Below are 111,810 nucleotides of genomic sequence, written 5' to 3'. Positions count from 1 at the left end.
GCCGGCCACGGCTGCGCTGGCGTCGTTGCACACGGCTTCGATTGTCTCCCGGTAGGCCGGAAGCCGCTGCGGCTGCACGGCCTCGGCCTCCTTCAGCGCCTGCGCGATGCAGGCGACAAGAAACGCGGCATGGATGCGGTCCCACGCTGCGGCATCCAGCACATGCCAATCGCGCGCTTTCGCAACAAGTGCAGTCCGGAAATCGGGGCGTCTTTCGGCGCTGATCAGTTGGTCAAGCAGCCCAGCCAATTCCTTGAGCCAGGGCGGCATGTACTCGGCCAGCCCATCGATGGACCGGCCGGCCCGCGCCGCGGCTTCCATTTCCTTGATGATCGCAACTGGCACAGCATAGACCATAAATAAATGCCGCCCCGCATCCATCTCGACCGGCACCCGCCTTTGCCGGGATATTACATGGTCTGTGCCCAGCCCGAATGGGTCAGGAGATCATCCAGCCGCCATATCATGGGCGGAAGCTGTTCGTCACATCTGCGATCCGGACAACACCGCGACGCCAGATATCGCCGCAATGAGAGACGCATGCGACTGAGCGAAGCCGCGGCCGTCCGCGGCTCCAGCACTCACGAGGGTGCCGGAGCCAAACGGTCTTGCGGCTAGCCGTTGAAGCCGCGTGCGATCCTTCTGCCTCTCCACGCAGAACGGTACGAAGCCCGAGGGGGATTGGTGAAGCTGTAGACGCCGGTCGCCCCGCTGGGGTCCACGATCGTGTAGCCGGCGATGGAGCGTGGGTGCTCTCGCGTGACGTGGCCGCCGGAATTACCGTCGTGCACAACCCAGACGTTACCGGCGACCTGCTGCTGCAGGATCATGATGTGGCCTGAGCGAACCGCCGCCATACCCGGCGCGGGAGCGGCGCGAGGGAAACGGCGCCAGTTTGATGCGAGATTGAGTCCGGGGATAATGCGACCGAACTTGTAGAGCGACGCCTCGCATCCGCAGAACGCGTGCGGGCATCCTGCAGGACGGCCGCCGACGATACGTTCGTCGCTGGGCAGCATGGTCATCGCTTCCCGAAAATGTCGGACGCGATGAAAATATACGACGCGATGATATTGGACGCGGTGACGAGCATGATGAGGGCGGGCTTCGGCTTGAACGGAGAGAGCCAATAACGCGGATACGATACAAACAGCTCTGTACATTGGGAGGACTCCTTGGTGTGAATCCCCCTGCCGCGCGCGACGGCAACGAGCAAACGTGTCGCCATCTTGTTCGAAAGGTGATCGAGCAATGCGTTTGTGGGCGGGCTGCGTCCCGCGCGATGGCGCAAAAAATTAGCCCAGGTTAGTGACGGCCTTGATTTGGCCTGATCTTGCGCGCGGCGCCTCAGAGGGACACCGGCGATGCGCAACTCGGGCAAATCATGCCGCGACAGTGATTTGACGCATCTTCGCCTCTCTACACGGTTGTCCCGGCTTGCGCTTCGCTTGGCCGGGACGACGACAGAGTGGCTGTTTGACATTTGAATAAAAGATGCTGACGCCTGGCAGCACGCGGCAGTCCGCTTTAGCTCTCGCCGTCCCTCGAATGGCCCGCGTTTTACGATGCGACCTTGCCGTCTGCGAGCCGGATGCGAAATGCCTTCCAGCCGCCGGGCGGATCCCACTCGCCCTGCCCCTCAACGACGCCGGACGCAACACGTTCGATGATGACGCCATCGATCGCGAGCCGCGCGCTTCGCCACATGACCTGGCCCGCCTGATCCATGCGGGTGACGTTCGTGCCAGACGCAATCAGAAGCCAGCCATCGCCGGGATGAAGGCCGCAGAAATAATCGGACAGCCGAAACCAGCACGCCACCGTGGCGCCACGCAGGAGATAGACGCGCGCGGCAAAGCCGACGACGATCAGATCGTCCCAGGCGACGGCCTCGACCTTGAACCAGGTCTCGCTGCCATCCCGGCACAGATCAAGGCGGCGCAACGGCACGCCATCTTCTGCGACAAGCAGATGCTCGCGCGCCTCGCCCTCGCCAAGCGACAGGGACGGCACCTCGGTCCAGGGCGGGCTGATCGTTTCACGGTGGTGGAAGGAGAGTGTTGGCACGCGCGATGCCCGGCTGCGCCCCGCGTAGCCCGAAGGGCGAAGCATGGTAGCCAGGGAGGGAATCATACGCAACGACCGACACGACGAACCGCTGTTTGTCCTCAGCATGGTGGCGTGAGCGCTTGGAACAGTGGCGGAGGTCATCGCGAAACCAACAATCGCGGGGAGCTTTGTTTTGTTATTGGCGAGCAGCCTAGACTAGCTCGCTGGGAAGCATCTTTATGTCTCGCCGGAAGCTGCCGCTTGTTGGAACCCCTGGCTAGGTTCAGATCCTGGAGGCGCAACCACCGATACCGATATCCGCTTCAAGTATTGATTTGACGAAGGTATCCCGTTTCCCTGCGCAACCGTAAGACGGACCGGAGTGACCGCTCAGGGCTTCCCGTTGACGCGCTTTTCAAGCTGCAACGTTCGCTCGACCAGGTCATCCAATTCAAAAGACTGCGAGTCGAGGAATGCGACGGACCCATTGTTAGGGTCAGTAGCCAGACGGTGGGTCTCGCTCAAATGATGTTTGAGCCAGGTCCTCTGCTCTTGCTGCAATTGCGCTGGCTTCTTGTCCGCGGCCCCATGCAGAAGCGTCTGATAGGCGGCATTCAGCCTCACGTCCCACTTACCGATTTCGGCTTTGCCGCAATCCAACATTTTCGAGGAAACGCCGTCGGCTTGGCCCATGCACGCGTCGAACTCCGCGCTCTGCTGCGCGCTTGCAGGAAATGCGGCGATGTAGAGGGCGGCTCCCAAAACGAGAGATGATTTCCAGAACATCGTAGCCGTCCCATGCGTCTTTCTGACCGGGTAAAACCTAGCCCGCCTGTTGTGGCTATTTCGCGATGACTCTGAAAGGCAACGACACTGCGGGAATCGTTCTCCCCTTGCCATTCGAATCGCGTGACGACACGGCAACCGGACCGAAGCGGCGGGGGCTCTCCGAGAAGCCCGATTTGGGGCAAATGGTCTTGCGGCCGGGCCCCCATCGACGAAATGGATGCGACGCGTCACGGCGAACTGGGCGTAGCCGTGGGTTCGAGGCAACGAGAAAACGAGAAGAAGGCAGGAACAAAACCCCAGCAATCTCCGAGATTGCTGGTTTTGGTGCCGGGGGCGGCGTCGAATTTCATTCCTAATATCTTGTTTCTATTCTATATTTCAAAATGCAGAATACGGGTCTACCAACACGAATACCACCGAGAGGGCTTGTTTCCGGATTAGTTGATGTGCCTCAAAGTGAAATTCGATCACAAGCATTAAGGGAAGATAATAGCTCAAATCCCGACTGGGGGCCTTGTGATGAAAACAGCCCTCTTCGACGCGAGCATGGCGGTGAAGGTGCTACATGCCTCGTACGGCGACCTTTTTTCCAACGCTGTTCTGCGGCGAGTCCTGCGACGGACGCGAACTGGCGGAGCTGCAACGCCTCGCGACGCCCCTCGCATTCCACGCAGGACAGACGATCTTCTCTGAGGACGAGCGCGCCGAAAGCGCGTTCGGACTGTCCCGCGGGGTCGTGCGCCTCTACAAGATGCTCCCGGACGGGCGGCGTCAGGTGGTGGCTTTCGCGCAGCCCAGTGATTTTCTGGCGATGCCGCTTGTCGATCGGTTCAGCTTCTCGGCCGAGGCCGTTGGTGAGGCTAGCGTGTGCCAATTTCCGCGCGAGGAGCTCAAGCGCTTCATTCAATCAAGCCCTAACGTGATGTGCCTGTTGATCGAGTTCGCGACCCGAGAGCTTGAGACCGCTCAGGAGCAGTTGATGCTGCTTGGCAACGCCTCGGCGGAAGAAAAGGTTGCAGCCTTCCTCGTCGGCTGGCGAAATCGCATCGCGGACCTAGGGCCATCGCAACCTGTGCCCTTGCCGATGCGGCGCCAGGACATCGCCGACTTTCTCGGGCTCCAGCTCGAAACGGTCAGTCGCACCCTTGCCAAGCTCGAGGAGCGGAACGTCATCCGCATCGTGCCGAACGGGGTCTTGCTGACCGGGTTGGAGCAAACCGCGTTGGTAACCGCAAGACACTAACCTATGTGAAGGCGTCATGGTGTTCTCTAGGGCATGAGATCGTGCTGTTGCGCCCGACGCTTGTGGGGAAATCGATAATGTCGAGAACCGCACCGAGCCTTGCTCTGACCCCGGATCAACTCAGGAAGCTTGCCGATGCCCGTATCGCGCAGGCTGCGCGGATCGAATGTAGCGACGAAAGGTTGCGCGTCCTGACGCTCGCCGATACGCTGATAAATCTCGCGGATATCAAGAAGCTTCTGATCGACTACGAGCGGCGTCTATTGAACTGACGCGAGGCTGCCGCTCAGTTCAATTGGCTCACATAGGCCGCGACCGCCTTGATTTGCGCTTGGTTCAACTCATGCGCGATCGGCTGCATGATGGCCGAGCTTTCGGAATGTCGTTCCTTGTCCCAGCCGGTCAGCTTGCGGAAGATGTAGTCCGGAAGCTGACCCGCCAAGCGCGGAAATTCACCGTTACCCTTCGCGTCCTCCCCGTGGCATGAGGCGCAAGGCGGGACGCTGGCGCTCGGTATGCCTTCTTCGAAAATCTTCTTTCCTTCCGCCACGGGCTCCGTGGATGCTTCGTCTCCCCCCAGCGGTTTCGGATTGAGGTCCTTGAAATAGTCGGATAAGGCCGTCACCATCTCCGGCGACAGCACATGCGCCACGTTGTTCATCACCGGGTTTACCCGGCTGTGTTCGATAAAGGCCTGCAATTGATTCTTGATGTACTCCGGTTGCTGCCCCGCCAGCCGAGGCATTGGAGCGGCTCCGCGAAAACCCTGCCCCTGGATGCCATGGCAGGTCTTGCAATAGTCGGTCTTGGCTTTGAGCGCCTGCGGAGAAACGGCCGCTTCCTTGTTCTCCGCGGCGGCCGGCACCGCGGCAATTGCAAGGGCGAATGACAGACCAGCGATCCGCGATATCGATCGTGAGCTCATAGACCTCCCCTTGCCCCGAACAGGCGCAAGCTACGCCTCGACGCCCGATCTGGTCCAGCCGGATTTTTTCGAACGCATTTGATCGAGATCAAGGCCGGATCGACCAAGCCGCCTTCTACTGATTCACGACGAGGGGACTCTCGTCGATTCTATTGCGGTGCACTCGACGGGACGCCTCGTTTCGTCGCGCGGTGGGGTTCTGCTTACTCAATCTATAGTTGCAAATTTGTCGCGCTGTTACCGAAATCAAATCGGTAGCAACGAATGCAGCTTGGCGAAAGGACGCAAGTGTTGGCCTACTTGTGACGCGGGCGGCGCGGTTCGCGTTTGCGTTCAAGCGCCGCAAGGACGGATTGGCGCACGATGCGGGGGACACGTCTTTATCGAACTTGGCCGCGGGGCAGATTCGTCGCTGCGATTGCGTTCGCTGCCGTGACGGCGACTATCCTGATCGTCGGAAGCGTCACGCCGGCAAACGCGCTGCCGAGTTTTGCGCGGCAGACCGGTCAGCCCTGCGGCACCTGTCACACCGATTTTCCCGCGCTCACGCCCTATGGGCGACGCTTCAAGCTGCTTGGCTATACGCCGGGCGGCGGTCCGTTTCGTACCACGCCGTTCTCTTCGAATGCCGGCATCGCGGCGCGTGCGGAGTACCAGAAGCTGCGTGCCTATGCGAGTGCGGTCGCGGGGCCGCCGGCTCCGGGCGCCAGTGACCTGAACGCAAATGCGAGCATCAACGGCGACGATAAGGAGTGGGTGCCGCCGGTCTCGATGATGGCGATCGTCGGCTATACGCACACGCAGGCGCCGTTGCCGCCGCCGACCGCTCCCTATAATCCGAATGACAACGTCGTGCTGTCCCCGTTCAGCGCCTTCTGGGGCGGCGCGATCACCAATGACATCGGCGCCTTTGCGCAAGTCACCTACAACGCGCCGCCGCCCGGTGGATTCGGCGATCCATTCGGTCACACCTGGACCTGGGACAACACCGATGTCCGTTTTGCCGGCACCGGCAGTCTCGGACCGCTTGATTTCATCTACGGCATCACCGCCAACAACAATCCGTCCGTGCAGGACGTCTGGAACACCACGCCGGCTTGGTCCTTCCCATATGCCGTGTCGACGATCCTGGGACCGCAACAGCCCACGACAATCGTCGAGGGCGCCTTTGCTGCGCATGTCGGCGGCGTCGGTGTCTACACGTTCATCAACGATCTGCTCTATCTCGAAGTCACTGGCTACAAGACGCTGAGCTTCAGCCAGCAGAACGCCGTCGGCACCGATCCGTTTGCCGCGCCGGGCCTGTTGGGCGGCGTTGCGCCGTATTGGCGCGCCGCGATCGAGCCGCACTGGGGCCGGCATTCCTTCATGCTCGGCACCTTCGGCCTGTATACGCAAGTGCATCCGTGGATCGATACGAGTTTCGCGAGCTGGACGAGCGACGTGTTTCCGATGGCGGACAAGTTCACCGACATCGGTTTTGACTCGCAATACCAGTATCAGGGCGACAATTTCTGGTTCACGTTGCGCGGCAGCTTTATCCGCGAATTCCAGCGGCTCGACCAGACGTTTGCAAACGCCGGCTCGTCCAATCTGACCAATCAACTCAACACCATGAAGCTGCAGGCCTCGCTGGCCCTGGGCAGCGACAACCGCGTGGTCCTGACGGGGCAGTATTTCAACGTCTGGGGCACGAGCGACGCCATCCTGTTTGGGACTGACCCGCTCACCGGAGTGGCGCTGACGCCAAACAGCAACGGCTGGACCGCCGAGATCGCCTACATCCCGTTCGGCGTCAGCAAATCGCCGCTATGGCCCTGGTTCAACGCGCGGATCGGTCTGCAATACACCTATTACAACAAGCTCAACGGCACCACGGTCGGTGCCCAGAACAACAACACGCTGTTCCTCCACGCTTGGTTCGCCATGTAGGAGCCGCCCCGCCGAGGGAGAACGTTCGATGAAAAGATTGCTTCTTGCCAACCTCGCGGCGCTCGCGACGACAGTAGCGGGACCCGCACTCGCAGCCGACATGCCGATCAAGGCGCCGGCTCCCTTCGTCGAGCGCTTCACCTGGAGCAGTTGCTATCTCGGAGGACATATCGGCGGTGCCTTCGCGCAGAAGGACATCACCGATCCTGTGCAGCTTGTGCAGGACTCGTTCCTGGGGGCGGGAACGACGACAGGGGTCACGACCGTCAATCCGGCGCCGACCGGTGCGGTGATCGGTGGGCAGATCGGCTGTGACTATGAATTTCCATCCTCATTCGTGATCGGTATCGAAGGGTCGGCCTCCGGTTCAACCATGCGAGGCTCGAAAGCCACGGGGCTGCCGCTCGGCTTTCCTGGCGACGCCGCACTGGTCCAGGCCAACACTGACTTCCTCGCCAGCGTGACCGGGCGCGTGGGTTACGCATTCGACAATGTGCTGCTCTATGCGCGGGGCGGCGCAGCGCTGGCCGGCGACAAGTTCGAGGTCAGCGGCGCGTTCACGGGGCTGCCCTACGACTTCAGGGGGCTGGACAATCGCTTTGGCTGGGTCGTGGGCGGCGGTGTGGACTGGGCTTTTACTCAACATTGGTCCGCCAACGTCGAGTACGATTTTTATCAATTCGGCCACGGCAACGTCCTGATGACCGATGGGATCAACGGATTTTCGGGCCTCGTGGACGTCAAGCAAAACGTCCAGGTCGTGAAGGTCGGCTTCAACTTCCACATCTGGGGAGCTGGTTGGTAATGGCCGTTCTGCTCCCAGCAAGGCTGACGATAGCCTGGCGGGCGTTGGTCTTCGGCGCGGCGCTGCTGCCCGGGATCGCGGCTTTTGCGTTCACCGCAACCGGTCGCGCGGACGGAGGCATCATTGCAGTCGCGGCAAGAGGCGGCATCGAGGGCAAGCTTGTATACTGCAAGACTTGCCACGGCCTCTCCGGCGAGGGCTATCGCGGCTGGTTTCCGATGCCCCGACTGGCTGGGCAGCAGCCGCAATATATCGAGGCTCAGTTGCGCGCTTTCATCGAACGGCGGCGCACCAACCCGGTGATGCAGAACGTCGCACATGTGCTGAGCCCTTCGATGGTTTCGGCGCTGGCTGCGGATTTCAAGCATCTCGATCCGCCACCGATCGGAGGCGCGCCGCGGCGGTCGTTGGCGCTGGGCAAGGAAATCTTCGACAACGGTCTGCCTGAATCCAACGTGCCGGCCTGCTCGGCCTGTCATGGCGCCGAGGCGAAAGGCGAGAACGAGATACCAAGGCTGGCGGGCCAGCTCTATGAGTACACCGTTGGCCAGCTCACGAATTGGAGCAGGGTGCGAGGTCAGGGAACGGCGGTCGACACATCCGCGATCATGGCGCCGACGGCGCACAATCTGACGAGAGCACAGATCGAGGCCGTCGCCGCCTATGTCGGTACCCTGCGATGAAGTTCGCGATTGGATCATGCCGTATCGGTCGGCCAACGTAGGAAAGAGCCAGAGGTCATGAGGCGCGTCGGACTGAAAATGGCCTTGTTGGCGGTGGTGGCCTTCATCGCTCCGGCTGCGGCGTGGGATGGTCTCAACGTCAAGAATTGCACCTGGTGTCACGGCACGTCAGGCCAGGGCTACATGGTCGCCCCGCGTCTGGCCGGTCAGCGGCCGGCCTACATCTTCAAACAGATCAGAGACTTTCGCGAGCACACGCGAGACAACCCGTTTTCAAGGCAATACATGTGGGGAGCCGTAGCCGCGCTCGATCCTGGAGCCGCGCGTGATCTCGCGGCCTATTTTGCAACCATCCAACCCAAACCCGCGAATGATGGTGATCCGACCCTCGCGGCTGCGGGCCGGACGATCTATATGGAAGGCATTCCTGAAGCCAACATTGCAGCTTGTTACGCCTGTCACGGCCCCAATGGCGTTGGCGTACGGGACATTCCGCGGCTCGGAGGATTAGCCTACTTCTATCTGAAGGCGCGGCTCGAACAGTGGGGCCAAGGATATCATTCGGGTGTTGGCACTCCGATGCCCATTGTCGCTCGCCAACTGGGGCCGGCCGAGATCGAGGCGCTCGCCTCCTATCTCAGCTTCGTCAGGTGAGTGCCGAGCGGCCGCCACTGGTCGTCCTCGGACACGCTATCGGTCTTGAGATTCGGAAACTTCTCATCGCCTTCGCTTCGCAGGAACGAGGTCTTCCGGCTGTCGCCCACGAACACGAAGCGTCATAACGGACCCTCAACTTGGTCATTTTCCGGAGGCTTAAAACTCTCATCGGACCGTATGAGCTTCTTGCGAAAGAAGATCGCCTGCGTTGCGTGATTGGAACGCAAGCATGCCCTCTTGCGAAATTTCGGAGGCGGGCGGCGGCCGCATCGTTCGCGCCGAAGAGACGTTGATAGTCCTGCATGGAAATCTGAAGCAACGCCCGATCTGCCAGCCGATCGAGCTTCTCCTCGAGTTCAGGCAATCTGAAATTCCATCGCATCCCGGTCAATATGTCACCTCGGCGATGCTCTGACTCTCGCTGAGACTTGGCTCCAGTGCCACAATCAATTGGAGACGGCTGAGTAGATCGCCCTCCGTAACAATTTCAACGAGACAGCCCTCATCATGAAGAACGAGCAGGCCTCGATGATTGGCCTAAAGCGGCGGGCTTGCAACATCAAGGAGCGGCGTGCTCGGCTTGACAGTTGCAAATGACGTTCGCCTGACGTCGCAGGCGCGCATAATTCCGGTGTTACGACGCGGAGGCGTGTATCTGGGCACCGGCCTGTGCCAGGAATCTGTCCATGGCCTGGCGGACCTTCCGCTCGCTGATGCCTGTGGCGCGCAGATCCGTCGCGATCCACTCAAGCGCGGCTTCGCGCATCGGGCTGGCGACGTCGATTGCGACCATGTTGCGCGCGTATATCTCGCTGGCCTCGGCAGTCTTGCCCAGACGTTCCGCGGCCCAAAGCGCCAGCAATCTGAGGGCGTACTCCCGCAGCTTGAACCTGAGCTCCTCCTGGTGCGCGAATTTCGCCTCGAAGGCATTTTCGCGCTCGTCGAACGACGTCATGGTCTTGTCCTTCACAGCTGAAACCCTGCTTCTCGAAACGTAAGAGGCGACCGCGGCCGGCTCTTGATTCAAGTCAATACGAGCACTTCTTGCGGGTGAAATGATGTTTTCATCCTAGGGAGGCCGACATGATCAAGGACATCCTCGTACACATCCCAACGGAGCGCCCGTCGCGCCCCGTCATCGATGCGTCCATCGCTCTGGCGACGGGCTTCGGCGCCCATCTCGACGCTTTGGCGCTTGGCTATGTATCGACCGGCGCTGCCGCTTTTGCTTTTGACGGAGCCGCAGCTCCCGCCGTTGCCGCTGTTTTCGAAATGGAGCAGGAGAAAGCTGCCGAGCGCGCCGCGACGGCACTCGCGGTCTTTGAAACCGAAGCGCGTCTGGCCCGCATTTCCTACGGCAGCCGTGCCATCGCGGATATCCCGGCCGACGCATCAGGGTCGATTATAGCGGCCGCCCGGCTTTATGATCTCGCCGTTGTTCTGCAGCCGGAGACAGACCAGAAAACCTATGACAACACTGTGCCGACCGAGCTTCTGCTGCAGGCCGGCGGCCCCGTCCTGTTCGTGCCCTACATTTCCCGCGGCGCATTTAGCGCCAAGCGGATCGGCATCTGCTGGGATGGAAGTCGACTGGCTGCTCGCGCGCTCAAGGATGCCAGGCCCTTCCTTGAGCAAGCGGACGCGCTGTTCGCGATTTCAATCAATGGCGCAGAAAACGTGCCGGCGGACGCTTCGCCGCAAAAGCTCGCCAAACATCTGGCCCGTAGCGGGCTGCCAATCGAGCTTATCGATTTGCCGGCGTCGCGCTCCGAGGTTCAACCTTTCATCCTGTCTCTGGCCGCTGACCAAAACCTCGACATGCTCGTGATGGGAGCCTACGGCCACTCGCGGCTGCAGGAGGGGATCCTGGGCGGCGTCACGCGCGCGATGCTGCGCACCATGACGATCCCGACTCTGATGTCACACTGAATGGAGACCAACATGCGCGCTCATCAGATAATGACCAAACCGGTCATTACAGTCCGGCCTGATGTGACGATTGCTGACGCGGCAAACTTGATGCTCAGACGGCACATCAGCGGCCTTCCAGTGGTCGATGCATCCGGCAAGCTGGTTGGTATCGTCTCGGAAGGAGATTTCATTCGTCGGAGTGAAATCGGGACAGAGCGCAGGCGCGGCGCTTTGCTGAGATTCATTCTCGGCGCTGGCAAGTCGGCGAGCGACTTCGTTCACGAGCACGGCTGCAAGGTTTCTGAGATCATGACCCCCTCGCCCGTCACCGTCACGGAAGACGCGCATCTGGCTGACATTGTCGACATCATGGAAAAGCGGAATGTCAAGCGGCTACCGGTGCTTCGAAACGACAAGATTGTCGGCATTGTCACGCGCGCGAACCTGCTGCAGGCGGTCGCGAGTATGGCGCGGCATATCCCGGATCCCACAGCCGACGATGATCACATCCGAAATCGCATTATCAACGCGCTGGAAAAGGTCGAGTGGGGGCCTATCGGTCTGAATGTCATCGTCCGCGACGGCATCGTTCACTTGAGCGGGGTTATCACCGACGAACGTTCCCGCGAGGCCGCCATTGTCGCTGCAGAAAACGTCGATGGCGTGCGAAAAGTGCACGATCATCTTTGCTGGGTTGAAACCATGTCAGGCATGTACCTGAACTCACCCGAAGACGAAGGAATGGCAAGGGCGGGCTGAGTTTGACTTGCACGCCGCAGCGCGAGACGCGCCAGTGACTTGGATCATCCGCATTCTGTTTGCGATTGCCGCGTTCGTAACCGCCGTCTTTGTTGAGCGCGGCGCGTTGAACTTCAGCGTGATGCGGATGCTGGTCGCAGTGATGTTGCTTACCATTCTCGTCGGCGCAGCCGCGCTCTTGCAAATTCGCCGCGATTGATCGATCACAGGTAGGCACCCTAGTGCGCGACTTTGTGATGGGTCTGTTTGCTCGTGCCCGAAATTAGTCCGTTGACCGCCGCTCCGTGGTCTCAAATTCCGGCTGTAACGCCAGCCAGGCACGGGCGGGGGGCCTGAGCCCTGTCATCCGCTCCCCGCCTTGTAGGCGAAGCGAACATCCCCTTGTGCGCCGGCCCAAGCCAGATGCGCAAGTGCGGCGATGCAGTGCCGCGGATGTTGATGACCGGGGGCACCATTGTGCACTAGGCGGCGGCATACCCTCTCGGATCATCGGCATCTCGCTGCGGCTTCATCCTGCTTCAGCGACCAGTTCAGCATGTGGCTCAGGGTATCGATGCCGGGGTCATCGGAGCGCTCGATCGTGTTCATCAAGGCGAGCCAGTCCTCGCTCGAGGCCAGATTGGCAAACCGCCGCACCGCGCCGGCCGCATATTCCGCGATCGTCTCGTCAAAACGGCCCGCCATTTCACCGATGCGCGCGAGCAGAACCAGATCGCTGCAGGCGAGCAGCGCCTCGTCCGCCCTCGCCTCCTCGCTGAAGTTCCGGATGATTTCTCCGAGCTGCATGGGCCTTCCCTACTGCACGAGCGGCGAGCTTGCACCTACGAGCGCAATTCCGGTGATTTCGGCACGGCCGGCCAACACAGCGAGATATTGCGCCAAACCCCGGCGCTGAACGCTGGTTGCGAGGTAATGGGCGATGCGATCGCGGACCAGCTCAAACGGCAGCATCTGCCCCGGCGCGCATCGGTCAAGCCGGACGACATGGAAGCCATAGCGGGTTTCCACGATCGCAAGCTCCCCCTCACGCATTCGCGCAAGCGCTGTTTCGAACTCGTCGACGGTTTGGCCGCGGGTTACCTGCCCGAGGCAGCCGCCATCCGCTGCAGACGTCTTGCAATCGGAGCGAGTGCGTGCGAGCTCGGCAAACAAGTCGGGATCCTCGCGCACCGACGCCAGGATATTTTCGGCAGTCGCGCGCGCCGCTATGCGCGCGGTCGCATCGCCGCGCGGCGCAGCGATCAGGATATGCGCCGCCTCATACAGATCCCCCGTGCCGAAGCGCCGCCGATTCTGCTCGTAAAAGCGCCGGCAGGCCGCCTCATCCGGCTCCGGCGTGACGACCTCCAGTTCGATCAGGGCGCGCATCGCCGCCTCTTCCGCCGTCTCACTGCGCCCCTCCGTATCCCGCAGCGGCTCGGCCGCAATATTGAGACGTCGCGATTCCTGCAGCAGCAATTCGCGCACCACCAGCGCGCGCGCCGCAGCCTGCCAGGCCAAGATCGGCTTTTCCGCAGGATGGTTTTGCACCTCGCGGGCGATCATCTCGTGCGGGATGATGGTGCCGTTGACGCTGACGGTCTTCGGCTTGGGCAGCGCTTCAACCAGAGAGCAGTCCATGGCCTTACTCCGCAGGTTGCATTGGCGGCCTGGCGCGGACGCCACCATCACGACTGCGCACGACTTGGTAGCCACGGCGGCCGAGATACCAGACCGGCGCGCTCCAGATGTGAACCAGGCGCGTGAACGGGAAGACGAGGAAGATCGTCATGCCCAGCACGAGATGCGCTTTGAAAATGGGATGCACATCCAGGATATTGGCGGCGATCCCCGGCTGCAACGCCAGGATTCCCTGCGCCCATCCCATGAACTTCACCATCTCATGCCCGTCGAGGTGGCCGAGCGACACCGGAATGGTAGCAAGGCCCAACAGCAACTGCGCAAACAGGATGAGCAGGATCGCGGTGTCGCCGAAGGACGAATTGGCACGGATGCGCGGATCGAATAGCCGGCGGTGCGTCAGCAGCGAGATTCCCGCAAGGCACATCAGCCCCGCCATCCCGCCGACGATGATCGCCAGCATCTGCTTGAATCCGTGCGACACGCCGAGCATGTCGAAGACCCAGATCGGCGTCAGCAGGCCGCCCAAATGGCCGAAGAAGATAACGAGGATGCCGACATGGAACAGGTTGGAACCCCAGACGAGCTGTCGCCGCCGCAACAACTGGCTCGACCCGCTTCGCCACGTATATTGCTCGCGGTCAAAGCGGACCAGACTGCCAAACAGGAAGACGGTGAGGCAAAGGTAGGGATACCAGCCGAAAACGATTGCGTTGAGCGTTTGCATGGTCTGGGCTCTCTCATTGCGATTGCGACTGCGCCGGGCCGACGGCACGCGTGGCGTGGCGAAGTTTTGCGATCAGTCCATCATGGCTGCAGGCACCCTGCCCTTGCTCACCGGGACCGAACCGCACTTCCTCTTCTTCCCAGGCCGCATCGAGCGCCACGAGATCCATCGGATCCACGTCCGGGCTCTGCAGGAGCGCGTCGACGACGTCGCGCCGGGGCGCCTTTTGCGGGATCGCCAGCAGAGCGTCGAACACTGCCTTGTAGGCTGATTGCCGCCGGTCGAGACGTTCGCCAAGGGCAGCGAGGATATGGGCGGTGTCCGCAAGCAGTGCCTGCGCCTCCGCCACCGGACGCGTCGACAGGAATTCGAGAAACAGCGGCAGATAGTCGGGCAGCTCATTCGCAGCGATGACAAGGCCTGCATTTTCGTACATGGCGCGCAAATCGACCATGGCCTGGCCGCGGTCGCGGCTTTCGCCATGGACGTGCTCGAACAGATAGAGCGCCAGCGTTTTGCTGCGGTCGAACAACAGGCCGTAACGTTCCTGCAGACCGCAAACGTCGTGTGTCGCGATTTCTTCGATCAAGACATCGAGCGCGCGCCGTTGCGCCGCAGGAATGAGGGTTTCGGCAGCCAAAATTGCGCCGAAATCAGGCGCCGCATCGGCGAGTTCCTCGCTGGGATAGCTGAGCAGTGCAGAGAGTACCTTGAAGGTCTTCATCACGCCATCTCCATCGGATTTTTCGCCTTGCGCGGCGAGCCGAACAGATTGACCTCACTTTCTCCACCGGAGCAGCCGTTGCCGAAAGTGAAACCGCAGGAGCCGCGGATGTCGAAGGCGTCGGTCCCCAGCTCGCGATGCGCTGTCGGGATGACGAATCGGTCTTCGTAGTTGGCGATTGCCATGATGCGATACATGTCGTCGATCTGTTCCGGCCTGAGTCCGACCCGGTTGGCAACGGCTTCGTCCACGACGCCGTCGAGCGTCTTAGCCCTCATGAAGGCGCGCATCGCGAGCATACGCTCGAGCGCGAGCGTGACCGGCTTCTCGTCGCCGGCGGTCAACAGGTTGGCCAGGTATCGCACGGGAATGCGCAGCGACTTGACGTCGGGCATCTCGCCGTCGAGCCCGATCTTGCCGGCGGATGCTGCCGAAGTGATCGGCGACAGCGGCGGTACGTACCAGACCATCGGCAGCGTGCGATATTCGGGGTGCAGCGGGAACGCGACTTTCCATTCCATCGCCATCTTCCAGATCGGCGAGGTTTTTGCCGCCTCCAACCAGGTATGTGGAATGCCCTGCTGCTCAGCCTCCGCGATGATCGCGGGATCATTGGGGTCGAGGAAGACGTCGAGTTGAGCCTGATAGAGATCGCGCTCATCCGGCTTGCTCGCGGCTTCTGCGATGCGGTCGGCGTCGTAGAGCACCACGCCGAGATAGCGGATGCGTCCGACGCAAGTCTCCGAGCAGACAGTAGGCTGGCCGGCCTCGATGCGCGGATAGCAAAAGATGCACTTCTCCGATTTGCCCGACGACCAATTGTAATAGATCTTCTTGTAGGGGCAGCCGGAGACGCACATCCGCCAGCCCCGGCATTTGTCCTGGTCGATCAGGACGATGCCGTCCTCCTCGCGCTTGTAGATGGCGCCGGAGGGGCACGCCGCGACACAGGCCGGGTTGAGACAGTGCTCGCACAGCCGCGGCAGATACATCATGAAGGTGTTCTCGAACTGGCCGTAGATTTCCTTCTGCACGCCCTCGAAATTGTAGTCCTGCGAGCGCTTTTCGAATTCGCCGCCGAGGATTTCCTCCCAGTTCGGGCCCCACTCGATCTTCTCGAGCCGCTCGCCCGAGACCAGCGAGCGCGGGCGCGCCGTCGGCATCGCCGGCAGCTCTGGCGCCGCTTGCAAGTGCGGATAATCGAAGGTGAAAGGCTCGTAATAGTCGTCGATCTCCGGCAGGTCCGGATTGGCGAAGATGTTCGCCAGCACGCGCCACTTGCCGCCGATGCGCGGCTGGATCGAGCCATTGCGATTGCGCTTCCATCCGCCATTCCAGCGCGATTGATTTTCCCAATCCTTGGGATAGCCGATACCTGGTTTGGTTTCGACATTGTTGAACCAAGCGTATTCCATGCCTTCGCGGCTGGTCCAGACGTTCTTGCAGGTCACGCTGCAGGTGTGACACCCGATGCATTTATCGAGGTTCAGCACCATGGCGATTTGAGCGCGGATTTTCATTCTGCTGCCTCCAGACGGGCGTTTCCGGGCCGCTCGTCGGCTGGCTGATCCAGCCAGTCGACCTTCGACATCTTGCGGACGATCACGAACTCGTCGCGGTTGGAGCCGACGGTTCCGTAGTAGTTGAAGCCATAGGCCTGCTGCACATAGCCGCCGATCATGTGCGTCGGCTTGAGTACGGTGCGGGTGACCGAATTGTGGATGCCGCCACGCTGGCCAGTCTGCTCCGAGCCCGGCACGTTCACGATCTTCTCCTGCGCGTGATACATCAGGCACATGCCCTGCTTGACGCGCTGCGAGACCACGGCACGCGCCACCAGCGCGCCGTTGGTGTTGTAGGCCTCGATCCAGTCGTTATCGACGATGCCGGCTGCCTTGGCGTCGGTCTCGCTGATCCACACGATCGGTCCGCCGCGCGACAAGGTCAGCATCAACAGATTGTCGGTGTAGGTGGAGTGGATGCCCCACTTCTGATGCGGGGTGATGAAGTTCAGCACCACCTGCGCATTGCCGTTCGGCTTGCGGTCGATCACCGGCTTGATCGTCTTGGTGTCGATCGGAGGCCGATAGACGCAGAACCCCTCGCCGAAGGCGCGCATCCAGAGGTGATCCTGGTAGAGTTGCTGCCGGCCGGTCAGCGTGCGCCACGGGATCAGCTCATGCACGTTGGTGTAGCCGGCGTTGTAGCAGACCTTATCCGATTCCAGGCCGGACCAGATCGGCGAAGAGATGATCTTGCGCGGCTGCGCGACGATATCGCGGAAACGGATCTTCTCGTCCTCCTTCGAGATCGCAAGATGGGTGTGGTCGCGCCCGGTGAACCCACCGAGGGAAGCCCAGGCTTTGACTGCGACCTCGCCGTTGGTTTCCGGCGCCAGACTCAGGATCACCTCGCAGGCGTCGATAGCGCTGTCGATACGGGCCAGACCCTTGGTTGCGCCCTCTTCGGCCACGACGCCATTGAGCTTCCTGAGCAGATCTACCTCGTGGTCGGTGTTCCAGGCCATACCTTTACCGCCATTGCCGAGCTTGTTCATCAACGGCCCGAGCGAGGTGAAGCGCTTGTAGAGGTTCGGATAGTCGCGCTCGACCACGGTCACCGCTGGCATGGTTTTGCCGGGGATCGGATCGATCTCGCCCTTCTTCCAGTCCTTCACGTCGAAGGGCTGCGCGATCTCGCCGGCGCTGTCGTGCATGATGGGCGTGAGCACGACGTCCTTCTCGACGCCGAGCACTTCAGGGGCGACCCTCGAGAAGGCCTCCGCGATGCCCTTGTAGATGTCCCAGTCGCTGCGCGATTCCCAGACCGGATCGATCGCCGCCGACAGAGGGTGAATAAAGGGATGCATGTCGGAGGTGTTGAGGTCGTTCTTCTCATACCAGGTCGCGGTCGGCAACACGATGTCGGAATACATGCAGGTCGTCGACATCCGGAAGTCGAGTGTCACGAGGAGATCAAGCTTTCCTTCCGGCGCCTCGTCATGCCAGGTCACCTCAGCTGGCTTCTTCCTACCGTGCTCGCCGAGATCTTTCCCCAGCACGCCGTGCTTGGTGCCAAGCAGGTGCTTGAGGAAATATTCGTGGCCCTTGCCTGAGGCGCCCAACAGATTGGAGCGCCAGACGAACAGGTTGCGCGGCCAGTTCTTGGGATCGTCCGGATCCTCGCAGGAAAGTCGCAACTCACCCGACTTCAGCGCCTTGGCGACATATTCCTTGGCATCGAAGCCCAGCGCGGCCACACGCTTGGAAACCTCGAGCGGATTGGTTTTGAGCTGCGGCGCGGACGGCAGCCAGCCCATCCGCTCGGCGCGCGCGTTGTAGTCGATCAGCGCCCCGTCCCACGGTCCCTTCGGCGCTGTCGGCGACAAGATCTCGCCGACATTAAGCGTCTCGTAGCGCCACTGATCGGTGTGGGCATAGAACGCCGAGGTCGAATTCATCTGTCGGGGCGGTCGTCCCCAGTCGAGCGCAAAGGCCAGCGGTGTCCAGCCCGACTGCGGGCGCAGCTTTTCCTGACCCACATAGTGCGACCAGCCGCCGCCGGATTGGCCGATGCAGCCGCACATCACCAGCATATTGATGATGCCGCGGTAGTTCATGTCCATGTGGTACCAGTGGTTCAGCCCGGCGCCGACGATGACCATGGAGCGGCCGCCGGTCCTTTCTGCGTTCTTCGCGAACTCCCGCGCCACCGTGATGATTTGCTCGCGCGGCACACTGGAAATCTTCTCGGCCCATGCCGGCGTGTAAGGTTCGACATCGTCATAGCTCTTGCCGAGATGATCGCCGCCAAAACCGCGATCGACGCCGTAATTCGCAACGAACAGATCGAACACCGACGCCACGAGGACTTCGCTGTCCGTCAGGGCGATGCGCTTGGCGGGAACCTTGCGGATCAGGACGTCCGGATGATCGGTGCCGCGGAAGTGATCATGCTCGCGATTGCCGAAATAGGGAAACGCGACATCGGCCAGTTCATCCTTGATGTCGGCGAGCGACAGACGAAGTTTTGTCGCGCGGCTCTTGGAGTCCTTCTCTTCCAGATTCCATTTGCCCTTCTCGCCCCAGCGGAAGCCGACGGAGCCGTTCGGCACGACGATCTCACCTGTTGTCTCGTCATAGGCGACCGTCTTCCACTCGGGATTGTTTGACTGATCGAGCGAAGTGGCGAAATCCGAGGCGCGCACGAACCGCTCAGGAACGAGCCGGCCGTCGGATTTCACCAGACGCACCAGAAATGGCATATCCGTATACTGGCGCGCGTAATCGTTGAAATATTTGGTCTGCCGATCGATGTGGAATTCCTTGAGGATCACGTGGCCCATGGCCATGGCCAGCGCGGCATCGGTCCCCTGCTTCGGCGACACCCAGAGATCCGCGAATTTCGAGGCCTCGGAATAGTCCGGGCAGATCACGACGCTTTTCGCGCCCTTGTAACGAACCTCGGTATAAAAATGCGCGTCAGGCGTGCGCGTCTGCGGGACGTTGGAACCCCACAGGATAAGAAAGCTGGAATTGTACCAATCCGCGCTCTCCGGTACGTCGGTCTGCTCGCCCCAGGTCTGGGGCGACGCCGGGGGCAGGTCGCAATACCAGTCGTAGAAGGACATGCAGACGCCGCCGAGCAGCGACAAATATCGCGCGCCGGCCGCATAGCTCACCATCGACATCGCCGGGATCGGGGAGAATCCGAACACGCGATCCGGACCATAGGTCCTCGCGGTATAGGCGTTTGCCGCGGCGACGATCTCGTTGACCTCGGCCCAATTCGCGCGAACAAAGCCGCCGAGACCGCGCTTCTGCACGTAGGAGGCGCGCTTTTCCGGGTTCTCGACGATCGACTTCCATGCTGCGACCGGTGTCATCGTAGCGCGCGCCGAGCGCCACAGCTTGATCAGCCGCGATCGCACCAACGGATATTTCACGCGGTTGCCGGAATAGAGATACCAGCTATAGCTCGCGCCGCGCGCGCAGCCGCGCGGTTCGTGATTGGGGAGATCGGGACGCGTGCGCGGATAGTCCGTCTGCTGGGTTTCCCAAGTGACGATACCGCCCTTGACGTAGACCTTCCACGAGCAGGAGCCGGTGCAATTGACGCCATGGGTCGAACGCACGATCTTGTCGTGCTGCCAACGCTTCCGATAACCCTCTTCCCACGAGCGATCCTCGGTCGTGGTGACACCGTGTCCGCCGGCGAACTCTTCCTTCTTCCGCGTGAAGAACGAAAGCCGGTCCAGGAAATGACTCATCCCTCGTCTCCTTATTCAGCAGGCTGCGTCGCGGCCGGAAGGCGGCCATTGCGTTCGATGTCGTGAAGCAGGCCGCCCTTGCGGGTGTAGACAGCCCAGGTGATGACCACGCAGGTCACGTAGAAGATGAAGAACGCCCACAGCGCCGCCTGCACGCCGCCGGTGAGATCAATCGACGTTCCATATGATTTCGGAATAAAGAATGCGCCGAAAGCGGCGACTGCCGAGGTGAAGCCGGTGATGGCGGCTGATTCCTTTTCGGCCTGGCGTAACCGCGTCGCCGGATCGGCGGTCGGCATCAGCCGGTCCATCTCCGTCCGCATGATGTTTGGAATCATCTGGAAGGTCGACGCGTTGCCGATACCGGTCGCGAAGAACAGCAACAGGAACATCGCGAAGAATCCCCAGAATGCACCGGGCTGATCCTTGATGCCGAGGAAGTAGAGCACCCCGAGCACGCCGACCATCATCAGCGCGAATACGCCGAGCGTGACGCGGCCGCCGCCCCATTTGTCGGCCATCCACCCCGTCGCCGAGCGCGAGAGCGCGCCGACGAGCGGGCCGAGGAAGGCGAATTGCAACGCATCCACTGCGGGGAACTGGGTTTTCGCCAGGAGCGGGAAGCCCGCCGAGTAGCCGATGAACGAGCCGAAGGTGCCTGTATAAAGCCAGCACATGAGCCAATTGTGCTTGCGCTGGAAGATCACCGCCTGGTCGGCAAACGACGCCTTGGCGGAGGCAATGTCGTTCATGCCGAACCACGCCGCAAAGGCACTCGCGACGATGAACGGCACCCAGATGAAGCCGGCGTTCTGGAGCCAGAGCGGAGCCTGAGCACTGCCACTCTTCACCATCGTCGGATCGCCGCCGAACCAGCCGAATACGCCGGCCGTGATCACGATCGGGACAACGAACTGCACAACGCTGACGCCGAGATTACCGAGGCCGGCATTCAGCGCGAGCGCATTGCCCTTCTCCGCACGCGGGAAGAAGAAGGAGATGTTGGCCATCGAAGAGGCAAAGTTGCCGCCACCGAGGCCGCACAGCAATGCCAGTGCCAGGAAGATCGGATACGGCGTCGCTGGATTCTGCACCGCGTAACCAATGCCGACGGCAGGGATCAAAAGCGACCATGTCGCAAGTGTCGTCCACAACCTTCCCCCGAAGATCGGTACCATGAAGGAATAGAATATCCGCAGGACCGCGCCCGAAATGCCAGGCAGCGCCGCCAGCCAGAACAGCTCGTCGGTCGTGAACCTGAAGCCGACGGATGGGAGCTTTGCCACCACCACCGACCAGACCTGCCAGACCGCGAACGACAGCAAGAGCGCAGGGATCGAGATCCAGAGATTACGTCTCGCAATCGCTCGCCCGCCGCTTTCCCAGAACGTCCGGTCTTCGGGACGCCAGTCGGTCAGCACCACGCCGGATAAGGCGCCGACATGCTCGGGCTTGTGAATCTCCTCCATCTCGGGAAGTTCGGGAAGCTTCTTCAGCGCCTCGCCGACGACGCCCCGCTCCATCTGGCGGATCGAGACATGCATCCAGATCAGTGCGCCCGTCACCAGCAGGAACAGCAGCATGAAGCAGCTGGTCCATAGCCCGGTCAGATCGACCAGCGCGCCGAAAGCGATCGGAAGCACAAAGCCGCCGAGACCGCCGATCATGCCAACCAGGCCGCCGACGGCGCCAACGCTATTCGGATAGTAGACAGGGATGTGCTTGTAGACGGCCGCCTTGCCCAGCGCCATGAAGAACCCGAGCACGAATATAGTAATCACGAACGGCACCAATCCCATTTCCAGATGGAAGCCGACGGTGCCGTTGACGGTCTTCACCAGATAGTCGGTCGGCGGATAGGAGAGCAGGAAGGTGGCCGCGACGGCGACCTGGAACGTCCAATACATGACGCGCCGCGCGCCATAGCGATCGGAGAGATGGCCGCCATAGGCGCGGAATACGCTGGCGGGGAAGGAGAACATCGCCGCCATCATACCGGCGGTCTCGATGTCGACGCGGTAGACCTTGATCAGGTATTGCGGCAGCCAAAGCGAGAGGGCTACAAAGGCGCCGAATACGAAGAAGTAATAGAGCGCAAAGCGCCAGACCTGGATGTTCTTCAGCGGCTCGAGTTCGAGCCAAGTGCTCTTTGGCTTTTCGTGACGCTCGCGCCGCGCGCGCACGACCGGGTCCTCGTCGGCAAAGATCCAGAAGATGATTCCCATCGCGGCGATCGCGATCGCCCAGATCTGGGCCACGGCCTGCCAGCCATAGGCAACCAGGACAAACGGAGCCAGAAACTTGGTGACGGCAGCGCCAACATTGCCGGCGCCGAAAATGCCAAGCGCGGTCCCCTGCTTGGCCGTGGGATAGAACCGCGAGACATAGGCGACGCCCACGGCGAAGGAACCACCGGCCATGCCGACGAACAAGGCGGCGATCAGGAACTGAGGATAGCTGTGCGCCCAGGTCAATAGGTAGGTCGCAACCGCCGCCGACAGCATCACGATCGTGTAGATGCGCCGACCGCCGTACTGATCGGTCCAGATGCCGAGCACCAGACGTATCAACGAGCCACTCAGGATCGGCGTGCCGACCAGCAACCCGAACTCGGTATCGTTCAGCCCGAGCTCTTGCCTGATGCGGATGCCGATGATCGAGAAGATCGTCCAGACCGCAAAGCAAATCGTGAAAGCGATCGTCGAAAGCCAGAGCGCGCGACCTTCGCGGGCTCTACTCATACTTGCGGCGTCCATAATAGATTCTCCGAGATGCTTGGAAGACAAGATCGCCACGTTTGGGCCGAAGTGATTTTGCGCTAGATCAATTGAGCGGCGGGAACGGCCGGCTTTTGTTGGAACAACCCGAGCGACTAAAGCTGCGATCGGAAGGATCGAGAACCAACGAAGGTCTTCTCATGGACACCAAATTTAGAAGACCAAGACCTTGTCCGCCTGGACCATAGCCGCGGCGAGCTCGTCCATCGTGCTACGGTGAGCCGCCTCCGTGACCTCGCCATCGGCAATCCCACGTGCGTCCATGCACGTGCCGCACAGAAGTACCGCGCCTTTGCCGGCGAGGACGCGCTTTAGCATCCGCTCGATATTGTAATAGCCGTCTGGCGTTTTCTGCCGCGCCTTGGCCGCCAGCACGGCATCCGCCGTCAGAAAGACGGTGACTTGCGTATCCAGATCCTTCTTGAGCAGAGTCAGCGCGAGCCTCAGCGCGTTGTAGACGCGCTCGGTGCCGTAAGGCGGATCATTGATGATGAACAGGACTTTCATCGCTGCCGCACGTGTAATGATTTTGCCGGCGCAAGCGCCGGCCTCCACTTTTCTTATTTCCTTGCCGCCTCACTGCTATTGATCTGGATCAAACCGTAAGCGCCGAACAGCGCGTCGCTACGCGGATGACACGGCCGGGAGCTATCGCCGGAGTGCAAAGAGCTGAGCGAACCAGGAACACCCTAAATCAAGCCACTCCTGAAAATTGATACAGGTCAACGATTTTTCTGGCAGCCGCAGCACCATGCTCCAAAAGCGGAGGAGTTTGCACAATGTCAGACGGGCAATCCATTTCAGCGAACACGGCCAAGTCCATTCAAAGCCTCGCGGCCAAGGCGATCACGACGCAATCTGAGTTTTCGGAGAAGCTGGTCGAGTTCAATCGGCATTGGCTCGAGCGGATTCAAACTGAAGCGAATGAGCTCTGGGATCTGCTCTGGAGGTCCAACGGCACTCCGTCCCTTGCCGAAAAGATCAAAATTTCCCAGGCATGGCTGAAAGGTGCAACGGAACGAGGCGCGCAGGATGCCATGTATGCGCTGGAAGCGGCACGTACCCTTGGGGCCATCGAACTCAAGGCTCAGACGGCCGGTAAGGACACCGTGCCTGATTCAAAGGCCGCATGATCCTGGTTTGAGAGCTGGAGGCCGGCAGGAATTGAAAACGACCACTGTCGGAATGTATTCAAATTCGTCGGGTTCTCGCCCGTTCGAACCACGATGTTCGGAATGATCGAGAATGCGTCGGAGAGGACGCGATCCCGCTGGCTCAAGGCCATGCGAAAAAACGGCGCAAGGCGCGCTAGCCATTCCGTGTCGGCGCCACGCGAGCGCCTTGACGTGACGCCCTACAGCGCCTTGATGGTCCAGGCGACCATGTCCTTGGCAATCCGGCCGAAAGCCATGTTAAACGCAGCCGCAGCCGGCTCGAGCCTGTCCAATGGTTGCGTCTGCTCGATCAAGCGCGAAGCGATGATCTTTCCGCTCTTGTCGACAATCCTCGCCGATAAGGCGATCTCGGCTGTCGGCGTCGAGTCCATCGCGATCCGAAAGCGCCTGATGTCAATCAGAAGCTGATAGTCGGCTTGTCCGATATCGGTTGTCCGCAATGGCGCGTGGGTGATGTCGTAGTTCTCGAAGCTCTCGATCAAGCGCGTCTGGACCAGTTTTGGAATAGTGTCGGCCCACATTGCCTCTGCAAAGCTTGGAACATCCGTGGTTGGACTGAACAGAAAACGCTGCGTATCGAGCGTCACGACCGCCGACGGCTCGGGAATAGCCAACTGTCCATTCAGGGTTTTCTCGGCGAGATCGAAATTCTTGACGGCGTCCAGATCATAAATGATCTTTTGCACCGGCACGCCGCCACCCGTCATCTTCTCTAGACCTGCGACGATGCCGTCGAGCTTCCCGGTGTTGCGCGCCAGGCCTTCCGAGAAAACCTTGAAGTTGGCGATGGTGTCCTTCAGCGGCTCGGAATTCTCCGCCAGCACCGAATCCACGCGCCGCAATGCGTCGCGCGCCGCCTGGGTCATGCTCTGGCCTGCTCCGGGCTCTGCGATCAATGTCGGCACACCCCCAGCGCCCGCAGGCGCCGTGCCGCCTTCCAGTGCGATCACGGGGACCCCGGTCAGACCCTGGAATTCCAACCCCACCTTGGTGTCTGGCCGAACCGGTGTCGTGGCGTCAACTGAAATGGTCGCGCTGACGCTGCGCGGGTTATCCGGCGAGAGACCGAGTTCGGTCACCTCGCCGACTCGAATGCCGTTGAACAACACCCCCGCGCCCACCAAGAGACCGGGCACCGAGCCTTCGAACTGAACATGATAGGTCGCGCGGGCACCGAGGCCGCCGGTGTTATGCAGCCAATACACAAAGCCGAACGCAGCGGCGATTGCGGCCAGGACGAATGCGCCGATAAGGACAAAGGGTGCGCGGGTTTCCATCTCTCAACTCGCTTTTGGTTGCAGCATCAGGGAGCGCTTGCCGTGAAAATAGGCCCGCACCCAGGGATGCTCGGATTGAAGCAGGTCGCGCATCGGCCCGATGGCAACGATCTTGCCGTCGGCCAGTGCTGCGACGCGATCGCACACGGTATTGAGGCTTGCGAGATCATGGGTGACCATGAACACCGTTAGCCCCAATGTTTCCTGCAATGTCTTGATCAGCGCGTCGAAATCGCCCGCGGCAATCGGATCCAGCCCTGACGTTGGTTCGTCAAGGAACACAATGGCCGGATCGAGCGCGAGCGCGCGCGCCAGCGCCACGCGCTTGGTCATGCCGCCGGACAATTCGGAGGGAAACTTGTCGCCATCCTCCGGCGTGAGTCCCACCATTTCGAGCTTCGCGGTCGCAATCTCGTCCATCAGTCCATCGGACAGCACAAGGTTTTCGCGCAAGGGAAATTGGACGTTCTGACGGACCGTGAGCGACGAAAACAGTGCGCCCTGCTGAAACAGAATGCCCCATCGGCCGGCGGCTTTCTGGGTATTTCGATCTTGCGAAGTGTAGATCTCTTCGCCCATGACCTCGATCGTTCCGCTCCGCCGCGGGACAAGGCCGATAATCGTCCGCATCAGCACTGATTTGCCGCCGCCGGAGGCGCCGACCAGCCCGAGGATCTCGCCTTTGCGGACATCCAAGGACAAATGATCGATCACAACCTGCCGGCCGAAGCCGACCACGAGGTCGCTGACGCTGATCGCGGACTGCCAAACCCCACGCATCGCTACATTCCTATGGATGCGAAGAAGACAGCAAACAAGCCGTCGAGCACGATGACGACGAAGATCGATTTGACCACCGACGTCGTCGTCTGCTTGCCCAGCGACTCAGCGCTGCCCTTCACCCGCAAGCCTTCGCTGCAGGCGATGATCCCGATCACCAGCGCCATGAACGGCGCCTTGATGATGCCGACCTCGAAATGCGTGACCGATACAGCGTCGTGCAGCCGGGCGATGAAGATGGCTGGCCCCATGCCGCCGTAGAACCACGCGATCAGCCCACCACCGTAAAGCGCAGCCATCGACCCGATGAAGCTGAGGATCGGCAGCGCGCAAATCAGCGCGGCGACGCGCGGCAATATCAAGACCTCGACTGGATCAAGCCCCATGGTCGACAGCGCGTCGATCTCTTCGCGCATCTTCATCGAGCCGAGCTCGGCGGTATAGGCGCTGCCGGAACGACCGGCCACCATGATGGCAACGATCAACACGCCGAGTTCGCGCAAAACCAGAATGCCGACCATGTCCACGACATAGGAATCGGCACCGAACTTGCGGAAATGGAAGATGCCCTGCTGCGCGATGATCGCGCCGATCAAGAACGTGATCAGGACGATGATCGGAATAGCCGACCAGCCAACCTTATAGAGTTGATAGACCAGCGAGGTTGCCCGCAACGACCTCGGCCGGCGCAACACGCCGACGACGGCCAGAAACAATGCCCCCAGCATCTGCAGGAAGATCGCCAGATCCTCGGCCAATCCCACCGCAGAGCGACCGATTTCGTCAATTCTCCCAACAAAGGGATTTCGCGCGGCTGGCGGCGCAGGATTGCGTCGATTGACCTGGCGGACCTCCTCGACCAGTCCGGCGTAATTCTCGGCAACACCGATAAATTCGACATTGTGGCCGGCAGCCTTCGCCCGGCGCGACATCTTCTCGAGCAGCCAGGCGCCGAGAGTATCGAGGTCGCTGACGCCGGCCATGTCGACGATCACTCTTTTTGCGCGACCGATCCGGGCGAGCGCGGCGTCGGACAGCGCTTCCAGCGCCGTCACATTGGCGGCAATCCAGGATCCCCCAGCATGCAACTCAACCAGATCGCCGGGGGCCGGCGTCGCCGTCAACAGAGGGGAAGTCGCCACATTGCATTCCTTCTAACGAGCACTTTTCCCTACGCCATTGGCTGCCGCCGCGGTTTGACCTGTCTCAAGCCAGGAAATGTCGCGGCGACGTTGACGCAAATCAAATGCGACCTCGCCAGCCGGCCTAAAGTTGTTTGCATCATGCAAGGAAAGTGAGCGCGATGTTCAATTCGAGCGAACTGGGCAATGAGCTGCAGGCTCTGAAGGTAGACGTCTCACAGCTTCTCAATACGGCCCGCGAGGGATTTATCGATACTTCGAAGGCTGCCGCTGACGCGCTCGCCGACCAGATCACGACCGCGCTGAACGAACTCAACGAAACTCTCACGGATGAAGAGAGCCATCTCCGCGATCTCATCTCGGATCGGCCGGTCGCCACGCTCGCGTCGGCCTTCGCGCTCGGCGCCATAGTCGGTTTCTCGCTGAGGAGGCACTAGCGTGAACCCGGAGAATATGGTCAGAAACCTGCGCGTGCTCTGGCGCACCGACAGGATTATCGCCGACATCCGGATGCGGCATTTGCTTGTCGGACTGGGGTTGCGGGCTTTCGCGGCTCTGATCGCAGCATTCGGGCTTTTGATGCTGGAGCTGTCGGCATATTTCGCGCTGGTGCAGATCTGGAGCGCGATCTTGGCCGCAGCCATCCTTGGCACCATCAATTTCGCGATTGCCGCGATACTGTTCGCTCTCGCCGCGCGTCGACCGTCCGGGCGTGATCTCGAACTCGCGACTGAACTCCACGGCTCCTCGGTCGAGGCGCTCCAGCTCGAGGCCCGCGCGCTGCAATCGCAGCTTACCGGCGTGATCCGCCATCCGCTGAGCGGGATTTTGCCAACGTTGCTCCCGCCCCTGATCACCATCATCGTCAAGAGCCTGAAGAAGCCCCGGACGGAGCCCGCCGGAACGCGGGATTCATCGCAGGCGGCATGAACCGCGAGGAAGGAGCGACATCCACATGGGAACAATGCATCTCAAACCGATCCTGAACGCGTCACTGCCATCGCAATTTCGTCAAATTCACCTTGAGCTTGCGCGAGAGCGCGGCCATCCCGAGGGCGATACCAGCGTTGGCTACATCATCATTGTCCCGCTGGAAGAACACGGTAGGATCGATCCGATGCTTTGGCACGACTTTCGTGATGCGTGTCGGGTCGCGCGCCTGCGGCCCGGCGCGGAGACCGTGCTGGGCCACCTCGTCTATCGCTCGGGCGGCGGCTGGGCGTTCCACTACGATTCGAACCCGAGCGTGCCCGACGATATCGGAGTTCACTTCGCAGATGAGCATTTCGTCGTCGGCGAGTATGTCTCGATCAACGAGGGCGGCGAGATGCATACCTACCGCGTCGTGTCGGTGTCGCACCTTTGAAATCACCGTACCTTGTCGGGCCCACGTTTGACCTGGTGCAAAAGTTAAGGACCGCGGCAAATGATCATTGAGCGTCTCAACCAAGAGCATCGTAATATTGAGAAGCTGCTCGCCATCCTCGAGCGGGAATTTGAGATCTTCGATCTCGGGGACCGCCCGGACTATGAAGTCATTCGCGCTGTTATCCATTACTTCGAAGTTTACCCGGAAGTGTATCACCATCCCCAGGAAGATCTGGTCTTCGCCAAGCTAAAAATTCGCGATCCCGCTGCGGCTGCGAGGGTCGGCGATCTCGCTCGCGAACACCAAAACGGGGCGGAACGCTTGCGCCGGGTCGCTCATGCGGTCGATGCCATTCTGGCGGATCGCGAGATCCTTCGGCAAAATGTGGATATCCTTGTTCGCGAATTCATAGAGCATGAGCGGCGCCACATCATGATGGAAGATCGCGATTTCTTTCCTGCCGCCCTGAAAGCGCTCGACGCTGACGATTGGACGGAGATCGCTGCGGCCTCGACCGTTCACAAGGATCCACTCTTTAGCGATGTCGTCGAAGACGGCTTCGATGCGCTACGAGCGCATATTTTTCGGTTGGAACAAGAGGCCGAGGCCGATCGACGCTAGTCGAGCTATAATCCACATGCCTGTCTAGAGTGTCAGCCGTACATCGCAGATATCGCGCTCGGCGGGATCGAGCTTGACGTCGAACCCGAGGTGGCGGCACATGTCGAGCATCACGGTATTCTCAGCGAGCACTTGTCCGGAAATCGCCTTCAGGCCCTCCGACCTCGCATATTCGATGATGAGCTGCATCAGCGCCCAGCCAAGTCCCCTGCCCTTCAGGTCCGAGCGCAGCAGGATCGCATATTCGGCGTTCTCGTAATTCGAATCGGAGTGAATCCGGACCACGCCGACGATTTCGTTGGTGTTTTCGTCAAGCGCCACGAAGGCCATCGCGCGGGCGTAGTCAAGCTGCGTCAGCCGGGCGATGAACTCGTGAGTAAATTGCTTCATCGGCGCGAAGAATCGGAGCCTGAGATCAGTGGGGCTGACGTGCCGCAGAAGTTCGTGAATCGCCGGCTCGTCCTCGGGACGAATGGGTCGCGCCAGGAAGCGCCGACCGTCCCGGGTTTCGAGGCACCGCTGCCATTGCGAGGGATACGGCCGTACAGCGAAATTGGCTGGATCTGTCCCGGTGAATTTGCGTGGCGCAGGCCCCACCGCGATGCGTGCATCGACCGCCAGCACCCCCGTTTCATCCGCCAGCAACGGATTGATATCCAGCTCCCGGATCTCGGGGATATCGGCCGCCATTTGCGCGAGCTTGACCAGCGCCATCGCCACCGCGTCGGGTTTGACCGCCGGTACATCGCGGTAAGCGCGCAGCAGTCGCGAGACGCGGGTGCGCCCAATCAGATCCTGCGCCAATTGCAGATCGAGAGGCGGCAAAGCCAGCGCCTTGTCGTTGATGATCTCCACAGCCGTACCGCCGCGGCCGAATACGATGACAGTGCCGAATGTCGGGTCGTCCGCGAGGCCAAGGATGAGTTCGCGGACCTTCGGCCGCACGATCATCGCCTGGACGATAACGCCGGATATCCGCGCCTGCGGGCGAAGCGCCTTCGCACGTGAAATGATATCGGTGGCGGCTGCGCGTACGGCATCGGCATTGGTAAGGTTTAGGACAACGCCACCGACATCGGATTTGTGAACGATGTCGCGCGACAAGATCTTGAGCGCCACGGTTGCACCTTGCGCGAACAGGTTGGCTGCGTGGACGACCGCTTCGTCCGCGTTCGCGGCGAGAAAGGTCGGCACCATCGGAATGTCATAAGCCCCAAGCAGTCGCTTGATTTCGATCGGATCGAGCCACTTGCGACTATCGCGGATCGCTCCTTCGACGATCCGCCGCGGGATGGCGGCATCCAGCGAGGACGAAGTGGGCATCGCCGGCGGTACTTGCTGCAGCTCCTCCACCACCTCGCGATGTCGCACGAGGTGCATGAAGCCCAGAACCGCATCATCTTCCGTTGGGTAGTTCGGAATACCGCGGCTGCTCAGGAGATCGCCGATCTTCTGATCCGCGCCAACCCAGACCGCGAGCACCGGTTTGAGCGGGCCGTGAAGTTGCTCACGGTGTTTTGCAACCACGGCGGTCACTGTATCGGCAATGTCGTCGGCAGAAGCGACGGCCGTCTGTACATTCATCACAAGGACCGCGTCGTTGCCGGGATCGGTCAGCAACAACTCAAGCGTCTTTGCATAGCGTTCAGGACCCGCATCACCGATGATATCGATAGGATTGGATTTGGACCAGGTCGGCGGCAACACGGCATCGAGTGCCCTCTGCGTATCAGGCGTAATCGCGGCCGGAATTCCGCCGAGTTCAACAAGGCGGTCGATGGCGAGTACACCAAGACCGCCGCCATTGGTCAAAATTGAGAGCCGCTTTCCCGGTGGGGAGCCGACGCGTCCGAGCGTTTCCGCGCAGTCGAACAGTTCGCGAAGGTCGGAGACCCGCAAAACGCCGGCGCGGCGGAATGCCGCATCATAGACCGCGTCCGAACCGGCCAGCGCACCGGTGTGGGTCGCCGCCGCCTTCGCGCCCTGTGCCATCCGCCCGGACTTGACCGCGACGACCGGCTTGACCCTGGCCGCCGCGCGCGCGGCTGACATGAACTTGCGGGCGTCCTTGATCGCTTCGATGTAGAGCAGAATGGCCCGTGTCCCAGTATCGGCAGCAAAGTAATCGAGGAGATCGGCAATATCGACGTCGCACTGGTCTCCGATCGAAACGATCCCGGAAAAGCCGACTGCGCGCTGTGCGGCCCAATCCACCATACCCGCGGCAATTGCGCCGGACTGGGAGACCAGCGCGAGCTTTCCAGGAGCCGGCGTATGGGCAGAGAAGCTTGCATTAAGCCCAATACGAGGGATCATAATTCCAAGGCAGTTCGGCCCGATCAGCCGCATTCCAAATTTTTGTGCGGCGCGTTGGGCAGCCTCCGCGAGCGAGCCGGCGCTGTGGCCGAGTCCCGAGGGGATGATGACAACTCCAGCTGCTCCTCGTTTCCCGGCCTCGTCCACAATGCTCGGCACTGCCGTAGCCGGCGCCGTAATCACCACGAGCTCCGGCGCAAACGGCAATTTGGCAAGACTGTCGACGGTCACGAGGCCGTCGATCTCGGCGTAGTGGTTATTGACCAGCCCAAACTCGCCCTTGAACCCCCCGTTGCGAATGTTCCGGACGATGGCGCGGCCGACCGAGCCCGGTCGTGGACTTGCTCCCACCAGCGCGACGGAACGCGGCGAGAGCAGGTTGCTCAACCGGTAAGTGGACATTGCGTATGCTCCGGAGGGAAATTCGAATCGAAGTGACCGTGCTTGGACGCAAGATCGGACTTGTTAACACCTGATCATGCTTGTGGATCCCGCCCGAACAGCCGTGATGCGGTTTCGGCCATTCGCTCGTCGTGCCTGAGCAACCGTTCGCAGTCGCGGCGAATGAAATCGATCTGGTGCCGACCGCATTCTTCCCACATTGTCTTCAGGTCTTTCACGGAGTGAGCCTCAGCCACTTTCGACAGGAACTCGTTGAACAGATGGGTTTCCGTTACCGCCCGGTCGAGCAACTCTTGCCCAACGAAACTGACCTCCTCCAGAATCATCGCCTGCAGGGCAGCCGCAAAACTCAGGGCGCTTCGGGCCGCTCTTGCAGATTCGGCTTCGCCAGCCGCAGCCGATTTCTCAAAAGTTGGCGCGGGCGCTGCGGAGAGCATGGTCATGGTGGCTCCTGTCTTCTCTTCAAGATTTGTACGACCGACCCCGCTCCTTATCATTGAGCCAGCTCAATCAGATCGCGCGGATGCGAAGTGTGCTAAGCGTGGCTTCGGGCGCAGCATTGCAGGGCCCGCATCACGTCGCTGCGCGAAATCATGCCGACGAGGCGCTGATTGCTCGCGATGACCGGCATGCTTCTGATCCTGTGACTGACCATGAGTTGAAGCACCCTGGTCAGTCTTGTCTGCGCTCCAACATAAATGAATTCTGGCGTCATCACATCCATCACTGTCATTTTCATCAGATCATCGTAGTGCGGGATGATGTGAGCAGGCGTGAATATGAAGGCCTCCAGAAAATCGAATTTTGAAACCACGCCGATGACCTGCGACTGATCTTCGACGGGATAGGCATTGAAATCGTCCCTCTCGAAGAGATCGCCAAGCTCGCGCAAGGTAAGATCGCGACTCACGACCTTCGGCTCGCGGGTCATATAGTCTGCAACGGTTTGTTCGAGGAAGGCATACAAGGCTCGTCACCCCTTCGGCTCGGGGTCGATTTAAGCACCCTCCTCCAGAGGAGTGTTGATTGAAATCAATCGGCCGGCAGGGGTTTCGGCCAAGAAGCCGCGACGGCCTCCGACCTGGCCGCTCGGTAGGGCGCGCCCGGTCCCGCAGAATAGCGCCCAGCCATGGCAGGAAGCCGTCGTTCTCCACTTGAGCCTGTCCGGCCATTGGGATCATAATTGGCGGCGAAACCGTCCCCATTTCGGATTCAAGAGTGAAGTAACCGTGCCCGGCACAGTCGCAATATCGGCAAGAGACCAACGCATCCGGCTCGGTGTGGAGGGATCAGGCATCGGAAGCTGGGACCTCAATCTTCGCACCATGGAGTTGACTTGGTCGGAGGCTACCCGCAAGCTATTCGACTTCTCCGATAGCGATCCGGCCAGCTACGACCTCTTCCTTTCGCTGCTTGAACCCGACGACCGGAAGCGGACCGAGCACGCCGTTCGCGAGGCAATCGAAAACGCCAAATCCTTTGATCTCTCCTACGCGCTGCGCAAGCCCTCGGGATCGACACATTGGGTGCGCGCACGTGGCGGCGTCATTAAGCAGCCGGACGGGAGTCGATATCTCAGCGGTATCGTCTTTGATGTCGATGAAGAGAAGAAGCTCGAACAGAGCCTGCGTACGCGCGAGGGACACCTCCAGTCGATCCTGGAAACCGTTCCGGACGCCATGATCGTCATCGACGGCAAGGGCATCATGCAGTTCTTCTCGAGCGCGGCGGAACGCCAGTTCGGCTACCTCGAGCAGGAGGTGATCGGAAGGAACGTCAGCATGCTGATGCCGGAACCGGATCGGTCGCGCCACGACGGATATTTGGCCCGCTATCTGACCACAGGGGAGCGGCACATCATCGGCATTGGCCGCATTGTGACGGGTCAGCGCCAGGACGGGACCACATTCCCCATGCACCTTTCGGTCGGCGAAACCCAGTCTGGCGGCGCACCCTATTTCACCGGCTTCGTCCGCGATCTCACCGAGCAGCAGCAAACCCAGGCGCGACTCCAGGAATTGCAATCGGAGCTCGTGCACATATCGCGCCTGAGCGCTATGGGCGAAATAGCCTCCGCGCTCGCGCATGAGCTTAACCAGCCGCTCGCGGCCATCAGTAACTACATGAAGGGCTCGCGCCGATTGTTGGCCAGCAGTACTGATCTGAACCGATCCAAGATCGAGAACGCCATGGATCGCGCCGCCGAACAGGCTATTCGCGCCGGTCAGATCATTCGGCGGCTCCGCGACTTTGTCGCACGTGGAGAATCCGAGAAACGTGTCGAACGGCTTTCGAAGATGATCGAGGAGGCCGGCGCGCTCGGCCTCGTCGGCGCACGCGAACAAGGGGTACGGATCAGGTTCAATCTCGACCCTGGATACGACCTGGTGCTGGTGGATCGGGTGCAAGTCCAGCAGGTGCTGGTCAACTTGTTTCGCAACGCGCTGGAGGCGATGGCGCAGTCCAAGGTACGAGAACTGATCGCATCCAACAAGCCCGTTCACGACGACATGATCGAAGTCTCGGTATCCGATACGGGTCATGGATTCCCCGAGGACGTCGAAAAGAATCTATTTCAAACATTCTTTACCACCAAGGAAACCGGTATGGGAGTTGGACTATCCATCAGCCGCTCCATCATCGAAGCTCATGGCGGACGGATGTGGGCGGAGTCCAATCAGGCGGGCGGCGCGACCTTTCGCTTCACGTTGCCCGCCGCATCAAGTGAAAGTTTGACAGATGGCACGTAGGGGAACTGTCTATGTCATCGACGATGACGAGGCGATGCGGGATTCGCTGGAGTTCATGCTCAATTCCGCGGACTTCCAGGTTAGCCTCTTCGATTCAGCTCGCACATTCCTGGACACTCTTTCCGGCCTCGCGTTCGGATGCGTCGTCTCCGACGTTCGCATGCCCGGCGTCGATGGTATCGAGCTTCTGAAGCGCCTGAAAGCAAGCCACGGCGCGTTGCCCGTTATCATCATGACCGGCCATGGCGATGTCCCGCTCGCTGTCGAGGCGATGAAGCTTGGTGCCGTCGATTTCCTGGAAAAGCCGTTCGAGGATGATCGGCTGATCGGCATGATTGATCTGGCGCTGCAGCAGGCCGCATCGGGGGCGCACAGCGAAGCCATTGCGCAGGATATCGCCGCCCGCATCGCGTCGCTGAGCCCTCGCGAGCGGCAGGTTATGGAGGGACTGGTCGCCGGACTGTCAAACAAGATGATTGCGCGGGATTACAACATCAGTCCGCGCACCATCGAGGTGTACCGGGCCAATGTCATGACCAAGATGCAGGCGGGCAGTCTCTCGGAACTTGTCCGTCTTGCCTTGCAGGCGGGCGTGCTCAAAGATTGAGCCAAATCAAGACGCCCGCGCCGGCAACGTTCTATTCGTTTCGCCCATGAACAATGTCGTCCGCTCCAGGTCGCCCGAAACTGCGGGAGATTTACTAATCACAACACCCGTCGTCTATGTCGTGGATGACAACACGGATGTGCTCGGCTCGCTGCGATTTCTGCTAGAGACTGACGGCTTTCAGGTGCGAACGTTCCGCAGCGGCGAGGCGCTGCTCAACACGACGACAATCGGTTTGGCCGATTGCTTCGTCATCGATTACAAGATGCCGAGCATGACTGGTATCGACCTCGCCGCCGCTTTGCGGAGCCGCGAGATCACCACGCCCATCATTCTCATCACCGGCTTTCCCGACAAGACTATTCCGGCCAAGGCCACGGGGGCCGGCATTGGCCGCGTCCTCCTCAAGCCGCTCGTCGAGGAGAGTCTTGTCGCTTGTGTCCGGGAAGCCATTGAGCGAGATCGGCCGCCAGCCGGCCGCTAGACTCGCACCTCCGGGATTCTACCTAGGGGGTTACCCTTAAGGCATCGAGCGAAATTTCCGAATGCGGTTGTTCCGCATACGAATGAGTCATCCGCCGCATATGGAGATGGCCCATGCTCACCCAGTCACCTAACCGTTCCGTCGTCGGCAACAAGATCCCTCCAATCGCTGACCTGCCACCAGAGCAATTCTTCGGCCTTACCGGGCATGCAGGTCTGGTGGCGACAGAGTTCACCTACGGCAAGGATGAAGAAATCTACGGCGAGGACGAGCCGGCAGAATATGTGTACCAGGTCATCCGCGGCGCAGTTCGGACCTATAAGCTGCTCTCCGACGGTCGCCGCCAGATCGGCGCGCTCCACCTGCCCGGCGACGTGTTCGGTCTCGAGGCCGGGGTGACTCACAGGTTGGCGGCGGAGGCGATCATCGATACCACCGTGCGGCTGGTGAAGCGGCGCAGCCTGGAACAGGCGGCCGCAACCCACGTACAGATCTCTCACACGCTCTGGACCATGACGGCCGGTGAGCTTCGGCACGCCGAGGAGCACATGCTTCTGCTTGGGCGAAAGAGCGCGATCGAACGGGTTGCGAATTTTCTGCTCGAGATGGATCGCCGACTTGCCGTCGCAGGGATGATGGCGCTGCCGATGTGCCGTCGCGACATCGGCGACTATCTCGGTCTCACGCTGGAGACGGTCTCACGCGCACTGTCGCAACTCAACGATGAAGGCGTGCTTGGGTTTTCCGGCGCTCGGCAGATCGTGCTGCGCAATCGCCAGCGCTTGCGCAATATGGATGCGTAAGGGTGAAAATCAGCCGGGAGGCCTGACGCGGACATTCGCAGGAGTACTGAAATGACGAACGAGACAATCAAAGCGCTTCTGATGATCGCCCTGTTCGGACTCCTTGAAACTCTGCTCCATCTTCCGGAGATCCGGGTTCTGGGTGCCCGCCTGTTGCGTGCGATGCCGTTGCTGCCGCCGGCAAGGAAAGCCGACTATGCGCTCCGGCCAATACCCGTCAAGCGACGATTCCCCAGGCATTGATCCCGTACCGGCGCCCGCCAAAAGGCGGCAGGCATTTTTTCGAGACGCTTGCGAGGCGGCAGGCCGTCCACGATGCTTCACCATCACAGAAGTTTTGGATGCTGACGGCTTCTGATCCCGATCCAGGTCAATACAGTTGCGAACGCGACCAGAAACAGGATACCGCTGGCGCTGACGATGAGTTGCATTGCGATCCCGCTCGACACCTTTACCAGCAGCATATGACCCGCCAGCGACAACAGCACACCGACACAATAGACCTCAAGCGAATTCTCGCCGCAACGAACGGCGCTACGCAATACAGGCGCCGTGAGTCCCCGCCAATCGGGTCGAAGGAATCTCGATAGCACAACCGCCAATGCCACGAAATGGAGCAAGCGCAGAGGATCAAGACCAGATTTGTCGATTGGATAGATCAGTTTTGCCAGCAGCGGTGGGATCAAGGCTTCCAGGGGCTTGATGCTCCAGCTCAGAGCAACCACCAAGCTGAACAGCAGATAACTCGCGGCCAAGCTCGTCGCGATCGGCGTCGTCAGGTAGCGTCCAAGCTTTTGCCGGCCGCGCATCGCCCACCACGCGCCCAAAATCACGAGCAGCTGCCAGGCGAATGGATTGAAGTACCATGCATGACTCGGCCACTCGGCGAGATTCCAACCATAGCTCCGCGCCAACAGATAGATGAGCAACGACGTCCCGAGCGTGACATCGGGGATTTTGACCAATAGCCAAAGCAACGGAGCGAACATCAGGTGAAAGACGACGAAGGTCGGCAGGACATCGGTGTTGACCGGGCGGTACTGCAAAATCGACGCATGCGCGAGCGCCACTCCTGAATCTTGCAGAAGAAACTTGGTGTTGGTTTCGTCAGCGAACTGACTACCGCCAGCGAGATACACCATGACACCACAGGCGATGGTCAGGATCAGGAATGCTGCATAGATTTCCCAGCTTCGGCGCAGCGTGTGGCTGATGACGGCAAGCCAACCGTCGCGCAGCCGGATCCTCCCGTAGGCCAACGCACAAGTCACACCGGAAACAAACATGAAGACTTCGGTGGTATCACTGAAACCGTAGTAGCGTAGCGTCAACCAGCTGCCGATGTTGTTTGGAATATGATCAAGGAAGACGAACCAGAGGGCGACACCTCGACATGCATCGAGGCGCACATCGCGCTCAATCTCTACCTCAGTTTGAATTTCTTCCAGAGTGGATAGCAAGCTGGCTCCCTGCTTCGCTGCACTGCAGTTCTCGGGCGACAGAGACACACTTCTAGCGTTGCAAGACGTATTGTCCGGGCGCGTCTTCCCATGGCGCACCCTGTCTCCCGTGTCCGCCCATCAAAGGCGGTGCAACCGGCTTGCCTGAATGAGCAGTCAGAAACCGCGCCCACTCCGGCCACCAGGACCCCTCGCGATGCGGAGCCTTCTTCAGCCACTCATCGGGTCCGAGATAGGGACCGTCCGCGGCCTTCTCCAGAACCTGGTAGCTATGCCACTCTTCGTCGGGCGCCGCAACAATCCCCGCATTGTGGCCGCCGCTCGCGAGCACGAAGGTCACGTCCGCATCCGTGAGGAAATGGATCTTGTGCGTTGATCGCCAGGGAGCGACATGGTCGCGGAGCGTCCCGACGACAAACATCGGCGCGTGCAAATCGGATAATGCGATGGGCCTTCCGTCAACGCGGTAGCGGCCTTCGGCCAGGTCATTGTTGAGGAAGAGCTTGCGAAGATACTCCGAATGCATGCGATATGGCATGCGGGTCGCATCGGCGTTCCACGCCATCAAATCGCTCGGCGGCTCCCGCTCTCCGATCAGGTAGTCGCGAACCACCCGCGACCAGATCAGGTCGTTCGACCGCAGCATCTGAAAAGCGCCTGCCATCTGCCTGGTCTCGAGCACCCCTCGCTGCCACATCATGTCCTCCAGGAAGGAAACCTGACTTTCGTTGATGAACAGGGTAAGCTCTCCCGCCTCGGTGAAATCTGTCTGAGCAGCAAGAAGCGTAATCGATCGCAAGCAACCGGGCCGTTCGTTGAGCAGCGCTGCCGCGGCGATGGATAGCAAGGTGCCACCAAGACAATAGCCTGCAGCATGAATCGCCTGCCCCGGCAGGATCTCGCTGATCGCTTCAATTGCAGCGTCCACGCCGAGCTCTCGGTAATCTTCAAGAGCGAGATCGCGATCGTTCGGTGTCGGGTTGCGCCACGAAATCATAAAGACCGTAAACCCGTTCGCTACCAGGAACTGAACCAACGAATTGTGCGGCGAAAGATCGAGAATGTAATATTTCATGATCCAGGCCGGCACGATCAGAACCGGCTCGGGTCGGACACTCGGCGTCATTGGCGCGTACTGAATCAGCTCGATCAACTCGTTGCGAAAGACAATCTTGCCTTTTGTCGTGGCCACATCCTTACCGACCACGAAGTTCCGATCCTCCCCGGTTTGATCGGTCTTCAACAACGCCTTCCAGTCCTCAAGCCAATTATGCAGCCCGGACACGAGGTTTCCGCCGCCTGTTTCCATGATTTTGCGATGCACTGCCGGATTGCTGAAAGCAAAATTCGTCGGCGCCATAGTATCCAGGCACTGGCGTATGGCGAAATCGACGATGGCGGCGTTCGATCGCGATAGGCCACGCACGTCGGTCGTGGCCTGGTGCCACCACTGCTCGCTCAGCAGGAAAGCTTGGGCGAGCAGATTGAAGGCAGGCAACTCCCAATCGGGATCGCCAAAACGACGGTCGTTCGGCGATGGTTTGATCATGCCCCACGGTTCGAGCGCCAGCCGGGGAGTCATAATAGTCTCCGCGAACCGCAACGCTTCGCCGATTGCCTCTTGCGTCAATGCCAACCGTTTCGCGGGCGAGGCCGCGAGATGGACCCGCCAATCAGCAAAGGCGAGGGCAAGGGCCGCGGGCGAAAGTCCGCCCGTCCAACGCGCGACGGCGGCACGAATCGAACGGTCGATCAGCTCATACGTTGGGGGCGCATCTGGCTCCGATGAAGCCTTTACGGCTGAGACCGACTTGACAGAAGCCTGCGCCACAGCGGCCGGGATCGAAGTCGCGACCGCGCGATCCAGTGCTACTGGGAATGTCATGACTGAACTCCTCTAACTTATTTAGCGCCCTTCTTCCGGGGTGGGGTTGAGCTGGGTCAATTCCTGTGGCGCTCTCGAAGCGCAGCTTTCAACGGCAAATCGGCCGTGTTTGCGCAAGATCAATGCCTTGGCCCAACGGTTGAGCCACGCCTCACTGGCCCCAAAAAGGAGACCTGCCCATGACCCGCAATGTTGGACGCATCGATCAGTTTGTTCGGATCGTGATTGGCCTTGCTTTGCTCGCCTATACCGTAAAGGACGGCTCGCTCGGTTCCGACTGGCTGGTGCCCGGAGTAGTCGGGTTGGTTTTGATCATCACAGCATTCTTCTCGTATTGCCCGCTCTACGCCATCATCGGCGTAACGACGTGCGGCAAGACGGATAGGACCGCCTAAGGCGATCGTTGGGTCCGCTCAACCTACGCTTCCTCAGCTCACGAAATCAGCGCCAACGATTGGCAGCCTATCGGGCTCCAGGTCACGGTCCGGAAGGGCATCGTGCATCTGCATGGCATCATCCTGAATGAACGCTCGCGCCAGGCATCGATTGTCGCAGCCGAGAATAAGGCAGGTGTCAAAGAGGTGCACGATCATCTCTGCTTCGTCGACACCACTTCAGGCTTCTATATCGAATCGCCCGAGGACATGAAGGCTGCCGGCGGATCAGGCTGAGCGAATTGTCGGGATATTCCGCTATGGCCTGATTTGGCGCATTCTGATCATGATAGCGGCTCCAATTACGGCGCTGTTCGTGTCGCGAGACGCGTTGAATTTCAGCGTCATCGAGACCTTTTCGTCCTCATTCTCATTGTTGGCTTCGCAATCGTGGCGGCGGGATGGAGTTTGTGCCGTCGGCCACACGATCCATTTTGATCTTTCAGGCCTTACGGCATTCCCTTCCTTCCGGGCTACCCAAGAATATCGCGCCGTTTTTGCATATATTCCTCGCGGTTGATCTCGCCCCGCGCGTAGCGAGCGTCAAGAGCATCAAGCCCTGGAGAACTGCGCCCGGCGCGAACCGAACGATCTTCCCAGTCGGCGCTATATCGAACAGCCGCCATCACGGCCGCAATGATCAATCCGAGAATGAGCAGCGGAATCAGGACATGAAGCGGCCAAAGCCAGCCGAAACCGCCCCACCCCATCATCCCATAGCCACCGTTCCACATCATGACTAATCCTCCACATTTTGAAAGAAGCCGGAGTGACGGTTGATGGCGAAACGTTGCGCGAGCGAATTATCCTTCGTGACGATGTCGGCCACGATCGTGTCGGCGTCCTTTTCCTTCACGTCGCCGACTTTCAGGTGGGGGTTGCCCTGCCAGGAGATCCAGCGATCCAGATAATCCTTCACGGCATCCACCGAAAGCTTGAGATCGCCAGACGCGCTCCAGAGCGGACCATAGCCACGCATCATGGGTCCAGCGGCACAGCCGCCCCATTGGCATGGGCCAGCCATCATCTGCGGCCCCATCATTCCCCACGGGCCGGCGGGATATGAGGACGCGACGAGAGCCCCATATCCGAACAAGAGCACAACAAGGGAGATCGCGACGATTGCCGAAATCAGGAAAGGTCTGCGCATGACCGCCTCCTTTGAGATGGCAATTCAAGCACGCTCCATTTCCACCCAATTGATCCTTATCAACCGTCGCGTGGGGAGATTCCGCGCAGATCTGAAGCGACCTTGACGTTCCGCTATTTCGGCTGACCGGTTCGGGAATGCTTGGTCGCTGTCATGACGATAAACGCGCATCCGAGCGTCGTTCTCGCGCCGAGCCATGGGTCAACAGGCGCGAGCAGCCGCGCCGCCAACGCGAGCGGCGGATAGTGCACCGCCCCCCGACAAGTACGATATCAAGGCCGGCACCAGGCGAGCCGGCTGCACACATCGGAAACTCCGTCCGCAGTATACGGTTCGCTACCACTTCATCGGCAGCGGAAGTTGACAAGGATCAAAAGGTCGCCGTGGCAGCAGCGGCAACTTTGCGCATGCGTTAAAACGACTTGCCGGACGGCTTATGGGACTGGTTGAAAGAGATACCCGGGACGCATCGGAGCCCATCGGCCTGACTTCGGCTGAGGCAGCGCGGCGGCTGAGCCAATTCGGCACCAACTCCGTCACGGAGAAAACGCCGCCGCGCTGGCTCACCTTTCTTGCCAAGTTCTGGTCGCCCATCCCGTGGTTGCTCGAAGCCGCGATGATCCTTGAGGTGGCGCGCGGAAGGCACGTCGAGGCGACGGCGATCGCCCTGCTCCTCCTCTTCAACGCGACACTAGCCTTCGTTCAGGAAGGCCGGGCAGGCAGCGCCCTTGCGGCGCTCAAGAAGCGACTGGCGCCCACCGCGCTTGCGCTCCGCGACGGCAAATGGACCAGACTACCTGCGGCCGATCTGGTGCCGGGCGACGTGGTGTCACTGGCACTTGGCGCGCTGGTGCCGGCCGACGCGCGGATCGCTTCTGGATCGGCGCTCGCCGACCAATCCATGCTGACGGGCGAGTCGATTCCGGTCGAAGTCTCGGCCGGCGGCACAGTCTATGCGGGCAGCCTCGTGCGCCGCGGGCAGGCAGTCGCGGAGGTCACGGCAACCGGAGTGAAGAGCTATTTCGGGCGAACCGCCGAACTCGTGCGGGTTGCGAGGGCCGAAAGCACGGAGCAAGCAGCCGTCTTTGGCGTAACCCGCAACCTTGCACTTATCAATGGAGCTGTCGCTCTCCTCATAATTGCCGGCGGCTACGCCATAGCCCTGCCGACGTCCGAGCTCATCCGGCTCGCGCTCACCGCACTGCTTGCGACTATCCCGGTCGCTTTACCCGCAACGTTCACCCTATCCGCTGCTTTCGCTGCCCAAGCCCTCGCCGGCCGTGGAGTCCTGCTCACCCGCCTATCAGCATCCCACGAAGCCGCAGCCATGGACGTGCTTTGTGCGGACAAGACGGGGACGCTCACCCGCAACGAGATCGCCGTTGCCGAGGTTGTTGCTCTTTCCGGCTTTGGCCGCGATGAGGTCCTGGCGTTGGCGGCTCGCGCAAGCGCGACGGCCGATCAGGATCCTATCGACAGTGCGATCCGGACCGCGGCTTCGCAGGCCAACGCAGATGGCTTGGGCCGGCTGGTCCGCTTCGTCCCGTTCGATCCCGCCACCAAGATGTCGGAAGCCGTTATTGCGGGGGGCGACGGGTCAGAGCGGCGGGTCGTCAAGGGGGCGTTTGAACGTGTCTCGTGCATTGCCGAGTGTCCGGAGGCCGCGCGACAAATGGTCGACACTCTTGCCGGCGAAGGTCACCGTGTCATTTCAGTGGCCGTCGGGGCTGCGGACTCACTGCGACTTGCCGGCGTGATCGCCCTCAGTGATCCGCCACGCGACGAGGCCAAGCCGTTGATCGACGAGCTGCGCCGCATGGGCGTGCGCACCGTCATGGTCACCGGCGATTCCGCGGCGACCGGCGCTGCGGTGGCCCGCGCTGTCGGAATCGGCGGCCGGGTCTGTCCTGCCGACCAACTCACCGACGACGTCAGCACCCACGATATCGGTGTGTTCGCCCGCGTCGTGCCTGAGCAGAAATATAAGTTGGTAAAGGTGTTGCAGGGCCACGGCCACGTGGTCGGCATGTGCGGCGACGGGACGAACGACGCGCCCGCACTCCGGCAGGCTCAGATCGGCATCGCCGTTGCCACCGCGACCGACGTCGCCAAGGCGGCTGCCGGCATGGTGCTGACCGAGCCGGGACTTTCGGGCATCGTTTACGCCGTCCGTGAGGGTCGGATCGGCTTTCAGCGGCTCCTCACCTACACCTTCAACATGCTGGTGAAGAAGATAGAGATCGTCCTGTTCCTGGCGGCCGGACTGGCGCTCACCGGCAATGCCGTGATGACGCCAGCACTAATGGTGTTTCTATTCCTGACCAACGATTTTCTGAGCATGTCGCTCACCACCGATCGCGCGACCCCGGCCCCCTCGCCGAGCGTCTGGCGCATGGGCGACATCACGCGCGCCGCGATCGTGCTCGGCGCCTGCAAGCTCGCCTTCTCTATCTCCGTCCTCGCGCTTGGAAGATTCCGACTCGGCCTCGGCACGACCGAGCTGCAAACGCTCGCCTTCGCTGCCTTGGCATTCGGGAATCAGGCGGCGCTCTACGTCTTGCGCGAGCGCCGGTGTCTATGGAGCTCAAAACCAGGAAACTGGGTCCTTGCATCGTCGGCAGTGGATCTCGCGGTCGTATGCGTGCTCGTCCTGACTGGCACGTTGATGAGACCGCTGCCGTGGCAACTCCTTGCAGGCCTGTTCGCGGCTGCGACAGGTTTCGCCTTGCTGCTCGATCGGATCAAGCTCCTCGTCACGGCCGTCATCAGAGTCGAGTGAGCTGCTCATAAAGGAGTGGCGAAATGGCGGAAGATGTAGTCGGCGAGCGTCATCACGAACACACCCCGCTTGCGCGTCGCCAGCCTCGATTGAAACCTGGTGCACGCCATTGCGTGGTCAGACGCGAGCCACCGAAGCGACATGATGGATTGAGCCGACTGCAAGTCCCGCGCCGGCGGTCGCAAGCTGCGGCTCCTGCCCTTTCGTCACTTCTTCGGCCAGCAGTCTCAGCAAAACTGCTCGCTCTGGCTCCGCTATTCGTGGATCCGCCAATCGTGTCTTGAACAGCGCAATGTTCTCTTGCCGGATGAAGTCCTGCATGATTGGGCTCCGTCAGACTCACTTTTTCTCCGTAGAATGACGGTAGGCAAAGGATGACCGGCTCTCTTTGTCGCGGAACAAACTCGCGGCCGTTTTCCCTCATCGCCGAAAACGCGGCCGCGCAATCTCTCCGGCGCCCGCCTGACTTGATCTGAATCAACGAGCCGCCCTTGCGGAGGTGAATACTGCCATTGTTTCCTCCCTGATTTGGCCGCCAGGAGTTCAGCCGGCGGCCATTTTTTCACTTTCCGCTGAGATGGTCACGGCCGCCTCGGCGCCGACTCACGGTCGACCTCCTCCGCACTTGATCAAAATCAACGGTGGCGCCGACAAGAGCCGTATCCTTGGTTCGCAGGTCCGCAACGCAAGGAGACAACAGCCATGGCAGAAGCAGCAACCAAACTACCCATCAAGACCGAGACGCCCTCGACCCCGCAGCCAGCAAGGAGCGCCGAATGGCATCCTTTCGAGAGCCTGCGCAACCAGGTCGATCGCCTGTTCCGGGATTTCGAGACCGGATTCCTGCAGACACCGTTCTATCGCGACATCGATAATTTCTGGCGGCGCGATTTTGGCTTCGCGGTCACGCCGGCGGTCGACATCGTCGAGAAGGACAATGCCTACGAGGTCACCGCCGAACTACCGGGCCTGGACGCCAAGAACATCGAGCTCCAGCTTTCCGATGGCGTCCTGACGATCAAGGGCGAAAAGAGCGAAGAAAAGGAAGAAAAGACCAAAGACCGCTACGTGTCCGAACGTCGCTACGGATCTTTCCGTCGCTCGCTGCAAGTGCCTTCAAGCGTCGATACCGACAAAGTCGAAGCGAGCTACAAGAGCGGCGTCTTGACGATCAAGCTTCCCAAGACGCCACAAGCCCAGAAGAGTCAGAAGACCATTCCGATCACTGCGAAGTAAGCGAAATGCGGTCTCGCCGCCCATCTCCGGCGGGGCCGCTTTCTCTTCGTGACCAATGCCTTGTCTTCGGAGCTAACAATGGCCCATAAGCAGATCCTGTTTCACTCAGCCGCCCGCGAAAAGGTCTTGCACGGCGCCTCGCTGCTCACTGACGCCGTGCGCGTGACCCTGGGTCCGAAGTCGAAATCAGTCCTGATCCAGAAGAGTTGGGGCGCGCCGATCGTTTGCAATGACGGCGTCACCATTGCCAAGGAATTTGACCTCAGGGATCCCGAGGAGAATCTGGGGGCACAGGTGCTGCGCCAGGCCGCGGAAAAGACCGGCGACGTCGTCGGCGACGGCACCAGTACGTCGACAATCCTTGCCCACGCGATTCTCGCTGATGGCGTCAGAAATGTCGTCGCCGGTGCGAGTGCAATCGATCTGAAGCGCGGGCTGGACCGCGCCACACGCGCAACGACTGCCGCGCTACGCGCGATGGCGCGACCCGTAAAGACAAAGGCGGAAAAGGCCCAAGTCGCCACTATCTCGGCCCACAATGATCCGTCGATCGGTGCCTTGGTAGCCGACGCGCTGGAAAGAGTGGGCGGCGAAGGGGTGATTTCGGTCGAAGAGTCCAAGACCACCGAAACCTTGCTCGACGTCGTCGAAGGAATGAAATTCGACCGCGGCTTCCTGTCGCCATATTTCGTCACCGACGCGGAGCGGATGGAGGCCGTGCTTGAGGATCCTTTCATCCTGCTGTCCGATCACAAGATCAGCGCGCTGCACGACCTCGTACCGCTGCTTGAAGAGGTCGCAAAATCAGGCCGACCGCTCTTGATCGTTGCAGAGGATATCGAGGGCGAAGCGCTTGCCACCCTGATCGTCAACCGCTTGCGAGGCGTACTGAAGGGGTGCGCTGTCAAGGCGCCAGGCTTCGGGGATCGGCGCAAGGCGATGCTCGAAGATATCGCTATCCTCACCGGCGCGCAGGTCATCTCGGACGACCTCGGTTTGAAGCTCGAGAACACCACATTGCAGCAGCTTGGTCGGGCTGCGCGCGTCGTTGCCGACAAGGAAAACACCACGCTGATCGGCAGCAAGGGGGATCGCGCCCTGATCGATGCACGACTGCAACAAATCCGGCGCGAAATCGAAAAGACGACCAGCCAATATGACAAGGAAAAGCTTGAGGAACGACTCGCAAAGCTGTCTGGCGGGGTCGCCGTCATCCGCGTCGGGGCACCCACGGAAGCGGAGATGAAGGCCAAGAAGGAGGCGCTGGACGACGCCATCAGTTCGACCAAGGCAGCGGTCGCCGAAGGCATCGTGCCAGGCGGCGGATTAGCGTTGCTGCGCTGCATCGAGGCAGTCAGCAAAGAAGAGGTCGCCTGCGAAGGCGACGAAAAGACCGGCGTTCAAATCCTGAAGCGTGCGCTTGAGGCCCCTGCTCGCCAGATCGCGGAAAACTCAGCAGCCGACGGCGGAGTCGTCGTGGCGCAAATGCTGAGCGGCCGGGGCAATTACGGCTTTGACGCCTCGCGCAAGGAATATGTCGACCTGGTCGAGGCCGGTATCGTCGATCCCGCGAAGGTCGTCCGGACGGCGCTTGAAAACGCCGTCTCGGTGGCGAGCGTGCTCCTGCTGACGGAAGCAACGATGACCGAGATTCCCGAGCTGAAGCGGGAGCGCATGGCTGAGCCGGAAATGACGATGTGACGTACAGAACGCGATCATTTCCCCTCCGCAGGCGCTGCGGATGCTAACCAGTCGCGCAGCTACGGGCCAAGAGACGCTTCACGCGACGTCGGTCAGGTGCTTCTCGATCTCGCCGACGGAGTGCCTGGTCAGATCCTTGTTGATCTCGGCGATGACACGCCCCTTGACGTCGGCGTGAAACGCGCTGCGCAGGTCGGCCAACGTCCTGGGCGGCGCCACAACCACGAGAGCCGGCACATTCCTCGCCCGCACCACCTGCTCCATAGCGGCCGCAACTTTCCTTGCAAAGCGATGCTCTTCGATGCGGTGCCAGTCGACCGGTTCGACAGCGCTTCGCTGCCCCGAATCCAACGCCTTGCTCACGCGTCCCGGCCGCTCGCTGCCTTGTTCGTGGGTCGGCGGGTTGTCGCCCTCGAAGACGCTTTCCGTCTTCAGGTTCGGAAACTTCTCGTCGCCCTCGTTGCGCAGGAACAGTGCCCTGCGACCGTCGCCCACGAATACGAAGGCATTATGCGGGATCTTCAATTTATTCATCTCGATAGCTCCACACACGTTTGCCTGCCACGCGCCTCTTCAAGTCCCGGGACGCGACTATTCGCAGCCTAGACATGGCGCATGAACTGGAATTGACGGAGGTCAAATCCGCAAAGAGAGATCGAGGATACGCGGCGCAAATTGATCCAGGTCAATGGAGATCTTGCGCGCAAGCAGAATATGAAGTGTTCGTGAAAGGAGCCAGTCAGTGAGCCGGATCGCATTCGCGCATGATCTTCGGTTGTGGTTCAAGAGGGTGTGCGCCAAGTTGCTGCAATGGAGTGCCATCGAAGTCCGGGCTGCGTTTGAAGTGGATAGCCGCCGCCATCCTGTCCGCGGCGTGTCCCGGGTCGAAAAGCTGTGGTTAGCGGCAGTCCTGCTGGCCGCCGTCGGATGGATTATCTTCCGATTGCTGCAGACGCCCCTCGCTCTGGACTGAAGGTGCGACCGCAAAGCCAATTAACGCGGATCAACCGCGCCGGACTGCAACATCAGAACCCAATTGCCAGCGTGGGAGGCTCGTATGAAAGCACGAGATGTAATGGTTTCCCCTGTCATCACGGTGAATGACAACAACACCATTCGTGACGTGGCGCGACTTCTGATCGCCAAGCGCATCAGCGCGGTCCCAGTTGTCGATAGCGCCGGAAAGCTGGTCGGCATTGTCACGGAGGCTGATCTGATGCACCGGGTGGAGGCCGGAACCGAACGCCCGACCTCCTGGTGGCTGTCCCTCATCTCCGGAGACCGCGGCATCGCAGCGGAGTATGTCAAATCCCACGCGGTGAAGATCAAGGATGTCATGACCCGCGACGTCAAGACGGCTGGGCCCGAGACACCCCTGCATGATATCGCGGACCTGATCGAGGAGAATGACATCAAGCGCGTTCCGATCGTGAGCGCGGGCGGCGATCTGGTCGGCATCGTCAGCCGCGCAAACATCGTTCAGGCCGTCGCGAGCGCCCGGCCGAAGCTCGACGTCAGCCTTCCCGACGCGATGATCCGCGAAAAATTGCTGAGTGATCTGAAGAAGCAACCGTGGGCTCACGTTCATAGGCTGAATATCACGGTCACGGCCGGCGCCGTCGACCTCTGGGGTTATGTCAACTCCGAAAAGGAGCGGCAAGCGGTCACTGTGGCGGCCGAAAACATCTCCGGTGTGAAAGCCGTCAACGACCATCTATTGCGCGAGCCGGCGGTCGTCTACTAGGTCAGCCCAATGGGACAGCAAAGTACATTGCGAAGCCGAATCCACCGGCATTCGCATGTCCGATGCGGCCGGTTGATGCCGACGAGCTCGCTACGCATATTGATCAGAGCTTCCCATGAGTAGCGGCACAAGCGCGGGCGGCACGACTCCAGGATTCTCCGCCCTTTCCTCACCGTGCGCTGGATATGCCGCGAGCAGAGCGGAGAAAAGGATGGCGCATACGCGTCCAGCAAGCAGCCTCCGGCTCATCACTATGCCTTCTCCCGGCTCTCGTTCCGACTCAGGCTTCGCTCGAGCGCAGTAATCAACTCGAAACGACTGATCATGCCGATCACCTTGCCCGCACAGACGACCGGCAGCTGCGCGACCCGACGCATATCCATCTCGGCTATGACGTCGTCAACCGTAGCATCCTCGTCCACGCAAACGGGGTCTGGAGTCATGATGGCGGCGACGCGAAGCGCGCGCATTCGCTCGCGCGCGGGCCCGCCCTCCTCGACTCCCAGTAGCATCTCGAGCCAGTTCCCCTCCGGGGGAGTGATGCCCAACTCGTCGCGGTGCAGGAGGTCACCCTCCGAGACGATCCCCACCAGGCGGCCGTCACTCTCCAACACGGGAAGGCCCCGCTGGTTGGTCTCAAGCAGCAGGTGCACGGCCTCGATGAGCGGCGTAGTCGGCTTGATGGTTGCAAACGAGGTCCGCATGACTTCGGTGGCAAGCATGGGCTTTGGCCTCCTCCTTCTGTTCCCTGATCGTCGGACTCGAGAAACGAAGCTGCTAGCAAAACAGGCTAGCGGCGTCGCCTTATGGGTTCTTGATTCACGTCAACGTGGACCTGGAGAAACAAGCGACTCGGTCCGAGTGACTCGATGCTTACAGCCAGGCGCAATTGCGCGCCTGGAAGGCTCGCATTTCGCGCCAGGGACGGCATCTCCGAGCCTTAGGGAATAAACAACTGCACCGCCTGCGGATCCGATGCAAACGCTACCGCTATGTCGCTGGCGCGCTTCAGAACCTTGGCGTGACCATTGCACGGCAAGATCTGGCCTTCGCAGAAGCGGCCAAACGCGTTCACCGGACCTTGGGTGACCTCCGAGACCTCAAGCGGCTGCGCAAGGCCGCGCAGGGTCGGCCGCCCGGCTATCGCAAGAGCAAGCGGAAACAGATGCAGCGAGCGGAAAAGCCGTTCCGGCGCCGACTGTGAGGGCCTTGGGCGCCGGGCCCCGATTGAGCCAAGTCAACAGTCCCTTGGTCACCGTCCGTATGATGACACCCGCGCAGCAGCTCCCGGGAACGCGATGGTCAATCAGGTCTCCACCGCAAAAAGCACCGAATTTTGGACCACGCCGACGGAGACCCTGCTTGCATCACTCGCAAGCGACAAAGGCGGCCTGACGCGGGCCCAGGCCGAGCGGCGCTTCGCTCAGTTCGGGCCCAATCGGTTCGAGGTTTCGCAAAGCCGTTCAATCCTTCGGAAGATCCTTCAGCGGCTGACCAATCCGCTGTTCGCCATGCTGATCGTCGCAGCGGCGGTTTCAGGAGCCACCGGCGATGTCGGCAGCTTTGCCATCATCGTCATCGTCGTCACGCTCTCCCTCACACTCGATATCGTCCAGGAGCATCACGCCGAATTGGCGGCCGAGGCCTTGCGGCAGTCCGTCGCCGTCCAGGCCGACGTGGTCCGCGATGGGCATATCGTCATGCTGCCGGTGAGCGCCATCGTGCCCGGCGACGTTGTCCACCTCCGAAGCGGGGATCTTGTGCCGGCGGACGGCGTGGTCTTGAGCGCTCGCGGAGCACAGGTCAACGAGTCGCTGCTCACCGGCGAGGCGTTTCCCGCAACAAAGGATCCTGCTCCCTGTCACGCCAAGTCGATTGCGGAGGCCAGCAACGCGCTCTTTGCCAGCACCTCGATGGTCGGAGGCGAGGCGGTGATGCTGGTCGTCGAAACCGGCCTGCGGACGCGCTTCGGCGCCATCGCAAAGGCGTTGACGGCGAACCTTCCACCTAGCGCGCTCGAGGAAGGCGTGCACAGACTGGGCCTGTTGATCCTGCGTCTTACGATCTTTCTGTGCTTTTTCGTGTTGCTTGCACATCTCGCCGCCCATCGGCCGGCCATCGAATCGATCCTGTTTGCCGTGGCGCTGGCGGTCGGACTGACACCGGAGCTGCTGCCGATGGTGATGACGGTCACGTTGTCGCGCGGGGCGCAACGGATGGCCAGACGCAAGGTGATCGTCAAACGGCTCTCCGCCATTCATGACCTTGGCGCGATGGATACGATCTGTGTCGACAAGACGGGGACCCTGACGGAAGCCAGGATTGCGCTGGTCGGACATGTGAACGCCGAGGACAAGGTCAGCGACCGTGTGCTCGAACTTGCGTATGTGAACAGCAGATTCCAGACAGGCATTCGCAGTCCATTGGACGACGCCCTGCTCCAGGCGGTTGCGAGCCCACCCGAGGGCTGGTCGGCGATTTCGGAGATCCCGTTCGATTTCCGCAGGCGGCGCCTTTCGGTGCTGGTCGCCCATGAAGGCCAAAATTATCTGATCGTCAAGGGCGCGCCCGAAGCCATCATGGAGCGGGCTGTGGCGGTGGAGGTTGACGGGCTCGCAAGACCGCTTGATGAGCACTGGCGCGCCAAGCTGGACGAAATTCAGGACAGATATTCGCGTGACGGGTTTCGCCTACTCGGCGTGGCCATCAAGGAGCTGCCCGCGGAGCAAATGGAAGCCACCGTGGCCGATGAGACCGATCTGACCCTTGCCGGCTTGTGCATCTTCGCCGATCCGCCAAAGCATGACGCTGCCGATGCCCTGAAGACGCTGGGCTCACTGGGCGTCAAGGTGAAGATCATCTCCGGCGACCATCCCGCGGTCGTGGCGCATGTCGCCGAAGCCGTCGGAATGGCGGCACAGCCGGTCATGACCGGCGCCGAAATCGCTGGCCTCTCGGACAGCGGTCTGGGCACGCGCTTGGGCCAGGTCTCCCTTTTTGCCAGGATCGATCCGGATCAAAAAAAGCGGATCATCCAGGCCCTGCGCGATCGCGGTCACGTGGTGGGATTCATGGGCGACGGCGTCAATGATGCGCCGGCCATTCATGCAGCTCATGTCGGAATTTCTGTCTCGGGAGCAACTGAGGTCGCACGAGCCGCGGCCGACATGATCCTGCTCGCACCGGACCTATCTGTCCTGGCGGCCGGCGTGCAGGAGGGGCGGCGTACCTTTGCCAATATCCTCAAATATGTCCGCATGGGCACGAGCTCGAACTTCGGCAATATGCTCTCGATGGCACTTGCTTCGCTCGCGCTGCCCTTCTTCCCGCTTCTTCCCCTGCAGATCCTTCTCAACAATCTGCTGTACGACCTGTCCGAGATCGGAATTCCTTTCGACGAAGTCGACCATGATGACGTTTACGCGCCACACGGTTGGGATATGACGAGCCTCCTTCGTTTCACGGTCATCATGGGTGCAACCTCATCGCTCTTCGATGTGGCGACGTTTGTTACGCTGCTAAAATTGTTCGACGCTGACGCGGCCCTGTTTCAAACGGGATGGTTTCTCGAATCGATCGCAACGCAAATCCTGGTCATCTTCCTTATCCGCAGCCGGCGTCTGCCGTGGCGAGCCAACCGGCCAGCCTCCGTGCTGATCGCAAGCTCGCTCGGTGCACTTGCAGCCGCAATCTTCCTTGCGGTTGGGCCATTTGCGCATGTCTTTGGCTTCGTGGCGGTGCCCTCAAGGCTTGCGGCAACAGTCGCGATCATTACAGCCGCCTATCTCGCAGCCGCCGAGCTCGCCAAGCGCTTTGCGCTTCGGAGGTGATCTCGCCTCCCGTATTGCCTCGCGCGGCGAACGAGACAGAGACGTCGCATCGTCGATGCTTGATTCAAGTCAATACGACCTACCGAATGACTGAGACTATGTTACCTCGATCTTTCGAGGAGCCCATGATCAAGGACATTCTGGTACACATCCCGACTGAGCGCCCGATGCGCCCCGTGATTGATGCGTCGGTATCCCTGGCTGAAAAGTTCGGTGCTCACCTCGATGCGCTCGCCGTCGGCTATGTCTCGGTCAACACCGCCTTTGTCATGGACGGCACCGCCGCCGTTGCAACTGTCTTCGAAATCGAGCAGGAACGAGCCGCCGCGCGCGCCGAGGCTGCACTGGCTGTTTTTGAAGCTGAGGCGCGCAACGCAGGCATCTCCTATCATTGCCGTTCGATCGCAGACATCCCCGGGGATGCGGCTGCCGCGGTCGTCGCCGCCGCTCGGCTTTACGACCTAACGGTCGTCCTGCAGCCGGAGGCGGAACACGAAACCTTCGATAACACGATCGTCAGGGAAATCCTGTTTCAGGCCGGCGGGCCTGTCCTGTTCGTGCCTCACATTCTTCGCGGAGCCTTCGACGCCAGGCGCATCGGCATCTGCTGGGACGGAAGTCGCCTTGCGGCTCGCGCGCTGAGAGATGCAAAGCCCTTTCTTGCCGATGCGGACGCGTTGGTCGCGATCTCGGTCAACGGAGCCGAGAGCGTTCCGGCGGAAGCTTCGGCAGAAAAGCTCGCAAGGCATCTGGCGCGCGACGGGCTTCCAGTCAGGCTCATCGACTTGCCGGCAGCACGCTCCGACATTCAACCATCGATCCTGTCTCTGGCCGCCGACGAAAGTCTCGACATGCTGGTGATGGGGGCCTACGGGCACTCCCGGCTGCAGGAAGGGATTTTGGGCGGTGTCACGCGTGAGATGCTGCGGACGACGACGGTGCCGACGCTGATGTCGCATTGAATTCGAACCCCGATGGGCGGTCTCTCCAGGTCACGACCGCGGAGGCGGAGACGCTCTTTTTGCGCCCGCGGCGATGTTGCATCGGCGTGTGCTCCTCATGGATTGCTCTGGAGCGTTTTTGTCTTTGTAGTAGTCTCGCCTGGCAAGCAAGCCGGGTTCCGACTGCAGAGGTCGACGCTCATCGATGGGAATCTCCACTGAACTCCTCTCCACTCTGGAGCGACGCCTTGGACGGCTGCATGCCCGGCAGCGCCTCGGGATTGAAGCCGATCACGAAGCCCAGATTTTCGGGCAAGGGCTGAATTTCTTTCACATCGAGAATTGGTATTCGATTCATTCCGTCATCCGAACCATCTTGAAACTGAGCGGCCTCTACTGGCGCGGGCGAAGGAATGCCGAGCGCGTCGTCCTGAAGAAAAACAACATCAGGTGTGCCGGTCTACCGCCCGCGTTCGATGGTTTTGTAATTCTTCACATCAGCGACACCCATGTCGACATGAACCATCGCGCGATGCTCCGGCTCTCCGAGCTGGTCGAAGGGTTGCAATATGATGCCTGCGTATTGACAGGCGATTTTCGCGGCAAGACGTTTGGTTCCTACGACGCTGCACTGAAGGGCATGGCGGGGCTGGTGGGCCATCTGAAGCCACCCGTCTTTGGCGTGCTGGGCAACCACGACACGATCCAGATGCTGCCCGGTCTCGAAGCCATGGGCATCCGGATGTTACAGAATGAATGTGAGGTGATCAAACGGGGCGACCAGTCGATATACCTGGCCGGCATCGATGACGCCCACTACTTCAGGGTCGACAACATCGAAAAGGCCGCTTCGCAGATTCCCGAAGGAGCATTCGCCGTCCTTCTGTCGCACACGCCCGAAATCTACCGGCAGGCGGCCCATGCCGGTTTTGATCTGCTCTTGAGCGGCCATACGCATGGCGGACAGATTTGCCTGCCCGGTTCGATACCCATCACGCTCGATTCAGTGTTGCCCCGGCGCATGGGCGCCGGCGCCTGGCACTATGGCGACATGACCGGCTATACTTCGGTCGGTGCCGGATCCAGCGTCGTCGCGGTCCGCTATAATTGCCCACCGGAAATCACCCTGCACCGATTGAGCCGCGGCTGATCGTCAGAAGGGCTGGTCGCGAACGTGCAGCCGGTAAAGAAGACGCGAAATGATCAGCTCTCCGGCCACAAAGATGCCGACACAAACTGGGATATCGGTGAACGTCAGCGAGAGCATTGTTTGGCACGCCAACAGCGGAAGCAGGGATTCGGGGATTTGATCAAGCCCGATTGCCTGGGTGCTGGGGCGAAGTCGAAAGCGCCGCTTTACGAAGCTGGAGAACAGATCGCCGACCATCGCGAGGGCCGCCGCGAGGCTGCCCGCAACGACACTCACCCCAAGTAACGGCGCGAGACCTGCAGTGACGGCGATGGAAGATACAACACCGCGGACGGTCTTCGAGCTTCCAAACAACGGTTGGCCATCCAGGAATTGCACTCCTGCATCCAACGGGAACGCCATGCGGGAGCCGAATATTCTCTTGACGATAACGGGCGTTCCGTTCGCCAGCGTCAAAAGGAAAAGCGCTTGCAAGATTGGGACAATCCGCATCTTGGATACCGCCGTCGATCATGCCGCATGAAGGCATGCCGCCGCACTGGACTCAATTTCGTCGACGCCTCGAGTGGCATCAAACGAGCATCTGCCTAAGCGGCCGCCTGCGTTCCGCCGTCAGCAACTGAAGAGCGCAAAGGAGCGAATTGTTCAGCCGTCAAAGTCTCCTGTGCCAGCAGAAGTTCGACGCCTGCATCGAGCTCGGGGCGCCGCTTTTCGAGGATTTCGCGCGCGCGAGCTTCACCCGTCTCGATCAATTGCCGGACAGCAAGGTCGATCTCTCGTCCTGTCGCTTCGGCGGCACTCACGACCGCATCCTGCATCGCGGGAACAAACGCCTGCGGCTTTGGGGCATAAGTTCGTTGGCCGACCTTCGGATCCATCCCGTATTTTGTCACCATTTCGATGGCAATTTCCGTCGCTCGTTGCAGATCATCAGCAGCCCCCGTCGAGACGTCGCCATCAAAGATCAATCGCTCGGAGGCACGGCCACCCATCAAGACCTCGATTCGATTCTTGAGCTCGCTCACTGTAAGCAAGAACCGATCCTGGGTTGGACGCTGCATCGTGTAGCCAAGCGCGCCGACGCCGCGCGGGATGATCGAGACCTTTTGTACCGGATCGACTCCCGGCAAACTCGCAGCTACCAACGCGTGCCCCATCTCATGATAGGCCGTTCTGCGGCGCTCCTCTTTGCTGAGGGTCCTGCTCTTCTTCTCGATGCCCGCAACGATGCGTTCCATGGCCGCTGTAAAGTCGTTGAACGTCACTTGATCTGCGTTTCGCCTTGTTGCAGCAATGGCAGCCTCATTGATCAGGTTCGCGATGTCGGCACCTGTGAAGCCCGGCGTGAGGCCGGCGATCTTGTCCAGGTCTACGTCGCTTCCGGTTTTGATCTTCTTGATGTGAACCCTGAGTATGGCCAACCGGCCGGATTTGTCCGGCCGGTCGACCAACACTTGTCGATCGAAACGCCCGGCCCGAAGCAGGGCGGCGTCCAGAATCTCTGGTCGATTGGTTGCCGCCAACAGAATAATGCCGGCGCGTGGATCGAAGCCGTCGAGCTCGGCCAGCAATTGATTGAGCGTCTGTTCCTTCTCGTCATGGCCACCCAGGCCGCCGGGACCCCTGCTGCGACCAAGCGCGTCCAGCTCATCAATGAAAACGATGCAGGGCGCGGCCTTTCTTGCCTGCTCAAATAGGTCCCGGACCCGCGCTGCGCCGACGCCGACAAACAGCTCGACGAACTCCGAACCGGAGATCGAAAAGAAGGCGACTCCGGCTTCGCCGGCCACCGCGCGCGCGAGAAGTGTCTTGCCGGTGCCGGGCGGTCCGACGAGCAGAATCCCCTTTGGGACGTGTGCGCCCAAGCGGCCGTAGCCCTCGGGATCCTTCAAAAAGGAGACGACCTCCTGCAGTTCGAACTTGGCCTCGTCGACGCCAGCCACATCCGCAAAGGTCACCTTGGTATCCTCTTCGACATAGACCTTGGCTCGAGATTTTCCGATCGACATCAACCCGCCCAGGCTTTGGCGGTTGCCCATCCCGCCGCCGAGAAACCACCAAAGGCCAAACAGGAGAAAAAACGGCAAAATCCAAGAAAGAATGCCGCCGAAAGTGCTCCCCGTCGCTCCTGTGACCGTCACGCCTTTCGCTTCCAGCCTCTCGGCCAAAGCCATATCCACTCGTGTAGCGATGAAGGCGGACTTTCCGCTCGGAAGCGGATTTCTGAGTTTCCCCTCGATCGTGTCCGGGCCGATTGTGACCTCGGTCACCGCGCCCTGCGCAACCAGCTCCTCAAACTTGCTGTAAGGGACGGTTTCAACATTCGTGAGAGCAGCCAGAAACGACAGCAGGAGCATTACCCCGAAGCCGGCCGCGGTGAGACTGGCCGCAAATATGGCGCGCTTCCTTTTCGACGGCTCGGCTTTCATGCTTTCTCTCGGGATGTCGACAACGTGGATTGGTTAGCCCACCGCGCGGCACCCGATATTGTTCTGGATCAAGGGCGTCCGGCTGGATCAACCGGACCCTTCTTGATCTCCATCAACCAGCAGACACCCCATGCGGGTTATGGTGTTTTGATGAATGAACAAGGGGTCGAGCATGACGAAAATCCCCGATCTTGCGATATCAGCGGCGAAGGTCTTCGTGATCCTCACCAAAGCTCGGCAGTTTGATGTCAAGGATGTGGTTACAGATCCAGATTCCGGCTCAAACGCCAGCGACGACGCGATGCTGTCGGTCCTTGAGGATCACACCGACGATCCTGTCCGCGCCGAACTGATCGCGATCATCCGCGGCCTGAACGAGGACGAGCAGATTGACCTGGTCGCGCTGGCCTGGTTTGGCCGCGGCGACGGGGCACTCGACGATTGGGGAGATATCCGCGCGGAAGCTGCTCGGGCCCATAACCGACGAACCGCCGAATACCTTCTCGGCATGCCCCTACTCGGCGATTACCTCGAAGAGGCCCTCGCCCAATTCGGACATTCACCGGAAGAGTTCGAACAGCCTGCCTGACGTGAGTGCTACAACGATGCCTTACCGTTCAAATACCAACCTCCCCTCTCGCGTTCGCAGCCATCTGCCGCCACACGCGCAGGACATCTATCGTGAGGCTTTCAATCATGCCTTTGCCTCCTATACTGGAGATATCCGTCAGGAGGAGATCGCTCATCGCACCGCGTGGGCCGCGGTGAAGCGATCCTATGTCAAGATGGGCGACGAGTGGGTGCCTCTGTACGCGGAACACTAGGGCTGGCCTTCAAATATTGTTCCGCTTAACTCTCAATGGACGGACTGGCCCATTGCCATCAGCAGATGATGCCGCTGATGGTGACTGCCCTGCACCATAATTCCCATGAAGCCGAGCGCCTTCAACTTGGTGAGCGGCTGCGCTTCGCTCGCCATGATTGTGAGGGTGACGCCATTTGGCGAATCATCGCTCTTTGCATTCCAACCAAGCTCGCGCAGCTCGTTGACGTGCGCCGGCACCATGCGCTTGATCGCCTCCAGCGTGCGACCCTCGCCGGTCACGTTGATCTCAATGCCGTTACCGACGTCACGTTGCGTAGCAGTTGCATGCAGAGTCACCTCATTCATATCGATGAGGTGCTGCCTTAACGCCTCAATGTTGACCTTCGACCAATCCGTTTTAGGATCGGCTTGCAAAATTTGAACGATCTCCTGGATGGCACCGAAAGCGTCTTGCCCCGGCATGGTTGGTGTGCCCGTTGCGCCAGATTGCGCCTCGTGCATCCCGTTACGTCCGCCCATACCGCCGCGCATGCCACCTTGGCCCTGCATCATTTGCTGATGCATCTTGTGCATTATTCCGCCTTGCTGCATCTGCCCATGCATACCCATTGGGCCGTCCGGCGACATTTGCGCAAAGGCGTACGCGGTTGCAGCCACCAGCGCCGAAACAGCGAGGGTTGTTTTCCAAGGAAATTTCGACATAAGGAGCCTCTTTAGCTGTGCGCCCCTGATGTCTTATACCGGTCCGATAGTCAGTCGCATATGATCTCGATCATACGCGTTTGGCGAGTATGATCTTTGATCCCTTGCGTTTAATCTCGCCTGAATGTTCGAGTGCCGCCAACGTGCGATAGAGCGCCTCGTGTGTTAGGCCAAGTTCGGCGGCAAGGTCCTTCAAGGTCCCGCGCAGTGTGATTGTGCGGCCTTCAGCACCGGCGGTCAGCGCGAGAAAGTGTCGAACGCGTTCACGTGCCGAGCGGATATTGCGCTGCTCAATCCGAGTGCGGAGGTTCATCACCTGATGAGCTAACGTTGCGGAGAAAGCCTGAGCAGCCTTAGCGTCTTCTTCGAGGGCGGCTAGTACTTCGCGCTTCGGATACACACGCACAATTGCATTTGTGCTTGCGATTGCATCACAGTGATATTGCGCTGAAAACAGCGATGCTTCAGCCAAGGTCTCCCCGGGGCCGGCCACGTGCAATACGACTTCGCGGCCGGAGCGATCAACCCGCGTGAGCCGCACCCGTCCGGCTATGACCTTAAGGAGGCCTTCGGTCTTGCCTCCAGATCGAAATAGGGCCTCGCCCGCCGTCAGCTTGCGGTCGACTGCTGCTGCACGCACAGCAGCAGGTAGCCAGTTGTCTACCGACGTTGCAGCAGCCATTGCAATACTTTCGAGCGAATCTACTGGCTTTGCCTGCCATTTGATTTACACTTTGCCCCAAAAGCAACCGTTGCGGCTGACAGCCGGCGGGGCCCACGACAATCGGCTTGCTGACAAACTTCCGTCACGCTTGGATCGATGCTACTTGGCGATCGTGGCTACGGACAGGTCAGGCAGCGACAGTTATTTGCTGCCGGAATTGTTCGAAGGCTCCTATCGCGTCCGCGGCATACATCAGCGACGGACCGCCGCCCATATAAACCGCCATGCCGAGAGCTTCCTCGACTTCCTGACGCGTCGCCCCGAGCCTGACCAGAGCCTCGGCATGGAAACCGATGCAGCCGTCACAGTGTGCAGCGACGCCAAGCGCGAGCGCAATCAGCTCCTTGGTCTTCTTGTCCAGCGCGCCGTCGCGGCTTGCGGCCTGCGCCAGCGCCGAGAACGCCTGCATGGTGTCGGGAATGTCTTTGCGCAACGTCCTGAGATTGCTGGAGATTTGCTTGCAAACGTCGGAATAGTTCTTGTCCATGACAGAGCTTTCTATGCGGATTTGGCTTTCGACAACGTGGCCTTGTTGGATTCGCGCAGTGCGATGTAGATGGCGGGAATGACGAGAACGGTGAGCAGCGTCGACGAGGCGAGCCCGAACAGGAGCGAAATCGCAAGCCCCTGAAAGATCGGGTCGAGCAGAATGGTCGCTGCACCAATCATGGCCGCGACCGCTGTCAACAGGATCGGCTTGAAGCGAACGGCGCCCGCTTCCAGCACCACGTCGCGGAGCGACTTGCCCTCGCCGCCGCAATGTCGAATGAAGTCCACCAAGAGAATCGAGTTGCGAACGATGATGCCGGCAAGCGCAATGAAGCCGATCATCGAGGTTGCGGTGAACGGCGCACCCAACAGCCAGTGGCCGAACAGGATGCCAATCAGGGTCAGGGGGATCGGCGTCAAGATGACCAGCGGCAGGCGGAAGCTGCGGAACTGCGCGACCACCAGAACATAGATGCCCAAAATCGCGGCCCCGAACGCCGCACCCATGTCGCGGAAGGTGACCCAGGTGATTTCCCACTCGCCATCCCATAGCAGCGTCGGGTGGGACTCGTCGGTCGGCTGTCCATGAAGGCTGATCACGGGCTTTGGCAGCGTGCCCCAATCATGCGCGTTGATGCGATTGTCTACCTCGAGCATCCCGTAAAGCGGCGCTTCGAATCGGCCGGCGAGCTCCGCCATCACCATGTCGGCGAAGCGTCCGTCACGGCGGAAGATCAGTGGCGAGCCCTGTTCGGCGGTCGCTTTCACCACCTGCCCGAGCTCGACAACCGTCTTGCTTCCGGGCAGCGTGTTCGCGGGCACCGGCGTGGAGGCCAGTGCCTCATCCCAGACCAGATCCCGCTTCGGCAGTTTGATCGCGATCTCGATCGGGTTGCGGTCTTCGCCGCGATGCGAATAGCCAACAGAGACGCCGCCGAACAATGCTCCAATGGTGTCGTAGACGTCGCGCTGCTCGACGCCGAAGAACTCGAGCCGGTCCTGGTCGATCGACAGTCGCAGCCGCGGGCGCGGCTCGCCGATCGAATCATCGATATCGACGATGAACGGCACGTCCGCAAAAATCCGCTTGACCTCGCGCGTGACGGCGCGGCGCGTTGCCGCGTCCGGACCGTAGATTTCGGCGAGCAGCGTCGCCAGCACCGGAGGCCCGGGCGGAACTTCGACGACCTTGATGCTGGTGCCTTTTGCAAGGGTGAGCGCTTTCAATCGCTGCCTCAAGTCTAGCGCGATCTCGTGGCTCGCGCGCTTGCGCGCCCCCCGCCCGGTCAGGTTGACCTGTAGCTCCCCCAGTTCGGGCCGCTCGCGCAGATAATAATGCCGCACGAGGCCGTTAAAGTTGAACGGCGCAGGCGTGCCGGCATAGGCCTGCACCGACGTGACCTCGGGCAATTGTCGGGCGATGTCCGCCGCGTCAAACAGGGTGCGTTCAGTATCTTCAAGCGTTGCACCTTCCGGCAGATCGACCATCACGGCGATCTCGGATTTGTTGTCGAACGGCAGCAGCTTGACTGTCACCGATTTGGTTACGAACAGTAGCATCGATAGCAGGGTCGCGGCGCCGACGGCGATCAGGAATGTCCAGGCGGAACGCCTGCTTTTGACGACGTGGCTCGCGATCAAGAGGTAGATGCGGCCGAGCAGGCCTTCGTTGCCGTGAGCGTGCAGCGAAGCTGCGGTGGATTTCGGGGCGAGACGCAGCATCAGCCAAGGCGCTACCACCACAGCGACGAAGAAAGAGAACAGCATGGCGGCCGAGGCGTTGGCCGGGATCGGGGCCATATAAGGGCCCATCAGCCCCGAGACGAACAGCATTGGCAACAGCGCTGCAACGACAGTCAGCGTCGCAACGATGGTCGGATTGCCGACTTCGGCCACGGCCTCGATCGTCGCCTGCGCGCGTGGCCGGCCATCCCGCATCGCCCAGTGGCGCGCGACGTTCTCCACCACGACGATCGCGTCGTCGACCAGGATGCCGATCGAGAAGATCAGCGCGAACAGGCTGACGCGGTTGATGGTGTAACCCATCAAATTGGCGGCAAACAGGGTCAGAAGGATCGTCGTGGGGATTACCACGAGCGTGACCACAGCCTCGCGCCAGCCGATCGCAATGGCGATCAGCACGACGATCGAGGCGGTGGCGAGACCGAGATGAAACAGGAGCTCGTTGGCCTTCTCGTTGGCCGTCTCGCCATAATCGCGGGTGACCGTGACTTGAACGTCATCCGGAATGAGGCGGGACTTCAGTCCCTCGAGACGGCGCAGGATATCATGCGAGACGACGACGGCGTTCGCGCCGGCTCGCTTGGCGAGCGCGACGCTGACGGCCGGCACGCGCTGCCAATGGCCCTTGCCGTCCCGCGCATCGTTCCAGACCCGATGCTCCGTCGTGTTCGGGCCAATGACAACCCTGGCCACGTCTTTGACATAGACCGGCCGCCCGTCTCGGGACGAGATCAGCAGGAGGCCGATATCTGGAATCCCGGTCAGGGTCTGACCGGCCGCGACGTTGCGAACGATCCCGGTCTCGCGCACGCCGCCGGCCAGGAAGGAGCGGTTGGCATCCTTCACCTTGGCGACGAGCTGCTGCAGCGTGACACCGTAGAGCGACAGTTTTTCGGGATCGGGCTCGACCCTGATCTCCTGGGGACTGCCGCCGGAAATATAGGTCAATCCGATATTGTCGACCTTGGTCAGCTCGGCGCGCAGCTTATCGGCCAGTTCATAGAGGTCCTTATCGGTCCAGCGATCGGCAGATTCAGGCTTCGGCGACAGCGTCAGCACCATGATGGCAACGTCGTTGATGCCTCTCCCGACGATCAGTGGCTCGGGAATGCCGATCGGTATCCGATCCATATTGGCGCGAATCTTCTCGTGCACCCGCAGGATCGCATCATCGAATTTCGTGCCGACCAGGAAGCGCGCCGTGACCATCACGCGGTCGTCCTCGGTCTGGCTGTAGACATGCTCCACGCCGTCGATGCCCTTGACGATGGCTTCCAGCGGCTTGGTGACGAGCTCGACCGCATCGGGCGCGCGCAGGCCGTCGGCATTGACGCGGATGTCGACCATGGGAACGCTGATCTGCGGCTCTTCCTCGCGCGGAATGACGGCCACGGCGATCAGGCCGACCACCAGCGCGGCGAGCAGGAAGAGCGGCGTCAATGGCGAGCCAAGCGTCGCCCTGGTGAGCCGCCCTGACAGACCGAGATTCACGGCTTCACCAGCCGGTCGCCGGCGCGGATACCCGACAGGATTTCAAGTCCGTCGGGAAGATCGGGGGTCGGATCGTCACGGCCGCGTTGCACGGGGACTTCGATGGTACCGTCACCTCGGAGCAGCTCAACGTAGTCGATGCCGAAGCGCGTCCTCACATAGGTTGACGGGATCACGAAGGCTGGCCGCTTGGCGCCCGAGATCCACACTCTTAAGCGATCACCGACGAAATATTCGCCGAGCCCCTCGACCTTGGCATCGGCAATGACCCGGCCTTCCTCGATCTGCGGATAGACGAGATCGATGACGCCCCATTTGACCGGCTCCTCGGAGAGCTCGGTCCCTTCGACGCGAATCCTGTCGCCCGCCCTCAGAGAGCGAGCGTGGCGCTCGGGAATCCTTAAGCGCAATTTGAAGTCCTGCTGCGCGATCATCGCAACGGGGTCGCCCGGCAGCATCACGGAGCCCACGGCCACGAGCCTCTTCAGGACGCGTCCGTCCTGCGGAGCGAGCACCTGCCCCTCATTGAGCTGCTGCTGGATGACGGCGCGCTCGGCGGTCTTCGCCCGCAGACCGTTCTGGGCGACATTGAGAGCGGTGTGCGCCTCGTCAAGCTTGACGCGGGGAAGCGTGCCGCGCTCGACCAATCCCTCGATCCGGTCAAAGTCGATCTGCGCCTGATCCGCCTGCGCTTGCAGGGCCTGGATCTGCGCGTCGAGCGACTTCATCTGAAGGACGAGCTTGTCGTCCCCGACGACCGCGATCGCCTGGCCGCGCGTCACCGCGTCGCCCTCCCTGACGTGGAGCTGGGCCACCGTGCCGCCGATCCGGCTGCGCGCAGGTACGACGCTGATGCTTTCGACGGTGGCGAAGACGGCCTTCTCGTCGGCGATCGAACGCTGGATGACAGTGAGCGTCTCCGCGCTCGCAAAGACGGAAGCCAACATCGGTGTCAGCACGGTCAATATTCTTAGTACCCACATCGGCCGATTCCATCGTTCAATACGAGATCATGGCGCTGCATCGCGGCGCTTCCCGCCATCTCACTGCACCTGCCGCGACGGACATTGATCTTGCTCAACACACCGTCGCGCGCGCGCTCATAATTTGCGTTTCGATGGCGCAGTCTTCGTTGGCGCGCAAAAGACCTGGTAAAGCGTCTTCAGCACCTCGCGGGCCGGCGCGCTTGCGATGGAATAGTAGATCGTCTGCGCGTCGCGCCGCGCGGACACCAGACCGTCCTTGCGAAGGAGCGCAAGATGCTGGGACACGGTGGAGTCGCGCAGGTTCAGGAATTCGGCGAGCTCGCCCACCGAGCGCTCGCCGTCGATCAGCTGGCAGATGATCAAGAGCCGATGCCGGTTCGCGAGCGCCTTCAACAGCTCGCTCGCCTGGTCGGCTGCCTGCTCCATGACGTCACTATCTATCTTCATACTTGCGTATATACGAAATATCGCATATATAGTCAAGTCGAAACGACAAGCCGGATCCCCAACCGGCCCTGTATACCGTAACGGAGGCTCTCATGGCGGAAGTTGTTGTAATCGGAGCGGGCCTAGGCGGAACGCTGATGGCCTATGAACTATTGCCCCAGCTGAGAAAGGACGATCGCCTGACCGTCGTTTCGCAAGGCGCTGTCTATCACTTTGTCCCCTCGAATCCGTGGGTGGCGATCGGCTGGCGCAAGCAAAGCGACATCGAGATCGATCTCGTCGATATCATGAAACGCAAGGGGATCCGCTTGCTCACGCAGGGTGCGCAGCGCGTGCACCCATCCGAAAGCCGGATTGAACTCGGCGACGGCACCTCGATCAACTACGACTATCTCGTGATCGCGACCGGCCCCGAGCTTGCATTCGACGAAATCCCGGGTCTCGGCCCCCAGGGCTTCACGCAGTCGGTCTGCCACGTCGATCATGCGATCCACGCCAAGGAAGCCTTCGACAAGCTCGCCGCAAATCCGGGGCCGGTGGTGATCGGCGCCGTGCAGGGCGCCTCCTGCTTCGGCCCGGCCTACGAATTCCTGTTCATTCTCGAAACCGAGCTGCGCCGCCGCAAGCTACGCGACCGCGTTCCCATGACCTTCGTCACCTCCGAGCCCTATATCGGGCATCTTGGGCTTGACGGCGTCGGCGATACCAAGGGCTTGCTCGAAAGCGAGATGCGCGAAAAGCATGTCAAATGGATCACCAACGCCCGCGTCAAAGGCGTCGAGCAAGGCAAGATGTCGGTTGAGGAACTCAACGAGGACGGTTCGGTCCACAAGATCCGTGAATTGCCGTTTGCCTATTCGATGATGTTGCCGGCCTTCCGCGGCGTCGGAGCCGTGCGCGGAATCGACAAGCTCGCCAATCCTCGCGGCTTCGTCATCGTCGACAAGAACCAGCGCAACCCGGCATTTCCGAATGTGTTTGCGGTCGGCGTCTGTGTGGCGATCGCGCCCGTCGGGGCGACGCCGGTGCCGGTCGGCGTGCCGAAGACCGGCTTCATGATCGAATCCATGGTGACGGCGACCGCGCTCAATATCGGCGCGCTGCTGCGCGGCCGCCCCGCGCTGGCGGAGCCCACCTGGAACGCGATCTGCCTCGCCGATTTCGGCGATTCCGGCGTTGCTTTCGTGGCGCAGCCGCAGATTCCGCCGCGCAACGTCAACTGGTCCTCGAAAGGCGAATGGGTGCACTACGCCAAGGTGGCCTTCGAGAAATACTTCTTGCGCAAGATCAGGCGCGGCACGAGCGAACCGTTCTATGAACGCTTCGTGCTCGACCAGCTCAACATGGCGAAGGTCAAGGGGACCAAGGAGGAGGTCAAGACCGGAACATGAGTGGAGGCCTCCAAATCGTCTGTGGCAATTGCGGGCGGATCAACCGCCTGCCGGCGGATCGGCCAGCGAGCGCTGCCCGCTGCGGATCCTGCCATAAACCGCTGTTCGACGGCCGACCGATCGAGGTCGACGAACAAGGCTTCGCGCGGCAGGCGGCTCATAGCGATATCCCCCTCCTCGTCGACGTCTGGGCGCCGTGGTGCGGCCCTTGCCGCGCGATGGCGCCGATGTTCGAGCGTGCGGCAAAGGAGCTTGAGCCGAAGGTACGTCTCCTAAAGCTCAATGCCGACAAGGCGCCGGCAATGTCTTCGCGCTTTTCGATCACGGGCATCCCGACGCTGCTCTTGATACATGGAGAGAAGGAGATTTCGCGCCGATCGGGCGCGATGGACGCCAAGACCATCATCGCATGGACGTTGAACGGGCTTGCCCGCTCCTGACGCCCATCAAAACCACTGAAGAGGAGTATGTCATGAATGTCGATAGAGCAGTTCTCACCTTTGCGGGGTTCGTCGTCCTGCTCGGGCTCGCGCTGGGCTATTGGGTCAGTCCCTACTGGTATCTGCTGACGGCCTTTGCTGGCCTGAACATGATCCAGGCCTCGTTCACCGGATTTTGTCCAGCTGCGATCGTCTTCAAGAAGCTGGGTCTGCGGAGCGGAAACGCTTTCTCGTGAACTCGCACGGGCGGGCAGAAGGTGGCCGATGCTGCTTTCATCGAGCCAATTTCTTCGAACTGCGAAAGCGGGCTCAGCAGCAGACCAGATCCGTGTGCCCGAATCCCTTGGAGTAGTCGAGCATGGAGACCACTATCGGCGTCAGGCGAAAGATGCGGACATCCGCGGGCGTCGGCATCGGCAGTGGAATGGACTTCTGCTCCGGATACCTCGACATCAGTGACCGCATGGCTTTCTCCACCTCCATCGGGTCAACCACCATTTGCGCCCGCGCCGCCATGGATAGTCCGGTGATTTCCATCACCTGCGAGGTGTCATCGTCAATCGCCAGCGAGACCCGGTCATCGCGCGCCAGGTTTTTCGCTTTCTGACTGTCCGGGCCGCAGAGAAAGTAAATTGTCAGTCCGTCGTTCGTATAACCGACCGTGGTCACCTGCGGCCAACCATCCGGGCGCAGCGTCGCAATTCTCATGGTGCGGTGTTGATCCAGCAGGGTCAGGATCTTGCTCTTGATCGCCTGGTCCATCGGTTGCCTCCACCGTTGCTAGGACTAAGCAACGGTAGTGGTTGCAGGTCGCTTGATGTTGGCGCACGTCAACCATTCACCTGAACGCGCCGGGCCCGGGTTCCGGGTCGACGCTCCTTCGTTGGCAAGTCGGGGATCAGTCAACGAAATGATAGTCCACCAACGCCATCGAGGAGCGCGAGAAAGCTCCGGCGTCCTCCGCTTATCCCCTTAGGGAATCTATCTGAATTTTCTGCCGGGTGGCTCGCTGCTATCCCTTGAGCGTGGTGCAATTCCTGTCCGTAGGAGACGAAACATGGCTCAGGTTTATTTCCATTGCTCCAACACTCAAGGGGCCTTGATCGATCGATGCGGCACCGTCGTGGACGATCCGGCCGAGGCGCGTGACCACGCCGCCGGCGTTGTGCGGTCTCTCATCAGCGCCGCGAGCCTGGAAGATTGGCGCGGCTGGGTCTTGCACGTCAGCGATGATCTCGGCGATGAGATCTTCGTCATGCCCTTCACATTCGCGCTCGGCAAACCGCATTGAGCGCGAGGCGGCTCCATGGTTCTCCGAAGATCGCAACACCTATGCCATCTAGCCAGCACAACTTTCAACTCGGCGAGTTGATTTCGATCAAAACATTGGCCGCAGGAAGTGTCTAAGAGACAAAGCAAAATGGGAGTCTGTCATGTCTCATTTTATCGTGAAGTTCATGAAGGACGTGGTTGGCGACAACGGTCATCTGGCCGAGATCTGCCAACGCGTGATGGACGTCGATGCAAAGAACGAGCAGGAGGCCCGAGCGGTCGCGGAAACGGGTTTCTGCAGGCTGGAAGGCATGCCGCATTGGTCATTGCATGCTGATCGCATCCAGGTGAAGGAAGCTGACTTCCCCTCCTGAGGGCGAGATTGCTGTTGGCATACACGCAATCCATGAAGATTGCGATGACGCGGAAGCTCATTGTCACTCGAGATCGCGTGACCGCGCGTCGCCACGCTGGTCTAGATCTGATGCTCGTCGGTCGCTACTTCTGCTGAATGCGATTGAGATAATCGATAACAGCCAGGATGCGTGTTCGCACGACCACCTCTGGGCTTTGCTCGGGCCCGAGCATCTTCCAATAGGTCGGATCAACATTGTGAGGCGGGTTGATAACGGGGTTGAACCGATACCCCCAAATTGGCATTTCACGACTGCCGTGAGCCGGCATTGTCTGCAATCCATCTATGGTTTCATACACAGCATTCGTGGGAAAGACCCCGTTGTTCTTTTTGGCCAACATCGTCAAATCGGGGGGCGGTACCCTGAGCTCTTCGCTGACGGGTCCTTTGCCTTTTCCATCCGTCCCATGACAACTCGCGCACGAAGACTGAAATTCCCACTTACCGATGTCGAAGTCTTCAGCCTGAGCCGCAGCAGCGAAACCGGCGGCAAGACTGGCAATCATCAACCATTTTACAATATATCTGATCATGTCGCGCTCCGAGGCCAACGGCGAGTTGTTCTTCGGCGGTCAATAGCTGCCGCCGAAATCAGTCCGCATGAAATGCCGGGATCTGTGCCGTTGGCTGCTTATTGGCCTCGGCGCTCAGGGCACGCAGGGTCGATTCGTTGGGACAATAGGTTGGCGCGGCGCACCTCCCCCGCCGCAGGTCTGCAGCGCAGCGCGCCTTGAAGGTGCACAGGCTGCACACGCGCTGCATGTCGCGAAGCACGTCGTAGCTCGAGGCCGCGAGCGTATTCTCGGAAATGCCGATATATGCAAGACGCTTTCCTAAGGACTCCAGCGCGCTCGGTGGCGTCACGGCCAGCGCGTTGAGTTCAGCAGGCGAAAGATTCAGGTCACGCGCAACTGCCTCGAACTGCTGGGCGTCCAAGCGGCCCAGCTCGTCCCATCGGGAAAAGGCCCTTCTCGCGCGATCCAGCAGATCGCCAAGAAATGAGTCGTCTCGGCTTCTTGTTGCCTGAGAAATCATTTTGGCACTCCTTTCGCGTTCAGCCGGCGATGTCCTCGGCCGGCTCGATATAGAAGCCTGAATAACTGTCAACGAAGGACAGATGATCGTGCACCTCCTTGACGCCCGCGACGTTTTCCGCTGCCACAATCGCCGCCTGTCGCGAACCGTCATTGACGATAATCCCACGCAGATGGACAACGCCGTTGCGTACCGTCACCTGCAGGCCGATCGGCCGCCAGCCGGTGTTGGCAATCGCTCGCGTGATGCGGTCTCGGATATGATCGTCGTCGGCAGTTGGATCCGGCACCTCTCGCGCCAGACTCGCAACCGCCTGCAGCAGGTTCGCCCGCGTGACGATACCGACCAGCCGCTCTCCACGCACGACCGGCAAGCGCTTGACATCGTTTTTCTCCATCAAGCTCACGAGCTCTTCGAGTCCCGTATCCTCCGCAACCGTCACCAGATCGCGCGTCATGACTTCTCCGATTTTTCGCCCGTGCTGGTGGATGAACTCGTTAGCCTCGCGGCTCGGCCCGATGAAGAATTGCAGCCAGCGCGGGCGCCTGCGCTGCGTAGCGATCTCGGAACGGCGGAGAAAATCGCTTTCGGAAACAATTCCGATCAGCTTGCCACGCTCGTCGAGCACCGGCAGCCCGCTGATGTGATGCTCGAGCATCAGCCTTGCTGCCTCGACAATCGAAGTATCTGGCCTCACCGTGATGACGTCCTTTGCCATGATCTGATGCGCGCGCATACTGATCCTCCCTTGCCTTAGGTCGAGGAGATCGTATGCCCGCGACGCGTGACGCGCTTGATCCAGGTCAAGGCACGACGCTGTCGGCCCTGCGAACGTCATCCTGTGAGAAACAGGAGATGCAGATATGCCCGCATCAACGATGATCGTGATAGCCGCGGTGGTCGCCGCCTTCACGTTGTTGGCTGCCGCGCTGGTCTGGGCAGACGTGCAGACGCGCGGCCCACGACGCCGGTCTCGATCAGGGCCGTGAGCGCGTGAAACGCCGGCTCTTCTGATCTGCCGGCTTTCCAGCCCAACCCGAGGGCTAGCCCTTTCGATGCACCCAGCGGCGCCAATGCGTCGGTCTGACCGCTATTCGCTCTCGTGTTTCGGCCTTGACCCAGCCATTCGGCGCCCGGCGACATGCAAATACCAAGGGATGCACTTGGCCGTCCTCAATCACGGCAAGCTCCAGATCGGTCCCGAACGGCGCCGTTGCAATCGTCTCCCACACTGTCCGGTCGTCCATCGGGTCCGTCTTATGCATCCGGGGAATCGTCGCTCCCTCTACGGCGAGCAGCCTTTAATTTTAAGACCTTCCGGCGCCTGATTATTGATCTGCGTCAAAACGCTTATGCCGGCTTCCGCAGCCCTTCTGCGCACAATCCAACCGTCGCGCTGTTTGCGCCAGCGCAACGAAAGCTGACGGCGCGGCGTCAGATTGTCACTATGAGAAGGATTGCCCTACCTGCAGCCGAGGTCAGCGCCGATGAAGTCATGCGAGTATGGCCCGCTGCCATTCCCGTTTTTCTCGACTTCAATATGCATTGCGTTGGCTACCCGATCGCCACGTTTCATTCGGTCGAGGAGGCTTGCCGCGAGCACGGCGTCGATCTTGCAACGTTTTCGCGTTGCCTGTTGGCGGCCGCAGAAAGTTGTCAACCGCCGGAGGCGCCAGTGAGGGGACGGACCTGTCCCTCTGCAAGGGCGAACAGCTTGTGAGGATCGCGCAGCACGATTCGCTGGCGTCCGCCCTCGATCAAATCCTGCTGCTCCCACGCACTGAGGATCCGGCTGACGGTATGCAGCGTCGAGCCGATCATCTCCGCGATATCCTGACGGCTGACCGGGAAATCGATCTCTATGCCCGCGCCAGTTCGGCGCCCCGCCTGCTTGGCAAGTCGCAGCAGCACGTGAGCGACGCGTTGCTCGACCTGCTCGCTGGACATTTCGAGGACGCGGGCCTGGATCTCTTGCAGCCGATGACCAACCGTCCGCAACGCATTCACGGTCAGGCTCGGGAATTTTGCCGTCAACCTGGGCCATGCCGCCGATGGCCAGCACAGGGCGACACTCTCGACCGCGGCGATTGCAGTAGCTGGATATGTCTTCAACGCGAGCGCCGGTGCCACGCCGAAGATCTCGCCGGGCGAAACGTAACGGACTACGACCTGCTGTCCCTGCGGCGTCGTCTTCTCAACCCGCAGATGGCCATGCAGCAGGACGAAGAACGCATCGGCGTCGGCGCCCTGATTGAACACGGCCGTATCTTTCGGATATCTAATCGAGCGGGCTTCACGCAAGGTCTCGTCGAGCTCGCCGGAGGCAAGCCCGGCGAACAAGGGGATATCGGCCACAACCGAGCGATCAATTGCCGACATTTTCCTCTCGTCGTAGCGGCTTCACTGCATGGATGGAACCACGGACATTCGGCGGGGACATTGCGCTAGCTCAAATCCAATTTCGCAGTTCCGCGCGATACTTGATGAATTGCCTCTTCAAATCGAAAGGGCGAACCGGGAGGCTCCATGGCAATATCAAGACTTCGCGCGTATCAGGGACCTGCCCTCCTCTCCTACGGTTTCCGCCCGTTCTTCCTACTCGGTTCGATCTACTCCGGTGCGATGATTCCTGTTTGGTTGTGCGTGTTCCAGGGCGAGCTAGCGCTTCGCACAGCCTTCGTCCCGCGCGACTGGCACGTTCACGAAATGCTTTTTGGTTACGTCGCAGCCGTTATCGGCGGCTTCCTGCTGACGGCTGTTCCAAACTGGACCGGACGCCTTCCCCTGCAGGGCGCCCCGCTCGCCGTGCTGGTCTCGAGCTGGCTCGCCGGACGGATCGCGGTCTGTATGTCGGCATGGATTGGGTGGGCATTCGCCTGCGCGATCGATGCGGCATTCCTTGCGCTGCTCGCGGCGGCTGCCGCGCGCGAGATCATCGTCGGCAGACAGTGGGGCAACGTGCCGGTGGTGGCGATCGTATCGCTCTTTGCGGCCGGCAATATCGCGTTTCACATCGAAGCACATCTTGGCGGTCTTGCCGAATATTCGACCCGCTTTGCGATCGCGCTGGTCATTACCCTTGTTGCCCTGATCGGCGGACGCATTGTTCCGAGCTTCACCCGAAACTGGCTTGCACGGCAGCGTCCCGGCCATCTGCCTGCGCCTGTCGGTCGCTTCGACGCCGTCGTGATGGTGGTCAGCATGATTGCCCTAGTGGGCTGGATCATCGCTCCCGCAACGGCAGCGAGCGGTATTGCGCTGATCATCGCTGGTTGCCTTCACTTGGTTCGCCTGGCTCGCTGGGCCGGGTACCGGACCATGCCCGACCGCCTCGTTCTCATCCTGCATCTTGCCTATGCCTTCGTACCGGTCGGCTATCTTCTCGCGGGGCTGGCAGCCTTCGATGCACTTCCGCCGAGCGCCGGTATCCATGCCTGGACCGGCGGCGCGATCGGTTCGATGACCATTGCGGTCATGACGCGCGCGACGCTCGGACATACCGGGCGGGCGTTGAGAGCATCGGTCGGCACGCAGTGCCTTTACGCCGCGGTCATTGTAGCGGCCCTGATGCGGATTTCCGCGTCGCTTGCACCAGAGCACATGCAGGTCTTGCTGGCGACAGCCGGGACTAGCTGGACGCTGGCTTTCCTCGGCTTTGCGGTCATCTACGGCCGCGCACTCTGCATGCAGCGAGTGGTCTGACCACAGCGTTATACAACGCGAGATCTGGCACTTTCACCGGTCCACACTCGCGGCGGCCTCTCGAAACGAGAGCGGGACCGTGCTGGACGAAGTCACGACAGGCGTTAACGAAGGGTGATGAGATCGTCCACTGACATCACTCCGGGAGCGGACCAGGCTGCATCTTCGGCGGCACTGCGTTCGGTCCAACTGTGAACCCTGCCTTCCAACACGACGTGATCGCCGCCTGTGACAGAAACACGAATTGCGCCGGCGTCAAGTTCGGCCTGTCGTTTCAGTGCCGCCTCGATGTTGGCCTTGACGTCTGCCGCAACCACGCGCGGCTTAAGTGTCATCTTATTTGTAACGCCTACGATGCCCGAGAGCTTGCGAACGGAGTCTTCGGCAGCCCGCTTTTCAAATTGCCAATTCACCTCGCCACTGAGCGTGATCCAGCCGGCTTCAACCAGGACATCGATCTGATACGGAGAGACGGTCGAATTCCATTTCAGAATATCGAGTGCTCGTTTGGCGATTTGATCATCTTCGGTCTTGGATTGGAAGGGATATCGAATCTCGATCTCGTCGGCGATGGCATGTACACCCTTGACGCGCCGCGCCGCGGCGACGGCCGCGAGCTTCTGGGCGTAGCTTTCAACGTAGCCGGAAAGAGTGACGACGCCCCTGTCGACGGCGACGCCGATATGCACTCCATCGAAACTTGGATCGAACTCGAATTCGTCGATCACGTCCTGTCTCAGGAACTTGTCGTTCATGCACGCCTCCGTCAAAGCCAGTCCTTTTGAGCACACTTAATTTTGCCGATTGTTGGGGCCTTCGTATTGATCCACGTCAACTTACCTAAGCACATCCTGTCTATCGTTGATTGACCTTTGAGATCTACCTATGCGTGCTCAAGAGATCATGTCACGGCATGTCATCACGATTGGTGCTGACGCTCCAGTGACTGAGGCCGTCAAAACCATGCTATTTCATCACATCAGCGGCCTTCCAGTCGTCGACTCCTTCGGCAAACTGGTCGGCGTTCTGTCAGAAAGCGATTTCATACGACGCGCCGAGATCGGCACGGAGAAAAGACGAGGCCGCTGGCTTGCGTTGCTGGCCGGTGCCGACCAGATCGCGATCGATTTTGCCCGGCAACAGGGCCGCAAGGTCAGCCACATCATGACACCAAACCCGATCACGATCGGCGAGGACACGTCGCTTGAGCAGATCGTTCGCCTTATGGAGTCGTGCAACGTCAAGCGCTTTCCGGTGATGCGCGGCGACGAGATCGTCGGAATGGTGACGCGTGCTGACTTCTTGCCGGCCATCGCAAACTCTGCGCTCGACATCCCCGATGCGTCGGGCGTCGACGATGAGATTCGGAGGTCGATCATAGCGACCATATCGCATGCATCCTGGCGGCCGTGCGGGCTCAACGTGAGCGTTCACGACGGGATCGTAACCTTGAGGGGCGTCGTCAGAAGCGATAATGCCCATAAGGCGGTGATCATCGCTTCGGAAAATGTTCCTGGCGTCAAGAGGGTCGACGATCAGCTGTCAAAAATCATCCACCCGCCGCCGGAGGAAGACTACGGAGGCGGCGACATTGTTTCCTTGGAGGAAGAGCCCTCGACGGTGGATGACGAGCCATTGTGAACGGCAGTGCCAACGAAGCGCGCGTCGGCACGGAAAGTCAGATGTTTGACCGAGCGTGACAAGCTGTAGGCGATCTCGCTAGAGCGGCGCAATATTTGACCTATCGCAATGCTCACCGAAGCGCCAAGTGTAGCTTCTGCTGAAACCGTATGGGAGCAGAGCGATGAGCAATGGTGAGCGCGATCACTGTCCTTACTGTCACCGCAAGTTCGAAATCATGAAGATGAAGTTCAGCTTCGATGGCCCAGCGACGGTTTGGACCTGTCCGAATTGCGCGCTTGTGCGGACTGCGCCGTCGCGTCCCCTTTGCCTGGAAGCTGGCTTCTCGTGCTTTCGCCAAGGAGGCAACGATGCTCGCACTGTCGTTCGCTCTGGTGAGCGTGGGCTTGTTCGGCGCTCACGTGTGGGAGCTGTCTCTCCATAGAAGAAGGGAAACGGTTCGTCGACGCGATCAACGCGTTCCACGGTAGGTAAGGATCGGTGCCGAAGGCAGCGAAGCCCCCATCGCCTCACCGCCTGCGCGCTTGTTATTGGCCACCGCGATGAGGGAGGCAGCTCTCTTATGACTCGACATAACATCCCGTTAGGCAAGATCCTCGGTATTCAGATCGGTCTAGACTATTCCTGGTTTGTGATCTTCGCGCTGCTCACCTGGATGCTTGCGAGCAGCTACTATCCCGACGAATTCAAGCACTGGTCGCCGTTAATGTACTGGATGACCGGTGCGGCGACGGCCATCATGCTCTTCGTGAGCGTGCTGCTGCACGAGCTCGGGCACTCGGTGGTGGCGCTTCGGTACAGGATTCCCGTGCGCAGCATTACACTCTTCCTTTTTGGAGGGGTCGCACAGATCGGGGCGGAGCCGCCCAGCGCCGTCGCCGAATTCCTTATCGCGATCGCAGGCCCGCTCGTCAGTCTCGCCCTGGCGGCCTTTTTCTACGCGGCACAATCACCGATTTCCGGCGTCGAGCCTCTCCTCGGTCTGGCCAAGTATCTGGCCTACATCAACACGGCCTTGGTGTTGTTCAATTTGATGCCCGGCTATCCGCTCGATGGTGGCCGGGTCTTGCGAGCCGTCGTGTGGGCGATCACCGGAAACATGAGCCGGTCGACCCTCATCGCGGCAAACGTCGGCCGGTTTTTTGCCTTCTTCCTGATCTTTGCAGGCACCTGGCAGATATTCAGCGGCAATCTTGGTGGAGGGCTTTGGATCGCGCTGATCGGCTGGTTCCTCGACAGTGCTGCTTCCGCCCAGATACAACAGCTCGCGCTTCGGGGGCTGCTGACGGGCCATCGCGTTTCGCAAGCCATGAGCGCACATTACGCAATCATTCCGGAAGATCTAACGCTCCAGCAATTGGTGGACGAGCTGATCCTTGATAGCGGGCAACGCAGTTTTCTTGTTAACCGGGGAGATAAGACGATCGGTTTGATAACTCTGCATCAGATCAAGGAAGTGCCGCGCCGGGAATGGGCGACAAAGCGCGCTGCCGAGGTGATGCTTCCCTTCGAACAGTTGACCTGCACCAGTCCCGACGCCGAGCTGTGGTCCGCCCTCCAGAAGATGGACCGGAATGGAGTGAACCAAATGCCCGTCGTCCGGGCTGAACACGTCGTCGGCATGTTGAGCCGGGAAGACGTCATAACCTTTCTGCGCACGCTTCAGGATTTCGGAACCTCGACCGACACAACGACCGGACGCTAGGTGTCTCAATGCTTCATTCCGTGCGCAGCGGATTCGAGGCCCAGGCACCCGGTGCTCCCGCAACAAAGCCGATTGCGGCCGTCACCAGTACGAGAATGACGGCTCTGACATGGGCTCGATGACGTAAACGGGCTTGATGAAGTGCATCCAAAAGACAAAGTCGGCGACGCGCTGAGCCCACCCTGGCGCAACAAGCGCGGACCAGCAAAGATGCCGGCCGCTCAATATGATTCGACGACGAACCCCGTCTTGTAGACATTGATACGAGCATGAGTCATCTTTGTGATCCCTGGGTTTTCAGTTACGCTCCGATCGCATATTCATAGATGTCTTCCTCCTGGGCGTTATGGATGCGCACAAGGGCCTCGATCGATTCGATGACCCTTTGGGCGTCCCTGATCAGGTACGGATCGATATCCTCTGGCCGAAGTCCATCGGAGAGCCGTCGCAGGAGACGCGACAGGTGGATGATCTCGCGATGCGCCCGGCTCATCGCCCCAAGTCCATGCCGGTCCGCCAGGTACCTAGCGACGTGCGGATAGACCTGACTTTCGTCGTCCCGCTCGTGGGTTACGATCTCATTCGCAACGATTCGATCTGCTTCCGAAACCATGGCGACAGCGCCGGCCCCTTCTGCGCGGTCCAGCGCGTCTGCAATTTCCCTCAAGCGGTCGAGTGTCGGCTCCAATCGCTCGTGATCTGTTTGAAGAGAGCTCACCGCCTCGACGGGCATCGTTCGCCGACCGTTCGCATGCCCTGGCCTCAGCGCACGCAAGGCATTGAGGATGACGGCGACGTCGATTACTTCCTGCGTCAGGGCGCCGGCGACCGGAGGCAGCCATCCGATTGCGGCGAACGCCATTGCGAGCCCTGACAAGGCCATTCCCGAAATGATGCTCTGCAGGGCGATCGAGCGAGTCCGCTTCGCAATGGCGATCGCATCGGAGATGCGATCGAGACGATCGACGAGGATGACGACGTCGGCCGCCTCCGAAGAGGCGCTCGCACCTCGCGCGCCGAGCGCGATGCCGACGTTCGCAGCCGCCAATGCCGGCGCATCATTGATGCCGTCCCCGACCATGACTGTGACATTGCGGCGCTGTTCGGTAGCGACGGCATCGACCTTGTCGGCAGGCTCCCTGTCCGAAAGAACCGCATCTAGATCAAGTGCGGCGCCGATCGTCTCGGCTGCCTCTGCCCGGTCACCGGTCACCATCACGATTCGTGACACTCCGGCCGTCCGCAGTGCCTGAACGGCACGCGGTGTTTCGCGCCGAAGTTCGTCGCCAAGCAACAGGGCGCCGATCGTGCGCCCGTCCACGGCGACGAACACGCTGAGTGCCGAACGCCATGCGGCGCGTCTCAGGGCCCGAACCACCCATGCCTCCGGCTTCTGAGACCCGATGACGAGCTGATGCGATCCGACTCGGATCATGCTGCCGTCGATCACGCCCTCCAGACCCGCTCCCATGGTTTCGCGGACTTGTGACGCGGTGCTCAGTTTGAGGCCCTTCGCATTCGCGGCCTGGACGATCGCTACCGCAACGATGTGATGTGATGCCTGCTCCAGCGATGCGGCCAGCCGAAGGACTTCGTCCGCTCGATGGCCGGGAGCAACTTCGATTGCAACGAGGCGGGCGCCACCGACTGTCAGCGTGCCGGTTTTGTCGAACATCACGGTATGTGTTTCGGCGAGTGCCTCGAGGGGGCCGCTGCCTTTGACGAGAATCCCGCGCCTTGCGGCCCGTGCAACCCCCGATATGAAGGCAACCGGAGCTGCCAGAATAAGCGGGCACGGCGTCGCGGCAACCAGCACGGCAAGCCCACGGATGGGATCGCCAGACAAAAGCCAGGCGCCGCCGGCGATAAACAGAGTTATTGGCAACAGCAGGAGCGCATAGCGGTCTGCCAGCCGGATGAAGGGCGATTTTGCCGTCTGCGCAGCATTTACCATCCTCAAAATACCCGCGTAGGTGCTGTCGCCGGCGGTCGCTGAAGCGCGGATTTCGAATGGTCCGCCTGCGTTCAGCGAGCCGCTGCGCGCCGGTTCTCCCGCCGACCGCGACACCGGTATGGGCTCGCCGCTCAGTGCAGACTCATCGATGGTCGCCGTTGCGCTGGTAATGACCCCGTCGACCGGAACGACCTCGCCACCCCGCACCAGGACGACATCGCCGATGGCGACCTGCTCGATGGGCGTATCCGTGATCATCGATCCGGATCGGCGGTGGGCAATCCTCGGAGCGCGGTCAATTAACGACCTGAGATCGCGTTGGGCTCGAGCGACGGCAATGTCTTCGAGTACGTTGCCGCCCGCATACATGATGGCGATGACGATCCCGGCGAGGGCCTCTCCGAGAACAAGGGCGCCGGACATCGAGACGAATGCGATCGAATCAACGCCCATGCGACCTGCCCGGAGGTCACGCACCATCGTGGCAAGCAAACCGGCAACGACCGGAATGGTGCCGCCGACCCAACACCACTCTGCCAGATCGGCTACGCCGGCGCCCCACGCCGCCAATCCTGTAGTAAGGCCCGCGAGCGCAATAGCGATGAGCGTTCGTCGAAAAAATCTTTCAGACCACAGCAAGGGCAAGGGCATCCGCAGAGCTCAGGAGCTGACAGCGCCCGACATTGTCTCTGGGATTCCGACGTCCAAGTTGATTGAAATCAATGGGGACAATCCGCCAGGCGATCATGGACGACTTTGCTGCCGCAAACCGACCGCGCAAGTTCACTTGTGCCGGCATGAGACTGGACCGGGGGGCAGGAGATCGGGTTGGATCACGACGATCTTCGGCGAAAGCTGCACATCTCTAACGGTGGCTGGAGATAGACTTTCGACATCCCCCTCTCGCCGAGACGATTCTCTGCCTCATTCGCGCAGCGCGCTTTATCGGGAACAGGATCCGTTGCGAGCGTGAGACCGATACGCGACAGCAAGTCTCATCCCAGATATGTGATACCCGGATTGTCGTCCACACCCTTCAGGGTGACGCCCGCGCCGGTCTGCTCGGGTAATTGTCCGGAGCGCAGATGCTTGACGAAGACATCCCAGACTGGCGCGCCCTTCTGCTCGTTCACCGAAGCCCATCCGGCGACCTTATAGCTTTTTGCGGATTCAAGCGGACGTCCATCGGCAAGCTTCAAGTCGGAAATACGCCGTCCGACGCTTTCCGAAGGGGTGCACGCATAGGACAGGCCGCCCGTACGCACCATGTCACCACCTTGCTGGCGGTAGGGATCGGGATTGAAGATGTTGTCGCAGACGTCCTCCAACACATCCTTGATCTGGCTGCCCGTCATTTCCTGCACATAGGTTTCCGGATAGGTGACCGCGGTCTCCGACAGCACGTCTTCCCTCGTGATGGCCTGGCCAGGCAGCACGCTGTTGCCCCAGCGGAACCCGGGCGAAAAGGCAATCTCGGTATCGAATTCCGCCAGCAGCGCCTCGCAGATCAACTGATCCATGGGGCCCGAGAAGTTGCCGCGACGATAGAGCAGGTGCTCGGCGGTCGTGATCTTCTCCGCAAGCATGGAGGCATGGGGCGCACGCAGCTTGTCGATCAGCGTCGCCATTGGCGCATCCGGCTTCAGCAAATCCGAGAAGACCGGAAGCAGGTGGTAGCGCAGGTCGGTGAGCCGTCCCTTGGCGATCTCGAGATCGAGCACGGCAAGGAATTTGCCGGCCGAGCCGGCATTGGTCACCAGCGTCTTGCCACCGGCATTCTTCACGGGGATCGGCTGCGGGACGGCGTCGTGGGTATGGCCGCCGAGGATCACGTCGATGCCGGTAACGCGGCTGGCCAGCTTGAGGTCGACATCCATGCCATTGTGCGACAACAGCACGACCGCATCGACCCTGTCATTGCCGCGTAACCCGTCGACAACCTTCTGCATGGCCTCGTCATGAATTCCGAAGGTCCAGTCCGGCGTGAACCGCCTGGGATGAGCGATCGGGACATAAGGCAAGGCCTGGCCGATCACGCCGATGCGATAGCCGCCGACCTCCTTGATCGTGGCCGGCTTGAACACACGCCCAGAAGCCTGATCGAACGCCGGTGCGTCGTTGAAGGCGGCTTCATCGGTTAAGAAGACATTTTGAGCGAGGAACTCGCCCTTGAAGTGTGCAAGATTGTCGCGCAGCACCTGCTCGCCATAGGTGAATTCCCAGTGTCCCGTCATCGCCTCGATGCCGAGCAGGTTCGCGGCCTCCACCATGTCCGCGCCTTTCATGATGTTGGCGAGCGCGCTGCCCTGGCACAAATCGCCGCCGTCGAGCAGCAGGGAGCGGTTGGGTCCGGCATCGGCGCGCAGGCGATCGATCAGCGTCTTCAAATGGGCGAACCCGCCCAGCCTGCCGAAGCGCGGCGCCGCTTTCTCGAAATCAAGTGACGTGAAGGCATAGGCTTCGGCGCTACCCGGCTTGATGCCGAAGCGGTCGAGGAAGGCCGTGCCCACGAGATGCGGCGGATGACCCGCCATCGTGCCGACCCCGAGATTGACGCTCGGCTCGCGGAAATAGACCGGCAGCAATTGTGCGTGCGTATCCGTCATGTGCAGGATGCGCGCATTGCCGAAGCGTTCGAGATCGTAGAGGCTCGCGCTGTCAGCGCTGCGTGCGACGCGCGGGAAGCCGCCCGACAAGGCGAGCGCCCCCGAAAGTGCAAGGAAATTCCGGCGATGGATTTGCATCGCGCCTGCTCCATATCCTCTAGAGAGTTCAGCGAACTTCCGCGTCCTTCCAGCGGTCTTTTTCGCTGGCGGCCTGGAAGATAGCTGCTTTCGCCAGCGCCTCGGCTTGCTTTGCCGCCGCGATGGCCTGGTCAAAATTGCCGGCGTCGGCCGCCTTCCTGGCCGCCTTCAGCGCGGCTTCGGCAGTCGTCCATTGATCGCGGATGGCGTCCGCCTCCTTCTCTGCCGCAGCGGCTGCCGCGTAAGCTGACTTGAAATCGGCTTCGGATGCGGCAAAAGCCGGGGCCGAAGCCGCGAGGAGCAGGCCCGAGATCAGCAGCAATGAACGCATCATGCGTGTGCGGTTTTCGCTCATGGCCGCGAGCCCGGACCGGAAATCGGCAGGCCGTTGCTCACATAGGAGAGGTAATATTCGAGATCGCGATATTCCTCGGACTGCGGCTCCAGCGCGACGGCGCGCACCTGGCTGTTGCAGGAGACGAACCGGCGGCTGATCGTCCCCATGCCGCCCCATTCGGAGCGATAGATCGGCATGGCGTTGAGAATTCCCAAAGCAGGCGCGAGGATCTCGGCGCGAATGCGCTCACCGGGGTTCTGCACGTGGCAGCTTGCGCAGGAGAAGTTGAGCTGGCCGCGACGGGTGTAGAAGTAACGCTTGCCGTTCTCGTAAGCCGCAAGCGCGCGCGGGTCGTTCGGGATCTTGATGTCCATCAGCTTGCCGCGCGAGGTATAGGCCATATAGGCCGTGAGCGCGGCCATGTCGTCCTTCATGTAGGAAAGCGGCGCTTCCCCGTTGACCTCGCGGCAGCGATTCAAGGCAAGCTCTAGCGTGATGACCTTGCCTTCCTTCTCGTCGAAATAGGGATAGTTCTGGCGAATGCCGATGCCGCCGTTTGAGAAGCAATCCGCATAAGTCTTGCCGTTCTTGAACGGCTTGGAAAACATCTCCTTGCCAGCTTCCAGCGCAAATTCATAAGGCGGAAACTGCTCCATGTCCTCCCACTGCTTGCGCATGTCCTGATTCATCGAATAGGGACCATTGACGAAGTCGTCCGGCTTCACCGTGGGAAATTTCTTCACAAAATAGTCGCGAAACGCCTTGGCGTCGGCCACCGGATCAGGCGTCTCACTGGCTGGAGCGGCGCGCGCGTTCAGCGCGAAAACGGCCAGCGCCAGAGCGGCCAGCGAAAGCACGGCCGTGCCAAGGCGAATTGGAGGTCCCGCGCGCATTTCTACTGGATCTTTGCGATGGTGCTGTCGGTCGCACCCTTGTTGTCGACCCAACTGATCTTGAGATCGTCGCCCTTCTTGGCGCCCTTGAACGAGAACTTGATGTAAGGGTCCTTGGCAACGGCAGGTCCCCAGTTGGCGACCAACACATTCTTGCCGCCATGTTCGAAGACGAGCTGATCGATGAAATGCGGCGGGATGAGCTGGCCTTTCGCATCCTTGACGTAACCGGAATCCATCGGGTGCTGAATCAGCGCCTGCACTTCGGTGATGTCTCCGCTCGAAACTGCGCGTACGCGTATGGTCGATGCCATGTCGATATCCCTCACTGTTGACGCATGATCTCTCCGGAAAATCCGCCTGCAGTTTTCCGGATGATGCGCGTTAACCGCCGCAGCCGCCGACGGTGACTTTGACTTCCTTGGTTGCGCTGTAAAGCTTGCCGCCGGACTCTACGATTGCCGTCACTTTGGTGGTCTTCGCCATTTTGACGCGGTTGGAGACGTTCGGCAGCGTGCTCTCGGGAATCTGATAATAGGCTGCCAGCGCGTTCGGATTCTCGCTCACCAGGAAGGCAATCGAGGTTACGTTCGCAAGCGTGGTCGTCGCCGAGATCGGGACCACAGCGCCGTTCTCGGCGATTTCCGGTACATCGAGCGCAATCTTGTCGGAAGCTTCCGTCGTCTTGCCGTAAAGCGCCTGGATGGCGTCCGTGTCGCCCTTCAGCGTGAACGCCTTCCCCGGGTACTTGTCGGCAGCCGCGGCCTGCGCGGGCGCGACATCGAGGGCGACGTTGCCGAGGCCCGCCAGCGCAACCAGGCCGGCGCCTTGCAGGACGAGGCGGCGCGTTGCACGAAAGCCGTTGTCTGCGGTCATAAACTGGTTCTCCTTGCGGCGCATGCTCGCAGTTCACAGGGTTTGCAGGAAATCCACCACCGCATTGATCTCCTGCCCGGTCAGGACGTGATTTCGTCCAAAGGGTGGCATAACGGTCTGCGGATTGCGTTTCGTTTCGTCGGTGACGATGGCCACGAGGTCGTTACGATCAGGATATTTGCTCTTGAGGTCCTTCAGCTCGGGCCCGATCGAGCCCGGCAGGTCACCGCCCCTGATCTGGTGACAGCTCAGGCAATTGCCCTTGCTGCGATCGAAGGCGATCTTTTGGCCCTCGGCCGCCGCCGATTGCGCCCACGCCGAAGGCGCGCCAAACAGCAGCATCAGCGCGGCGATTGCAGTCGAGACTTTCTTGATCAAGGGTTTGGCGATCAATGGCGTCGTTCCGATCAATGTCTATTTTGGCTGCATCGTATCGAGCGGCCCGGTTGTCCGCGGGGTCAGATCCTTGCCTTCGGCCGTAGAGCCGATCTTGACGTCCGCAGGGGTGGCGCATGCGCTCATGCAGGGCTTGTCCGCGGTATCCGGCCGCGGGTCGATCCAGATGAAGTTGTCGTGGTTGGGCATCTTGACTTTCGGCAAGCTGTTGCGGTCCGCAACGAAATCGCTTGGCACGATGTCGTTGAGGTTGAGGATGTAGGCGGTCAGGGCATAGACGTCGTCCGCGGGCAATGCGTGCGGAGCGGGAAATGGCATCGCCCGGTTGATGTAGTCCCATAGCGTCGGTGCGAACGGCCAGTAGCTGCCGACCGTGGGCTCCGGTCGGTCGGCCTTCAGCGTTCCCTGACCGCCGGCGAGCTTTGGGTAACGACCTTCGCCCTCGCCAAAGGTCCCGTGGCACGCGGCGCATTGATCCGCAAAGACGTCCGCCCCTTTTTGCACCGTGCCTTTCCCAGGCGGCAAGCCCTCGCCGTCGTCGCCGCGCGCATCGATGTTCCAGCCGGCGATTTCCTCGGGCGTGGCAATTCGGCCCAGGCCGTAGCGTCCGACCTGGTTCGTTCCGGCGACCGCAGCGGGGGCAACGGCAATGATCACGCTCGCAAAAATCAGGCCGACGCCAAGCATCAAGCCGCCTTTAGGCGATCTGAACATCAAACACCTTTCCGTCCGGCTTGACCTGCCACGTCTGAATTGAATTGTTGTGGTAGACCGAGTTGGTGCCGCGCTGTTTGCGCAGCTCCGCCATCGTCGGCTGCAAGTATCCGGTCTCGTCGATGACGCGCGATTCCAGCAAGGCCGGCTTGCCGTCCCAGTGCCACGGCAAGCTGAACCTGGTCAGCGCTTTCGACAGGACCGGTTCGTGCAGGGTCGCGGTCTGCCAGTTCATGCCGCCGTCCGTAGAGACGTCGACACGCTTGACCTTGCCGTTGCCGGTCCACGCGAGCCCCCGGATTTCGCAAAAGCCGGGCTTTTGCAACGGCATTTCCGGGCAGGGGAAGGTAATCACGGATTTGGCGTCGATCTGCCAGGTGAAGCCGCGCGCGGTGCCGTCCTGCATCAGATCGGTGTATTTCGACGTCTCTTCACGGGAGTACCACGGCTTGTCGCCGACCTTGATCCGGCGCAACCACTTGATGCTGATGTTGCCTTCCCAACCCGGAACGACAAGCCGCAGCGGATAACCCTGCTCCGGACGCAGCGCCTCGCCGTTCTGGGCATAAACCACGAGACAGTCGTCCAGGCACTTGCTGAGCGGGATGCTGCGGTTCATATGCGCGGCATCGGCGCCTTCGGCCATCACCCATTTGGCTTCCTTCTTGATTCCGACTTCGTCCAGCAGAGTGGAAAGCTTGACCCCGGTCCATTCCGAGCAGCTGATCATGCCATGAGTGAACTGAAGCGAATTCAACTGCGCACTGCGCCATTCCATGCCGCCATTGGCTGCGCACTCGATGAAGTAGACGCGCGAAGTCGATGGGAAGCGCATGATGTCATTCATGGTGAGAATGAGCGGGCGCTCGACCAGGCCGTGGATCATCAGCCGATGCTGATCCGGATCGATATCCGCTCGCCCGCCATGATGGCGCGCGAAGAACAGACCGTTCGGCGTGATGATGCCATGCAAGCTCTGCAGCGGCGCAAAGCTGACTGAAGATTCAGTCCCTGCGGTGAGCCAGGGCACGTTGCGCCGGATGACGCCGGCCTCGAAATCAGCGGGCTTCCCATAAGGCCTGTCATCCACGCCTGCGCCGAGCGACTGCGACCAGGATGGATCAGCGGGCGGCGAAGGCGGCTCGCCCGCGCGGGCGATGGCATCGAACATCATGCCGCCGCCCGCGGCGGCCGCGAGCTTCAGAAGCGAACGGCGTCCGATCCGCGTTCGACTGGACTGGGATGGTTTGGACATGGCCTGCATGTCCTTCCAAAATCCACCTTGCACGAGACCTCCATCTGGAAAGATATTTTCATCCCGCTTCATGGGCGAATATAGCTCCAGCCCAATTCCTGCAGTTCAGTCAGACGGACCACGCCGGATGCAACCATTGAAGCCTCTGGGACGATTGGAATTGCGTGACCTTCCGCTTCTTCCATTTTTTTCCTGGTTACGCCGCAGGCGGAGAACTTCACGGTTGATGGAAAGCTTCCCTCCTGGATGCGCTTCAACCGATCTTTGACTGGCGACTTGTCTTCGCGCAGCATGTTCAGGCCGGGCCCGAAGGCTACGACTTCGATCTGCGCCTCCTCACCCTTGCTGTTGAAATATTCGGCGGTGTTCTCAACGTTGTTGAGGACAAGATTCATGAGCGCGGGATCGTTCTGATCGACTTGAATGGCGATATGATGAGTCTTGACGCGGTCGGCTGCATAGCTACGCAGTCCAAAAAGCATGGCGCCAGCCAGCGAGGCGATCACGAGAACATGGGCGATCGGTCGCAAATTCATGGCTCGAACCCCATCAGAGGTATGCGACGCCATCCAACGATGAGCTGATCTCGCTGCGCCGCAATGCCAGGCGCGCGTGTCAGCGACATCCGAAGGAGACAGTCGACGATGGACAGTCTGATTGGCTCAAGCGCGGACACGTAGCCGAACGACAGCAACGCCAATGCCCACTGCATTGATCGACTCATGCTTCCACCCTCTTGACGGGCTTTGCCCGCAAGCCTTGTTGACGGACCTACAATCCATCAAATTCATTTATTATGATATGAATGGATATTGGATCGATCGTCAAGTACAATTTTGGTTCTCTGGTACATATGCGAATTTACTGATAGGTTTTGGCGGCCTGTCCAGAAGACGTTCGAAAAAGCAAAGCGGGACCCCTCATCGCATTCGTAGCCGGGTACCGGCGCACGCGCGGGGAGAGGTTGTGTGCCCGAACGCACCGACCGCGCATCAGGAATTGACGATCCATGCCACTGCCGAAATTGCAAGAAATCGAAGCGTCCGCCGAACTGGAGCAAATGATCGACAAGGCGCGCGAAGCCAGCGAGATGCTGAAAGCCCTCTCGCACGAGTCGCGCCTGCTCTTGCTGTGCATCCTGGCCGAAGGCGAGAAATCAGTGACTGAGCTGGAGCAGTTTATCGGCGCACGGCAATCGACGGTGTCGCAACAACTGGCGCGGCTGCGGCTGGACCGACTGGTGACGACACGGCGCGACGGAAAAGCGATCTACTACAGCCTCGCGAACGAAGACGTTCGCAAGATTCTGACCGCAATCTATGAGGTGTTCTGCGAGCCGGTCCGCCGCCGACGCCGCTGAAGGAGCGGTCGAGGGGTCCGGACCGGCCACAAAACGACGAGGTCTTGGAGGAAATGCTCACGCCGTCCGTCATTGCCTCTGTCTGTGGCCTTGGAGCTGGCGCGGTTCTCGGCTTTGCCGGGCGGGCCGGACGCTTCTGCACGCTGGCGATGTTGGAGGATGCGTTTTTCGGCTCTGATCCGACGCGCCTGAAATCCTTCGCGCTGGCGGCGTCCGTTGCGCTGGTCGCCACGCAGATGCTTGCGGCCGCCGGTTTCGTGGACCTTTCGCGGTCGATCTATCTCACGCATGCGATTCCGCTGGGCGGCGCGATCATCGGCGGCTTGATGTTCGGTGTTGGAATGGCGCTGGTCGGCACCTGCGGCTTCGGCACTTTGGTGAGGATTGGCGGCGGCGATCTCCGCGCCATCGTGGTGTATCTGGTGCTCGGGATGTCCTCGCTTGCGGCGATGCGCGGCTTGACCGGCTCTCTGCGGCTTGCGCTGACCAAGCCGCTGTCCCTGCACTTGGCCGACCGCACCACTCAGGGACTCGACTCCCTGCTTGCTCCAATATTCGGCGGGGGAGCGCGCACCATTGTCGTCGGGCTGTTCGCCGCGGCCCTTGGCGGTTGGTCGCTTTCCGACGGCAAGCTCGTGAAGTCGCCGCGGTTGCTTCTGTCGGGACTTGCCGTCGGCGCGGCGGTGGCCTTTGGCTGGTTTGCCACCGGATGGCTTGGCAACGACGACTTCGACCCGGTCCGGGTGACCTCTCTCACTTTCGTTGCCCCGCTCGGCGACAGTCTTCTTTATATCGCCACTTTCTCAGGCTCGCGGCTCGACTTTGCGATCGGCACAGTTGCTGGCGTAGTGCTGGGCTCGTTCATCGCGGCGCTGCTCGCGAGCGGTTTTCGGTGGGAAGCATGCGACGATGCGCGCGAGCTGAAGCGTCACATGTTTGGCGCGCTTCTGATGGGTACCGGCGGCATCATGTCGATGGGATGCACCATCGGACAGGGCCTCTCCGCGTTCTCCACGCTCGCCGTCTCGGCGCCCATCACCATGCTCGCGATTGCCGCCGGCGCCCGCCTCGGTCTCGAATACACCATGACCGGCGAATGGCGGCCCGCGGTTCGCAACCTTTTCGGAATACCTTCATAGCATAGCCGGATGGGACTAAGCCTTCTCCCGGTGCACATGTCGTTCGCTAGAGGCGAAGCGCTTTGACTTTTTCGCGTGAGCGGTGAGAGAACTGCTCTTGCACGTTGTGAAGAGCTTCGAAGTTCGCCAGCACGCCATCCGCACGTGCCCGGTCGGGCGAGCCCTCGACAAAACCCAGGGCACTACGACCGATCCCCGATGTTTCAGTCGAAATAGTGCTGGCGGCGATCCGATAAGGCTTGGGCAGGGCCGAAATACGGCCTCTGTGCGGTATAGCCGTTTTGATTTGCGATAGATCAAAATGCTGCCTCAGTCGATGCGGCATAAGCTCATTTGCTGGGATCGCGAGCAGGTTTCCCACGCCAGCAGTGCCAGAGCGGGTCGCTCCCGTGAGCGCCAGGCGAAGTGGGCCGATCCACGGTGTGCATGCACCAGAACGGCGTCGGCAACGGCGCCGTTTCTGTTTCTGGCGGGATATGGCTGCGCATCGGCCATCTCGTTCCCGAAGGCGTGGAGCGCTCTCTCACGCAGAAGTCTTGGCGACCGGGGAACGCCTTCACCCGGAATAGTTCCGCACCGGCAAAAATATGCGCGGACGCGTTTTGCCGATGAACAAGGCTTGGGCCGCGAAGTTAGAAAAATACACTGTCCTCGCCGGCGTCAACGAGCCAAAGAAGAGCTGCCATGGCGTGCGCAAAGCCCGCGCGGAGGTCGCCGCTTATGCGGGCTCGAGAGCCAGATGATGGCCATGTTTGGTTGGACCGATCCGAAGATGCCCGCGCGCTACATCGCACCGGCGAACCGGGAGAAGCTCGGAATCAGCGGCATGGAGAAGATCGTCGCGTTCGATTGGACGTTTTTCACGACCGCCTCCGAGAAGTCATGCCCCATCCCGGGGCACGACTATCAGTCGACGAGAGTAAGATGGCGGAATCGCGAGCCACGGCCCCGCCGATGGGTGTAAGGGTGAGACTCGGTGATGCCCGACTTCATCTACAAGCTTGATGTGTCGCCACTGCTTTGCAAGCATGGTGTCTCCCATACTAGGGAGATTTTCACCTCGCGACATCGGTTCCTGCGTTACCTGGGCCTTCTGTTGTTCGGTCTTCTGACCGACCTGAACCAACCTGCATGTGCCATTTCGAAGGGATTGTCCGTTCCGGAAGATGATCCCATCAGGCAGATGACCGTAAGTCTGTACGGCGATCATGACGACTGCACCGGCGTGAAGATTGCCCCAAATCTCATTTTAACCGCCAGGCACTGCAGGCTAGATAAGTCCACCAGAGCGATATTTCCCGACGGGAGCTCTTACAAGATCGTGCAGCGGCTTGTACCAAATGCAAAGCGCACCAGTCGAAAAAATGAATACGATTTTGTCATTCTCATCATCGCCGCCAATGTCCCAGGTCCGGTCGCACTGATAGCGGATGAGGCTCCTGGAAACGGATCAATAGCGTGGATTGCTGGATACGGCGGAAAGAAACTGACAAGGACAGCCAACCCTCTGCGAAAACTTCCCGTTGAAATGATCGATAGGGACTATTCGCCCTCGGCCGCAACCGTCCGCACCCTGAAGGGCGGAGCCGTCTGCGACGGTGATTCAGGCGGTCCCGGCTACACGCAGGCGCGTGGCCAAATCGTGGTTTGGGGAATCGACAGCGCACCCCTCGGCGGCGGGCCTGGCTGCTCATCCCGAGAGCTCTACGCCAACGTGACCTCCGAACGCGATTGGATAAGAAAGACTATTGCGGGTAGCTACTGACCCGCGGAGGGCATCAGCCTGGTGAGGTGCCGATGATTGGGTTGGGTCAGTACGGTTGTGAAGTGGGAAATCGCAGCAAATCCAAATCAGACACGCAGAAAAATCTTGCGGCGATAAAGGAAGCGAGCGAGCAGTATCGCGAACACCAAGCCCAGCACACGCACCATGAAAATTCCGGTGCCCGGCGTTATCACCCGATCAAGCATTGCGGCAAAATCTCCTCCGGCGAAACGCGTCGCAAGCAGTTCGAAGGTCGACACTGTGCCGCCGGCGAAACGCAACGCGAACTGATCGGTGGTCACGTTGTTGATGAAGTAAAGCGTGATGGCATTCGCGCCGAGCCAGACGAATGCCGTTGCCCAGCGGCGGAAGCCCCAGACATCGATGATCTGATGCGAAATGCCCAGCAGAATCAGGCTGTATCCTCCGGCGACGAGCACGAAGGACGAGGTCCAGAGCACCTTGACGATCGGGAATTGCAGTCCCCAGAGATATCCGGCGACGATCAGCGGGAGGCCGGCCGCGATCAGCAACAGCGACTTCTGCCGTCCCTTTAGCCGCGGGTCCGTCAGGAGCAGACCAGCAAGCACGCCGAGCAGGCAGGTGCCGATGGCCGGTAGCGTGCTGAGCAGGCCTTCAGGATCGCGGGTGATGTCCCACTTCCAGCCGGGCAGGTAGTGGGCATCGATCCAGTTTGCGAGATTGGCGTCAGGTGCGAACGAGCCGGCGCCGATACCCGGTACCGACACGAACGTCATCAGCGCCCAATAGCCGACCAGCAGCATCACCAGCGCCAAGATGAGCCCGCGCACATGGAAATTCAGGAACAGGAGCGACGCAAACAGATAGCAGAGCGCGATCCGCTGCAGCACGCCGAGTAAGCGGATGTCGCTCCAGTGACGGCTAATGCCGCCGTAGAAGATCAATCCCAGCCCATACAGGGTGAGAGCACGGCGGAACACACGGACATAGGCCCACCCCCTTCCCTCTTTTTCGACCAGCCGCGGCAGCGACAGTACGATCGCGACGCCTGTGACGAAGATGAACAGCGGGAAAATGAAATCGTAGAACCGCAAGCCTTCCCACGCGACGTGGGTCATTTGCGTGTTGAGGAAGCCGCCCGCGATACTGAGCACCGGTCCCTTGTCCCGCAACATCCCGTCGAGCGACCAGACCACAGCGTCCGCGCCAAGTATCCAGAAGATGTTGAAGCCGCGCAGGGCGTCAACTGAGACGACACGCTGCGCCGTATTCGCCCGCGCTTCGAAGTGGCGCATCACCTTGCTCCCGCAATCCGTCCAGCCGGATTGTGCGGATCATCTGATGAAAATGCGAAAGCGCGCGTTGACCTGTGTCAATCGACCGCGCTCTGGCCTAGGGACGGGAACAACCTGGCAAAAGACCCTACGCGGACCACCACTATTGCGCGCGGTGTGCAGCGATCTCGGTCGCCGGCAATCTGCACCTGGCGGGTTCCTCCTGGACGCGGAAGTAATTCCGTCCAATGTATGACTTGTCGTAGTGCTGCCACGAGGTCGGCTGGCCCAGCGCCTGTACGCCGGCGAGCGTCACGGCAAAGACCGAGCTTTCCATGTCACGCTGCTGCCGGTCGAGGTTCTCCGGGAGCTTCGAGCTGGCATAATCGACGTAGGATACGAGACGGACGCAGGACAAATCGCTCGCCGCCGCGATCGCCGCCTTCGCGGTTATCAAATGATCAGAATGATCGCCGGGATTGATCTGCGGATCGAGCTCGGCCACGTTGATCTGCACCAATCGCGCCGGCCGACGCTCATAGTCGATGATCGCGCGCAGCGTCCCGACGAGGTCGTTCCAGCCGTGATAGGTGGTGCTGCCGTCGATAGCCGCGAGCGTGTCGTTATCGCCATCGGCGAGGCGCTTGAGCGATTGAAAGCCGGTATGCGCGTAGCCCGTGCCAAGCGGGCTGCCGTCTGGCACGTGCAGAAAATAGCTCACGGTATTGCGGTAGCTGACGCGGTGGATCGGGTGTCCGTTGAAGGTCATAACCGAGGCCGTGCCGCTGTCCGGCACCGCTTCGCTATCCGCCATGAAACGCACGGCCTGCTCGGCGCCATTGTCCCGTGCCAGATAAAGCGGTTGCTTGCGGTCACCCGTCCCAGTTCCGAGCCCGGCGTCGCCGGCGGTGACGTGGACGAAAACAGTCTTGGCGGCGCCGCCAATGACGTCCTGGAAGGCGGACGGGTTCATGAACAGCTGCCAGTCGTCCTGGTGGGCCGCAAAATAGAACGATACCTTATCGAGGCGTCCGTCTTCTGCTGCTGCCAACGCCGGCGCGCCGCCGAGGATTGCCGCGGCAAGAAAGGCATTTGCAATTTCGCGAAACATCGCTCGTCCCTCTGCGAGTGGCAGACAAGCATATGGCCATCGACGTTGGCGAATTCAATAAAGTGATCCAGCGAGACGCTGGCCTGATCCGTTGCGCGACGTGCGCGAGCATTACAGTCAGGAGTGCAATTGGCAGCGTCAGCACTGCATGACGGTATTTCGCGGCAAGCGAACCGTCGCCTCATGGAATCGCGTAGTGTGAAGCGCTTTCCGATAATGCGCGGCGGTGACGGACGGGCGAGAATTTGACATGAATCAAGGGTTGAGCGCGTGCCCCGGTTAACTTGGCTCAAATGAATCTGCCAGGATGCGAACAGACATGGTCAAGCGTAGCGAGAGCTGGAGGTCGCGTTCCCTCCTCAGTCGGTTTGCCCATGTTGCGGAGCGAACAGGACTTGCTCTAGCCGGCGGGTCGTGCGGACTGTTTGTGGCCGCACACGTCGCAAGGTCGGATATCAACCTGATCGGTTCAGCTGGCGTGATCATGCTCGTGATGATTTATGGCGCCTCAGGCTTCTATCTAGGTATCGATCTTCCCCCGCCTCCTGAGAGACTGAGAGAGCTGCCGTTGCGCCGTCTAGGATCAAGGGCGGATGCTGTCGAACTGCTCAGTGCTGCCGGCACTTTCCTGACGGCGATCGCCGCCGTCATTGCCGTCAGCAGCATCATCCTTGACGAGGTTGCGCGTCCCGGCGGCGTGATTGCGATCTTTCTGGCTTGGGTGATCGGTGCGTCAATGCAAATTGCCGCCGGGATCATCGCGCGATCACGCGCCCAGGCTTCTGCCCTTTGAGTTCCAAGAGAGGCGGCCAGAGGCTGCCCTCGCGGTTTGAACGCGAAGCTAAGCGCCTACCGCTGTGACTGCATGTGGGCGCAGCAGCGACGTGCCAGTCATCTGTACCGGCTTTGAGAGGCCCATTAGTTCGAGCAGCGTGGGCGCGATATCCGCAAGCCGCCCTTGCGCAAGCGCCACGTCGCCGGCGCCCATCAGCAAAAGCGGGACAGGGTTTGTCGTGTGGGACGTGTGAGGGCCGCCAGTTTCGGGATCGCGCATCATCTCGCAGTTGCCATGGTCAGCGGTGACAAGCAGGATGCCGCCAGTCTTGCGTATCGCCTCGGCGAGACGACCCAATCCTGTGTCGACTGTTTCGACCGCCTTGATTGCGGCCTGTAACCTGCCTGTGTGACCGACCATGTCGGGATTGGCGTAGTTCAGCACGATGAGGTCATACTTGGCGGAGCCAATCGCATCAACGGCCCTGTCAGTCAGTTCGAGAGCCGACATCTCCGGTTGCAGATCGTAGGTCGCTATCTTGAGAGACGGAACCATGATACGGTCTTCGCCTGGATATCGGACCTCCTCGCCACCGTTAAGGAAGTAGGTGACGTGCGGATACTTCTCGGTCTCGGCCATGCGCAACTGCGTACGGCCTGCGTCGGCCACCACCTGGCCCAGAACCTCGGGAAGAGGCTGCGGGGGAAATATTGTCTGGATGAATGCGTCCAGTTCCTCGCTGTAGTGAGTCATGCCGGCCGCGGCGGCGAAACGCATGGTTCGCCGGCGTGAAAAGCCGGAAAACCCTGGATCCAGGAGGGCCGCCAGAATCTCGCGCACGCGATCGGCGCGAAAGTTGAAGCAAAGTATGCCGTCTCCGTTCCTCATGCCACGATAGTCGCCGACGACCGCGGGCAACACGAACTCATCGCCTATGCCTTTCGCATAAGCATCGGCTATCACTGCGAGAGGGTCGGGAAAGCGTGGGCCCTCCGCGTCCACCATTGTGTAATAAGCTTTGGCCACGCGATCCCAGCGACGATCGCGATCCATGGCATAGTATCGACCGCAAACCGACACGATTGGAATGGATGGTAGCTGCGCCCTCAGGCGCGAAATGTACAGGTCTGCCGACCGTGGCGCAGTGTCACGACCATCGGTAATCGCGTGCACGACTCCGGTCACACCGGCTTCGGTCAGGATCTTCGCAAGCGCAATCGCATGATCCTGATGCGAGTGCACTCCACCTGGCGAGACCAAGCCGAGGAGGTGGCAGGTGCCGCCGGTCTGCCGCAGCCGCTCGATCAGCCAGGTGAGGGCGGACGCATTTTTGATTTCGCCGTCGGCAATTGCCGCGCTGATGCGCGGCAGGTCCTGCATGACAACGCGGCCCGCGCCAATGTTGAGATGTCCGACCTCCGAATTTCCCATTTGCCCTGGCGGCAGCCCGACATCGAGGCCCGACGCTTGCATGAGGGTGTGCGGGCAAATGCTCCACAGATGGTCGAAATTGGGAGTTCGCGCCTGACAGACGGCGTTGTCGGCGACAACGTCTCGCCAGCCCCAGCCGTCCAGAACCACCAGCATCACCGGTCGGCATTTCTGCATATCGAGCTACCCTTCGCTAAAAAACCAACTGGGAGCTGGATCATGATCCAGCCTCTCGCAAGCAATGTATCACCCGAGCCCAACCGCGACTCTGATAATTGCCCGAGTCTCCTCACCAGAAAGCGGACAGGCAACTGGCGAATCTCGACGCTACCCAAGATCTGCTGGATCAATTCTGTTATCAACTCATGTGAGGAGGTGAGATCGCGCAGCCTCTAGAAGAAGCCTTGCAGGCATACATAGGTTATTTGGCGGTTCCCTACCGCCAAGCCAGTGTAGAGCTAGCCAAAGAGAGGTGACGAACATTCTCGTTTCACCCTCTGGGGATTGGCTAGGGGGCACCGCAATGTTTGACGTCTATCTGAACGACAGGCGGGATATGCTCGTCGTGCGCAAGGGATATCCAATACCGATTGCATCGGGCCGATGGCGCAAGAGAAGGAAAATGGTAGGCAGTGTCAGCGAAGAAATCAGGCGTGCTGTGCTGAGCCAGGGCTATTACATGCGCAAGCTGAAGGACTTGAGGAAGATTTGAGGGTTCTACGAAGCCCACACGCCAGCGACTCGATATATCCCCTTTATGGCCCTGCCATGATGAACGGGCCGTTGTCCAGCGCGTCCTGCGCGCACTTGATGTCGGTCAGCGACAGAGGTGCTGGTTGCACAGAGACAACGACGATTCCGCCCGCATCGCGGTTTGACCGGGATCAACGGCAATCTTTCAGGCCATCTGTGCCCAATTCTCGTCACCGGTATGTGCGCTGACCGAACAGCCGGAACTTGCGGTTGACCCGAGGACTTGGGGGCGTCGCTGTCCCTGAACCGGCTCTGCTTTGACCTCGATCAACAAGCAGTCACCATTTCTGATTATCATTTTTAACAACAAGCAGCTTCGGAGGACCCCATGATGACGCGTCGGCAGCCTAACGCTGGACTTCTATCCGCTGCTTCAGTCGTCGCAGCCGGAGTGGCAACGGCTTCAGAAGCGAAAATCGTTCAGCTGCCTCCCGCGCGAACGTCGGGTGGAACGCCCCTGATCGACGCCCTGAAGCTCAGGCGTTCGACGCGCGAATATTCCACGCGGCCTCTCGAGCTCCAAGTGCTATCCGATTTGTTATGGTCCGCCTACGGCATCAATCGACCGAGTGGGGATCGAACCGCGCCGTATTGGCGGCACGTCATGGTCATCGATGTCTTTGCCGTGATGGAGAACGGAATGTGGCTTTATGACCCAAAGCGTCACGCGCTCGTCCTGCATCTGCAAGCCGACCTGCGCGCCAAAACCGGTCTGCAGGATTTTGTCGGAACTGCGCCGTTAGATCTCGTGTATGTCGCACACAGCTTGCGCATGCAGGATATCTCGGCCGACGAGCGGCGTCTTTACGCGTCGGTCGACGCCTGCTTCATCGGACAGAACGTCTATTTGTTCTGCGCATCCGAAGGACTCGCCACGGTGTTTCGCGGCGCTGTGGATCAAAAGGCTTTAGCGGAGGCGATGCATCTTGACGCCGGTCAGTTTATTACATTTGCTCAAACGGTTGGATATCCGGCATGGCAATGAGCCGGCACGCGTTCGCGCCGGCTCCCATTCTGGTTAGAAGTGATTGAACGGAAGTGCGAAACGCTACTGGCAGCGAAACACTTGAATGACGACGACCCTTGCAAAATTGCTCGTGCAAAAGCAGCAGCTGATCGAGCGGCTGGAGAAGAATCCCGGCCCAGAAGAATGCGAGGAAATTGAACGCCTGCTTGAGCAGATCAACGCGGCGTTGGATTCGCTCTGCGAGGTCGGGCCCGGCATCAGCAAGAGGGCATGAAGAACTCAGTCAGCATCTTCCACAATCGCGACCTCAGCGCGTTTCAGCGGGAGATATTGACCGCGCCCAGCAGCGTATTGATCTGTCCGTTCCCCCACATTGGCAGAAGCAATCTGCCAAAGCTGCGGCCGGAATCTTCAGTGATTCGAAGAAATGTTGGCTCGCCTGCTTCCAATGTGGCGCTGCTCTGAGCGCGCAAATAGCTGAAGCTTGTATCTATCGAGATCTCATCGATGAACCGGCCTGCCAATGCCGCCGTTTCCTGCAGGCCTTCGTCGAGGAATTCGAAACGGAAACGCTCCGGCAACGTAAAGACACTCAGGACAAAGGGTCTTGCAGACAATTTTGGCAGGTCAGAAAATCTCAGGTCATCCCCGAAGGGCATACCATTTTCTGCCCGTCTTAGCTCGTTCCAGAGAGAAACGACGGACTGCAGGTCTGGATCGGGCTCGTCGGGAATTGGAAAGGGATTGAGGCAGCGCATGACAGGGCTTCGCATTTGCAACATGAGGTCAGAGTTGCAGCTTAGAATAGCCAGTCGGGCTCGATGTTGATCTTCGTCAACAGGTGGGCCACCAAGGCAGATACTAATTTAGACGCTGACGGCGGCTCAAACTCAAACGATGCCATGACCGAAATTGTGACGATCACGCCTAATCCGGCAGTCGATGTGTCGACATCGGTCGAGAGGATCGTCCCGGTCTACAAGCTGCGGGGCACGTCGCAACAGCGCGATCCCGGGGGCGGAGGGATTAACGTGGCGCGCGTCATCAAACGTCTGGGCGGGGATGTCACCGCGATCTACCCTATCGGCGGCGCGACGGGAGATCTGCTGCGCCGATTGCTCGACAAAGAGGGCGTTCCAAACCAGACTTTCTCCATCACCGAGGAAACGCGCGAAGATTTCTTTGTCAATGAAACCAGCACCGGCCGGCCATTCCGCTTCATCCTGCCTGGACCGAGCCTCACTGACGGAGAGTGGCAACAATGCTTGACATTGCTTTGCAGGATCGAGCCATTTCCCCGCTTTGTGGTCGCGAGCGGAAGCCTGCCCCGAGGGGTTCCCGACGACTTCTACGCAAGGTTGACAAGAATTGCCAAGCGGCTTGGCGCCAAGATGGTTCTTGATACATCAGGCCCGGCGCTTGCTGCTGCCGTCGCCGAAGGCGTCGATTTGATCAAACCGAATTTGCGAGAAATGCGGGAGCTGACTGGCCGCGAGCCAAATGATGCCAGCGAATGGGAGGTCGCAGCGAAAGCTCTCGTCCACGATGGCAAGGTCGCTACCATTGCCCTGACCATGGGCCATCTCGGCGCGGTGCTGGTCACCCGCGACCAGGTGTTGCGAGCCGAGCCGCTTCCCATCACGCCGATCAGCGCAGTCGGCGCGGGCGATAGTTTTCTCGGAGCGCTGCTGTGGCAGTTAGCATCGGGAGGCAATCCCGTGGAATCCTTTCGGTATGCCGTCGCGGCCGGTGCAGCCGCGCTGCTGAATGGCGGAACCAGTCTCTGCCTGCCCGACGACGTCAAGCGTCTTGCGCAACAGGTTGTCCTCAAAGCGGCGTGACGGATTCGACGGGCATGGAGCAGCCAAACCCGCCACGCGGACAAGCCGCGCCAGAGACCTGACGCGCTTTCCCAAAATCGGCGCCACTCTTGATGCCGGTCGTCTTCGCGCTCCTCGGACATGATCAAATTAGACAGCTAAGGACCTATCCTCGCCAGAAGCTTGATCTTTCGCAAAAGCTGCAGTCGCCGGGCGAGCAAAATACTTAAAATTGGGTTGCAAATGTTGCCATGCGGGAGAAGCACCATGACCGCTTCCGGTTACACGCGGTGGTTCAAGGAGATCGGCCTCGAGGATGTCCCCCTGGTGGGAGGCAAGACCGCCTCGCTGGGCGAGCTCTACTCGGCGCTCGCACGGCAGGGGGTCAAGGTACCGAATGGCTTTGCGCTGACTGCATCGGCTTATCGCGACGCGCTGACGCAGGCTGGAGCCTGGGACGAACTCCGCCGACTCCTCGCCGACCTGGACAAGCGGCGCATTGCGGATCTCGCCAAACGTGCCCGTGAGGCGCGCGCCATCGTTTACGCGGCAACTGATCAGGACAACCTGCGCCGAGAAATTGGCGAAGCCTATCGGCAACTGGAACAGGAATATGGTGCCAATGTCGCGGTCGCGGTGCGCAGTTCGGCGACTGCCGAGGATTTGCCGACCGCGAGCTTCGCGGGACAGCATGAGAGCTTTCTCAATGTTCGCGGTCCGGATGATCTTATGATCGCGTGCCGGCGGTGCTTTGCCTCGCTGTTCACCGATCGAGCAATCTCCTATCGCATCGACAATGGCTTCGATCATTTCAAGGTCGCGCTGTCCGTTGCGGTCATGAAGATGGTCCGCTCCGATCTCGCGGCAAGCGGCGTGATTTTCACGCTGGACACCGAATCCGGATATCGCGACGTGGTTTTCGTCACCGGCGCGTATGGCCTCGGCGAAAACATCGTCCAGGGGACCGTGGACCCGGACGAATTCTATGTGCACAAGCCGACTTTCAACAAGGGTTTCCACGCCGTCCTGTCGCGCCGCATGGGGACGAAGGAAATGCGCATGGTCTACGCCAAGGGACGCGCAACCACCCGCAACGTGACGACGTCGAAGGCTGCTCGCAATCAGTTCTGCATCGATGACAAGGATGTGTTGGAGCTTGCGCGGTGCGCCATCGTCGTGGAGAACCACTATTCAGAAAAAGCCGGCGCGCCGACTCCGATGGATGTAGAGTGGGCCAAAGACGGCAGCGACGGCGCGCTCTACATCATTCAGGCGCGTCCAGAGACAGTGGCATCCCGTCGCAAGCCGCAAGCGCTCGAAAGCTATGTCCTCAAATCAACGGGCAAGGTCGTTGCCTCCGGACGCGCCGTCGGCGAGAAGATTGCGGCCGGAAAGGCTCGACTGATCAAGAACGATCGAGATCTTCGCGCTTTCAGGCCGGGCGAAGTGCTGATTGCCTCAACAACCAGCCCCGACTGGGAGCCAGTGATGAAGACTGCCGCTGCCATCATCACCGACCACGGCGGCAGAACCTGCCATGCAGCCATTATTGCTCGCGAGCTCGGCGTTCCGGCGGTCGTTGGCACCGAAAATGTCACGCGACAAGTGAAAACGGGAATGTCAGTCACCGTGTCCTGCGCGGACGGCGACATCGGCCATGTCTATGACGGCGCCCTGTCATTTTCGGTTGAGCGGATCGCAACTGACAGGCTGGCAAAGCCGCGCACCGAAATCATGGTCAACCTCGGCAATCCGGAAATCGCCTTTAAGACGGCAATGGCCCCGAACGACGGCGTCGGGCTGGCGAGGATGGAGTTCATCATCAACCAACACATCGGGATCCATCCGATGGCGCTTGCGCAGCCCGCCAAGGTCAAGTCCGCGCACGACCGGCGGTCGATCAGACTCCTGATCGAACGCTATCGGAAGCCATCCGACTTTTTTATCGAGAGCCTGTCGGAGGGTGTCGGAACCATCGCCGCGGCATTCTATCCACGCCCTGTCATCGTCAGGCTTTCCGATTTCAAGACGAACGAATATGCCAGCCTCCTGGGGGGAGCCGATTTTGAGCCGAAAGAGGAGAACCCGATGCTCGGGTTCCGCGGCGCTGCACGCTATGCTCACCCGGCTTACGCCGAAGGCTTCGCGCTGGAATGCGCAGCGCTGCGCCGTGTGCGCAATGCGATGGGCCTGACCAATCTCAAGATCATGATTCCGTTTTGCAGGCGCATCGAGGAGGCACGTAACGTTATCGAAACCATGGCACGTCACGGCCTCAACCGTGGTGAAGGTGGTCTCGAAATATTCATGATGTGCGAGATTCCGAACAATGTTATTCTAATCGATCAGTTCGCCAAAATATTCGACGGATTTTCGATCGGTTCGAACGATCTGACTCAGCTCACGCTCGGTGTCGACAGGGATTCCGATATCGTCGCATTCGACTTTGATGAACGCGATCCGGGAATGCTGCAAATGCTGACGATGGCGGTGACGGGCGCCAAACGCAATCGGCGCCATGTCGGGATTTGTGGTGAAGCGCCGGCAAACTATCCGGAAATCGCGAAATTCTTGACCGAACTCGGCATCGATTCGATCAGCGTAAATCCATCAAGCATCCTGCGTACGATGGCGATAGTCCATGAGGCTGAACGGAGCATGGCTAAATCAACGGCGATCGCAAGCTAGGCGCTGCTTGTCGCGTGCATACGAGAACTTCAGCTCTTCGCGAATTTCATCGTCCTCCAAGGCGTCCTGAAGTCGGCGCTTCTGCTCATTGACAAGAAGCGCCTTGCGGAAGGTCTTCGCCGACTGCGAACCGTTCGCTTCCCGCTTTTTCCGCATCGCTTTGGCCACTTGGGCATCCTCCGAGAAAGGAAGTATTTTAAAAATGCAGAACCCACCGCTGAGTGGACTGAGCGAGATCAATCTTTTTCTCTTTTTTGGAAACTAGCTTTTCGAAGCAAGAGGGTGGTGGCCGACTGCAAGAGGCAATCTCGTGACAGCCATCATGGTGGCTACCGATGGATCCGCAGGAGCAAGCCGCGCTATTGAAGTCGCGGCAGAACATGCCAAGGCATTGGCGTGCAATCTGCTGGTGGTGACCGTTGCGGATCGGCTCTTGGGAGAAGAGGTGCGACAACTGCCGCACACCGGAGTGAGAACCGGCGAGGTACTGGAGACTTTGACGGCCCAGACGTTGAGAACCGCTGAAGCCCAGGCGCACGAGCTGGGGGTGCAGAGGGTCGAAGTTAAGACATGCTGGGGTGACGTTGCTCAATCCCTGCTTGATATCGCTGTAGGCTCCTCAGTCAAAATGATCATCATCGGCCGGCGGGGTCGGGGCCAATTGGCCGGCCTGCTGCTTGGCAGCGTCTCTCAGAAGCTCGTTAGCCTTGTCCCTGCCCCATCGTCGTCGTTCCCTGGCACCTCATCCGGATAAGGCAGGCCGGCCTCATGCAGCGCGATCTGCCACCCATTTTGGATGCCGCAGCTTTCATTTTCCGTCTTCCTGCATACATGTGTGCTCTGACACTACGTTCACTTTATGTTCTGGCCAACACATGGACAATCGAGTTAATGAAATCCGCTGCGAAATCATTGCCTTGCGAGCAGAAATGGTGCTTGTCGAGGGCACTATGCGTGACCGGATCCGGAATGATCTGGACAGCACGGAGTCCGCGCTTCAGTTGATGGCGATGAGGACACAACTCGCTGCGCTGGTGGCCAAATGGAGGGCGGCCGGCGGGAGCGAACCATTGCCGACCCTTCGAGAGCGGTTCACAGCAAAGCAACCGATTGGCAAGACGCCAAAGACCGTACGCGTCGCTGATTGACGACCTTCCGAGTGGTCGATGGACCGCAATCCGGTTCTGGGATCGGGCAGCTGAAGGCGGCCGGTATAGGTCGGTAGCCTTCTTCTGATGCTACAGGTCGAACGCCTCACCCAATCGCGGCATCTCGACTCGATAGCCTTGCAAATGCTCGGCGAGCTGCCTCATCGCCGGTTCTTCGCTGTGGACGAGGAATGTCGTGTCGCACCCGCCAATTCCGCCCCGCCATGCAAGCAGCTCGCGTTGGTCCGCGTGAGCGGAGAATCCATTGATCGTGTGGACAGTGCTGCGGACCGGAATCTCTTCGCCGAAGAGCCGCACATGCTCGGCTCCGTCGATGATCTGCCGTGCAACCGTGCCCGCGGCAGCAAATCCGACGAAGATGACCGCCGATTCCTTTCGCCACAGATTGTGGCGCAAATGGTGGCGGATCCTGCCTCCGGTACACATGCCGGAACCAGCCATGATGATGGCGCCGCCGGTTATTCTGTTAAGGGCGATCGAATCGGCCGCCTCACGCGCGAAATGCAGATTAGCCGGATGCAGCGGATCGTCGCCTTGACGAAACATACGAGCCGCCTCCGGATCAAGGTACTCGGAATGGCGCTCGAAGATCTCGGTTGCCGAGATCGCCATCGGAGAATCGAGGAAGATTTGTGCGGCCGGCGGCAGCCTGCTGCGCTCCACACCCTGGTGCAGGACGTAAAGGATTTCCTGGGCGCGCTCGAGCGCGAAGGTGGGAATAACGACGTTGCCGCCCCGCGCGACCGCGCTACAGACGGCTGCGTAAAATTCCTCGATCGAGGCGCCGAAAGATCGGTGAAGCCGATCTCCATAAGTCGACTCCATGACGACTAAATCGGCGCGAGCGGGAGGCGCCGGGGGACGCAGCAGCGGGCGCCCGGTATTGCCGATGTCGCCGGAGAAAAGGACCGACCGGACCCGGTCGCCTTCATTCACCTCGATCCGGATGCTCGCAGAACCGAGAATGTGTCCGGCATCAAAGAAGGTCGCGCGAAGCCCCGGCGCGAGCGCAACCGGCTGCTCGTATTCGGCCGCTCTGCCAAACCGATCGAGACAATTGAAGGCGTCGAGGATGGTGTAGAGCGGTGCCCGCCCGCCGCCCTCGTCGCGCCTCCGGCCCGGATAGTCGTGCCGCCTCGCCTCTTCTTCCTGTAGATGCGCTGCATCGACGAGAACGAGGCGTACCAGCTCGCGGGTGGGCGGCGTCGCGATCACCTCGCCTCGAAATCCTCGCTTGGCGAGCAGTGGAAGCCTGCCGCAATGATCTAAGTGAGCGTGGGTAAGGAGGACATAGTCGATCGCCGCTGGTTCGAAGTCGAAAGCTACGCCATTCTCCTCGGCAAGCTCCCGACTTCCCTGGAACATGCCGCAGTCGATGAGAATGCGCCGGTTCAAGCATTCGAGCAGGTGGCAGGAGCCCATTACTCCTCGATCGGCGCCATGAAAGGACAATTTCACGATTCAATCTCCTTGCGGATGGACCGCGGCGCTTCCGATCAGGCACCTTCCGCGGGCAGAAGAAGCGGCCGCCCGACGGCCTCGTACCAATCGAGGATGTCCTGCCACGCATCTTCGGCCGACTCGGCAAACCAGAAGAGATCCCGGTCCTCCGGATCAATGACGCCTTCGTCGACCAGGAAGTCGGGGTCGAATACGCGACGCCAATACGATTCTCCAACCAATATCACGGGCACCGGCGCAATCTTCCGCGTTTGCGCCAACGACAAGACTTCGAACAGCTCGTCCAAGGTGCCGTAGCCGCCCGGAAAGGCTACGAGCGCCCGGGCGCGCATCAGGAAGTGCAGCTTCCGCATAGCGAAGTAGTGGAAGCTGAAACAAAGCTCGGGCGTGACATACGGATTGGGGTACTGCTCCCTCGGAAGCGTGATGTTGAGGCCGATGGATTCGGCTCCGGCGTCGTGGGCGCCTCTGTTGGCGGCCTCCATGATTCCCGGGCCACCGCCGGTCATGATCATGATACGGCCGCCGACGGCCTTTCCGCCGGGAGCTCCGACAATTTGGCCGAACTTGCGGGCGATTTCGTAGTAGCGGCTTTTCTCTGCGATGCTCCGCGCGATTTCGAGATGGCGCCGCAAGGTCTCATCATTCGGGCTTGTTGCGAGCGCCTTGGCGCACGACTCCACTGCTCGCCTGGCGGCTTGTGGTTCACGGATGCGCGTGCTGCCAAAGACGACTATCGTATGGGCCACCTGCTGCTCCTCAAGCAGGTTTTCCGTCTTGAGGAAATCGAGTTGCAGGCGGACGCCGCGCGTCGCATCGCCTCGCAGAAAATCGACATCCTGATCGGCCTCGCGATAGCTCGCCGAGTGCAAGATTCTGCGTAAAGCCTCCGGTGCCCGCGAATCATCCTCAGCCGGCTTGGGCTGCTGTCCTGGAAGGGCCTGGATTCTGTCTTTGGGATGCGCAGGCGCGGGCGTTGAACGCGAGCGGCCATGTCGCTGGCCAATTTCGTCTGTCATGGTCTTTCTCTCCACGCGATTGTTGCGCAGCCGAAGACGATCGATTCGGTGGGTTTTGAGCACGTGCGAAGGCCGGCCAGGAGTGACGGCAGGATGAGAAAGGAGCGTCAGGCTTCGTGATCAAGTGGCGTTGAAAAGCGCCCGGGCTGGGCTTCACGATGGTTGTCCGTTGCTACTTTTGCTGAACACGACTCAGATAATCGATAACAGCGAGGATGCGTATTCGCACGACGACTTCCGGGCTTTGTTCCGGCCCTGCCATCCTCCAATAAGACGGATCAACATTGTGAGGCAAGTTGACAATGGGGTTGAATCGATCCCCCCAAATCGGCATTTCACGATTGCCGTGAGCGGGAATTGCTTTCAATCCATATAAGATTTCATAAACAGCGTTCGTGGGAAAGACCCCGTTGTTGTTCTTGGCCAAGATCGTCAAATCGGGAGGCGGCACCTTGAGCTGCTCGCTGACCGGTCCGTTACCCTTTGCATCCGCACCATGACAACTCGCGCACGAAGACTGAAGTCGCGCTATCGGGAGAGGCGGCGTGTTTGATCACGTCATCGACTTGCAACCAGCCGCGCGGCCCGCCCGGTCGATCGCGAACCGCATATTGGCAAGTCCACCGGTTGAGAACGCGGTAGCGGCGGATCTCAGGCTGATGCGACCTCCCGCGAGCGCAATTTCCGCTCGCCGTGGTTGAGCCATTTAGCAATCCGGAGCCAGGAAACAGCGAGCGTCCTGCTGCCGACAAACAGGCCAAGATGGGTCGAAGGGGCGATCGCAGTTTTCATCAGTGCCGGCGGTGTGCCAAGCAATGAGGCGGTTGCCATCGCTTGCTCCGTCGGTACGATCTCGTCTTCGGCTCCAGCCAACAGAAAGACCGGCGCCGTCACCTGCTCCAGATGAAGCTGACGACCCAAGGCCACGAGCGATCCCCTGGCAATCCGATTCTCTCGAAAAATCCAGTTGACCGTCTGAAGGTAGTAAGCTCCCGGCAGATCCAGCGGCCGGCCATGCCAGCTCGCGAACCGGTCCAGCAATTCTTTCTCGCCGGCAATTTCGGGCGAAAGGCTTCGCTGCAACTCAATCTTGGGATCGGGCGGACTGCTCCAGAACTGGAGCAAATGGCCGCCCCTTACAAGGCCACCCTCGCCGTTCACAAATCCATCGAATGCAGCCTTCGACGCATTCGCCACCATCTGCGAAAGCTCGGACTTGACCGAGATATCGACAGGTGCGCCGACGAGCACGAGCCGCCGAACCTTCTCCGGGAAACGAGCGGCATAGATGAGCGACATCCACCCACCCTGGCAAAGACCAATCAGGTCGACGGGCGGTCCGATTTCGTCGATCGCAACATTGAGATCGGCAAGGTAGCTGTCGATCGACAGGAAGCGCATGTCCGGTGAGGCGGAGCGCCAATCGGTAACAAACACGCGATTCAGGCCCTGGCTCTGGAGCGCATCGACGATGCTATGGCCCGGCGCGAAGTCAGCGATCAATGCGCTGTGCAGCGCATAGGGCGCACAGACCAGGGCCGGAATCCCTGCGCGAGTCCCTGAGAAGTTGCGCAGACGCATGGACGGTAGTTCGAGCGCAATCTTATTTGGCGTCGTCCACGGCAACCCTGCTTCATCGCGCTCGCAAGGATTGCCCAATTGCTGATCGAGCCACCAGAAATACGAGTCGATTGCCGACCGCACCGGTGTCCATGGCCACCACAGGGGATCGAGCACACCGATGGATCCAGGCCGTTTACCCAAGCGCGCTACTCCGCCATAAACTTACCTCGACGACGACGATTCCAGTTCGAAACACTCACGGCTGAACCTCGGCTGCAGGCGACTTTCGGACAAGAATTCGAAGACCGCAGTCTCGGTCGGGCCGCATTCAAGATAGGCCTGGATCATGTTCAGCTGATAGAAGTCTGTGAGGTGCGAGCTTTGCAGGAATTCCATCAGCCTCGCTTCCTTGCTAAGACGCGCTGTCGGGGACGTGCGCGATCTTGTCGGCCGGAAAACGCTTCAAGGCCGCGACGACCTCCTCATCGCCGACCTGGTGGAAATCGCGGTAGAAGTAGCCGATCGCACCCAGTTCCTCGGGTGTATCCAGGCACACGATCGCGTCGACTTCGCAGTGCAGCTTCTTGACCGTGTCGAGCGGCGCCACAGGCACCGCAAGCACAAGCTCCTTAGGTCCCCTGCTGCGGACAGCTTGAATGGCAGCAAGAGTGGTCGCGCCTGTCGCAATACCGTCGTCGATTAAGATCGCGACCTGCCCCTCAACCTTGGCACGCGCCCGATCGCCGAGATAACGTTTGCGCCGCCGTTCGATTTCAGCAAGTTCTACCTTGCAGACGTCATCGAACTTCCGATCGCTGACGCCGCACGATTCAACGATTTCGTTGTTGCGAACAATGGTCGGCTGTCCGCCGTCGGTGACAGCGCCCATCGCAAGCTCCGGCTGGGTGGGCACGCCGATCTTGCGCACGAGCACCAGGTCAAGGGGTGCATCCAGCGCCGCGGCAACTTCGGCCGCGACCGGCACGCCTCCACGTGGCAGCGCCAGAATGATGGGATGGCGGCCTTTGTATTTCATCAACGCTCGCGCCAGCTTTCGACCGGCATCGGTTCGGTTCTGAAACAGCATGTCGAAGGACCCTCTACGATGCCCTGACCGTACCGAGCCCGACTGGGAGAATTGTTGATCAACATCAAGCCGAGCGGCTCATTGTGATGCAATCGGCGAAGCGTCCCTGCCAACAACGGCGCTGCTGAATCGATCTCAAGTTGGCGAGCTCACCGCACAGCTTGTCGTTTGGACTCTCCTCTGGTCCACCATGCAGGTTGTGACGTCGGAGCCTGCCACCGTGTCGACCGGTCGGATCTTGTGCTCGCCGTCTTCGAAACTCCGTTCCTCAAGGGCGCAGAGGTCACGGCCAAGCAAGTGCGTGACCTTCTTCCCGAGCGTCGATGCCGTGTAGCGCAAAGACACGCAGCCGCCCAAGTGCTGTCGAATGTATCGGGATCCATGTCCGCAAGGCGCAGGTCATCGGCGCTCAGCCCGTCCCTGATTGCGCGTGGTGCTTGACGTCGCCCCGCATGATTCTCGCCTGGTCCTGCAGTTGCCTGCGCGCGCGCTTGAAGGCCTCGTCGAGGGCGAATGTCAGGTCGGCGTAGCGTTCATCTTCCTTTGGTGTGCGCCCGATATTGACTTCCCGACCGTTCGGCAGCGCGAGCCAAATGCTCACCTGGTACTGACCGCCGGTCTCGTGACGGTCGCTCGGGCCCTTTACCACGACGCGGCCTGCAGTGACCCGACCAAAACGGGTCTCTAGCTCCGCAATGCGCTGATTAATAGCTGCCTGAAGCTTGGGTGAATTCTCGGCACTCTCGACTTCAATTTGCGCTGGCGTTTGCATGAGCGCCTCCAATTTTGCATCAAAAATTTGGACCATACCTCCGGGGATCGGCCTTGAGCAGGATCAACTCCCTGCCCTCAGCTCCGCTGGGTGTGTGACGGAACCCGAAAAGCATAGGCGAAAAGCGTAAGCTGCGGTCCATCGCCGGGTGGCGCCTGTCCTTCATGATCCGGCCATGCCGACACGTTCGGAAGTTTTAGCGTCCCCGATCTCCGCTTGAGAGATTGTAGCCTCGGATGTTTTGAAGCAGCAATCCACAGAGGGTGAAGGGAGGGTGTCCGCCGCCGCAAGCGCGCAGGGCTGATTCTGGACACTACGCGACCTATCCGGATTAGGCGGAGCCTGCACTGGAGTAGCTTGTCACCTTCATTGCCGGAATAAGCCTGCGGTCCTCGCCTTTGCGGCAGATCAAAGGTTGGAGGGCGCTTAGGGATATCAAGGTTGGCATGCCTTGGTGAGGTGAGTGCATGGACCGCAGGATGGCATTGGAACACTTGGCAACAACCGAGAAGGGGATCGCCCTCGGTGAGCGTCACATCGCGCGCGAGGAGCAGATGATTGCGGATCTGGATCGCGCGGGCGCGGATACGAAACTGGCGCTTGCAGTGTTGGCGACATATCGACAAACACAGGCCGAACATGTCGCGCACCGCAATCGGCTCCTCAAGATGCTGCGGGAGCCTTGCACTACTGCCACGATACCTTTGCCGGGTCGTTACGATCCTGCGGGGCCGCTCCCATGCAAGGGTCTAATGTCCGTTGATCCTGACGATCTGAGTGCTGTCGTGCGGTACGCGTTAGAATCGACCCATGCTACGGCAATATGTCCCTTTCATTCGGACGTGAGGGTTCGGGTTGGCGACGACGCGGCTGAAAGTCATGCCTGGGCTCGCGCCCGAAACATCGTCAAGAGCGACGGCAAAAAATGGAAAGCAGAAGTTCTCACCGAAGAGTTTGGTCAGCAGCTCTCGAAAGCCGCAGACGGTTATTGTCCTCAGTGTAGGCACGACAATCTGATTGATCCGAGACAGTGAAGCGCGCCACGGATATTGACAAGGAAGCCAAGCGTCCGCGTTCAGGCAACTGCGGTAAGGCTCTGGTGCAGGTGGGCATTGTAATATCGATAGCTTTTATAGCCCTCCTGGATCACGTTGTTGAGGTATCTGAATGGCCGTACCAACTCTCCTTACAGGTCCGGGCAAGCCGCTTCCGCTAGGGTTGAGCCAGTCGGATACCGGCTTCAACCTCGCAGTATTTAGTCGCCACGCAACAGGTGTCGGGCTGCTCGTCTTTGATAGCGATGACCGAGAGCCAGTCGAGGTTATCGCACTTGATCCAAGCAGCAATCGCAGCGGCGATATCTGGCATGCGCAACTAAGTTCCGATATTCGAGGCAAGGGCTACGCACTGCGGGTCGAAGGACCATGGTGTCCTGACCACGGTCATCGCTTCGATCCGCGGCTGCCATTGATCGATCCCTACGCGATAGCCCTGACGGGCACTTCCGATTGGCACAAAGTGGACGTTGATCTCCTCGGTAAGCAGCCAAATGCGTTAGTTCGCGCATTGGTGACTGACGTCGAATTTGACTGGCAGGGAGATACCCCTCCCCGGCTTCCTTGGTCGGAGACTGTGATTTATGAGACGCATCTCCGCGGACTGACCGTTCACCCGCTTTCCGGCGTAGTTCATCGTGGAAGTTACCTCGGGGTGATCGAAACAATTCCCTATCTATGCGTGCTTGGCATAACGGCCATCGAGTTGATGCCGGTGCAAGAATTCAGCGAATTTGAAATGGGACACCGGACGGGAAAACCCCTGCGCAACTATTGGGGCTACAATCCGGTCGCGCTCTTTGCACCCAAGGCGGGTTATGCCAGCACGAGCCGGCCCGGTGCGGCGGTCGCCGAATTCAAAACGATGGTTCGCGAGCTGCATCGGGCGGGAATCGAAGTTATCCTGGATGTGGTCTTCAATCACACCGCGGAAGCGGGCGAGCACGGCCCCACATTCAGCTTTCGCGGATTGGACAACTCAATCTACTATTTGCTGGAGCCGGAAACCGGCTGTTACATCGACTACACCGGGTGTGGCAACACGCTGAACTGTAATCACCCCGTTGTTCGTTCTTTGATCATGGACTGTCTGCGCCACTGGGTGAGTTCTTTTCACATTGATGGTTTTCGCTTCGATCTGGCATCCATCCTCGGCCGGGATACGGAGGGCAGATTGCTCGCTAATCCGCCTTTGTTGGGACAGATTGCCGAGGACCCATTGCTGCGTCACACCAAGCTGATCGCAGAAGCATGGGATCTCGGCGGCGCCTTTCAGGTCGGCCACTTTCCAGGTCGACGATGGGCCGAGTGGAACTCCTGCTTTCGTGATGATGTTCGTCGCTTTTGGCGCGGGGATCCCGGGATGGCGGGAGCGTTCGCAACACGACTTTGCGGAAGTGCTGATCTGTACCATCGAGATCAGGAAAGTCCGATTAACAGCATCAATTTCGTGACTTGCCACGATGGATTCACGCTCAGTGATTTGGTCAGCTATGCTCGTAAGCACAATGAGGCGAACGGCGACAACAATCGGGACGGTGTTACCGAAAACTATAGTGAGAACAACGGTGTTGAGGGTCCCACCGAAGATGATGCAATCGAGTCTGTCCGGCTGCGCCAGATCAAGAATTTTTTGGTTACTCTGCTGGCTTCGCGCGGCGTCCCCATGCTGCTGGGAGGTGACGAGTTACGCCGGAGCCAACGGGGCAATAACAATGCGTATTGCCAGGACAACGAGATTTCCTGGTATGATTGGAGACTGGCTCACGAGAACGCCGGCCTTCGACGCTTCGTCAGCCGATTGATCGCATTTCGCAAAGCACATTTGGTGCTCCGGGCGGAAGCTTTCTACTCAGACCTCGAAATCGCCTGGTTCGGGATCGACGGCGGCCCTCCGGAGTGGCACAGCCGCGAGAATCGAATCGGCTGCACGATCCGCGAAGGTTCATCGTCGGCGTTATGCTTACTGTTTAACGCGGGGTCTCGGCCGTGCCGGTTCGTGTTGCCGGCACCGCCAAGTGGCAAATGGCGAGTCGCAATCGACACCGCACAAACATCCCCTGCTGACATGCCCGATCGGGGCTGTGAGCGGACGCTGGTCGGCGAGGCAAACCTGATCGAACGCTCGTCAGTTATTCTAGCGTGCTGATGGCAAAGGTCCGCGCGGATGGCGCTGTTAGCCAGCCTGTCGCGATAGAGGAAGGACATTGTCCGTGCCCGCCTTGCCGCGTTGTTCATGTTGATGGCGAGTTTCCAAGACGCTGCCATGGTGTGAAGCCGAAGGCGGCGTGTCTCGTTCGAATTCCGTGGCAGCGGCGTTCGGTGCGATCTTGCGATAGATTGCGAAGTAGCGCCGCGCAGAGTCGCTCCAATCGAACCGGCGGCTCATGGCGCGCTGCTGCATCTTGCGCCATCGGGTCGGTCGAGCGTAAAACGCGATCGCGCGATCGAGGCAGCCCAGCATCGCCGAGGTAGTCGCCTCGCGAAAGGCAAAGCCCGTGGCACTGCCGCCGCGAATTGTCCATTCGGTTGCATCCACGATCGTATCGGAGAGTCCTCCGACGTGGCGTACAATCGGAAGCGTGCCATAGTGCATTGCATACAGGGGTGTCAGCCCGCACGGCTCGAAGCGGCTCGGATGCAGGAGAAGGTCTGCCCCCGCCTGCAGGCGATGGGCAAGCGGTTCTTCATAGCCGATCCGCACCGAAAGCCGACCCTTGTAGTGCTGCGCTGCGTCCTGGAGCTTTGCTTCGAGGATCGGATCTCCTTCGCCCAACAGGGCGAGTTGCACGTCGCGTTCAAGGACCATGTGCAATGCATGATAAACGACGGCGGCCATCTTTTGATCGGTGATCCGGCTGAGCCACGCTATCAATGGTCTGTCGGGATCGACCGTCAGCCCCAGTTCGTGCTGGAGAGCCAGCTTGCATGTACACTTGCCTGAAAGGTCGTCAGCCGTGAAATTTGCGGCAAGATGTTCGTCATGTGAAGGATTCCAGACGTCGTAATCAACTCCGTTGAGAATGCCGCTCAAATCGTTCGCGCGATGACGCAACAAGCCGTCGAGGCCGCAGCCATAATCGGGCGTCATGATCTCGCGCGCGTA

118 protein-coding genes and 2 pseudogenes (2 of these 120 cut by a window edge) are annotated in these 111,810 nt (G+C 60.3%); 56 read left to right on the top strand and 64 right to left on the bottom strand.

The genetic code is table 11. The annotated features are described in order from the left end of the window. The 4 genes from VKR55_RS03510 to VKR55_RS03495 all read right to left on the bottom strand — a co-directional run. A protein-coding gene (locus VKR55_RS03510) for a hypothetical protein (protein ID WP_324399705.1) crosses the window boundary here: on the bottom strand, window positions 1-393 show its 5' portion. It extends 312 nt beyond the left edge of the window; the window shows 393 of its 705 coding nt (coding positions 1-393); it begins with the start codon at window positions 391-393; its stop codon lies off the left edge, out of view. Between the two features lie 221 nt (window positions 394-614). Then, window positions 615-1,163, bottom strand: coding sequence for a hypothetical protein (locus VKR55_RS03505; RefSeq protein WP_324399703.1), 549 nt, complete (start codon window positions 1,161-1,163; stop codon window positions 615-617). Window positions 1,164-1,560: 397 nt separating this feature from the next. Further along, complete coding sequence (locus VKR55_RS03500; protein ID WP_324399701.1) at window positions 1,561-2,067, bottom strand: hypothetical protein; 507 nt, start codon at window positions 2,065-2,067, stop codon at window positions 1,561-1,563. Between the two features lie 372 nt (window positions 2,068-2,439). Next, window positions 2,440-2,835 (bottom strand): lysozyme inhibitor LprI family protein, encoded by a 396-nt coding sequence (locus VKR55_RS03495; protein WP_324399698.1) that lies wholly within the window; start codon window positions 2,833-2,835, stop codon window positions 2,440-2,442. Window positions 2,836-3,403: 568 nt separating this feature from the next. Between VKR55_RS03495 and VKR55_RS03490 the strand changes: the two genes are divergently transcribed. After that, the gene (locus VKR55_RS03490) at window positions 3,404-4,081 is read left to right on the top strand and encodes a cyclic nucleotide-binding domain-containing protein (RefSeq protein WP_324399696.1); all 678 of its coding nucleotides are present in this window, start codon (window positions 3,404-3,406) and stop codon (window positions 4,079-4,081) included. 77 nt (window positions 4,082-4,158) lie between these two features. Beyond that, window positions 4,159-4,353, top strand: a complete 195-nt coding sequence (locus VKR55_RS03485) for a hypothetical protein (protein ID WP_324399694.1) — start codon at window positions 4,159-4,161, stop codon at window positions 4,351-4,353. 14 nt (window positions 4,354-4,367) lie between these two features. On the opposite strand, the gene VKR55_RS03480 is transcribed toward VKR55_RS03485, so the two are convergent. Continuing rightward, complete coding sequence (locus VKR55_RS03480) at window positions 4,368-5,006, bottom strand: c-type cytochrome (RefSeq protein WP_324399692.1); 639 nt, start codon at window positions 5,004-5,006, stop codon at window positions 4,368-4,370. 432 nt (window positions 5,007-5,438) lie between these two features. On the opposite strand from VKR55_RS03480, the gene VKR55_RS03475 reads away from it, so the two are divergent. The 5 genes from VKR55_RS03475 (at window position 5,439) to VKR55_RS03455 (ending at window position 9,498) form a co-directional block, all read left to right on the top strand. Next, window positions 5,439-6,938, top strand: coding sequence for a cytochrome C (locus VKR55_RS03475; protein ID WP_324399690.1), 1,500 nt, complete (start codon window positions 5,439-5,441; stop codon window positions 6,936-6,938). A gap of 28 nt (window positions 6,939-6,966) precedes the next feature. Continuing rightward, window positions 6,967-7,743: an outer membrane protein gene (locus VKR55_RS03470; protein WP_324399688.1), complete on the top strand. Its 777-nt coding sequence runs from the start codon at window positions 6,967-6,969 to the stop codon at window positions 7,741-7,743. Further along, window positions 7,743-8,426, top strand: coding sequence for a c-type cytochrome (locus VKR55_RS03465; protein WP_324399686.1), 684 nt, complete (start codon window positions 7,743-7,745; stop codon window positions 8,424-8,426). Before VKR55_RS03470 ends, VKR55_RS03465 begins: the two co-directional genes overlap by 1 nt. Before the next feature lie 9 nt (window positions 8,427-8,435). Beyond that, complete coding sequence (locus VKR55_RS03460; RefSeq protein ID WP_324399684.1) at window positions 8,436-9,080, top strand: c-type cytochrome; 645 nt, start codon at window positions 8,436-8,438, stop codon at window positions 9,078-9,080. Window positions 9,081-9,312: 232 nt separating this feature from the next. Then, the gene (locus VKR55_RS03455) at window positions 9,313-9,498 is read left to right on the top strand and encodes a hypothetical protein (RefSeq protein WP_324399682.1); all 186 of its coding nucleotides are present in this window, start codon (window positions 9,313-9,315) and stop codon (window positions 9,496-9,498) included. Window positions 9,499-9,717: 219 nt separating this feature from the next. Here VKR55_RS03455 and VKR55_RS03450 read toward each other — a convergent pair whose 3' ends face one another. Continuing rightward, a complete protein-coding gene (locus tag VKR55_RS03450) occupies window positions 9,718-10,038 on the bottom strand; it encodes an ATPase inhibitor subunit zeta (protein ID WP_324399680.1) in 321 nt (106 codons plus the stop codon). Window positions 10,039-10,166: 128 nt separating this feature from the next. Between VKR55_RS03450 and VKR55_RS03445 the strand changes: the two genes are divergently transcribed. Genes VKR55_RS03445 through VKR55_RS03435 form a run of 3 tightly spaced genes read left to right on the top strand, consistent with a single transcriptional unit; the run spans window position 10,167 to window position 11,952 of the window. Then, window positions 10,167-11,012 carry a universal stress protein gene (locus VKR55_RS03445; RefSeq protein ID WP_324399678.1) on the top strand — a complete coding sequence of 282 codons (846 nt, stop codon included), beginning with the start codon at window positions 10,167-10,169 and terminating at the stop codon, window positions 11,010-11,012. Window positions 11,013-11,024: 12 nt separating this feature from the next. Then, window positions 11,025-11,753, top strand: coding sequence for a CBS domain-containing protein (locus VKR55_RS03440; RefSeq protein ID WP_324399676.1), 729 nt, complete (start codon window positions 11,025-11,027; stop codon window positions 11,751-11,753). A gap of 7 nt (window positions 11,754-11,760) precedes the next feature. Next, window positions 11,761-11,952 carry a hypothetical protein gene (locus VKR55_RS03435; protein ID WP_324399673.1) on the top strand — a complete coding sequence of 64 codons (192 nt, stop codon included), beginning with the start codon at window positions 11,761-11,763 and terminating at the stop codon, window positions 11,950-11,952. Between the two features lie 287 nt (window positions 11,953-12,239). Here the strand turns inward: VKR55_RS03435 and VKR55_RS03430 are convergent, their stop codons facing one another. From VKR55_RS03430 to VKR55_RS03395, 8 genes are all read right to left on the bottom strand, one after another. Continuing rightward, complete coding sequence (locus tag VKR55_RS03430; RefSeq protein ID WP_324399671.1) at window positions 12,240-12,539, bottom strand: hypothetical protein; 300 nt, start codon at window positions 12,537-12,539, stop codon at window positions 12,240-12,242. Window positions 12,540-12,548: 9 nt separating this feature from the next. Beyond that, entirely contained in the window at window positions 12,549-13,373 is an 825-nt protein-coding gene (locus tag VKR55_RS03425) for a peptidylprolyl isomerase (protein WP_324399669.1), read from the bottom strand. A gap of 4 nt (window positions 13,374-13,377) precedes the next feature. Then, the gene (gene narI / locus VKR55_RS03420; protein ID WP_324399668.1) at window positions 13,378-14,100 is read right to left on the bottom strand and encodes a respiratory nitrate reductase subunit gamma; all 723 of its coding nucleotides are present in this window, start codon (window positions 14,098-14,100) and stop codon (window positions 13,378-13,380) included. Between the two features lie 13 nt (window positions 14,101-14,113). Next, window positions 14,114-14,824: a nitrate reductase molybdenum cofactor assembly chaperone gene (gene narJ / locus VKR55_RS03415; protein ID WP_324399666.1), complete on the bottom strand. Its 711-nt coding sequence runs from the start codon at window positions 14,822-14,824 to the stop codon at window positions 14,114-14,116. Beyond that, window positions 14,824-16,344, bottom strand: coding sequence for a nitrate reductase subunit beta (gene narH / locus VKR55_RS03410; protein ID WP_324399664.1), 1,521 nt, complete (start codon window positions 16,342-16,344; stop codon window positions 14,824-14,826). Before narH ends, narJ begins: the two co-directional genes overlap by 1 nt. Beyond that, complete coding sequence (locus VKR55_RS03405) at window positions 16,341-20,093, bottom strand: nitrate reductase subunit alpha (protein ID WP_324399662.1); 3,753 nt, start codon at window positions 20,091-20,093, stop codon at window positions 16,341-16,343. The genes narH and VKR55_RS03405 overlap by 4 nt, the downstream gene beginning before the upstream one ends. A gap of 11 nt (window positions 20,094-20,104) precedes the next feature. Next, on the bottom strand, window positions 20,105-22,849 hold the full coding sequence (locus VKR55_RS03400; protein WP_324399660.1) for a nitrate/nitrite transporter: 2,745 nt from the start codon (window positions 22,847-22,849) through the stop codon (window positions 20,105-20,107). 174 nt (window positions 22,850-23,023) lie between these two features. Beyond that, complete coding sequence (locus VKR55_RS03395; protein ID WP_324399658.1) at window positions 23,024-23,425, bottom strand: DsrE/DsrF/TusD sulfur relay family protein; 402 nt, start codon at window positions 23,423-23,425, stop codon at window positions 23,024-23,026. Window positions 23,426-23,649: 224 nt separating this feature from the next. Between VKR55_RS03395 and VKR55_RS03390 the strand changes: the two genes are divergently transcribed. Next, the gene (locus tag VKR55_RS03390; RefSeq protein WP_324399656.1) at window positions 23,650-24,003 is read left to right on the top strand and encodes a hypothetical protein; all 354 of its coding nucleotides are present in this window, start codon (window positions 23,650-23,652) and stop codon (window positions 24,001-24,003) included. A gap of 221 nt (window positions 24,004-24,224) precedes the next feature. Here the strand turns inward: VKR55_RS03390 and VKR55_RS03385 are convergent, their stop codons facing one another. The 3 genes from VKR55_RS03385 to VKR55_RS03375 are packed head-to-tail and all read right to left on the bottom strand — an operon-like array spanning window position 24,225 to window position 27,244. Continuing rightward, a complete protein-coding gene (locus VKR55_RS03385) occupies window positions 24,225-25,322 on the bottom strand; it encodes an ABC-type transport auxiliary lipoprotein family protein (protein ID WP_324399653.1) in 1,098 nt (365 codons plus the stop codon). 3 nt (window positions 25,323-25,325) lie between these two features. Next, window positions 25,326-26,102, bottom strand: coding sequence for an ABC transporter ATP-binding protein (locus VKR55_RS03380; protein ID WP_324399651.1), 777 nt, complete (start codon window positions 26,100-26,102; stop codon window positions 25,326-25,328). A gap of 2 nt (window positions 26,103-26,104) precedes the next feature. Further along, window positions 26,105-27,244, bottom strand: a complete 1,140-nt coding sequence (locus VKR55_RS03375) for an ABC transporter permease (protein WP_324399649.1) — start codon at window positions 27,242-27,244, stop codon at window positions 26,105-26,107. A gap of 161 nt (window positions 27,245-27,405) precedes the next feature. On the opposite strand from VKR55_RS03375, the gene VKR55_RS03370 reads away from it, so the two are divergent. The 4 genes from VKR55_RS03370 to VKR55_RS03355 are packed head-to-tail and all read left to right on the top strand — an operon-like array spanning window position 27,406 to window position 29,234. Beyond that, window positions 27,406-27,681: a hypothetical protein gene (locus VKR55_RS03370; protein ID WP_324399647.1), complete on the top strand. Its 276-nt coding sequence runs from the start codon at window positions 27,406-27,408 to the stop codon at window positions 27,679-27,681. Between the two features lies 1 nt (window position 27,682). Beyond that, window positions 27,683-28,174: a phage holin family protein gene (locus tag VKR55_RS03365; protein ID WP_324399645.1), complete on the top strand. Its 492-nt coding sequence runs from the start codon at window positions 27,683-27,685 to the stop codon at window positions 28,172-28,174. 34 nt (window positions 28,175-28,208) lie between these two features. After that, entirely contained in the window at window positions 28,209-28,610 is a 402-nt protein-coding gene (locus tag VKR55_RS03360; RefSeq protein WP_324399925.1) for a hypothetical protein, read from the top strand. A gap of 60 nt (window positions 28,611-28,670) precedes the next feature. Further along, complete coding sequence (locus tag VKR55_RS03355; protein ID WP_324399643.1) at window positions 28,671-29,234, top strand: hemerythrin domain-containing protein; 564 nt, start codon at window positions 28,671-28,673, stop codon at window positions 29,232-29,234. Window positions 29,235-29,258: 24 nt separating this feature from the next. Here VKR55_RS03355 and VKR55_RS03350 read toward each other — a convergent pair whose 3' ends face one another. From VKR55_RS03350 to VKR55_RS03340, 3 genes are all read right to left on the bottom strand, one after another. Beyond that, on the bottom strand, window positions 29,259-31,952 hold the full coding sequence (locus tag VKR55_RS03350; RefSeq protein WP_324399640.1) for a bifunctional acetate--CoA ligase family protein/GNAT family N-acetyltransferase: 2,694 nt from the start codon (window positions 31,950-31,952) through the stop codon (window positions 29,259-29,261). Between the two features lie 74 nt (window positions 31,953-32,026). Continuing rightward, complete coding sequence (locus tag VKR55_RS03345; RefSeq protein WP_324399638.1) at window positions 32,027-32,395, bottom strand: hypothetical protein; 369 nt, start codon at window positions 32,393-32,395, stop codon at window positions 32,027-32,029. 92 nt (window positions 32,396-32,487) lie between these two features. Further along, entirely contained in the window at window positions 32,488-32,919 is a 432-nt protein-coding gene (locus VKR55_RS03340; RefSeq protein ID WP_324399636.1) for a CBS domain-containing protein, read from the bottom strand. Between the two features lie 262 nt (window positions 32,920-33,181). Here VKR55_RS03340 and fixL point away from each other — a divergent pair, with 262 nt between their 5' ends. The 5 genes from fixL (at window position 33,182) to VKR55_RS03315 (ending at window position 36,839) form a co-directional block, all read left to right on the top strand. Further along, a complete protein-coding gene (fixL, locus tag VKR55_RS03335) occupies window positions 33,182-34,702 on the top strand; it encodes a sensor protein FixL (protein WP_324399634.1) in 1,521 nt (506 codons plus the stop codon). Next, window positions 34,692-35,309: a response regulator FixJ gene (gene fixJ, locus VKR55_RS03330; RefSeq protein ID WP_324399632.1), complete on the top strand. Its 618-nt coding sequence runs from the start codon at window positions 34,692-34,694 to the stop codon at window positions 35,307-35,309. The genes fixL and fixJ overlap by 11 nt, the downstream gene beginning before the upstream one ends. Window positions 35,310-35,355: 46 nt before the next feature. Then, window positions 35,356-35,793: a response regulator transcription factor gene (locus VKR55_RS03325; RefSeq protein ID WP_324399630.1), complete on the top strand. Its 438-nt coding sequence runs from the start codon at window positions 35,356-35,358 to the stop codon at window positions 35,791-35,793. A 113-nt stretch (window positions 35,794-35,906) separates the two neighbouring features. After that, on the top strand, window positions 35,907-36,596 hold the full coding sequence (locus VKR55_RS03320; RefSeq protein ID WP_324399627.1) for a helix-turn-helix domain-containing protein: 690 nt from the start codon (window positions 35,907-35,909) through the stop codon (window positions 36,594-36,596). A 51-nt stretch (window positions 36,597-36,647) separates the two neighbouring features. Beyond that, window positions 36,648-36,839: a hypothetical protein gene (locus VKR55_RS03315; RefSeq protein ID WP_324399625.1), complete on the top strand. Its 192-nt coding sequence runs from the start codon at window positions 36,648-36,650 to the stop codon at window positions 36,837-36,839. 83 nt (window positions 36,840-36,922) lie between these two features. On the opposite strand, the gene VKR55_RS03310 is transcribed toward VKR55_RS03315, so the two are convergent. Then, window positions 36,923-38,056 carry an OpgC domain-containing protein gene (locus VKR55_RS03310; RefSeq protein WP_324399624.1) on the bottom strand — a complete coding sequence of 378 codons (1,134 nt, stop codon included), beginning with the start codon at window positions 38,054-38,056 and terminating at the stop codon, window positions 36,923-36,925. Between the two features lie 52 nt (window positions 38,057-38,108). After that, complete coding sequence (locus tag VKR55_RS03305) at window positions 38,109-39,941, bottom strand: PHA/PHB synthase family protein (RefSeq protein ID WP_324399622.1); 1,833 nt, start codon at window positions 39,939-39,941, stop codon at window positions 38,109-38,111. A 179-nt stretch (window positions 39,942-40,120) separates the two neighbouring features. Here VKR55_RS03305 and VKR55_RS03300 point away from each other — a divergent pair, with 179 nt between their 5' ends. Next, entirely contained in the window at window positions 40,121-40,336 is a 216-nt protein-coding gene (locus VKR55_RS03300) for a YgaP family membrane protein (protein WP_324399620.1), read from the top strand. Window positions 40,337-40,378: 42 nt separating this feature from the next. After that, window positions 40,379-40,612 (top strand): annotated as a pseudogene (locus tag VKR55_RS03295) (BON domain-containing protein); the annotation flags it as partial. Window positions 40,613-40,848: 236 nt separating this feature from the next. Here the strand turns inward: VKR55_RS03295 and VKR55_RS03290 are convergent. Together VKR55_RS03290 and VKR55_RS03285 are read right to left on the bottom strand one after the other, a co-directional pair. After that, window positions 40,849-41,112 (bottom strand): SHOCT domain-containing protein, encoded by a 264-nt coding sequence (locus VKR55_RS03290; protein WP_324399618.1) that lies wholly within the window; start codon window positions 41,110-41,112, stop codon window positions 40,849-40,851. A 2-nt stretch (window positions 41,113-41,114) separates the two neighbouring features. Beyond that, window positions 41,115-41,525, bottom strand: a complete 411-nt coding sequence (locus VKR55_RS03285; RefSeq protein WP_324399615.1) for a hypothetical protein — start codon at window positions 41,523-41,525, stop codon at window positions 41,115-41,117. A gap of 436 nt (window positions 41,526-41,961) precedes the next feature. Between VKR55_RS03285 and VKR55_RS03280 the strand changes: the two genes are divergently transcribed. Next, a complete protein-coding gene (locus VKR55_RS03280; RefSeq protein WP_324399613.1) occupies window positions 41,962-44,304 on the top strand; it encodes an HAD-IC family P-type ATPase in 2,343 nt (780 codons plus the stop codon). A 117-nt stretch (window positions 44,305-44,421) separates the two neighbouring features. Here the strand turns inward: VKR55_RS03280 and VKR55_RS03275 are convergent, their stop codons facing one another. Next, the gene (locus VKR55_RS03275; protein WP_324399611.1) at window positions 44,422-44,625 is read right to left on the bottom strand and encodes a hypothetical protein; all 204 of its coding nucleotides are present in this window, start codon (window positions 44,623-44,625) and stop codon (window positions 44,422-44,424) included. Between the two features lie 381 nt (window positions 44,626-45,006). On the opposite strand from VKR55_RS03275, the gene VKR55_RS03270 reads away from it, so the two are divergent. Further along, complete coding sequence (locus VKR55_RS03270) at window positions 45,007-45,540, top strand: Hsp20/alpha crystallin family protein (protein ID WP_324399609.1); 534 nt, start codon at window positions 45,007-45,009, stop codon at window positions 45,538-45,540. A gap of 78 nt (window positions 45,541-45,618) precedes the next feature. Next, window positions 45,619-47,241 (top strand): chaperonin GroEL, encoded by a 1,623-nt coding sequence (groL, locus tag VKR55_RS03265; protein WP_324399607.1) that lies wholly within the window; start codon window positions 45,619-45,621, stop codon window positions 47,239-47,241. Window positions 47,242-47,319: 78 nt separating this feature from the next. Here the strand turns inward: groL and VKR55_RS03260 are convergent, their stop codons facing one another. Further along, the gene (locus tag VKR55_RS03260) at window positions 47,320-47,775 is read right to left on the bottom strand and encodes a host attachment family protein (RefSeq protein WP_324399605.1); all 456 of its coding nucleotides are present in this window, start codon (window positions 47,773-47,775) and stop codon (window positions 47,320-47,322) included. Window positions 47,776-47,983: 208 nt separating this feature from the next. Between VKR55_RS03260 and VKR55_RS03255 the strand changes: the two genes are divergently transcribed. Then, entirely contained in the window at window positions 47,984-48,214 is a 231-nt protein-coding gene (locus tag VKR55_RS03255; RefSeq protein ID WP_324399603.1) for a hypothetical protein, read from the top strand. 84 nt (window positions 48,215-48,298) lie between these two features. After that, window positions 48,299-48,985: a CBS domain-containing protein gene (locus VKR55_RS03250; protein ID WP_324399601.1), complete on the top strand. Its 687-nt coding sequence runs from the start codon at window positions 48,299-48,301 to the stop codon at window positions 48,983-48,985. Window positions 48,986-49,236: 251 nt separating this feature from the next. Here VKR55_RS03250 and VKR55_RS03245 read toward each other — a convergent pair whose 3' ends face one another. Continuing rightward, window positions 49,237-49,707, bottom strand: coding sequence for a CBS domain-containing protein (locus tag VKR55_RS03245; protein ID WP_324399599.1), 471 nt, complete (start codon window positions 49,705-49,707; stop codon window positions 49,237-49,239). Window positions 49,708-49,871: 164 nt separating this feature from the next. Between VKR55_RS03245 and VKR55_RS03240 the strand changes: the two are divergent. The 4 genes and pseudogenes from VKR55_RS03240 to VKR55_RS03225 form a co-directional block, all read left to right on the top strand. Next, window positions 49,872-50,189 (top strand): annotated as a pseudogene (locus VKR55_RS03240) (CHAD domain-containing protein); the annotation flags it as partial. 94 nt (window positions 50,190-50,283) lie between these two features. Next, window positions 50,284-52,815, top strand: a complete 2,532-nt coding sequence (gene mgtA, locus VKR55_RS03235; protein WP_324399595.1) for a magnesium-translocating P-type ATPase — start codon at window positions 50,284-50,286, stop codon at window positions 52,813-52,815. A 125-nt stretch (window positions 52,816-52,940) separates the two neighbouring features. After that, the gene (locus VKR55_RS03230; protein WP_324399923.1) at window positions 52,941-53,777 is read left to right on the top strand and encodes a universal stress protein; all 837 of its coding nucleotides are present in this window, start codon (window positions 52,941-52,943) and stop codon (window positions 53,775-53,777) included. A gap of 184 nt (window positions 53,778-53,961) precedes the next feature. After that, the gene (locus VKR55_RS03225; RefSeq protein ID WP_414642293.1) at window positions 53,962-54,906 is read left to right on the top strand and encodes a metallophosphoesterase; all 945 of its coding nucleotides are present in this window, start codon (window positions 53,962-53,964) and stop codon (window positions 54,904-54,906) included. 3 nt (window positions 54,907-54,909) lie between these two features. On the opposite strand, the gene VKR55_RS03220 is transcribed toward VKR55_RS03225, so the two are convergent. Then, entirely contained in the window at window positions 54,910-55,380 is a 471-nt protein-coding gene (locus VKR55_RS03220; RefSeq protein WP_324399592.1) for a CDP-archaeol synthase, read from the bottom strand. 113 nt (window positions 55,381-55,493) lie between these two features. Then, window positions 55,494-57,335, bottom strand: a complete 1,842-nt coding sequence (gene ftsH, locus VKR55_RS03215) for an ATP-dependent zinc metalloprotease FtsH (RefSeq protein ID WP_324399590.1) — start codon at window positions 57,333-57,335, stop codon at window positions 55,494-55,496. Between the two features lie 172 nt (window positions 57,336-57,507). Here ftsH and VKR55_RS03210 point away from each other — a divergent pair, with 172 nt between their 5' ends. Beyond that, window positions 57,508-57,924 (top strand): DUF3775 domain-containing protein, encoded by a 417-nt coding sequence (locus tag VKR55_RS03210; protein ID WP_324399588.1) that lies wholly within the window; start codon window positions 57,508-57,510, stop codon window positions 57,922-57,924. 16 nt (window positions 57,925-57,940) lie between these two features. Continuing rightward, on the top strand, window positions 57,941-58,159 hold the full coding sequence (locus VKR55_RS03205) for a ChaB family protein (protein WP_324399586.1): 219 nt from the start codon (window positions 57,941-57,943) through the stop codon (window positions 58,157-58,159). Between the two features lie 32 nt (window positions 58,160-58,191). Here the strand turns inward: VKR55_RS03205 and VKR55_RS03200 are convergent, their stop codons facing one another. From VKR55_RS03200 to VKR55_RS03175, 6 genes are all read right to left on the bottom strand, one after another. Further along, on the bottom strand, window positions 58,192-58,863 hold the full coding sequence (locus tag VKR55_RS03200) for a hypothetical protein (RefSeq protein ID WP_324399584.1): 672 nt from the start codon (window positions 58,861-58,863) through the stop codon (window positions 58,192-58,194). 70 nt (window positions 58,864-58,933) lie between these two features. After that, entirely contained in the window at window positions 58,934-59,545 is a 612-nt protein-coding gene (locus tag VKR55_RS03195; RefSeq protein ID WP_324399582.1) for a Crp/Fnr family transcriptional regulator, read from the bottom strand. Window positions 59,546-59,714: 169 nt separating this feature from the next. Beyond that, a complete protein-coding gene (locus VKR55_RS03190) occupies window positions 59,715-60,074 on the bottom strand; it encodes a carboxymuconolactone decarboxylase family protein (protein ID WP_324399580.1) in 360 nt (119 codons plus the stop codon). Between the two features lie 11 nt (window positions 60,075-60,085). Beyond that, complete coding sequence (locus VKR55_RS03185; RefSeq protein WP_324399578.1) at window positions 60,086-63,310, bottom strand: efflux RND transporter permease subunit; 3,225 nt, start codon at window positions 63,308-63,310, stop codon at window positions 60,086-60,088. Continuing rightward, a complete protein-coding gene (locus VKR55_RS03180) occupies window positions 63,307-64,293 on the bottom strand; it encodes an efflux RND transporter periplasmic adaptor subunit (RefSeq protein WP_324399576.1) in 987 nt (328 codons plus the stop codon). The genes VKR55_RS03185 and VKR55_RS03180 overlap by 4 nt, the downstream gene beginning before the upstream one ends. A 117-nt stretch (window positions 64,294-64,410) precedes the next feature. Further along, entirely contained in the window at window positions 64,411-64,722 is a 312-nt protein-coding gene (locus tag VKR55_RS03175) for an ArsR/SmtB family transcription factor (protein ID WP_414642292.1), read from the bottom strand. Between the two features lie 113 nt (window positions 64,723-64,835). Here VKR55_RS03175 and VKR55_RS03170 point away from each other — a divergent pair, with 113 nt between their 5' ends. From VKR55_RS03170 to VKR55_RS03160, 3 genes are read left to right on the top strand one after another with little or no spacing between them, the layout of a single operon-like run. Beyond that, window positions 64,836-66,134, top strand: coding sequence for an NAD(P)/FAD-dependent oxidoreductase (locus VKR55_RS03170; RefSeq protein WP_324399571.1), 1,299 nt, complete (start codon window positions 64,836-64,838; stop codon window positions 66,132-66,134). Next, complete coding sequence (gene trxC, locus VKR55_RS03165; RefSeq protein WP_324399569.1) at window positions 66,131-66,574, top strand: thioredoxin TrxC; 444 nt, start codon at window positions 66,131-66,133, stop codon at window positions 66,572-66,574. The genes VKR55_RS03170 and trxC overlap by 4 nt, the downstream gene beginning before the upstream one ends. 32 nt (window positions 66,575-66,606) lie before the next feature. After that, window positions 66,607-66,810 carry a YgaP family membrane protein gene (locus tag VKR55_RS03160; protein WP_324399567.1) on the top strand — a complete coding sequence of 68 codons (204 nt, stop codon included), beginning with the start codon at window positions 66,607-66,609 and terminating at the stop codon, window positions 66,808-66,810. A 73-nt stretch (window positions 66,811-66,883) separates the two neighbouring features. On the opposite strand, the gene VKR55_RS03155 is transcribed toward VKR55_RS03160, so the two are convergent. After that, window positions 66,884-67,336: a pyridoxamine 5'-phosphate oxidase family protein gene (locus tag VKR55_RS03155; RefSeq protein ID WP_324399565.1), complete on the bottom strand. Its 453-nt coding sequence runs from the start codon at window positions 67,334-67,336 to the stop codon at window positions 66,884-66,886. 295 nt (window positions 67,337-67,631) lie between these two features. Here VKR55_RS03155 and VKR55_RS03150 point away from each other — a divergent pair, with 295 nt between their 5' ends. Together VKR55_RS03150 and VKR55_RS03145 are read left to right on the top strand one after the other, a co-directional pair. Then, a complete protein-coding gene (locus tag VKR55_RS03150) occupies window positions 67,632-67,865 on the top strand; it encodes a DUF6894 family protein (RefSeq protein WP_324399563.1) in 234 nt (77 codons plus the stop codon). 142 nt (window positions 67,866-68,007) lie between these two features. Further along, entirely contained in the window at window positions 68,008-68,220 is a 213-nt protein-coding gene (locus VKR55_RS03145) for a hypothetical protein (RefSeq protein ID WP_324399561.1), read from the top strand. A 124-nt stretch (window positions 68,221-68,344) separates the two neighbouring features. Here VKR55_RS03145 and VKR55_RS03140 read toward each other — a convergent pair whose 3' ends face one another. Genes VKR55_RS03140 through VKR55_RS03130 form a run of 3 tightly spaced genes read right to left on the bottom strand, consistent with a single transcriptional unit; the run spans window position 68,345 to window position 70,032 of the window. Then, the gene (locus VKR55_RS03140; protein ID WP_324399559.1) at window positions 68,345-68,794 is read right to left on the bottom strand and encodes a c-type cytochrome; all 450 of its coding nucleotides are present in this window, start codon (window positions 68,792-68,794) and stop codon (window positions 68,345-68,347) included. Window positions 68,795-68,852: 58 nt separating this feature from the next. Further along, the gene (locus VKR55_RS03135; RefSeq protein WP_324399557.1) at window positions 68,853-69,296 is read right to left on the bottom strand and encodes a hypothetical protein; all 444 of its coding nucleotides are present in this window, start codon (window positions 69,294-69,296) and stop codon (window positions 68,853-68,855) included. A gap of 19 nt (window positions 69,297-69,315) precedes the next feature. After that, window positions 69,316-70,032 carry a CBS domain-containing protein gene (locus tag VKR55_RS03130; RefSeq protein ID WP_324399555.1) on the bottom strand — a complete coding sequence of 239 codons (717 nt, stop codon included), beginning with the start codon at window positions 70,030-70,032 and terminating at the stop codon, window positions 69,316-69,318. A 127-nt stretch (window positions 70,033-70,159) separates the two neighbouring features. Between VKR55_RS03130 and VKR55_RS03125 the strand changes: the two genes are divergently transcribed. Together VKR55_RS03125 and VKR55_RS32995 are read left to right on the top strand one after the other, a co-directional pair. Beyond that, complete coding sequence (locus VKR55_RS03125) at window positions 70,160-70,285, top strand: hypothetical protein (protein ID WP_324399553.1); 126 nt, start codon at window positions 70,160-70,162, stop codon at window positions 70,283-70,285. 152 nt (window positions 70,286-70,437) lie between these two features. After that, the gene (locus tag VKR55_RS32995; RefSeq protein WP_414642291.1) at window positions 70,438-71,016 is read left to right on the top strand and encodes a DUF1858 domain-containing protein; all 579 of its coding nucleotides are present in this window, start codon (window positions 70,438-70,440) and stop codon (window positions 71,014-71,016) included. On the opposite strand, the gene VKR55_RS03115 is transcribed toward VKR55_RS32995, so the two are convergent. Further along, window positions 70,953-71,675: a Crp/Fnr family transcriptional regulator gene (locus tag VKR55_RS03115; RefSeq protein WP_324399551.1), complete on the bottom strand. Its 723-nt coding sequence runs from the start codon at window positions 71,673-71,675 to the stop codon at window positions 70,953-70,955. The two genes, VKR55_RS32995 and VKR55_RS03115, sit on opposite strands and share 64 nt — an antisense overlap. A gap of 147 nt (window positions 71,676-71,822) precedes the next feature. On the opposite strand from VKR55_RS03115, the gene VKR55_RS03110 reads away from it, so the two are divergent. Further along, complete coding sequence (locus tag VKR55_RS03110) at window positions 71,823-72,998, top strand: NnrS family protein (RefSeq protein ID WP_324399549.1); 1,176 nt, start codon at window positions 71,823-71,825, stop codon at window positions 72,996-72,998. A 104-nt stretch (window positions 72,999-73,102) separates the two neighbouring features. On the opposite strand, the gene VKR55_RS03105 is transcribed toward VKR55_RS03110, so the two are convergent. After that, entirely contained in the window at window positions 73,103-73,753 is a 651-nt protein-coding gene (locus VKR55_RS03105) for a BON domain-containing protein (protein ID WP_324399547.1), read from the bottom strand. A gap of 130 nt (window positions 73,754-73,883) precedes the next feature. Between VKR55_RS03105 and VKR55_RS03100 the strand changes: the two genes are divergently transcribed. Both VKR55_RS03100 and VKR55_RS03095 read left to right on the top strand, forming a co-directional pair. Further along, the gene (locus VKR55_RS03100) at window positions 73,884-74,639 is read left to right on the top strand and encodes a CBS domain-containing protein (protein WP_324399545.1); all 756 of its coding nucleotides are present in this window, start codon (window positions 73,884-73,886) and stop codon (window positions 74,637-74,639) included. Between the two features lie 562 nt (window positions 74,640-75,201). Beyond that, a complete protein-coding gene (locus VKR55_RS03095) occupies window positions 75,202-76,344 on the top strand; it encodes a site-2 protease family protein (protein WP_324399543.1) in 1,143 nt (380 codons plus the stop codon). Window positions 76,345-76,645: 301 nt separating this feature from the next. On the opposite strand, the gene VKR55_RS03090 is transcribed toward VKR55_RS03095, so the two are convergent. From VKR55_RS03090 to VKR55_RS03045, 10 genes are all read right to left on the bottom strand, one after another. Beyond that, on the bottom strand, window positions 76,646-78,949 hold the full coding sequence (locus tag VKR55_RS03090; RefSeq protein WP_324399541.1) for a heavy metal translocating P-type ATPase: 2,304 nt from the start codon (window positions 78,947-78,949) through the stop codon (window positions 76,646-76,648). Window positions 78,950-79,293: 344 nt separating this feature from the next. Continuing rightward, entirely contained in the window at window positions 79,294-81,042 is a 1,749-nt protein-coding gene (gene soxB, locus VKR55_RS03085; RefSeq protein ID WP_324399539.1) for a thiosulfohydrolase SoxB, read from the bottom strand. 28 nt (window positions 81,043-81,070) lie between these two features. Continuing rightward, window positions 81,071-81,376 (bottom strand): hypothetical protein, encoded by a 306-nt coding sequence (locus VKR55_RS03080; protein ID WP_324399537.1) that lies wholly within the window; start codon window positions 81,374-81,376, stop codon window positions 81,071-81,073. A 17-nt stretch (window positions 81,377-81,393) separates the two neighbouring features. Continuing rightward, window positions 81,394-82,272: a sulfur oxidation c-type cytochrome SoxA gene (soxA, locus tag VKR55_RS03075; RefSeq protein ID WP_324399535.1), complete on the bottom strand. Its 879-nt coding sequence runs from the start codon at window positions 82,270-82,272 to the stop codon at window positions 81,394-81,396. Between the two features lie 2 nt (window positions 82,273-82,274). Continuing rightward, the gene (soxZ, locus tag VKR55_RS03070) at window positions 82,275-82,586 is read right to left on the bottom strand and encodes a thiosulfate oxidation carrier complex protein SoxZ (protein WP_324399532.1); all 312 of its coding nucleotides are present in this window, start codon (window positions 82,584-82,586) and stop codon (window positions 82,275-82,277) included. 70 nt (window positions 82,587-82,656) lie between these two features. Continuing rightward, the gene (gene soxY, locus VKR55_RS03065) at window positions 82,657-83,148 is read right to left on the bottom strand and encodes a thiosulfate oxidation carrier protein SoxY (RefSeq protein WP_324399530.1); all 492 of its coding nucleotides are present in this window, start codon (window positions 83,146-83,148) and stop codon (window positions 82,657-82,659) included. Between the two features lie 33 nt (window positions 83,149-83,181). After that, a complete protein-coding gene (gene soxX / locus VKR55_RS03060; RefSeq protein WP_324399917.1) occupies window positions 83,182-83,490 on the bottom strand; it encodes a sulfur oxidation c-type cytochrome SoxX in 309 nt (102 codons plus the stop codon). Window positions 83,491-83,562: 72 nt separating this feature from the next. Then, window positions 83,563-84,258 (bottom strand): c-type cytochrome, encoded by a 696-nt coding sequence (locus tag VKR55_RS03055; protein ID WP_324399528.1) that lies wholly within the window; start codon window positions 84,256-84,258, stop codon window positions 83,563-83,565. After that, window positions 84,242-85,513: a sulfite dehydrogenase gene (gene soxC, locus VKR55_RS03050; RefSeq protein ID WP_414642290.1), complete on the bottom strand. Its 1,272-nt coding sequence runs from the start codon at window positions 85,511-85,513 to the stop codon at window positions 84,242-84,244. The genes VKR55_RS03055 and soxC overlap by 17 nt, the downstream gene beginning before the upstream one ends. A gap of 68 nt (window positions 85,514-85,581) precedes the next feature. After that, on the bottom strand, window positions 85,582-86,049 hold the full coding sequence (locus tag VKR55_RS03045) for a DsrE family protein (protein ID WP_414642289.1): 468 nt from the start codon (window positions 86,047-86,049) through the stop codon (window positions 85,582-85,584). Window positions 86,050-86,522: 473 nt separating this feature from the next. On the opposite strand from VKR55_RS03045, the gene VKR55_RS03040 reads away from it, so the two are divergent. Continuing rightward, on the top strand, window positions 86,523-86,873 hold the full coding sequence (locus VKR55_RS03040; protein ID WP_324399526.1) for an ArsR/SmtB family transcription factor: 351 nt from the start codon (window positions 86,523-86,525) through the stop codon (window positions 86,871-86,873). A 53-nt stretch (window positions 86,874-86,926) separates the two neighbouring features. After that, window positions 86,927-88,012 carry a YeeE/YedE family protein gene (locus tag VKR55_RS03035; protein ID WP_324399524.1) on the top strand — a complete coding sequence of 362 codons (1,086 nt, stop codon included), beginning with the start codon at window positions 86,927-86,929 and terminating at the stop codon, window positions 88,010-88,012. Between the two features lie 46 nt (window positions 88,013-88,058). Here VKR55_RS03035 and VKR55_RS03030 read toward each other — a convergent pair whose 3' ends face one another. After that, window positions 88,059-88,373 carry a hypothetical protein gene (locus tag VKR55_RS03030; protein ID WP_324399522.1) on the bottom strand — a complete coding sequence of 105 codons (315 nt, stop codon included), beginning with the start codon at window positions 88,371-88,373 and terminating at the stop codon, window positions 88,059-88,061. Between the two features lie 618 nt (window positions 88,374-88,991). Between VKR55_RS03030 and VKR55_RS03025 the strand changes: the two genes are divergently transcribed. After that, window positions 88,992-89,777 carry a S1 family peptidase gene (locus VKR55_RS03025; protein ID WP_324399520.1) on the top strand — a complete coding sequence of 262 codons (786 nt, stop codon included), beginning with the start codon at window positions 88,992-88,994 and terminating at the stop codon, window positions 89,775-89,777. Between the two features lie 86 nt (window positions 89,778-89,863). On the opposite strand, the gene VKR55_RS03020 is transcribed toward VKR55_RS03025, so the two are convergent. Beyond that, window positions 89,864-91,054 (bottom strand): acyltransferase family protein, encoded by a 1,191-nt coding sequence (locus VKR55_RS03020; RefSeq protein ID WP_324399518.1) that lies wholly within the window; start codon window positions 91,052-91,054, stop codon window positions 89,864-89,866. A 142-nt stretch (window positions 91,055-91,196) separates the two neighbouring features. Beyond that, window positions 91,197-92,144 carry a hypothetical protein gene (locus VKR55_RS03015; protein WP_324399516.1) on the bottom strand — a complete coding sequence of 316 codons (948 nt, stop codon included), beginning with the start codon at window positions 92,142-92,144 and terminating at the stop codon, window positions 91,197-91,199. Window positions 92,145-92,571: 427 nt separating this feature from the next. On the opposite strand from VKR55_RS03015, the gene VKR55_RS03010 reads away from it, so the two are divergent. Next, on the top strand, window positions 92,572-92,937 hold the full coding sequence (locus VKR55_RS03010; RefSeq protein ID WP_324399514.1) for a hypothetical protein: 366 nt from the start codon (window positions 92,572-92,574) through the stop codon (window positions 92,935-92,937). Window positions 92,938-92,985: 48 nt separating this feature from the next. Here VKR55_RS03010 and gpmI read toward each other — a convergent pair whose 3' ends face one another. Then, the gene (gene gpmI, locus VKR55_RS03005) at window positions 92,986-94,527 is read right to left on the bottom strand and encodes a 2,3-bisphosphoglycerate-independent phosphoglycerate mutase (protein WP_324399512.1); all 1,542 of its coding nucleotides are present in this window, start codon (window positions 94,525-94,527) and stop codon (window positions 92,986-92,988) included. Window positions 94,528-94,873: 346 nt separating this feature from the next. Between gpmI and VKR55_RS03000 the strand changes: the two genes are divergently transcribed. From VKR55_RS03000 to VKR55_RS02990, 3 genes are all read left to right on the top strand, one after another. Beyond that, the gene (locus VKR55_RS03000) at window positions 94,874-95,062 is read left to right on the top strand and encodes a hypothetical protein (RefSeq protein ID WP_324399510.1); all 189 of its coding nucleotides are present in this window, start codon (window positions 94,874-94,876) and stop codon (window positions 95,060-95,062) included. A 369-nt stretch (window positions 95,063-95,431) separates the two neighbouring features. Next, a complete protein-coding gene (locus tag VKR55_RS02995; RefSeq protein ID WP_324399508.1) occupies window positions 95,432-96,088 on the top strand; it encodes a nitroreductase family protein in 657 nt (218 codons plus the stop codon). Between the two features lie 85 nt (window positions 96,089-96,173). Further along, window positions 96,174-96,344: a hypothetical protein gene (locus VKR55_RS02990; RefSeq protein ID WP_324399506.1), complete on the top strand. Its 171-nt coding sequence runs from the start codon at window positions 96,174-96,176 to the stop codon at window positions 96,342-96,344. Between the two features lie 43 nt (window positions 96,345-96,387). Here the strand turns inward: VKR55_RS02990 and VKR55_RS02985 are convergent, their stop codons facing one another. After that, complete coding sequence (locus tag VKR55_RS02985) at window positions 96,388-96,828, bottom strand: hypothetical protein (RefSeq protein ID WP_324399504.1); 441 nt, start codon at window positions 96,826-96,828, stop codon at window positions 96,388-96,390. A 144-nt stretch (window positions 96,829-96,972) separates the two neighbouring features. Here VKR55_RS02985 and VKR55_RS02980 point away from each other — a divergent pair, with 144 nt between their 5' ends. Both VKR55_RS02980 and ppsA read left to right on the top strand, forming a co-directional pair. Continuing rightward, window positions 96,973-97,911 carry a 1-phosphofructokinase family hexose kinase gene (locus tag VKR55_RS02980; protein WP_324399910.1) on the top strand — a complete coding sequence of 313 codons (939 nt, stop codon included), beginning with the start codon at window positions 96,973-96,975 and terminating at the stop codon, window positions 97,909-97,911. A gap of 246 nt (window positions 97,912-98,157) precedes the next feature. Then, window positions 98,158-100,578 carry a phosphoenolpyruvate synthase gene (gene ppsA / locus VKR55_RS02975; protein WP_324399502.1) on the top strand — a complete coding sequence of 807 codons (2,421 nt, stop codon included), beginning with the start codon at window positions 98,158-98,160 and terminating at the stop codon, window positions 100,576-100,578. Here ppsA and VKR55_RS02970 read toward each other — a convergent pair. Beyond that, complete coding sequence (locus VKR55_RS02970; protein ID WP_324399500.1) at window positions 100,558-100,818, bottom strand: hypothetical protein; 261 nt, start codon at window positions 100,816-100,818, stop codon at window positions 100,558-100,560. The genes ppsA and VKR55_RS02970 overlap by 21 nt on opposite strands. 70 nt (window positions 100,819-100,888) lie before the next feature. On the opposite strand from VKR55_RS02970, the gene VKR55_RS02965 reads away from it, so the two are divergent. Continuing rightward, window positions 100,889-101,332 (top strand): universal stress protein, encoded by a 444-nt coding sequence (locus tag VKR55_RS02965; protein ID WP_324399498.1) that lies wholly within the window; start codon window positions 100,889-100,891, stop codon window positions 101,330-101,332. 121 nt (window positions 101,333-101,453) lie between these two features. After that, complete coding sequence (locus VKR55_RS02960; protein ID WP_324399496.1) at window positions 101,454-101,726, top strand: hypothetical protein; 273 nt, start codon at window positions 101,454-101,456, stop codon at window positions 101,724-101,726. A 90-nt stretch (window positions 101,727-101,816) separates the two neighbouring features. On the opposite strand, the gene VKR55_RS02955 is transcribed toward VKR55_RS02960, so the two are convergent. The 6 genes from VKR55_RS02955 to VKR55_RS02930 all read right to left on the bottom strand — a co-directional run bounded on the left by VKR55_RS02955 (window position 101,817) and on the right by VKR55_RS02930 (window position 107,649). Further along, complete coding sequence (locus VKR55_RS02955) at window positions 101,817-103,169, bottom strand: MBL fold metallo-hydrolase (protein ID WP_324399494.1); 1,353 nt, start codon at window positions 103,167-103,169, stop codon at window positions 101,817-101,819. A gap of 74 nt (window positions 103,170-103,243) precedes the next feature. Continuing rightward, window positions 103,244-104,227: an LOG family protein gene (locus VKR55_RS02950; protein ID WP_324399492.1), complete on the bottom strand. Its 984-nt coding sequence runs from the start codon at window positions 104,225-104,227 to the stop codon at window positions 103,244-103,246. Between the two features lie 172 nt (window positions 104,228-104,399). Then, entirely contained in the window at window positions 104,400-104,654 is a 255-nt protein-coding gene (locus tag VKR55_RS02945; RefSeq protein WP_324399490.1) for a hypothetical protein, read from the bottom strand. 224 nt (window positions 104,655-104,878) lie between these two features. Then, window positions 104,879-105,964 (bottom strand): alpha/beta fold hydrolase, encoded by a 1,086-nt coding sequence (locus tag VKR55_RS02940; protein WP_324399488.1) that lies wholly within the window; start codon window positions 105,962-105,964, stop codon window positions 104,879-104,881. Between the two features lie 238 nt (window positions 105,965-106,202). Continuing rightward, window positions 106,203-106,877, bottom strand: coding sequence for a phosphoribosyltransferase (locus tag VKR55_RS02935; RefSeq protein ID WP_324399486.1), 675 nt, complete (start codon window positions 106,875-106,877; stop codon window positions 106,203-106,205). A gap of 409 nt (window positions 106,878-107,286) precedes the next feature. Further along, the gene (locus VKR55_RS02930) at window positions 107,287-107,649 is read right to left on the bottom strand and encodes an HPF/RaiA family ribosome-associated protein (protein WP_324399484.1); all 363 of its coding nucleotides are present in this window, start codon (window positions 107,647-107,649) and stop codon (window positions 107,287-107,289) included. A gap of 467 nt (window positions 107,650-108,116) precedes the next feature. Here VKR55_RS02930 and VKR55_RS02925 point away from each other — a divergent pair, with 467 nt between their 5' ends. Together VKR55_RS02925 and glgX are read left to right on the top strand one after the other, a co-directional pair. Then, complete coding sequence (locus VKR55_RS02925) at window positions 108,117-108,683, top strand: hypothetical protein (protein ID WP_324399482.1); 567 nt, start codon at window positions 108,117-108,119, stop codon at window positions 108,681-108,683. 133 nt (window positions 108,684-108,816) lie between these two features. After that, window positions 108,817-110,853, top strand: a complete 2,037-nt coding sequence (gene glgX / locus VKR55_RS02920) for a glycogen debranching protein GlgX (protein WP_324399480.1) — start codon at window positions 108,817-108,819, stop codon at window positions 110,851-110,853. A 27-nt stretch (window positions 110,854-110,880) separates the two neighbouring features. Here the strand turns inward: glgX and glgA are convergent, their stop codons facing one another. Further along, window positions 110,881-111,810, bottom strand: partial view of a glycogen synthase GlgA gene (glgA, locus tag VKR55_RS02915; RefSeq protein WP_324399478.1) — the 3' portion only. 654 nt of this gene lie beyond the right edge of the window; only the last 930 of its 1,584 coding nucleotides appear in the window; its start codon lies beyond the right edge, outside the window; its stop codon occupies window positions 110,881-110,883.

It is taken from the genome of Bradyrhizobium sp., assembly GCF_035309285.1.
Classification (GTDB): domain Bacteria; phylum Pseudomonadota; class Alphaproteobacteria; order Rhizobiales; family Xanthobacteraceae; genus Bradyrhizobium.
Note: the sequence above shows the minus strand (reverse complement) of the source record. Positions and strands in the feature narration are given on the sequence as shown.

Coding starts and splice junctions, on each gene's coding strand:
- VKR55_RS03480 (WP_324399692.1), bottom strand. CDS start 5,006: ATGAGCTCACGATCGATATCGCGGATCGCTGGTCTGTCATTCGCCCTT.
- VKR55_RS03485 (WP_324399694.1), top strand. CDS start 4,159: ATGTCGAGAACCGCACCGAGCCTTGCTCTGACCCCGGATCAACTCAGG.
- groL (WP_324399607.1), top strand. CDS start 45,619: ATGGCCCATAAGCAGATCCTGTTTCACTCAGCCGCCCGCGAAAAGGTC.
- VKR55_RS03025 (WP_324399520.1), top strand. CDS start 88,992: ATGCCCGACTTCATCTACAAGCTTGATGTGTCGCCACTGCTTTGCAAG.
- VKR55_RS03275 (WP_324399611.1), bottom strand. CDS start 44,625: ATGCAGGACTTCATCCGGCAAGAGAACATTGCGCTGTTCAAGACACGA.
- VKR55_RS03495 (WP_324399698.1), bottom strand. CDS start 2,835: ATGTTCTGGAAATCATCTCTCGTTTTGGGAGCCGCCCTCTACATCGCC.
- VKR55_RS03180 (WP_324399576.1), bottom strand. CDS start 64,293: ATGTGGGTACTAAGAATATTGACCGTGCTGACACCGATGTTGGCTTCC.
- VKR55_RS03090 (WP_324399541.1), bottom strand. CDS start 78,949: ATGCCCTTGCCCTTGCTGTGGTCTGAAAGATTTTTTCGACGAACGCTC.
- glgX (WP_324399480.1), top strand. CDS start 108,817: ATGGCCGTACCAACTCTCCTTACAGGTCCGGGCAAGCCGCTTCCGCTA.
- VKR55_RS03130 (WP_324399555.1), bottom strand. CDS start 70,032: ATGCGCGCGCATCAGATCATGGCAAAGGACGTCATCACGGTGAGGCCA.
- VKR55_RS02925 (WP_324399482.1), top strand. CDS start 108,117: ATGGACCGCAGGATGGCATTGGAACACTTGGCAACAACCGAGAAGGGG.
- VKR55_RS02980 (WP_324399910.1), top strand. CDS start 96,973: ATGACCGAAATTGTGACGATCACGCCTAATCCGGCAGTCGATGTGTCG.
- VKR55_RS02930 (WP_324399484.1), bottom strand. CDS start 107,649: ATGCAAACGCCAGCGCAAATTGAAGTCGAGAGTGCCGAGAATTCACCC.
- VKR55_RS03350 (WP_324399640.1), bottom strand. CDS start 31,952: ATGTCCACTTACCGGTTGAGCAACCTGCTCTCGCCGCGTTCCGTCGCG.
- soxB (WP_324399539.1), bottom strand. CDS start 81,042: ATGCAAATCCATCGCCGGAATTTCCTTGCACTTTCGGGGGCGCTCGCC.
- narJ (WP_324399666.1), bottom strand. CDS start 14,824: ATGAAGACCTTCAAGGTACTCTCTGCACTGCTCAGCTATCCCAGCGAG.
- VKR55_RS03055 (WP_324399528.1), bottom strand. CDS start 84,258: ATGTTCAGATCGCCTAAAGGCGGCTTGATGCTTGGCGTCGGCCTGATT.
- VKR55_RS03170 (WP_324399571.1), top strand. CDS start 64,836: ATGGCGGAAGTTGTTGTAATCGGAGCGGGCCTAGGCGGAACGCTGATG.
- ftsH (WP_324399590.1), bottom strand. CDS start 57,335: ATGAAAGCCGAGCCGTCGAAAAGGAAGCGCGCCATATTTGCGGCCAGT.
- VKR55_RS03245 (WP_324399599.1), bottom strand. CDS start 49,707: ATGCTTGCCACCGAAGTCATGCGGACCTCGTTTGCAACCATCAAGCCG.
- VKR55_RS03250 (WP_324399601.1), top strand. CDS start 48,299: ATGAAAGCACGAGATGTAATGGTTTCCCCTGTCATCACGGTGAATGAC.
- VKR55_RS32995 (WP_414642291.1), top strand. CDS start 70,438: ATGCAAATACCAAGGGATGCACTTGGCCGTCCTCAATCACGGCAAGCT.
- VKR55_RS03195 (WP_324399582.1), bottom strand. CDS start 59,545: ATGGCTGCTGCAACGTCGGTAGACAACTGGCTACCTGCTGCTGTGCGT.
- VKR55_RS03445 (WP_324399678.1), top strand. CDS start 10,167: ATGATCAAGGACATCCTCGTACACATCCCAACGGAGCGCCCGTCGCGC.
- VKR55_RS03315 (WP_324399625.1), top strand. CDS start 36,648: ATGACGAACGAGACAATCAAAGCGCTTCTGATGATCGCCCTGTTCGGA.
- VKR55_RS03035 (WP_324399524.1), top strand. CDS start 86,927: ATGCTCACGCCGTCCGTCATTGCCTCTGTCTGTGGCCTTGGAGCTGGC.
- VKR55_RS03390 (WP_324399656.1), top strand. CDS start 23,650: ATGTCAGACGGGCAATCCATTTCAGCGAACACGGCCAAGTCCATTCAA.
- VKR55_RS03425 (WP_324399669.1), bottom strand. CDS start 13,373: ATGGACTGCTCTCTGGTTGAAGCGCTGCCCAAGCCGAAGACCGTCAGC.
- VKR55_RS03355 (WP_324399643.1), top strand. CDS start 28,671: ATGATCATTGAGCGTCTCAACCAAGAGCATCGTAATATTGAGAAGCTG.
- VKR55_RS03225 (WP_414642293.1), top strand. CDS start 53,962: ATGGGAATCTCCACTGAACTCCTCTCCACTCTGGAGCGACGCCTTGGA.
- VKR55_RS03450 (WP_324399680.1), bottom strand. CDS start 10,038: ATGACGTCGTTCGACGAGCGCGAAAATGCCTTCGAGGCGAAATTCGCG.
- soxY (WP_324399530.1), bottom strand. CDS start 83,148: ATGACCGCAGACAACGGCTTTCGTGCAACGCGCCGCCTCGTCCTGCAA.
- narI (WP_324399668.1), bottom strand. CDS start 14,100: ATGCAAACGCTCAACGCAATCGTTTTCGGCTGGTATCCCTACCTTTGC.
- VKR55_RS03150 (WP_324399563.1), top strand. CDS start 67,632: ATGGCTCAGGTTTATTTCCATTGCTCCAACACTCAAGGGGCCTTGATC.
- VKR55_RS03305 (WP_324399622.1), bottom strand. CDS start 39,941: ATGACATTCCCAGTAGCACTGGATCGCGCGGTCGCGACTTCGATCCCG.
- VKR55_RS03455 (WP_324399682.1), top strand. CDS start 9,313: ATGCCCTCTTGCGAAATTTCGGAGGCGGGCGGCGGCCGCATCGTTCGC.
- VKR55_RS03100 (WP_324399545.1), top strand. CDS start 73,884: ATGCGTGCTCAAGAGATCATGTCACGGCATGTCATCACGATTGGTGCT.
- VKR55_RS03015 (WP_324399516.1), bottom strand. CDS start 92,144: ATGTTTCGCGAAATTGCAAATGCCTTTCTTGCCGCGGCAATCCTCGGC.
- VKR55_RS03505 (WP_324399703.1), bottom strand. CDS start 1,163: ATGTACAGAGCTGTTTGTATCGTATCCGCGTTATTGGCTCTCTCCGTT.
- mgtA (WP_324399595.1), top strand. CDS start 50,284: ATGGTCAATCAGGTCTCCACCGCAAAAAGCACCGAATTTTGGACCACG.
- VKR55_RS03110 (WP_324399549.1), top strand. CDS start 71,823: ATGGCAATATCAAGACTTCGCGCGTATCAGGGACCTGCCCTCCTCTCC.
- ppsA (WP_324399502.1), top strand. CDS start 98,158: ATGACCGCTTCCGGTTACACGCGGTGGTTCAAGGAGATCGGCCTCGAG.
- soxX (WP_324399917.1), bottom strand. CDS start 83,490: ATGCTGCTGTTTGGCGCGCCTTCGGCGTGGGCGCAATCGGCGGCGGCC.
- VKR55_RS03320 (WP_324399627.1), top strand. CDS start 35,907: ATGCTCACCCAGTCACCTAACCGTTCCGTCGTCGGCAACAAGATCCCT.
- VKR55_RS02995 (WP_324399508.1), top strand. CDS start 95,432: ATGATGACGCGTCGGCAGCCTAACGCTGGACTTCTATCCGCTGCTTCA.
- VKR55_RS03325 (WP_324399630.1), top strand. CDS start 35,356: ATGAACAATGTCGTCCGCTCCAGGTCGCCCGAAACTGCGGGAGATTTA.
- VKR55_RS03020 (WP_324399518.1), bottom strand. CDS start 91,054: ATGCGCCACTTCGAAGCGCGGGCGAATACGGCGCAGCGTGTCGTCTCA.
- VKR55_RS03045 (WP_414642289.1), bottom strand. CDS start 86,049: ATGAATTTGCGACCGATCGCCCATGTTCTCGTGATCGCCTCGCTGGCT.
- VKR55_RS03400 (WP_324399660.1), bottom strand. CDS start 22,849: ATGGACGCCGCAAGTATGAGTAGAGCCCGCGAAGGTCGCGCGCTCTGG.
- VKR55_RS03155 (WP_324399565.1), bottom strand. CDS start 67,336: ATGGACCAGGCGATCAAGAGCAAGATCCTGACCCTGCTGGATCAACAC.
- VKR55_RS03380 (WP_324399651.1), bottom strand. CDS start 26,102: ATGCGTGGGGTTTGGCAGTCCGCGATCAGCGTCAGCGACCTCGTGGTC.
- fixJ (WP_324399632.1), top strand. CDS start 34,692: ATGGCACGTAGGGGAACTGTCTATGTCATCGACGATGACGAGGCGATG.
- VKR55_RS03135 (WP_324399557.1), bottom strand. CDS start 69,296: ATGATTTCTCAGGCAACAAGAAGCCGAGACGACTCATTTCTTGGCGAT.
- VKR55_RS03040 (WP_324399526.1), top strand. CDS start 86,523: ATGCCACTGCCGAAATTGCAAGAAATCGAAGCGTCCGCCGAACTGGAG.
- VKR55_RS03175 (WP_414642292.1), bottom strand. CDS start 64,722: ATGGAGCAGGCAGCCGACCAGGCGAGCGAGCTGTTGAAGGCGCTCGCG.
- VKR55_RS02960 (WP_324399496.1), top strand. CDS start 101,454: ATGGACAATCGAGTTAATGAAATCCGCTGCGAAATCATTGCCTTGCGA.
- VKR55_RS03280 (WP_324399613.1), top strand. CDS start 41,962: ATGGGACTGGTTGAAAGAGATACCCGGGACGCATCGGAGCCCATCGGC.
- VKR55_RS03370 (WP_324399647.1), top strand. CDS start 27,406: ATGTTCAATTCGAGCGAACTGGGCAATGAGCTGCAGGCTCTGAAGGTA.
- trxC (WP_324399569.1), top strand. CDS start 66,131: ATGAGTGGAGGCCTCCAAATCGTCTGTGGCAATTGCGGGCGGATCAAC.
- VKR55_RS02990 (WP_324399506.1), top strand. CDS start 96,174: ATGACGACGACCCTTGCAAAATTGCTCGTGCAAAAGCAGCAGCTGATC.
- VKR55_RS02985 (WP_324399504.1), bottom strand. CDS start 96,828: ATGCGCTGCCTCAATCCCTTTCCAATTCCCGACGAGCCCGATCCAGAC.
- VKR55_RS03385 (WP_324399653.1), bottom strand. CDS start 25,322: ATGGAAACCCGCGCACCCTTTGTCCTTATCGGCGCATTCGTCCTGGCC.
- VKR55_RS03115 (WP_324399551.1), bottom strand. CDS start 71,675: ATGTCGGCAATTGATCGCTCGGTTGTGGCCGATATCCCCTTGTTCGCC.
- narH (WP_324399664.1), bottom strand. CDS start 16,344: ATGAAAATCCGCGCTCAAATCGCCATGGTGCTGAACCTCGATAAATGC.
- VKR55_RS03125 (WP_324399553.1), top strand. CDS start 70,160: ATGCCCGCATCAACGATGATCGTGATAGCCGCGGTGGTCGCCGCCTTC.
- VKR55_RS03260 (WP_324399605.1), bottom strand. CDS start 47,775: ATGAATAAATTGAAGATCCCGCATAATGCCTTCGTATTCGTGGGCGAC.
- VKR55_RS03105 (WP_324399547.1), bottom strand. CDS start 73,753: ATGAACGACAAGTTCCTGAGACAGGACGTGATCGACGAATTCGAGTTC.
- VKR55_RS02950 (WP_324399492.1), bottom strand. CDS start 104,227: ATGACAGACGAAATTGGCCAGCGACATGGCCGCTCGCGTTCAACGCCC.
- VKR55_RS03470 (WP_324399688.1), top strand. CDS start 6,967: ATGAAAAGATTGCTTCTTGCCAACCTCGCGGCGCTCGCGACGACAGTA.
- VKR55_RS03405 (WP_324399662.1), bottom strand. CDS start 20,093: ATGAGTCATTTCCTGGACCGGCTTTCGTTCTTCACGCGGAAGAAGGAA.
- gpmI (WP_324399512.1), bottom strand. CDS start 94,527: ATGCAGAAATGCCGACCGGTGATGCTGGTGGTTCTGGACGGCTGGGGC.
- VKR55_RS02955 (WP_324399494.1), bottom strand. CDS start 103,169: ATGGGCTCCTGCCACCTGCTCGAATGCTTGAACCGGCGCATTCTCATC.
- VKR55_RS03190 (WP_324399580.1), bottom strand. CDS start 60,074: ATGGACAAGAACTATTCCGACGTTTGCAAGCAAATCTCCAGCAATCTC.
- VKR55_RS03000 (WP_324399510.1), top strand. CDS start 94,874: ATGTTTGACGTCTATCTGAACGACAGGCGGGATATGCTCGTCGTGCGC.
- VKR55_RS03285 (WP_324399615.1), bottom strand. CDS start 41,525: ATGCGCAGACCTTTCCTGATTTCGGCAATCGTCGCGATCTCCCTTGTT.
- VKR55_RS03345 (WP_324399638.1), bottom strand. CDS start 32,395: ATGACCATGCTCTCCGCAGCGCCCGCGCCAACTTTTGAGAAATCGGCT.
- VKR55_RS03210 (WP_324399588.1), top strand. CDS start 57,508: ATGACGAAAATCCCCGATCTTGCGATATCAGCGGCGAAGGTCTTCGTG.
- VKR55_RS03360 (WP_324399925.1), top strand. CDS start 28,209: ATGCATCTCAAACCGATCCTGAACGCGTCACTGCCATCGCAATTTCGT.
- soxA (WP_324399535.1), bottom strand. CDS start 82,272: ATGCGCGCGGGACCTCCAATTCGCCTTGGCACGGCCGTGCTTTCGCTG.
- VKR55_RS02935 (WP_324399486.1), bottom strand. CDS start 106,877: ATGCTGTTTCAGAACCGAACCGATGCCGGTCGAAAGCTGGCGCGAGCG.
- VKR55_RS03200 (WP_324399584.1), bottom strand. CDS start 58,863: ATGTCGAAATTTCCTTGGAAAACAACCCTCGCTGTTTCGGCGCTGGTG.
- VKR55_RS03465 (WP_324399686.1), top strand. CDS start 7,743: ATGGCCGTTCTGCTCCCAGCAAGGCTGACGATAGCCTGGCGGGCGTTG.
- VKR55_RS03440 (WP_324399676.1), top strand. CDS start 11,025: ATGCGCGCTCATCAGATAATGACCAAACCGGTCATTACAGTCCGGCCT.
- VKR55_RS03140 (WP_324399559.1), bottom strand. CDS start 68,794: ATGATCAGATATATTGTAAAATGGTTGATGATTGCCAGTCTTGCCGCC.
- soxZ (WP_324399532.1), bottom strand. CDS start 82,586: ATGGCATCGACCATACGCGTACGCGCAGTTTCGAGCGGAGACATCACC.
- VKR55_RS03430 (WP_324399671.1), bottom strand. CDS start 12,539: ATGCAGCTCGGAGAAATCATCCGGAACTTCAGCGAGGAGGCGAGGGCG.
- VKR55_RS03145 (WP_324399561.1), top strand. CDS start 68,008: ATGTCTCATTTTATCGTGAAGTTCATGAAGGACGTGGTTGGCGACAAC.
- VKR55_RS03095 (WP_324399543.1), top strand. CDS start 75,202: ATGACTCGACATAACATCCCGTTAGGCAAGATCCTCGGTATTCAGATC.
- VKR55_RS03080 (WP_324399537.1), bottom strand. CDS start 81,376: ATGATGCGTTCATTGCTGCTGATCTCGGGCCTGCTCCTCGCGGCTTCG.
- VKR55_RS03490 (WP_324399696.1), top strand. CDS start 3,404: ATGCCTCGTACGGCGACCTTTTTTCCAACGCTGTTCTGCGGCGAGTCC.
- VKR55_RS03160 (WP_324399567.1), top strand. CDS start 66,607: ATGAATGTCGATAGAGCAGTTCTCACCTTTGCGGGGTTCGTCGTCCTG.
- VKR55_RS03205 (WP_324399586.1), top strand. CDS start 57,941: ATGCCTTACCGTTCAAATACCAACCTCCCCTCTCGCGTTCGCAGCCAT.
- VKR55_RS03300 (WP_324399620.1), top strand. CDS start 40,121: ATGACCCGCAATGTTGGACGCATCGATCAGTTTGTTCGGATCGTGATT.
- VKR55_RS03270 (WP_324399609.1), top strand. CDS start 45,007: ATGGCAGAAGCAGCAACCAAACTACCCATCAAGACCGAGACGCCCTCG.
- soxC (WP_414642290.1), bottom strand. CDS start 85,513: ATGTCCAAACCATCCCAGTCCAGTCGAACGCGGATCGGACGCCGTTCG.
- VKR55_RS03230 (WP_324399923.1), top strand. CDS start 52,941: ATGATCAAGGACATTCTGGTACACATCCCGACTGAGCGCCCGATGCGC.
- VKR55_RS03290 (WP_324399618.1), bottom strand. CDS start 41,112: ATGATGTGGAACGGTGGCTATGGGATGATGGGGTGGGGCGGTTTCGGC.